The sequence below is a fragment of the Streptomyces sp. NPDC101234 genome (assembly GCF_044767525.1).
GTDB lineage: Bacteria > Actinomycetota > Actinomycetes > Streptomycetales > Streptomycetaceae > Streptomyces > Streptomyces sasae.
Genome location: NZ_JBIWOA010000017.1, coordinates 55,346 through 169,980, shown reverse-complemented (window position 1 = coordinate 169,980; position 114,635 = coordinate 55,346). Strand labels below are relative to the sequence as shown.

The window sequence follows — 114,635 nt, the reverse complement described above, 5'->3', positions numbered from 1 at the left end:
CCGCTGGCGGTGTCGGTCGTGGACGGGGAGTCGGACGGATCCGGCGACGGCGACGGGCTCGCCGAAGGTGAGGACGACTTCGACGGGCTGGCCGACGGTGAGGACGACTTCGACGGGCTCTGTGACGGCGACTTCGACGGTGAGTGTGTCGTGCCGCCGCTCGATGACCCCTTCGTCCCCGTCGGCGTGTCCGAGGGCGTCGCGCCGCCCGTCGGGGATGTCGGGTCGTCCGAGGTGCCGAGCGTGCCGTCGGTGCCCGGGTCCGTCGGCCTGCTCGTCGCCGTGCCCGTGTCCGATGTGCCCGAGGACTGCTTGGGGTCCGCGCCCAGGCTGCCGTCGCCCGTGCCCTCGCTCGCCGAAGGGTTGACGCTCACGTTGTTGGACGGGTCGTCGGCGTTGTCGTGGGACGTCATGCCCAGCCCGACCACGGTGCCCAGGACGGCGGTGAGGAGGACGCCCGCGCCCACCGCCACCAGGTTGCGGCGGGCCATGCGGACGAGGCCGCCGCCGCTCTCGACCGGCGTCGGCTCCTCCGGGACCCGGCGGGTGACCACCGTGTCCGAGAACGGGGAGTGCACGGCCGGGAAGGGGGTCGTGATCCCTCCCGCCGGGGATATGGACTCCTCGTGGCGGGCGTCGGATATCTCGTCGCCCGCCGTCGCGGCGATGGCGGGAGGCGCCTCGCCCGAGAGGTCGGCGACCAGCGCCAGCGCGCGCCGGCCGGCCGTCGTACCCCGCTTGTCGGAGAGCGCCCCGCGCAGGCCGATCGAGGCCTCCAGCTCGGCCCGGGCCCGGTCCAGCTGGCCGCCGCAGAGCGCGAGTATCCCCAACTCGTGGTGGAAGTAGGCCTGTTCGCCGACCTCGGCGGCGAGCCGGGAGGCTTCGGCGCCGCTCCGCAGCGCGGCTTCCCAGGCACCCCAGTGCAGCCCGGCCGCGAACGCGGGCGCGGCCGTACGGGCCAGTCGTACCGGCGTGGACTCCTCGTCCTCGGCCGGTGGCACGGTGGCGGGGACGAGGACGGCCAGCGCGGCGAGGAGCGCGTCGGCCTCGGCGCAGACCCGCTCCGGGGTGACGGAGGGGTGACCGGCCCACCAGGCGTAGTGCTGGGCGGCGGTGAGCGCCTGGGCCGCGGTGTCGTCGGCGTAGCCGACGGCCTCCAGCTGCTGCAGGACGCCCGCGGCGAGCCGGTAGCGGGAGCCCACCGGGGAGACCAGTCCGCAGGCCGCCAGTTCGCCGAGGGCCGCGTCCGCGTGGGTGTCGCCGACGAGCGCGGGCAGGTGGGCCTGGTGCGGGACCTCGCCGGCGAGGGCGACCGCGAAGCGCAGGGTGGCCCGGGCGGAGGCGCTGAGCCGGGCGGCGAGCAGCGGGGCGGGCGCGGCCGCCTCGCCGAGGGACGGGAGCGGGACCTCGTCGGTGGCCTCGGCGTCGAAGGGCACGTCGAGCGGTGCCTCGACCGGCAGCTCGGAGGCGAAGACGCCGAACTCGTCGACCGCGTCCGTGCTGGCGCGCACCTGGTCGCGCTGGCGGAGCAGTGCGCCCGCCTGCACGAACCGCAGCGGCAGGCCCTCGGACTCGAACCAGAGGTCGCCGGCCCAGTTGGCCTCCTCCTCGGTGAGCACCCGGCCGACCGCGCGCTCCAGGATCTCCACTCCCCCGGCCCGCTGCAGTCCGCTGAGGGGGACGTCCTCGACGGCGGAGTCGGCGGAGGGGGCCGGCACGTCCGGGGTGGCGCCGATCAGGAAGGCGCACTCGGGGGTGGCGTCGATCAGCTCGTCGAGCCCGGCGCCGCCGAACTCGATGTCGTCGAGGACGACGACCGCGCCGATGTCACGGATCAGTTCGAGGAGTTCCTCGTGATCGGGACGGTGGGCGGGCGCCCGGTAGACGGCGTGGAAGAGGTCGTGGAGCAGGTCTTCGGGGGTGCGGTGGAAGCCGTTGAGGCGGACCACGCCGTCGGGGGCGAGGTCGGAGCAGTCGTCGGCGACCAGGTCGAGGAGTGCGGTGCGGCCGGAGCCCGAGGGGCCGGTGAGACGCACGGAGCGGCCGCGGGCGAGGAGCCGTACGAGATGCTCGCGGTCGTCCTGGCGCTCCAGGAGGTGCAGTTCGGGCTGGGCGGGGCCGGGCGGTACCGGCGGCCGGGCGGCGCGCTCGTGGTCGGTGCGCTCGGCGGCGGTGCGCTTCTCGGGTCTGGCGGGGCGTTCGGCCGGCGGGCAGGGTTCAATCTCGCTGCCGTCGACGGGGTTGACGGTCAGCAGGAAGTCACCGGTGACCAGTCGTGCCGTGCGAGCCGGTGTGCTCTGGCCGAAGTCGTTGGTGAGGGATTCCCTGGGCGGGCGCTGGCGCGGCGTGCTGCCGTCGCCGTCCTGGCCGTACCCCTCGGGTCCCGGGTTGATCGGGTCCATAGGTTCCTAGCCCCCCAAAAGCGTGGTGTGCCGTGAATTCGGGCCCCTCCCGGCCTGTTGCACACTGCGCTGTCGCTTCTGGTCCGGGCCCGCGCTCGAAGGGTGGTAACGGCGGCGGGCGACCGAACCTTAAACCTTGGCACAGTATCTACGACAGTCCGGGGTACCGCGCCGTCCGAGACATCACAGTCTCGTGAGGATTGCGTCTGACATGCGCATGCGCGCCGTCCGCCCGGGGCACCCCCTGCGTCACACCCTGGGCAGCGACTCCACCCCGATGCCCCCCTCGATCGCCAGGATCCGGTGCAGCCGGGTGGCCACCAGCAGGCGCTGCATCTGCGGCGGTACGTCGCGCAGCACCAGGCGGCGGCCGCAGCGGCCGGCCCGCCGGTGGGCCCCCATGATCACCCCGAGTCCGGTGGCGTCCCAGGAGTCCAGCTCGGACAGGTCCAGCACCAGATCGCCGACTCCGTCGTCGACGGCCGTGTGCAGGACCGTACGGGCGTCCGCCGCGCTGCGGACGTCGAGGCGGCCCCCGACGACCAGCTCGGCGTGGTCGCCCCTGATGTACATATGCGCTCCCCGAGAGTGCGTGTCCTACTCCATGAAAGTGATGTCCGGTGATGCAACTTCTGACTGCATTCGACGGTCCGAGGTTGCCATCTGTAAGCGAACCGATACCGAATTCACCCCCAGGAGGGACACTCCTGGGGTTTGTGCGTTTTCAGAGGTGGTTCAGTTCTGGTTCCGATGTGATTCGGAAGCGGCCAGAGGTGGTACGCACTGGTGTTTCAGTACGTGTAGAAGCCCTGCCCGCTCTTGCGTCCGATGTCACCGGCGTCAACCATCCGGCGCATCAGCTCCGGCGGGGCGAACTTCTCGTCCTGCGACTCGGTGTAGATGTTGCTGGTGGCGTGCAGCAGGATGTCGACGCCGGTGAGGTCGGCCGTGGCCAGCGGGCCCATGGCGTGACCGAAGCCCAGCTTGCAGGCCAGGTCGATGTCCTCGGCGGTGGCGACGCCCGACTCGTACAGCTTGGTGGCCTCGACGACGAGCGCCGAGATCAGCCGGGTCGTCACGAAGCCGGCGACGTCCCGGTTGACGACGATGCAGGTCTTGCCGGTGGACTCGGCGAACTCCCGCGCGGTGGCGAGGGCTTCGTCGCTGGTCTTGTAGCCGCGGACGAGCTCGACGAGCTGCATCATCGGCACCGGCGAGAAGAAGTGGACGCCGACGACACGCTCGGGGTGCTCGGTGGCCGCCGCGATCTTGGTGATCGGGATGGCGGAGGTGTTGGAGGCGAGCACGGCGTCCGGGCGCACGATCTTGTCGAGCGCGCGGAAGATCTCGTGCTTGACCTCCAGCTTCTCGAAGACCGCCTCGACCACGATGTCCGCGTCGGCGACGGCGTCCAGGTCGGTGGTCGTGGTGATGCGGCCCAGGGCGCTGTCGGCGTCGTGCGCCTCCAGCTTCCCCTTGCTCACGAACTTGTCGTACGAGGCCTGGATACCGCCGATCGCACGGTCCAGTGCCTCGTCGGTGACGTCACGCAGGACCACGTCCCAGCCGGCCTGTGCGGCGACCTGGGCGATGCCGGAACCCATCAGGCCGGCACCGATGACGGCAAGCTTCCGTGCCACTCCGCTCCCCTTACACGCTGTTTAGGTATGGCTCTTGGGCGGACCCTAGCGCTCGTGAGGGGGCGGGAAACCAGGTAAGTAACGCGTGTCACGGTCTCAGGGGGTGAGACAACCGTCACGTCCCGTCAGGCGGTCGCGGCGGCACCGGTCATTCCGCGCCACGCACGGCGTAGTTGAGGACCTTCTCGCTCAACAGGTCCTCGATGTCGTCGAGAAGCACCAGCACCTCACGTGATACTTCGCGAGGATCGCCCCCCTTGACCATTTCGCGACCGATGACCGACATGACCGTACTGTGCACCCAGCCGAGCTGACCGGCGATCAGCTGTGGCATCGGGTCGTCGGCCGCGGCGCCGGTGTCCTCGCGCAGCGCCTCCTCCGCCTTGGCCTGCACCTCCTGGCCGATGACCCACAGCCGGGAGCGCAGCGCGGACGCCTCCTCGATCACCCGCAGGAACTGGGCGTAACCGGGCATGAGCCCGACCCGGGGCGAGACGGCCTCGACCTCCTCGCGCAGTTCGCGCAGGACGGCGCCCACCGCGGACTCCCCCTTCCGGCGCCCGCGCACCCACCCGGCGAGCCGGTCGACAAGACCGGCGGAGCGGTCGAGGAACAGGTCCTCCTTGGCCGGAAAGTAGTTGTACACGGTGTTCACGGAGACGTCGGCGGCCTCGGCGATCTCCGCGACGGTCACCGCGTCGAAGCCGCGTTCGACGAACAGCCCGGTGGCGACGTCCGAGATGTACTGCCGGGTCTGCCGTTTCTTCCGCTCCCTGAGCCCCTCTGCCATGTCCGGATCCTACCCCTCGCTGGTGTCATAGAAATTTTGGAGTCATTGCAAAATTTCAGTCCCTCTGTTTTTCTGGTCGCATGACAGCAGTCATCAGCGCGGCCGGACTGGCCCGCACCTTCCAGACCAGGCACGGCCCGGTGGCGGCCGTGCGCGGGATCGACCTCACCGTCCGCGCGGGCGAGATCCTCGGCTTCCTCGGCCCGAACGGCGCCGGCAAGACGACCACCCTGCGGATGCTCACCACCCTGCTGACGCCGACCGGCGGCACGGCCACGGTGGCCGGCCACGACCTGGCCGCCGACCCGGCCGGGGTGCGCCGCGTCTGCGGTTACGTCGCCCAGTCCGGCGGCGTCGACCCGCAGGTCTCGGTGCGGGAGGAACTGGTCACCCAGGGCCGCCTCTATCGCCTGACCAGAGACCAGGCGGCCGCCCGGGCCCGGGAACTGGCGCACGATCTGGGCTTCACCGGGCTCCTCGACCGCAAGTGCGGCGCGCTCTCCGGCGGCCAGCGTCGGCGCCTCGACATCGCGATGGCCCTCACCCACCGCCCGAAGGTGCTGTTCCTCGACGAGCCGACGACCGGTCTGGACCCGGGCAGCCGGGCCGACCTGTGGGCGCTGGTGCGGCGGCTGCGCGACGAGCACGGGACCACGGTCTTCCTCACCACCCACTACCTCGACGAGGCCGACGCCCTCGCCGACCGCCTGGTGATCGTCGACCGGGGCGTGGTCGCCGCCGAGGGCACCCCGACCGCGCTGAAGCTGGCGCACGGCGGCTCGATCGACGCGACGCTCCAGGACACCTTCCTCGCCATCACCGGCCGCGGCCCCGCCCCGGCCGACCCCGCCCCCGTAGCCGTATAGGACCAGGACCCCGATGCTTCTCCACGACACCGCGCTGATCTACGGCCGCTGTCTGCGCCAGTCGCTGCGCTCGCGGCTCGCGCTGCTCTTCGGCCTGCTGATGCCGCTGCTCTACCTTCTCTTCTTCGGCCCGCTCCTGACCCGGCTGCCGCTGGGCGGCGGGGCCAGTTCCTGGCAGGTCCTGGTCCCTGGACTGCTGCTCCAACTCGGGCTGTTCGGTGCCGCGTTCGCCGGGTTCGCGGTCATCGTCGAAAAGGGCCAGGGGGTGCTGGAGCGGATGCGGGTGACGCCCGTCAGCCGGCTCGCGCTGCTGCTGGGCCGGGTGCTGCGGGACGCCACGGTCCTGGTCCTCCAGGCCGTGCTGCTGGTGCTGGCCGCGGTGGCGATGGGGCTGCGCGCCCCGCTGCCCGGCATCCTGATCGGCTTCGGGTTCGTCGCGCTGCTCACCGTCTCGCTGGGCTCGCTCTCCTGTGCGGCGGCGATGAAGGTGAGCACCCCGCAGGAGTTCGGCCCGCTGATCAACGCGGTGACCATGCCGTCGATGCTGCTGTCCGGCCTGATGCTGCCGATGACCCTGGCACCGGCCTGGCTGGACGTCCTCTCCCACCTCGTCCCGCTCCGCTACCTGGTGGACGCGCTCCGGGACGCCTACGTCGGCTCGTACACGAGCACCCACATGGTGTACGGCGTCCTCGTCGCCGTCGGCTTCGCGACACTCGCCGTGACAGTGGGCACACGCGTCTTCCGTACCGCCGGAGCGTAACTACGCTGGTCACATGGTCAATCTGACACGCATCTACACCAGGACCGGCGACCAGGGCAGCACCGCCCTCGGGGACATGAGCCGGGTCGCCAAGACCGATCTGCGGATCTCGGCGTACGCGGACGCCAACGAGGCGAACGCCGTGATCGGGACCGCGATCGCACTGGGCGGGCTGGACGAGGAGATCGTCAAGGTCCTCACCCGGGTGCAGAACGACCTCTTCGACGTCGGCGCGGACCTGTCCACACCCGTGGTGGAGAACCCGGAGTTCCCGCCCCTGCGTGTCGAGCAGTTCTACGTCGACAAGCTGGAGGCGGACTGCGACCGCTTCAACGAGCGGCTGGAGAAGCTGCGTTCCTTCATCCTGCCGGGCGGTACCCCGGGCGCGGCCCTGCTCCACCAGGCCTGCACGGTCGTACGGCGGGCCGAGCGGTCGACGTGGGCCGCGCTGGAGGTGCACGGCGAGGTGATGAACCCGCTGACGGCGACCTATCTGAACCGGCTGTCTGATCTGCTCTTCATCCTCGCCCGCACCGCCAACAAGGACGTCGGGGACGTGCTCTGGGTGCCGGGCGGGGAGCGCTGAGGCGCGGCGCTCCCCGCCTCGCCCCCTGCTCAGCGGTCCGTGTCGTCCTTGGCCGTGTCCTTGTCCGCCTGCGCGAGCCCGGACTCGGCGGCGGCCACCTTCTGCTGCATCTGCGAGTAGCCGGAGGGGGTGGCCGCGGCCTTGTCCGGCGATCCGGCGGTATGGGCGCAGCCCGCGGTGAGTCCCGCGAGGACGGCGAGCGCGGCGGCAGCGAGCTTCGGGCGCATCAGCTCGCGCCCCCGCCGTTGCTCCGGCACCAGGTCTGCACATCGGCCAGATCCTGCTTCCGCTGCTCCAGCATCGGCACCAGGGACTTGCGGAAGGTGAGCCGGTCCTGGAGGTAGGTGGCGACCTCGGCGTGGCCCGCCGCCTTCGCGTTGTCCAGCCGCTTCTGCAGCCGGGCGATCGAACCCCGGCGGTCCGCCCCGGCGTTGAGCCGCTGCAGCGCGCGGTCGATGCGCTGGTCGATCCTGGGTGCCCGCTTGCACAGGGCCTGTGCCCCGTCCCCGGTCGGGGGCGCCGTCGGCCCGGGCGTGCCGCCGGCCTCGGCCGCGCCGGTGCCCGCGGCCAGCAGGGCCGCGGTGGCGAGCCCCACGAGCAGGGCGCGCCGCTGGTGTCGTGCGTACATTGCGTTCTCCGTTCCGCGGACGGCCCCGTCGTCCGTCCGACGCGACGGAGGCTAGGAACTGTCTTTGGGGAAATTCTGTGACCGGTTTGTCCGGGCTGTGGCGATCAACCAGTCGCGGTGCGCGGGCAGTTCGCCGCCGGCCCGGGGCAGCCGCACCTCGAAGCGGGTTCCGCCGCCGTCCGGACCGTCCGTGACCGTGACCCGGCCCTGGTGCAGCGCGGCCTGCTGGGCGACCAGCGTCAGACCGAGCCCCGAGCCCGAACTGCCGGGCCCGCGGCGGAACCGCTCGAAGATCCGGTCCCGTTCGGCGGCCGGCACTCCCGCTCCGCGGTCGTCCACGGTGATCACGGCCTGTCCGTCCGCGCTCCGCAGCCCGACCGTCACATCGGCCCGGCCGTCCGGGCCTTGGCCGTGGGCCAGCGCGTTGGCGAGCAGGTTGTCCAGGAGCAGCCGCAGTCCCGGTTCCCAGCCGTGGACCGTGAGCCCGGGTGCCGCGTCCACGGTGATCCGGGCCTCCGGGGCGCGCCGCCGGGCCTCGGCCGCCGCCGCGTCGGCGACGTCCGCCAGGTCCACGGTCCCCAGGGCTTCCCCCTCGACCAGGTCGCCCCGTCCCAGCTCGCGCAGCATCACCAGCAGGCCGAGCAGCCGGGCGTGTTCGTGGCGCAGGTCGGTGAGGACCTCCGTGCGGTCGGGCTCGGGGAGGTGGGGGTGGGCGGCGAGGATGTCGACGTTGGTGCCCATGCTCATCAGCGGGGTGCGCAGCTCGTGGGCGGCCGCCACCGAGAAGGAACGGGCGGTGTCCAGCGCCTCGGCGGTGCGGGCGGCCTGTTCGTCGTAGCGGGCTAGGGCCTTCTGGAGTGTGGCCGCCAGGTCGTCGACCTCGGTCACCCCGGTCGGCTCGTGGTGCAGTCGGGCGGTGCTGGTGCGCGGGTCGAGTCCCGCGGTACGGCTGCGGAGCCGGCGCAGCGGACCGGTGGCGCCGGTGGCGATGCCCCAGGCGAGCAGGCCGGACAGGGGAGCGGCGAGCAGGGTGGTCACCAGCACCCGGCGTCGGACGAGCCGCAGCTGTGCCTGGTCCGCGGCGTTCGGTGCGAAGACCCACAGCGTGCCGGAGCCGCGGACGGTGGTGACGGGCTCGGCCAGGGCACGCCAGCTGGTCCCGCCGTCCCGGACCGTGACCGGGAGGGCCGCCCGCCGGGCGGGCAGCGGGACCGAGACGTCCGGCTGGGGGCCGCCGCTGAAGGTGGCGTCCGCTCCGACGACCCGTACGCCGACGTCCAGGGCGGCGCTGAACAGCTGCCGCTCGCGGGTGTCGGCCGCCTTGGCGCGGCCGCCCGCGCTGGCCCGCAGCAGGGCGCGGGCGGCCGGGGCCACCGCCGTGGCGCGGGCGCGGAGATGGTCGTCCTCGGCCCGGTGCAGATCGTTGCCGACGAGGCGGAGCAGCAGCCAGCCGGAGGCGAGCACGAGCAGCGGCACGGTCACCCCGACCGCGAGCCCGATGCGGGTGGAGAGCCTCACGACGACGACTCCCTCAGCACGAAGCCGACCCCGCGCACCGTGTGCACGAGCCGGGGCTGCCCGTCCGCCTCCAGTTTGCGGCGCAGATAGCTGACGAACGTGTCGACGGCGTCGCTGCGGACGTCGAAGTCGTAGCCCCACACCCGGTCCAGCAGCTGGTCCCGGGTGAGGACGATCCCGGTGTTACGCGCGAGCACCGCCAGGAGTTCGAACTCACGCCGGGTCAGGTCGAGCGGCCGGCCGTCCCGTTCCGCGGTGCGGGCCGCCGGGTCGATCACCAGGCCGGCCACCCGCAGCACCTCCCGGCCGGTGGGCGGCCGACGGCGCAGCAGTGCCCGTAGCCGCAGCACCAGCTCCTGGAGGGCGAAGGGTTTGACGAGGTAGTCGTCGCCGCCCGCCTGGAGCCCGGCGATCCGGTCCGCGGTCTCGTCCAGGGCGGAGAGCATCAGCACGGGCAGGTCGAGGCCGTCGTCGCGGAGCCGGGTGCACACCTCGATGCCGCTCATGCCGGGCATCGAGACATCGAGCACCAGCACGTCGGGCGGGGTGTCACGGATCGCGGCGAGGGCCGCGGCCCCGCTGTCGGCCGCCCGAACGGCGAAGCCGCTCAGCCTCAGTCCACGCTCCAGCGAGCGCCGGATGGCCGCGTCGTCGTCCACCACCAGCACGCCCCCGGGGCGTTCCCCCTCGCTCATGCCCGCCTCCCTCGCTCAGTGCCTGGTCAGCGTACGGCCCTCCGCCGGGCGGACGGCAGCGGTCATGGCCGGCGGCTCGGTCCGCCCCCGGCCCGCGCGGTGCGGCTGAGCACAAGCGGGCGGACCGACAAGGGAGTTGGGGATCAGACAGCACGTATACAGAGTGGTCCAGACCTATTGACCGGTGGTCCAGACCTTTCTATCCTCGCGGCACTGTGGGTATGAGGCTCAGTCATGCCCACGTCACCCCCGATCGAGAGGGAGGCGCAGCATGCGCTTCAGACACAGAGCCGCGGCGGGGTTCGCGACCCTGTTGCTCCCCCTGGCCGGTCTGGTCGGCCTCGCGAGCCCGGCCCAGGCCGCGACGTCCGCCACCGCCACCTACACCAAGTCCTCGGACTGGGGCACCGGTTTCGGCGGCCAGTGGACCGTCAAGAACACCGGTACCACGTCGATCAGTTCATGGACCGTCGAGTGGGACTTCCCCTCCGGGACATCGGTCACCTCCGCGTGGGACGCGGACGTCACCTCCTCCGGCACCCACTGGACCGCCAAGAACAAGTCCTACGACGGCACCATCGCCCCCGGCGGCTCCGTCTCCTTCGGCTTCAACGGCGCCGGCTCCGGATCACCGAGCAACTGCCTGATCAACGGCGCCAGTTGTGACGGCGGTACCACCGTCCCCGGCGACTCGGCACCCTCCGCGCCCGGCACCCCGACCGCGTCCGGCATCACCGACACCTCGGTGAAGCTGAGTTGGGCCGCCGCCACCGACGACAACGGCGTCAAGAACTACGACGTGCTGCGCGACGGCAAGGTGGTCTCCACGGTGACCACCACCTCGTACACCGACACGGGACTCACGGCCGGCACCGACTACTCGTACACCGTCCAGGCCCGCGACACCGCGAACCAGACGGGCCCGGTCAGCGGCGCGGTCGCGGTGCACACCACCGGCGGTACGACCACTCCCCCGACCACCGGTTCCAAGGTCAAGCTCGGCTACTTCACCGAGTGGGGCATCTACGGCCGCAACTACCAGGTGAAGAACCTGGTGACCTCCGGCTCCGCGGCCAAGATCACGCACATCAACTACGCCTTCGGCAACGTGACCAACGGCCAGTGCGCGATCGGCGACGCCTACGCCGACTACCAGAAGACGTTCACGGCCGACACGTCGGTCAGCGGGGTCGCGGACACCTGGGACCAGCCGCTGGCCGGCAACTTCAACCAACTGCGCGAGCTGAAGGCCAAGTACCCGAACATCAAGATCCTGTGGTCCTTCGGCGGCTGGACCTGGTCCGGCGGCTTCGCCCAGGCGGCGGCCAACCCGACCGCGTTCGCCGACTCCTGCTACAACCTCGTCAAGGACTCCCGCTGGGCCGATGTCTTCGACGGCATCGACATCGACTGGGAGTACCCGAACGCCTGCGGGCTGAGCTGTGACACCAGCGGCTCGGCGGCCTTCAAGAACGTGATGGCCGCGCTGCGCGCCAAGTTCGGCTCCTCCGCCCTGGTCACCGCCGCCACCACGGCGGACGGCTCCGCCGGCGGCAAGATCGACGCCACCGACTACGCGGGCGCCTCCCAGTACGTCAACTGGTACAACGTGATGTCGTACGACTTCTTCGGCGCCTGGGCCGGCACCGGGCCGACGGCACCGCACTCCCCGCTCACCTCGTACACGGGCATCCCGACCGCGGGCTTCGACACCGCCGACGCGATGGCCAAGTTCAAGGCGCAGGGCGTACCGGCGAGCAAGCTGCTGATCGGCATCGGGTTCTACGGCCGCGGCTGGACCGGTGTCACCCAGGACGCGCCCGGCGGGACGGCCACCGGACCGGCGGCGGGCACCTACGAGCAGGGCATCGAGGACTACAAGGTCCTCAAGACGTCCTGCCCGGCCACCGGCACGATCGCGGGCACGGCGTACGCGCACTGCGGCAGCAACTGGTGGTCCTACGACACCCCGTCGACCATCGCCGGGAAGATGAGCTGGGCCAAGGCCCAGGGGCTCGGCGGCGCGTTCTTCTGGGAGTTCAGCGGCGACACGAGTGACGGCGAGCTGGTGAGCGCCATCAACTCCGGGATGTCGTAAGACGCTCCGGGGAAAGATCCCCTAAGCGACGTTGACGCTCCCCCAGACTTCGTCCGGGGGAGAGTGAATGTGGCTACGCCACATTCACTCGCTGACCGGGCGGGGCTGCTTCCAGCCACGCGAGGAATCCGGTCAGCGCGTCTTCGCTCATCGCGAGTTCGAGGCGGGTGCCCCGATGGGTACAGGCGAGGATCACGGCGTCGGAGAGCAGCGCCAGTTCCTCCTCGCCGTCGGGCAGCCGACGGCCGGCCACCTCGATCTGGGCCCGCTCCAGGACCCGGCGGGGACGGTAGGCGTAGGAGAAGACGCGGTACCACTCGACGCTGTCCCCGTTGTAGCGGGCGACGCCGTAGCTCCAGCCTTTTCCGCTGGCGTCCGGTTTCTCGGGGACGTCCCAGCGCAGCGAACAGTCGAAGGTGCCGCCGGAGCGCTGGATCAGTCTGCGGCGCAGGCCGAACAGGAACAGCCCCACCACCACGAGCGCGACCACGATTCCACACACAGTCAGAGCGAGGACCATCGGCACCGACCTCCTCGTCTCCTAGGTAATGGAACGTAAAAAAGACCCGGATCTACTTCAGCCGCGGCTGGGACCCAAGGTCCCAGCCGCGGCTGAATGACGTCATCGCACAGCGTGCAGTGTCAGCGTGCTGTCGCCGCCCGCAGGCGGACGTCGGCGCGCCGCTCGGCGGTGGCATCGCCCTCCGCCTTCGCACGCTCCAGCTCCCGCTCCACGCGCTGGACGTCGATCTCGTCCGACAGCTCGGCGATCTCGGCCAGCAGCGACAGCTTGTTGTCCGCGAACGAGATGAAACCGCCGTGCACCGCGGCGACGACCGTTCCACCTTCACTCGTACGGATGGTCACCGGGCCCGACTCCAGCACACCGAGCAGCGGCTGGTGACCGGGCATGACGCCGATGTCGCCGGACGTGGTGCGCGCGACGACCAGGGTGGCCTCGCCGGACCAGACCTCTCGGTCGGCCGCGACCAGCGCGACGTGCAGCTCAGCAGCCAAGGTGGCTCCTCGGGTCACCACCCGGCAGTGGCGCCGGGTGTTGGGGTCAATTCTAGTAGGCGTGAGTGAGGGGGCGGGACGCGCCCGCCCCCTCACCCGAACTCGTACCGGGTCATGAAGTCATGACCGGGTTCAGGAGACGCCCAGCTCCTTGGCGTTGGCCTTGAGGTCCTCGATGCCACCGCACAGGAAGAACGCCTGCTCCGGGAAGTGGTCGTACTCGCCGTCGATGATCGCGTTGAAGGCCGCGATCGACTCGTCCAGCGGGACGTCCGAACCGTCGACGCCGGTGAACTGCTTGGCGACGTGGGTGTTCTGGGACAGGAAGCGCTCCACGCGACGGGCACGGTGGACGGTGAGCTTGTCCTCCTCGCCCAGCTCGTCGATACCGAGGATCGCGATGATGTCCTGGAGGTCCTTGTACTTCTGGAGGACCGTCTTCACGCGCATCGCGGTGTTGTAGTGGTCCGCCGCGATGTAGCGCGGGTCCAGGATCCGGGACGTGGAGTCCAGCGGGTCCACGGCCGGGTAGATGCCCTTCTCCGAGATCGGACGGGACAGCACCGTCGTCGCGTCGAGGTGGGCGAAGGTGGTGGCCGGGGCCGGGTCGGTCAGGTCGTCCGCGGGGACGTAGATCGCCTGCATCGAGGTGATCGAGTGACCACGGGTCGAGGTGATGCGCTCCTGGAGGAGACCCATCTCGTCGGCCAGGTTCGGCTGGTAGCCCACCGCGGAGGGCATCCGGCCGAGCAGGGTCGAGACCTCGGAACCGGCCTGCGTGAAGCGGAAGATGTTGTCGATGAAGAACAGCACGTCCTGCTTCTGGACGTCACGGAAGTACTCGGCCATGGTGAGGCCGGCCAGCGCGACGCGCAGACGGGTGCCCGGGGGCTCGTCCATCTGGCCGAAGACCAGGGCGGTCTTGTCGATGACGCCCGAGTCGGCCATTTCCTCGATGAGGTCGTTGCCCTCACGGGTGCGCTCACCGACACCGGCGAACACGGAGACACCGTCGTGGTTGTTGGCGACGCGGTAGATCATCTCCTGGATGAGCACCGTCTTGCCGACACCGGCACCACCGAACAGACCGATCTTTCCACCCTTGACGTACGGGGTGAGAAGGTCGATGACCTTGACGCCGGTCTCGAACATCTCGGTCTTCGACTCGAGCTCGTCGAAGTTCGGGGCCTTGCGGTGGATGGACCAGCGCTCACCCGTGTACTGCTCGTCGACGTTCAGCACGTCACCGAGGGTGTTGAACACCTTGCCCTTGGTGAAGTCGCCGACCGGGACGGTGATGCCGTCGCCGGTGTCGGTCACCGGGGCCTGGCGGACCAGACCGTCGGTGGGCTGCATGGAGATGGTGCGGACCAGGCCGTCACCCAGATGCTGGGCGACCTCCAGGGTCAGCGTCTTCTTCTCGCCGGCGTTGGCCGGGTCGGCCACCTCGACGTGAAGGGCGTTGTAGATGTCCGGCATCGCGTCGACGGGGAACTCCACGTCGACGACCGGGCCGATGACCCGGGCGACGCGGCCCGTGGCCGTCGCGGTCTCAACAGTGGTCATTTATCGGTCACTCCCCGCGGTCGCGTCGGCCAGGGCGCTGGCGCCACCGACGATCTCGCTGATTTCCTGGGTGATTTCGGCCTGGCGGGCCGCGTTGGCAAGACGGGAGAGCGTGTTGATCAGCTCGCCCGCGTTGTCGGTGGCCGACTTCATCGCGCGCCGCGTGGCGGCGTGCTTCGAAGCCGCCGACTGGAGCAGCGCGTTGTAGATGCGGCTCTCCACGTAGCGCGGCAGCAGGGCGTCGAGGACGTCCTCCGCCGAGGGCTCGAAGTCGTACAGCGGGAGGATCTCACCCTTGGGGGCGCTCTCCTCCGCGACCTCTTCGAGGCGCAGCGGCAGCAGCCGGGCGTCGAGCGCCGTCTGCGTCATCATCGACACGAACTCGGTGTAGACGATGTGGAGTTCATCCACGCCGCCGTCCGCCGTCTCCGTCTCGATGGCCTCGATCAGCGGCGCCGCGACCTTCTTGGCGTCCGCGTACGAGGGCTCGTCGGTGAAGCCCGACCACGACTCCACGACCTTGCGCTCGCGGAAGTTGTAGTGGGCCAGACCGCGGCGGCCGACGATGTAGGTGTCGACCTCCTTGCCCTCCGCCTGGAGGCGCGCCGTCAGCTGCTCGGCGGCCTTGATCGCGTTGGAGTTGAAGGCGCCGGCCAGACCGCGGTCGCTCGTGAGGAGCAGCACCGCGGAACGCGTCGGCGTCTCCGCCTCGGTGGTCAGCGGGTGCTTGGTGTTCGAGCCGGAACCGACCGCCGTGACCGCGCGCGTGAGCTCGGTCGCGTACGGCGCGGAGGCCCGCACCTTGCGGTGCGCCTTGACGACACGCGAGGCGGCGATCATCTCCATCGCCTTGGTGATCTTCTTGGTCGCGGTGACGGATCGGATGCGACGCTTGTAGACCCGGAGCTGGGCTCCCATGAGTCAGGTCCCTTCCTTACGTCACTTGGCCGCGGCCGGAACGTCCTCGCCGAGAAGCTTGCCGTCCGAGGTCTCGAACTGCTTCTTGAAGTCGGCGATCGCGTCGGCAACAGCGGTGAGGGTGTCGTCCGACATCTTGCCGCCCTCCTTGATGGAGGTCATGAGGCCCTGCTCCTTGCGGTGCAGGTACTCGAGCAGCTCCTTCTCGAAGCGGCGGATGTCGGCGACCGGGACGTCGTCCATCTTGCCGGTGGTGCCGGCCCACACGGAGACGACCTGGTCCTCGGTGGACATCGGCTGGTACTGAGCCTGCTTGAGCAGCTCGACCAGGCGCTGACCACGCTCCAGCTGCGACTTCGACGCGGCGTCCAGGTCGGAACCGAAGGCGGCGAACGCCTCCAGCTCGCGGTACTGGGCGAGGTCCAGACGCAGACGGCCGGAGACCTGCTTCATCGCCTTGTGCTGCGCGGAACCACCGACTCGGGAGACGGAGATACCGACGTTCAGCGCGGGGCGCTGACCGGCGTTGAACAGGTCCGACTCCAGGAAGCACTGGCCGTCGGTGATGGAGATGACGTTGGTCGGGATGAACGCCGAGACGTCGTTGGCCTTGGTCTCGACGATCGGCAGACCGGTCATCGAACCGGCACCCATGTCGTCGGAGAGCTTGGCGCAGCGCTCCAGCAGACGGGAGTGCAGGTAGAAGACGTCACCCGGGTAGGCCTCACGGCCCGGCGGGCGGCGCAGCAGCAGGGAGACGGCGCGGTAGGCGTCGGCCTGCTTCGAGAGGTCGTCGAAGATGATGAGGACGTGCTTGCCCTCGTACATCCAGTGCTGGCCGATGGCCGAGCCGGTGTACGGCGCCAGGTACTTGAAGCCGGCCGGGTCGGACGCCGGGGCGGCGACGATGGTCGTGTACTCCAGCGCGCCGGCCTCTTCCAGGGCGCCACGCACGGAGGCGATGGTCGAGCCCTTCTGGCCGATGGCGACGTAGACGCAGCGGACCTGCTTCTTCGGGTCGCCCGAGCGCCAGTTGTCGCGCTGGTTGATGATCGTGTCGACGGCCAGGGCGGTCTTGCCGGTCTGGCGGTCACCGATGATCAGCTGACGCTGGCCGCGGCCGACCGGGGTCATGGCGTCGACGGCCTTGTAGCCGGTCTCCATCGGCTCGTGCACCGACTTACGGGCCATGACGCCGGGAGCCTGCAGCTCCAGGGCGCGGCGGCCGGACGTCTCGATCTCGCCGAGGCCGTCGATCGGGTTGCCGAGCGGGTCGACGACGCGGCCGAGGTAGCCCTCGCCGACCGCGACGGAGAGGACCTCACCGGTGCGCTGCACCGGCTGACCCTCCTCGATGCCGCTGAACTCACCGAGGACGATGGCGCCGATCTCGCGCTCTTCCAGGTTCAGCGCGAGGCCGAGGGTGCCGTCCTCGAACTTCAGCAGTTCGTTGGCCATGGCCGAGGGAAGACCCTCGACCTTCGCGATGCCGTCGCCGGCAAGGGTGACCGTACCGACCTCCTCGCGCGAGGCCGCGTCCGGCTTGTACGACTGGACGAAGTTCTCCAGCGCGTCCCGGATCTCCTCCGGCCGGATCGTGAGCTCCGCCATCTGGGTTCCCTGCTCTCCTTGTTGGGCCCGAAGTTTCACTTGGGGGGTCTGGGGGCGACCCCCAGGATTCTTCTTGCACGGCCCAACCCGGGCCGTCGTAAGTACGTACTGCTCTTGAAGTCGGTGTCAGCTCGCCATGCGGCGGGCCGCGTCCTCGAGCCGGTCCGCGATGGAACCGTTGATGACCTCGTCACCGACCTGCACCCGGATCCCGCCGACGACCGTGGGGTCGACGTCGAGGTTGAGGTGCATCGTGCGGCCGTAGAGCTTCGCGAGGGCGGCGCCCAGGCGCTGCTTCTGCGGCTCGCTCAGCGGCACCGCCGAGGTGACGACGGCGACGACACGGCTGCGGCGCTCCGCGGCGAGCTTGGACAGGGCCTCCAGGCCCGCTTCCAGGCTACGTCCCCGCGGCACGGTCACAAGGCGCGTGACCAGACGCTCGGTGACCGGCTTGGCGCGGCCGCCGAGCAGCCGGTGCAGCAGCTCGGTCTTGGCGGCGCCGGTGGCCCTGCGGTCGGTCAGCGCGGCGCGCAGCTCGGTGCTGGAGGAGATGATCCGGCCGAACCGGAACAGCTCGTCCTCGGCGTCGTCGAGCGTGCCCGACTTCTCCGCGGCGGTGAGGTCGGCGACGTCCGCCAGCTCCTCCAGCGCGTCCACCAGGTCGCGGGGCTGCGACCAGCGGGAGCGGACCAGACCGGCCACCACGTCGGCGGTGGTCTCGGAGACCTGGCCGCCGATCAGGCGCCGGACCAGCTCGGCCTTCGCCTCGCCGGACTGCGCCGGGTCGGTGAGGACCCGACGCAGGCCCGCCTCGCGGTCGAGCAGCGCGGTGACGGCCGCCAGCTCGTCGGCGAGCCGCGTCGCGTCGACGGACGTGGAGTCCGTCAGCGCGTCGAGACGCTCACGTCCGGCTGCCAGGGCCTCGCGGCTCGCTCCGTTCATCGCGCGGCCTCGGCCTTCTCCTCGAGCTCGTCGAGGAAGCGGTCGATCACGCGGCTCTGCCGGGCGTGGTCCTCAAGGGACTCACCGACGAGCTTGCCGGCCAGGTCGGTGGCCAGCTGGCCCACGTCCTGACGCAGCGACTGCGCGGCGGACTTGCGGTCGGCCTCGATCTGGGCGTGACCGGTGGCGACGATCTCCTCACGCTGCCGCTGGCCCTCGGCGCGCATCTCGGCGATGAGCGTGGCGCCCTGCTCCTGAGCCTCCTGGCGCAGGCGCGCGGCCTCGTGGCGGGCCTCGGCGAGCTGGGCCTTGTACTGCTCAAGGACGCTCTGGGCCTCGGTCTGCGCGGCCTCGGCCTTCTCGATACCGCCCTCGATCGCCTCGCGGCGCTGCTCCAGAACCTTGTTGATGTTCGGAAGGAGCTTCTTGGCGAGGAAGCCGAAGACGATGACGAAGGCGATCAGGCCGATGACGAGCTCTGGGACCGGCGGGATGAGAGGGTTTTCGGGCTTCTCCGCCGCCAGCTGAACCAAGAGGCTCATATCAGTGCCTTTCGTCTAATGGTGCGCGACGGTCGGGTCAGGAGGTCGGGTAGACGAACGGCATGACCAGACCGATCAGGGCGAGCGCCTCACAGAAGGCGAAGCCGAGGATCTGGTTGGCGCGGATCAGGCCGGCCGCCTCGGGCTGACGGGCGAGGGCCTGGGTGCCGTTACCGAAGATGATGCCGACGCCGACGCCCGGGCCGATCGCCGCGAGGCCGTAACCGATGGAACCGAGGTTGCCGATGACCTGGGCGCCGGCGGCAAGGGTCTGGAGAGCGGACATGCCGGTTCTTCCTTCTCTTTCAAGGACCGGTGGGGGTTGGCCACCGGATGTGCATGGGTGAGTGGTCGGGTTGGCGCTCAGTGGGACTCGGCGAGCGCGCCCTGGATGAAGCTGCAGGTCAGCAGTACGAAGACGTACGCCTGGACAGCCTGGATGAAGAGCTCGAAGGCGGTCATCACGAGGACCATGACGAACGACACGGCGGAGTACGCGATGCCGATGCCGTTCAGCATGTACCAGCTGGCGATCGTGAAGAGCAGCAGCAGTGTGTGGCCGGCGAACATGTTCGCGAAGAGTCGGACGGCGTGGGTGAAGGGCCGCACGAGCAGGTTCGAGAAGAGCTCGATCGTCATCGACAGCGGGAGGACCGCGCCGAGCGACTTGTCGTAGCCGGTGAAGTTCTTGAAGGCGCCGACGAAACCGTGGCGCTTGAAGGTCAGCGAGACCCACAGGATGTAGACGATGGCGGCCAGGCCGACGGGGTACGAGATGATCGCGGTGACCGGGAACTGGGCGACCGGGATGATCGACCAGAGGTTCATCATCCAGACGAAGAAGAACAGCGAGACGACGAGCGGGACGTACTTCTCGCCTTCCTTCTTGCCGATGGTCTCGTAGACGACACCGCGCCTGACGAAGTCGTAGCCGGCCTCGGCGACCATCTGGAGCTTGCCCGGGATGACCTTCGGACGGGCGAAGGCGGCCCAGAAGACGGCCACGATGATGATCGACCCGAGCAGCGCCAGCAGCATCGTCTTGTTGAAGTACACGTTGCTGTTCGCGTCGCCGAAGATCGGCTCGAACAGGAACGAGTGCAGGCCCGGAGCCGGGAAGCCACACCCGCTGAACAGGTGACAGCTCGTGTCGAAAGCGAGCGTCTGCGTCGGGTCAGCACTCACCGCGGGCTCCTTCATCGTGGCGCATGGATACGGCAACCTCGTTGTGTCGGCGCGGCACATGGCCGCGGTTCGGCACGGGACTGGTGTTACGGATGTGGGGGCGGCTGAGGGGCATCTCGCCTCGCGATCGAACAGGCGTCAGCTCAGATGCCCGCGCCCGCGATGCCGCAGTTGGCACCGGACGATAGCAGGATCTCTCGTACGCCTTTATCCCGCCCCTACCCCTCACGACGAATGCCCGGACTTCTCGGCCTTGTCGGCCTTGTCGGGTTCGACATAGAGGATCTTGGCCTTCATGTGGGCACGGGTCTGCGCGGCGATCCACGTGAGTGTGGCGACCACGAGCGTGATGGCGAAGACCCGGGGGTTGAACAGCGTCGTGTTCTTGAACAGGGCCATGAAGATGAACAGCAGCAGAAGCTGGGCCGCGTAGAGCATCAGGCCCATCATCTGGAAGAGCTGCGGCATGGATTTGGCCGTGCGCTGCAGAACGTAGAGACCGATCCCCATGAAGAGGATCACGATCACCGTCCCGACGACCGCCCCGATCGCCCCCTTGCCGCCCGCGACCACGCCGCTGACGACAGCGGCGAGCACGCCGACGGCGGCCGTGGGTACGGCGGCCTGGGCCAGGATCCGGGCGTCATTGGACGGCATGGCGGCAACTCCGCTTTCGCAGGGGGCAGGGTGTCGTCATGGACGAGCGTAGTCCCGGTCGGAGGGGCGAAAAGCTCACGCCGACCTCACGCCGATGGACCATCGCACTGGGGTCCTTCGGCTCTCTCCCGGGTTCTCGTGAACCGTATCACAAACTATTTGATGAGGTCTTTACCTGGTAGGTGTGCCAGCTGTCACACATGAGAGTGAACCTGCCCGTCCGAGCAAAAACCGAGCCGTTGTGTCTGGTATTGGGGGTCTTTGCTCCCCCACGAGTTGGCAATGCTCTAGTCAGATTCTTACCTTGGCGGGTCAGCGTGAGGACCCGGAAGTACGCCGGTCCAGGAAGCGCGAACGGGGGCCGATCGCGGTCGCGCCATTGACCGAGGGCGCTCCCGCGGTGACCGGAGAGCGGTGCCCGGCGGGCTCCTCCTCGCACTCCGGCTCCTCGTCGGCCGCAGGCGTCTGCGGGGTTGCGGCGCCCGGCGCCTCGGCGGCCCGGGCGGCCCGGCGGCGCCGGTAGCGGGGCGGCACGAAGGCCTCCGCCCAGCGCGGGGTACGCGGTGTGAACCGCGGCAGCAGAAGCAGGACCAGGCCGATCGCGCTGAGGAACACCACACCGAGCACGATCCACATGGACGCGGAGTTCACCGAGTAGGCCAGCGCGCCGAAGGCGATCAGCGCCGACCAGAAGTACATGATCAGCACGGCCCGGCTGTGCGAGTGGCCGATCTCCAGGAGCCGGTGGTGCAGATGCCCCCGGTCCGCCGCGAACGGCGACTGGCCGCGCCAGGTGCGCCGGACGATCGCCAGGACCAGGTCGGCGGCCGGCACCGCGATGATCGTCAGGGGCAGCAGCAGCGGGATGTAGACCGGCACCGTCTGGTGGACCGCCGCCTTCTCGGAGCCGGCGTACAGGTTCAGCGCGTCCGGGTCGACCTGGCCGGTGATGGAGATCGCGCCCGCGGCCAGCACCAGCCCGATCAGCATCGAGCCCGAGTCGCCCATGAAGATCCGCGCCGGATGCATGTTGTGCGGCAGGAAGCCCAGGCACATGCCCATCAGGATCGCCGAGAACAGCGTCGCCGGGGCGGCGGCCTCGATGCCGTACGAGTACCAGATCCGGTAGGCGTACAGGAAGAACGCGGTCGCCGCGATGCACACCATGCCGGAGGCCAGGCCGTCGAGGCCGTCGACGAAGTTCACCGCGTTGATCGTGATGACGACCAGGGCGACCGTCAGCAGCGTGCCCTGCCACGGGGTCAGGGCCACATTGCCGACGCCCGGGATGGGCAGCCACAGGATCGTCAGACCCTGCATGACCATGACGCCCGCGGCGATCATCTGACCGCCCAGCTTGATCAGCGCGTCGATCTCGAACTTGTCGTCGAGCACACCGATCAGCCAGATCAGCGCGGCGCCGGAGAGCAGCGCCCGCGGCTCGTTCGACTTCTCGAAGACCTCGTTGAGGTTGGTCAGGTGGTCGGCGACCAGCAGACCCGCGCACAGGCCGAAGAACATCGCGATCCCGCCGAGCCGCGGAGTCGGTTCCCGGTGCACGTCACGGGCCCTGATCTCCGGCATGGCCCCGGCCACGATCGCGAACTTCCGTACCGGCCCTGTCAGCAGGTACGTCACCGCGGCCGTGATGCAGAGCGTCAGCAGGTATTCACGCACAGGCTTCCCCACAGGTCTCGCTGGCCATCACAGCCCCACACCCTAGCGAGGGACGCATATGTATGGGGACTTCCGGGTAGCGACGATGGTTGCACGTGTGGCTGTGAACCGTGCGCACAACGGGTGTACGACGCTGCGCCTACCCCGTCTCACCCGGGATACGGCGGAAATCTACCTGTGAGCTCACGCACCTCGTCACGCACCCTCCCCGCTTCCGTGTCACCGCGCAACGCGCCCCCCAGCAGGGCCGCGATCCGGAGCATCTCCTCCTGCCCCATGCCCTGCGTGGTCACGGCGGCGGTGCCCAGGCGCAGCCCCCGCGCGTCCGCGTGCGGCAGGGCACAGCAGTCGAGGACGATCCCGGCCGCCGCCAGCCGCCCCCGGGCGGAGCGGCCGTCGACGCCGAGCGGGGCGGTGTCGACGGTGATCAGGTGCGTGTCCGTGCCGCCGGTGGTGACCACCAGCCCCTCGCCGGCCAGCGCGGCCGCGAGCACCTTGGCATTGGCGACCACCTGATGGGCGTACGCGGTGAACGCCGGTGTCGCCGCCTCCCCGAACGCGACCGCCTTGGCGGCGATGCTGTGCATCTGGGCGCCGCCCTGGGTGAACGGGAACACGGCCCGGTCGAGCCGCTCGGCCAGCTCCGGCGACCCGCACAGGAGCATCCCGCCGCGCGGCCCGCGCAGCACCTTGTGCGTGGTCGCGCACACGACATCGGCGTACGGCACGGGGTTCGGCGCCGCTCCCCCGGCGACCAGCCCGATGGGATGCGCCGCGTCCGCGATCAGATAGGCGCCGACCTCGTCGGCGACCTCGCGGAAGTACGCGTAGTCGATGTGGCGCGGATAGGCGATGGAGCCGCACACGATCGCCTTGGGCCGGTGGCTGCGGGCCAGCGCCCGCACCTGGTCGTAGTCGATGAGCCCGCTCTCCGCGTCGACGCCGTACCCGACGAAGTCGAACCAGCGGCCGGAGAAGTTGGCCGGCGAACCGTGCGTGAGATGGCCGCCGTAGGGCAGCCCCAGGGCGAGAACGGTGTCTCCGGGGCGCAGCAGGGCGGCATAGGCGGCCAGCACGGCGGACGACCCGGAGTGGGACTGCACATTGGCGTGCGCGGCGCCGAACAGGGCCTTGGCGCGGTCGACGGCGAGCCGCTCGGCGACGTCGACGATCTCGCAGCCGCCGTGGTGCCGGGCGCCCGGGTAGCCCTCGGCGTACTTGTTGGCGAGCGGCGAGCCGAGGGCGGCCAGCACGGCCCGGGAGGTGAAGTTCTCGGCGGCGATCAGCTGGAGCGAGTTCGACTGCCGGGCCAGCTCGCCGAGGAGGATCTCGGCCAGCTCCGGATCCTGCCGCCGCAGCAGATCGGTCTCATCGAGGGTAGGGATGACCGACATGGCGGGCTCCGGGCGGTCGACGGTGACGTACGACCAATGTAGGCCGGGTATGGGGCCGACGCGCGGTTTGTGCGTATGAGTGGGGTGCCGGTGGTTTCGCCACCGGATGACTGTGGTGGCGGTGGTTTCGCTGCCGGAGGGGTGATGCGGAGAGTCGCGCGGCTGCAGGTGCGCGGGGGTTGCTCGCGCCCACGCGGCGGTAGCCGCACATCGATACGGCCCCGCGCCCCTTACGGGGCGCTTCGCCCCCGCCGCCCCCGCCTGCCGTGGGCAAGCGTTCCGCAGGGTGATGGGGGTCCCCCGCGCGAGCGAAGCCGAGCATGGGGGAGGGTGGGCACGGCCTGCAGCGCCGGGGGCCTGTGGGGAGACGTGGACCTACATCCGCGCCGGTACCCCGGTCAGGGCCGTCACCACCGGGTCCAGGGCCTCGTGTATCTCGTCCCCGATCGACCGGAAGAACGGCAGCGGGGCGCCGTACGGGTCGTACACCTCGTCCGCCTCCGCCGTCGGGGCCAGCAGCCACCCGCGTAGCGCGGCGGCCGCACGGACCAGTGCGCGCGCCCGGACGACCACGCCGTCCGTCAGCGGCGGCAGCGTCGCCGGGTCGATCGCACGGACCAGGCGGGTGAACTCCTTCAGCGTGAAGGTGCGCAGGCCGGCCGAGTGGCCCATGGAGATGACCTGGGCGCGGTGGTCACGGGTGGCCGTCAGGACCAGGTCGGCGCGGATGACGTGCTCGTCGAGCAGTTCGCGGCCCACGAAGCCGGATGCGTCCGCGCCGAAGTCGGCCAGCACGGCCTCCGCGTTGGCCTCCATGGGCGCGCCCTCATGGCCCCAGGTCCCCGCGCTCTCCACGATCAGCCCGCCGCCCAGGAACGTACCGAGCCGGTCCGTCACGAGATGGCGGTTCAGCCGCTCGGTGATCGGCGAGCGGCACACGTTGCCGGTGCTGACGTGGAGGATGCGGAAACTGTCGCGCGGCAGCCCCACGAAGGTCGTCGTGATCTCCGCCGCGCGCTCCCCGTTGCCTATGCCACGCCCCGCGTCAGGGGCTGTCAATTCGCCACCTCGAGGTCGGGTACGACCTTCCGCAGCTCCTCGGCCGAGAGCGCGCCGGCGCGCAGCAGCAGCGGCACCTCACGGGTGACGTCGACGATCGACGAGGGGATGTTGCCCGGGGTCGGGCCGCCGTCGAGGTACACGGAGACGGAGTCGCCGAGCATCTGCTGGGCGGCGTCGCAGTCCTCGGGCGCCGGGTGGCCGGTCAGGTTGGCGGAGGAGACGGCCATCGGGCCGACCTCGGTGAGCAGTTCGATGGCGACCGGGTGCAGTGGCATGCGCACGGCGACCGTGCCCCGGGTGTCGCCCAGGTCCCACTGCAGGGACGGCTGGTGCTTGGCGACCAGCGTGAGCGCGCCCGGCCAGAACGCGTCGACCAGCTCCCAGGCCAGCTCGGAGAAGTCGGTGACGAGACCGTGGAGCGTGTTCGGGGACCCGATCAGCACGGGGGTGGGCATGTTGCGGCCCCGGCCCTTGGCGTCGAGCAGGTCGGAGACCGCCTCCGAGGTGAACGCGTCGGCGCCGATGCCGTACACCGTGTCGGTCGGCAGCACCACCAGTTCGCCCCGGCGGACGGCGGACGCGGCCTCGCGCAGACCCGTCGCGCGGTCGGTCGCGTCATTGGTGTCGTATCGCCGTGCCATGTCTAGCGGGCCTCCTCGTACACGAAGTACACGTACTTCCGGGACTCCCGGAGCTTCCGGGACTGAGTCTGGGGGGTACTCACGGCAGCGCCTTGCGGGCGGTCGCGAAGCGGGGTCGCCTGTTGAGGTCCGGGTGGTCGGCCGCGTCGGCCCAGCCCCGCTCCTCGGTGAAGATCCACGGCACCTGGCCGCCCTGGGTGTCGGCGTGCTCGATGACGACGACACCGCCGGGACGCAGCAGCCGGTGCGCGGTGCGTTCGATGCCCCGGATCAGGTCGAGGCCGTCCTCGCCGGAGAACAGGGCCAGCTCCGGGTCGTAGTCGCGGGCCTCGGGGGCGACGTACTCCCACTCGGTGAGCGGGATGTAGGGCGGGTTGGAGATGACCAGGTCGACATGGCCGTCGAGGTCGTGGAAGGCGTCCAGGGCGTCTCCCTGGCGCAGGTCGACCCTGGAGCCCGCCATGTTCTTGCGGGTCCACTGGAGCGCCTCCTCGGACAGCTCCACGGCGTGCACACGCGACCGCGGGACCTCCTGGGCGAGGGCCAGCGCGATGGCGCCGGAGCCGGTGCACAGGTCGACGATGCGCGGCTCGACGACGTCCATGGCGCGCACGGCGTCTATGGCCCAGCCGACCACCGACTCGGTCTCCGGACGGGGCACGAACACGCCGGGCCCCACCTGGAGTTCGAGGTAGCGGAAGTAGGCCCGTCCGGTGATGTGCTGGAGCGGCTCGCGCTGCTCCCGACGGGCGATGACCTCCCAGTAGCGGGCGTCGAAGTCGGAGTCCTTCACGGAGTGCAGCGCGCCCCGCTTCACGCCGTGCACGAACGCGGCGAGCTCCTCCGCGTCGTTGCGCGGCGAGGGCACGCCGGCGTCGGCCAGCCGCTGGGCGGCCTGGGCCACCTCGGCGAGCAGCAGGTTCACGCTGGTCCTCCGTGTAGTAACTCGTACCTCTTATGCAGCTGCCAGCTTCGCGGCCGAGTCCGCGTCGACACAGGCCTGGATCACCGCGTCGAGGTCGCCGTCCAGGACCTGGTCCAAGTTGTACGCCTTGAAGCCGACGCGGTGGTCCGAGAGACGATTCTCCGGGAAGTTGTACGTACGGATCTTCTCGGAACGGTCGACGGTGCGGACCTGGCTGCGGCGGGCGTCGGCGGCTTCCTTCTCCGCCTCCTCCTGCGCCGCGGCGAGCAGCCTGGAGCGCAGGATACGCAAGGCCTGCTCCTTGTTCTGCAGCTGGCTCTTCTCGTTCTGGCAGGAGGCGACGACTCCGGTGGGCAGGTGCGTGATGCGCACGGCGGAGTCGGTGGTGTTGACGGACTGCCCGCCGGGCCCGGAGGACCGGTAGACATCGATGCGCAGGTCGTTGGGGTTGATCTCGACGTCGACCTCCTCGGCCTCCGGCGTGACCAGCACACCGGCTGCGGAGGTGTGGATACGGCCCTGCGACTCGGTCGCCGGCACGCGCTGCACGCGGTGCACACCGCCCTCGTACTTCAGCCGCGCCCAGACGCCCTGACCGGGCTCCGTCGCGCCGTTGCCGCCCTTGGTCTTCACGGCGACCTGGACGTCCTTGTAGCCGCCCAGCTCCGACTCGGTGGAGTCGATGATCTCGGTCTTCCAGCCGACGCGCTCGGCGTACCGCAGGTACATGCGCAGCAGGTCACCCGCGAACAGCGCGGACTCGTCGCCGCCGGCCCCGGCCTTGATCTCCAGGATCACGTCCTTGTCGTCGGACGGGTCCCGGGGCACCAGCAGCAGCCGCAGCTTCTCGGTGAGCTCGTCACGCTGCTTGTCCAGCTCCTTGACCTCGGCGGCGAAGTCGGGGTCGTCGGCGGCCAGTTCACGCGCGGTCTCGATGTCGTCGCCGGTCTGCTTCCAGGAGCGGAACGTGGCGACGATCGGGGTGAGCTCGGCGTAGCGCTTGTTCAGCTTGCGCGCGTTGGCCTGGTCGGCGTGGACCGACGGGTCGGCGAGCTTCTTCTCCAGGTCGGCGTGCTCGACGACGAGTTCCTCGACGGCCTCGAACATTTTTGGCTCCTGATACTGCTACTGCATACGGAAGGGAAGGCGGGCGACCAAAAACGCCGGTCCCGGGCACACCCCTCGCGGGGGCGTGGCCGTGGACCGGCGAAATGGGGCTCGCTACTTCTTGGAGCCGGCGGCAGCCTTGCCGAAGCGGGCCTCGAAGCGGGCCACACGGCCACCGGTGTCGAGGATCTTCTGCTTGCCCGTGTAGAACGGGTGGCACTCGGAGCAGACCTCAGCGCGGATGGTGCCGGACTGGATGGTGCTACGAGTCGTGAACGACGCGCCACAGGTGCAGCTGACCTGCGTCTCGACGTACTCGGGGTGGATGTCGCGCTTCAAGGGAGTCTCCTAGATATCGGGAGGGCACCGGGTCGCTGCCGCGGGCTGCGGGAACGTGAACCGGGGCCGACGTACCAGTCTGCCAGGGCTGGCCGCATCTCCCAAAACCGGGGGGAGCGGGGAGGTATTCCCAAGGGGCGAGGGAGAGGGTCGCGCCCATGGGGCGGGGGCGGATCCGCCGTACGCGAGTGCGGGTGCGTGGGGGCTTGTCGCGCAGTTACCCGCGCCCCTTGAGGGGCGCAGTGGTCCCACCTGAAGGGGCGCGGGCTGTGTCGATTTGCGGCTCCGCCGCGTGGGCGCGATCGGCCCCCACACACCCGCAGCCGGACTACGACGTCACGACCCCGTCGGCCTGTCCCGTCGCCGTGCCCTTGGTCGCCGACGTCGGGATCGGCTGGTCGTTCTCCAGCGCCTTCCAGACCTGCTTCGCCTTCGCCTTCGCGACTATCACCCGGTTCGGGTTCGACGGGTCGTACTCGACCGGCATCGTCACCATGTGCATGTTCTTCGAGTCGATGGACTTCAGCCCGTTCGCGAAGTCGATCAGTGAGTTCACCGAGCCCAGGTCGGAGTCGGCGGTGATCGTCTTCGTCGCGGTGTCGGCCAGGTCGTACAGCTTCTTGGGGCTGGTGAAGACGCCCACCTGCTTGATCTGGTCGATCAGCGCCTTGACGAACGCCTGCTGGAGCTGGATGCGGCCCAGGTCGGAGCCGTCGCCGACGCCGTGCCGGGTGCGGACCAGGCCGAGGGCCTGCGCGCCGTCGAGCGTGTGGGTGCCGGCCTTCAGGTCCAGGTGGCTCTCCCGGTCGTCGATGGCCTTCGTCGTGGTGACGTCGACCCCGCCGAGCTCGTCGATCAGCTTCTGGAAGCCGGAGAAGTCGACCTCCAGATAGTGGTCCATGCGGATGCCGGTCATCGACTCGACCGTCTTGACCGCGCAGGTCGCGCCGCCCGTGGAGTACGCGCTGTTGAACATCACGCCGGTCGCGGCGGAGTGCGTGACGCCCTTCGCGTCCTTGCAGGACGGGCGGTCGATCAGGGTGTCCCGGGGGATGGAGACCACGCTGGCCTTCTTGTGCCCCTGGTAGACGTGGATGATCATCGCCGTGTCGGAGCGCGCGCTGCCGTCGTCCGTGCCGCCGCCGAGCTTCTTGTTGGCACCGGAACGCGTGTCCGAGCCGAGGACCAGGATGTTCTCGGAGCCGTTGTCGACCTTGGCGGGCCGGTCACCGCCGAGGGCCTGGTTGATGTCGACGGTCCTGAGGTTGCCGTTGAGCTTGAAGTACAGGTAGCCGACGCCGGTACCGCCCAGGACGAGGATGCCCGCCGCCGTCCAGGCCGTCACGAGCAGCGCCCTGCGGCCCCTTCCCCGGGGCTTGCGGTGGCTCATGGCCTTCGTGCCGGGCCCGGGTATGCCCGGCTCCGGCGTGCTCTCCGCGGACATGGGCTCCTCTGCTCTCGTACGACTGCTCGTCCACCCCCTGCGTTCAGGGTCGGGTCCGGCGGGTGCGTACCGGACCATCGTCACTCCGCCTGGTCAGACGGCGAAACTCGGGAAAGCGTTGCACAACGCAGTGTGCCCACCGCGTAGGGCGATGGGCACACCGGGTGATCGGGTTTCATCGGGCAAGTGGGGCGAACCCCCGCCCACCAGCCATGTCAGCCGAAGATGTCGTACTGCTGGAAACCGGTACCGAGCGACTTCCTTGTGGCAAAGATCTCGCTTGTCCCCTTGCCGGTGCCCGGGTAGAGGTACAGCGTGCCGCCGGTCGTACGGGCCAGGAAGTCGGCCTTGCCGTCGCCGGTCAGGTCGCCGACCGCGACGAGCGTGTTGAAGCCGGTCCAGGCGGAGCGGACCTTCACCCGGGCCGAGAAGAGGCCGGTGCCGGACTTGCCGGTGCCCTTGTACAGGTACAGGTCGCCGCCGCTGCTCTTGCGGGCCAGCAGGTCCGCCTTGCCGTCGCCGTTGAAGTCGCCGAAGCCGCGCAGCTGGTTGTACTGGCTCCAGCCGCTGCCGATCCGGACCGCGGAGCCGAAGGTGCCGTTGCCCTTGCCCGGGTACAGCCACAGCACGCCGCCGGAGTCCTCGGAGAGGACGTCGGGCAGGTAGTCGCCGGTGAGGTCACCCGGGATGACGATGGCCTTGCGGGTCTTCCAGCCGGAGAAGATCTTCGTGGTGACCCAGGAACCGCCGTCCTGGGCGCTGTTCAGCACGAAGTGGTACCAGTAGACGTCGCCGGTGGAGGACACCCGGAAGACGAGGTCCTGGTAGCCGTCGCGGTCGAGGTCGGCCTGCAGGACGACGTTGACGCCGCTGAAGTCGCCCACGGAGGTGCGCGAGGCGAACGACGTGCCCTTGGAGACCAGCTCGTACCCGGCCTTGGTCGACGACTTGCGGACGAACAGGTCGGCCTTGTTGTCGGAGCTCAGGCTGGTATCGGTGATCTGCGCGTAGACGGCACCGACGTAGGTGCTGACCTTCGAGAAGACGCTGTAGGAGCCCTTCACGACGCAGTCGACGCCGTTCTCCGTGACACCCCAGGAGACCACGCCGACGATCCGGCCGCCGACGACCAGCGGGCCGCCGGAGTCGCCGTTGCAGGTCGTGGTGGAGCCGGTGTCGGATCCGGTGGCGGGCTTGCCGGCGCAGACCATGTGGCCCCTGACGAAGCCGGAGCCGAAGTAGGCCGAGCAGGTGCCGTCGGACTGGATCGGCAGCGTGGCCGTCTTCAGGGTGTCGGAGATCTCGTCCGAGGTGGAGCTGGTACGGCCCCAGCCGTAGACCGTCGCGCTCTTGCCCGCCGCGTAGGAGGCCGTGTCGGTGGACGTCGTCAGCTTGATCGGCGTGGCCTTGACCGGAAGGTTCAGGGTGAGCACGGCGATGTCGTTGTTGATGGCCGACGGGCTGTACGACGGGTGGTTCCACTGGCGCAGTACGCCGGTGACGGTACCGCCGTTCAGCCCGGTGTCGTCGGGCAGCTTCGTGGCGCCGGTGACGACGTAGCCGTTGGCCGCCCAGTTGTAGGCCTTGCCGTTCTCGTCCCTGACGCAGTGCGCGGCGGTGAGGATCTTCGTCGGCGAGACGACCGAGCCGCCGCAGAAGAAGGCGATGTCATCGCTGGTGCTGGTGGTGCCCTTCTTGTCCCAGTACCAGAGCTGGGCCATCCAGGGCGCCGAGGAGATGGTGGTGGTACCGCCGCCGATGATCTTCGGCGAGACGGCGGAGCCGCTGCTGGACGTCTTCGTGGTGGTGGTGGTCTTGCGGTCGACGGCGGCGACGGCGCCCAGGACGCGCTGCTTCAGCGTGGCCTGCGACGTCGCGCTGACGGCCGACTTGACCGTGGGCGCCGGCAGCGTGGCCGCGCTGGCGGAGGTCGAGATGAGCGCGGCCGTGACGGCGGCGGCGATTCCGGCCGCGGCGACGGGCAGCGCGAAACGTATCCGACGTCTGTGCCGGCCGCTCCCGGACGTGGGTGTACCCACCTAAGTCCCCCCTCGGGAAAAGAAGTTCGTGATTCGGCCAGGTGACCGAAGGCGCGATCGTACACCGGGGAGGGAAACGCAGAGGTAAACGCAAAAGGGCCGCCCCTGCGCTGTGCAGGGGCGGCCCTTTTGCCTGCTTTTCTTGCCTTACGGCAAGGGTCAGTCGCCGTTGCCGGGTGTCGGCGTCGTCTTCTGAATCTGCATCAGGAACTCGATGTTCGACTTCGTCTGCTTCATCTTGTCGAGCAGCAGCTCGATCGCCTGCTGCTGGTCGAGCGCGTGCAGCACCCGGCGCAGCTTCCAGACGACGGCGAGCTCCTCGCTGCCGAGCAGGATCTCTTCCTTACGGGTACCGGACGCGTCGACGTCCACCGCCGGGAAGATGCGCTTGTCGGCGAGCTTCCGGTCGAGCTTGAGCTCCATGTTGCCGGTGCCCTTGAACTCCTCGAAGATCACCTCGTCCATGCGGGACCCGGTGTCCACCAGGGCGGTGGCGAGGATGGTCAGCGAGCCACCGTCCTCGATGTTGCGGGCCGCACCGAAGAAGCGCTTCGGCGGGTACAGGGCGGTCGAGTCGACACCACCGGACAGGATGCGGCCGGAGGCCGGGGCGGCGAGGTTGTACGCACGGCCCAGACGCGTGATCGAGTCGAGCAGCACGACGACGTCGTGACCCAGCTCCACCAGACGCTTGGCGCGCTCGATGGCGAGCTCGGCGACCGTGGTGTGGTCCTCGGCCGGGCGGTCGAAGGTCGAGGAGATGACCTCGCCCTTGACCGACCGCTGCATGTCGGTGACCTCTTCCGGACGCTCGTCGACCAGGACGACCATCAGGTGGCACTCGGGGTTGTTGTGCGTGATCGCGTTGGCGATCGCCTGCATGATCATGGTCTTGCCGGTCTTCGGCGGGGCCACGATCAGACCGCGCTGGCCCTTACCGATCGGCGACACGAGGTCGATGATGCGGGTGGTCAGCACACCCGGGTCCGTCTCCAGGCGGAGGCGGTCCTGCGGGTAGAGCGGGGTCAGCTTGGTGAACTCCGGGCGGCCGCGGCCGTGTTCGGGCGCCATGCCGTTGACGGAGTCCAGGCGGACCAGCGCGTTGAACTTCTCGCGCCGCTCGCCTTCCTTGGGCTGGCGGACCGCGCCGGTGATGTGGTCGCCCTTGCGCAGGCCGTTCTTGCGGACCTGGGCGAGGGAGACGTACACGTCGTTCGGGCCGGGCAGGTAGCCGGAGGTCCGGATGAACGCGTAGTTGTCGAGGATGTCCAGGATGCCCGCGACGGGGATCAGGACGTCGTCGTCGGCGACCTGCGGCTCGGCGCCGCCGATCTCGTCACGGCCACGACGGCCACGACGGTCCCGGTAACGGCCGCGGCGGCCACGGCGGTCGCCGAAGTCGTCGTCGTCCTGCGGGCCGGCGTTGCGGTCCTGACGGCCGCCGCCCTGCTGCTGGCCCTGGCCTCCCTGCTGCTGACGGTCCTGCCGGTCCTGGCGGTCCTGACGACCACCCTGGCCGCCCTGGCCGCCCTGGCCGCCCTGCTGCTCGTCGCCCTTGCCGCGGCGGTCACGGTCGCGGCCGCGGTCACGGCGGTCGCGGCGGCCACGGCCCTCGCCGTCACCGGCGTCGACCTGCTGCGGCTGCGCGGCGGGGGCCTCGGTCCTCGTCTCGGTCTTCGCCTCGGCGACGATCGTCTCGGTGCCGGTCGCGGCCGGACTGCCCGCCTCGGCGGTGGCGCGGCGCCGGCGGCGCTCGGCCGGGGCGTCGTCGCTGGCCGGCTGGCCGGGGATCTCGATCTGCTGCTGGGCCACGGCCTTCTCGGCGGGGGCCTCGGCGGGCTGCTCCGCCTTCTTCTCGGCGGCGTCGTCGCCCGTACGGGCCTTGGAGGTGGCCCGGCGCTTCGGCTTGGTCTCGGCGGCCGGCTCGGCCTTGGCGGGGGAGCCCCCGCCGGCCTGCGCCTCCTTGATGACCTCGATCAGCTGGCTCTTGCGCATACGCGCCGTGCCCCTGATGCCGAGGCCGGATGCGACCTGCTGAAGCTCGGCCAGCACCATGCCCTCGAGGCCGGTACCGCGGCGCCGCCGGGAGCCGGCACCGGCGGCAGGCGCGGAGGCGTCCGTGGCGGGCGCGGCAGCGGTCTCCTCGACACGTGCGCCCATCAGATCGGTGGTGTCGCTCACGAAGGGTCCTTCCCTGGAGCGGACGTCGGCCTGTCTGGCTCGGCGACCGGTTGTGCTGTCCGACTTCGGTCCTTGCTGTGTGGACCGTGCCGGGGCGGTGGTCCGCCAAAGGTGGCGGAGAGAATTTCTGATGACGGCGCTTCCCCAGCCGTGGCACCCGGTGTCACGAGGCGTGGTCGCACCAATTCCGGAGCGTGCCCAGCGGCCCGCTCAATGCCCGCATACGGCGTACTGCCCAGGTACGACGTACCGAACGCTGAGTGGCTTGGGAGACTCCCGGAAGAATGTCTGTCCCGGACGGGGACACGAAGCACCTCGCCATGGTGGGGTCGGGTGCAGACTTGAGATTAACACTACCGGATCCAACAAACATTCCCCCTCTCCAAATCCGGCAACCGTGTGTCAGGTCGCAAGCGGCAGCACGCTCGCTCCCTGGACATCCAGGTCCAGCCGGTTGGCTGCCCAGTCGGCGCCGGCCAGGGCCTGCACCTTGTCGGCGCTCTCCGCGTCGGCCAGCGCCATGACGGTGGGTCCGGCGCCGGAGATCACGGCCGGGATCCCGTCGGCGCGCAGCCGCTCCACCAGCGCGGCGCTCTCCGGCATCGCCGGGGCGCGGTACTCCTGGTGCAGACGGTCCTCGGTGGCGGGCAGCAGCAGCTCGGGGCGCCGGGTGAGGGCCTCGACGAGCAGGGCGGCACGGCCCGCGTTGGCGGCGGCATCGACGTGCGGCACGGTGCGCGGGAGCAGTCCGCGCGCGGTCTCGGTCAGGACCGGCTTTCCGGGCACGAAAACCACCGGAACGATGGAATCGGCGGGCTCCATCCTGATCGCCCGGGCGGCGCCGGACTCCATCCAGGAGAGCGTGAAGCCGCCGAGCAGACAGGCCGCGACGTTGTCGGGGTGTCCCTCGATCTCGGTGGCCAGTTCGAGGAGCGCGGCATCGTCGAGTCTGGCCTCGCCGCCTATGGTGACGGCGCGGGCGGCGACGATCCCGGCGCAGATCGCGGCGGAGGAGGAGCCGAGGCCACGGCCGTGCGGGATGCGGTTGGCGCACACGATCTCCAGGCCGCGGGGCTGTCCGCCCAGCAGGTCGAAGGCGGTGCGCAGGGAGCGTACGAGAAGGTGGCTCTCGTCACGCGGCAGCGTCTCGCTGCCCTCACCCGCGATGTCGATGTGCAGTCCTGAGTCGGCCACCCGGACGACGACGTCGTCGTAGAGCCCCAGCGCGAGGCCCAGGGCGTCGAAGCCCGGGCCGAGGTTGGCGCTGGTGGCGGGGACGCGCACCCGGACGGCGGCGGCGCGGAACGCTGGACCGGCCATCGCTCGATGACTCTCCTTGAGCTGCGTGATGGTCGAATGACATTCGATAGGTGACATCCGATAGGTACGTGAAGACCCTCGGGCCGTGGAGACGGCGCGGCACCGCGCCATATGCGGAGGCATATGCAGCGGGCGGGTTCACTACAGCCTATCGAAGGAAGGTTCTGTGGCGACATAGGGCGCACAGGAGGCGCACGATGCGTGTCGTAAGCCCCCTGTGCCCCCACTTCAGGGAGTCCCCTCGTCAAGACGCCACAGAGGGGTCACCGGTTGCCCGGCCGGGGCGGCCGAGTGGTCTGCCGAGTGTTCCTCGACCACCTCTCGACCGCCTCTCGAGCGGTTCTCTAGGCGAGGCCCAGCCGCTCGGCCGCGGCGGCCGCGTCGACGGGCACGGTGACCGGCTGCGGGGCGCCGGCGACGGCCCAGTCGGGGTCCTTCAGGCCGTTGCCGGTGACCGTGCAGACGATGCGCTGGCCCGGGTCCACCTTGCCCTGCTCGGCGGCCTTGAGCAGACCGGCCACGGAGGCGGCGGAGGCGGGCTCCACGAAGACGCCCTCCTGGGCGGCCAACAGCCGGTAGGCGCGCAGGATCTCACGGTCCGTCACCTCGTCGATGAGGCCGCCGGACTCGTCCCGGGCCGCGAGCGCGAACTGCCAGGAGGCGGGGTTGCCGATGCGGATCGCGGTGGCGATGGTCGACGGGTCCTTGACGACCTCGCCGCGCACGATCGGGGCGCTGCCGGAGGCCTGGAAGCCCCACATCCGGGGGGTCCCGGCGGCGATGCCGTCGCCGGCGTACTCCTTGTACCCCTTCCAGTACGCGGTGATGTTGCCCGCGTTGCCGACCGGCAGGACGTGGATGTCGGGCGCGTCGCCGAGCATGTCCACGATCTCGAAGGCGGCCGTCTTCTGGCCCTCGATGCGCACCGGGTTGACCGAATTGACCAGCGCCACCGGGTAGTTCTCGCTCAGGTTGCGGGCGAGGGTGAGGCAGTCGTCGAAGTTGCCGTCGACCTGGAGGATCTTCGCGCCGTGCACGAGGGCCTGGCCCATCTTGCCGAGCGCGATCTTGCCGCGGGGCACCAGCACGGCGGAGACCATCCCGGCGCGCACGGCGTAGGCGGCCGCGGAGGCGGACGTGTTGCCCGTGGAGGCGCAGATGACGGCCTGCGCGCCCTCCTCCTTGGCCTTGCTGATGGCCATGGTCATACCGCGGTCCTTGAAGGACCCGGTCGGGTTCGCACCCTCCACCTTCAGGTGGACCTCGCAGCCCGTGCGCTCGGAGAGCACCTGCGCCGGCACGAGGGGCGTGCCACCCTCGCGGAGCGTCACGACCGGCGTGGTGTCGGAGACGGGCAGCCGGTCCCGGTACTCCTCGATGATTCCGCGCCACTGGTGGGTCATTGCTGGTTACTCTCCTTCAACCCGCATGATGCTGGCGACACCCCGCACGGTGTCGAGCTTGCGCAGCGCCTCGACGGTCCCGGAGAGGGAGGCGTCGGAGGCCCGGTGGGTGACGACGACGAGGGAGGCCTCGCCGTCCTTGCCCTGCTGGCGAACCGTATCGATGGAAACCCCGTGCTCGGCGAACACGGTGGCGACCTGGGCGAGAACACCCGGTTTGTCGGCGACATCGAGGCTGATGTGATACCGGGTGACGACCTCGCCCATCCCCGACACGGGCAGGGCGGCGTACGCCGACTCGCCGGGCCCCGTTGCCCCGCTGAGCCGGTTGCGGCAGACGGCGACCAGGTCGCCGAGGACCGCGGAGGCGGTCGGGGCGCCGCCGGCGCCGGGACCGTAGAACATCAGCTGGCCGGACGCGTCCGACTCCACGAAGACGGCGTTGTACGCGCCGCGCACCGAGGCGAGCGGGTGGGTCAGCGGAATCATCGCGGGGTGCACGCGGGCCGTCACCGAGCCGCCGTCGCCGGCCCGCTCGCAGATGGCGAGCAGCTTGATGGTGCAGCCCATGTTCTTGGCGGAGGCGAAGTCGGAGGCGGTGACCTCGGTCATGCCCTCGCGGTAGACGTCGTCGAGGCGCACCCGCGAGTGGAAGGCGATCCCGGCGAGGATGGCGGCCTTGGCGGCGGCGTCGAACCCCTCGACGTCGGCGGTCGGGTCGGCTTCCGCGTATCCGAGCGCGGTGGCCTCGTCCAGCGCCTCCTGGTACCCGGCCCCCGTCGAGTCCATCTTGTCGAGGATGAAGTTGGTGGTCCCGTTGACGATGCCGAGCACCCGGTTGACCTTGTCGCCGGCGAGGGACTCGCGCAGCGGGCGGATCAGCGGGATGGCACCGGCGACGGCGGCCTCGTAGTAGAGGTCCTTGTCGTGCTGCTCGGCGGCCGCGTGCAGGGCGGCACCGTCCTGGGCGAGCAGCGCCTTGTTGGCGGAGACCACGGAGGCACCGTGCTCGAAGGCGGTGGTGATGAGGGTGCGGGCGGGCTCGATGCCCCCGATGACCTCGACGACGACGTCGATGTCCCCGCGTTTCACGAGGGCCGTGGCATCGGTGGTGACCAGAGCGGGGTCGATGCCCTCACGGACTCTGGAGGGCCGTCGTACGGCGACACCGGCCAGCTCGATCGGGGCGCCGATCCGCTGTGCGAGGTCGTCGGCGTGCGTCGTCATGATGCGCGCCACCTCTGAGCCGACAACCCCACAGCCCAGCAGCGCCACCTTCAGCGGACGCGTACGCATCATCCGACCTCGTTTCCTCATACCGTCTACGGTTGGACCAGTCTCACTCACCGGACGGGAGTTTCTACCCTTGGTCCGGATTGTGAGACATCTATTTCATTCTGTGAGGACCGGAAGACAGGAGATCTTCCGGGCCCCTTCCGTCTTTTTCCGGCTATCCGACGTCGAGACGCAGGAGGTCCTCCTCCGTCTCCCGGCGGACGATCACCCGGGACTCGCCGTCGTTCACCGCGACGACGGGCGGCCGGAGCACATGGTTGTAATTGCTCGCCATGGAACGGCAGTAGGCACCGGTGGCCGGTACGGCGATGAGGTCACCGGGTGCCAGGTCGCCCGGCAGGAACGCGTCCTTCACGACGATGTCCCCGCTCTCGCAGTGCTTGCCGACGACCCGGGCGAGCATCGGCTCGGCCTCACTCGTCCGCGACACGAGAGCGACGCTGTACTCGGCGTCGTACAGCGCGGTCCGGATGTTGTCGGACATGCCGCCGTCGACGGAGACATAGGTGCGCAGACCGTCGAGGGGCTTGATGGTGCCGACCTCGTAGAGGGTGAAGGCCGTCGGCCCGACGATCGCCCGCCCCGGCTCGACGGAGATGCGCGGGGTCCGCAGCCTGGCGGCCTCGCACTCCCGCGTCACGATCTCGGTGAGCGCCTTGGCGATCTCGTGCGGATCGCGCGGGTCGTCGTCACTGGTGTACGCGATCCCGAGTCCGCCGCCGAGGTCGATCTCGGGCAGCTCCACCCCGTGCTCGTCCCTGACGTCCTTGAGCAGCCCCACCACCCGGTGCGCGGCGACCTCGAACCCCGACATGTCGAAGATCTGCGACCCGATGTGCGAGTGGATGCCGATGAGCTCCAGCCCGTCGAGCTGCAGCGCCCGCCGCACGGCCTCGGCGGCCTGCCCGCCCGCCAGCGGAATCCCGAACTTCTGGTCCTCATGGGCGGTGGCGATGAACTCGTGCGTATGCGCTTCGACACCGACGGTGATACGGATCTGCACGCGCTGCCGCTTGCCCAGGGACTGCGCGATGTGCGCGACCCGCACGATCTCCTGGAACGAGTCGAGCACGATCCGCCCCACACCGGCCGCGACCGCGCGCTCGATCTCCTCGCCGGACTTGTTGTTGCCGTGGAAGGCGATCCGCTCGGCGGGCATCCCGGCGGAGAGCGCGGTGGCCAGCTCCCCACCGGAGCACACGTCCAGGTTGAGCCCCTCCTCGTCCAGCCACCGCACGACGGCCCGCGACAGGAAGGCCTTGCCGGCGTAGAAGACGTCGGCGTCGTGCCCGAAGGCGGTGCGCCAGGCGCGGGCCCGGGCCCGGAAGTCGGCCTCGTCGAGGATGTAGGCGGGGGTGCCGTGCTGCTCGGCAAGGGTCTTCACATCGATACCGCCGACGGTGACGACCCCGTCCGCGTCACGCGTGACGGTCTGGGCCCACACCTTGCCGTCGAGCGCGTTGAGGTCGGTGGGCGGAGCGGCGTAGTGGCCCTCGGGCAGGACATCGGCGTGCCGGGGCCCGGCGGGGTGTGCGGAACGGCTCATGACTCTTCTGGCGCTCTCTTCAGAGGTGATCGGGTGCGTCGATGCCGAGCAGGGACAGGCCGCCGGCCAGCACCGTCCCGGTGGCTTCGGCGAGGGCGAGCCGGGCACGGTGGGCGACCGAGGGTTTCTCGTCGCCACGGGGCAGCACGGTCGGCAGGTACGGCAGGGCGGCATCGGCGACGGTGACCAGGTGCCGGGCGAGCCGGTCGGGGGCGCGGTGGGTGGCCGCGGCGTGGAGGATGCGCGGATAGTCGGCGAGGGCGGCGACGAGGGCACTCGGAGCGTCCGCGACATCCCCGGATACGGCACCGAACCCCAGCCGCCCGGCCCCGCGCTCGACGGCGCGCGTCCGGGCGTAGGCGTACCGCACCCGGAACAGCGGGTTGCTCTCCCGCTGCACCAGATGGTCGGCGGTGATCCGGGGCCGGTCGTGGGCGGCGGGATGCAGCAGCGCCCACTGGGCGGCGTCGGGCCCGAGCGGCGCGGGGTCCTCCGGCGCGGGCACGGGCCGCAGATTCACCGGCTCCCCGTGCTCGACCTCACCGCGCCCGCCCTGGGTCGCGACGATCCTGACCACCGCGTCGGCGACGACCTCGGCCCGGACGTCGTACGGCACCCGCAGCGCGACCACCTGCCCGGCGAGGGCGTCGCCGTGGCCGTAGCCGGGCCCGAGGGCGCGGATCTCGCCGACCAGCGTGGCCGTCGGTGACGCGGCGGAGCCGAGGCTGATGTTGAGGAACCCGGGTCCGGTGACGACGACGTCACCGACACCGGCGCAGCGCGCGAGATGGGGCAGCAGGATCTCGGCGACCCGCAGCGGCGGCTGCCCGGCCGGGCGGGCGAGCTGCAGCGCGATGTTCGTGGCGTAGTCCCCGCACCCCCCGGGCCCCGGCGGTGTCACCACGACCCGCTCCGGCACGGTCACGCTGAGCTCACCCTCGTCAACAGCACGACGCACCGCGCGCAGCACGGTACGGGAGAGCTCGACGGGGGTCACGGGACAAGCGTAGGGGAGGAGGGGGGTGGGTAGGCGAGCCGGTTTGGGCACGGTTCCGGGATGTGGACGGCGGCGCGGGCCGAGATGGGGCGGGCTGGGCCCGGATTACGACGGCACAAGAAGGTATTACGGGCCCCCGCCGTCACGGATGGACACAGCTGCCGGCGTCACAGGCAGCCGGACTTTCCGACATCACGGGTGGACGGACTTTCCGGCGTCACGGGCGTCACGGGTAGACGGGGTTGCCGCCGGCCCGCTCCCCCGAGAGCTCCACGGTCCCGGTCACTCCCCCGCCGGCCCGCTGCTGCTCACCGCCACGCCGCCGCGCCACCAACTCCCTTACCAGCCGGACGAGTTCAGCAGGCTCGAAGGGCTTGGCGAGAAAGGCGTCGACACCGACACCGAGCCCGGCCTCCACCTCGTACTGCGTACAGGCACTGACGATGGCGAGGGGAAGATCACGGGTCCGCGGATCGGCACGCAACTGGGCGGCGGTCCGCAGGCCGTCGAGCCGGGGCATCACGACATCAAGGGTGATCACGTCGGGCCGCACCCGATGAACGACATCCAGACACTCGGCACCATCGGCCGCGGTCACGACCTCGAGACCCTCCAGTTCGAGATTGACCCTGATCAGCTGCCGGATGACCTTGTTGTCGTCCACAACAAGCACCCGACCCGACGCCCCTGGCACAACTCGAGAGTAGGTCCGGACCGGCCACCGCGTCCGGGTTTTCCCGACTTCCGCCCGCCTCGACGGAGCGACCCCCGGGAAACCCGTTCATGAACACCCCGGGCGAGCTGGTAGTGTTCTGTTCGTCGCCGCGAGCAACAGCTCAACGCCAGACGCCCCCGTAGCTCAGGGGATAGAGCAACGGCCTCCGGAGCCGTGTGCGCAGGTTCGAATCCTGCCGGGGGCACTTCGCCTCAACCAGCACGATGATGCGGTTGACCAGCGCAGATGCCAAGCATGAAGAGCGGGAGCCAGTCTCACTGGGTCCCGCTCTTTGTCGTTGGTTCGCACTGATCGCGATAGACCTGCGATAGAGACTCGCCACAGGGCATCATCTGAGGACCGCACCATCGACTGGCGCAAACGCCGGCGGCCTGCGCCCCGGCGCTGAACGGCCCGACCAGCCCACAGCCCTGTGAGGTCCTACGTTGCCGCGAACCATCTATTTCGACAGGCGTCTAGAAGAATTTCGGTTCGGAAGTAACAGCCGACGCTATCGAGACATCGATGGATACCTCTTTCATGAGTCCGAGCTTGCACAACTCAAAGCCGTCGACCTAAAGAACGCCCTAAAAGGTGCCGCTCGCCTCTACGAGGCAGATGAGCTGGACTTCTATATAGTCGAAGGCGACCTAGACGACTTTGACGAAGAGTGGTCCCCTCCCGGACCAGTGCAGATCTCACTAAAGAAAGGGACTCTAGTTGTACAGATTCACGTGGTAACGAAAGCAGAGGAGTTCGATGAAGAAACACTACCTCCAATCTACCGCTCAATGCTTGCACCATATCTCGCGAGGCGGAAAGCAACGCTGCGCAACATCGAAATGACCCTCGACCATCACGCAGCGCCGTACGTCTGGCGGATTGACCTCGAATGTGATCTTCGCAATCGACTGGTGAGCGATTTGTATAAGGTCGGCAGCGATGCGATCGCACTCCTAGATGCCGCCGAGAGCGGCGAACTCACCCGCGAGACAACTCTTGAGCTTCTTCGGGCAGGTAGAGCGGACGTCTTGATCGGCCAGCCAGAGGGTCCATGGCTCGACGTGAAGAGCGCACACTACGACCTCGACACACCGTACGGGAAGATCGCACTTGCCCAGGCGGTATCAAGGTTTGCGAACGCTGAACATGGTGGCATCGTCGTTGTGGGCATGCGCGGAAAAAAGATCCCCTCAGGGGAACTGATTCACAGTGCGTGTCCAGTCCCTCTCGATGGGCGCACGCTGCGCAGATATCAGAGCGCACTAGAGATTCACCTGTACCCTCCCCCAGATTTCCTCGACGTAGAGGCATTTCCCGATGGACAGGATCGGGGCATAGTCTTTGTTCACATTCCACCTCAGCCTGAAGAGCTCAAGCCCTTTCTCGTTCACGGTGCGATAGTGGACGGTCGCATCGAGGGTGCCTTCATTAGCGTTGTTCGACGCAGAGGCGAGGGATCGATCCCTATTACCGCACCTGCCATTCACGCGACGCTGGCCGCTGGCCGCGCCCTGCTTAGACGCGGCCAGCTTCCCGCGGATCCGAAGAGCTAGGAAGGCCAGTCAAGCTCCTTCTCGATCTTCATGTTCATTGCAGCCTCCTGGCCGTATATGCACCCTTCGTAAACCCGATGAATCACCTCGGGTGAGTTGCCGACTCTCCGCGCGACCTCCGCCACTGGCACGCCGGCGTTCAGCCATGTCGTGATGCAGGTGTGCCGCAGGTCGTACGGCCGCCCCCCGAGGATGGACGCCTGAAGGTCCGGCGAGAGCGCGTACTCCCGAGCGTCCCGCCATACGCGCCAATAGGTACTGCTGCCCACCAGGCCGCCCCGCTCGTTCGTGAAGAGCCGCCCGTCCTTGGCCGTACCGAACTCCTTCAGGTGGGCGCGGAGCATGGCCACGAGCGGCGGGGGGATCGGGACTGGCCGGTCCTCCTTGGCCTCTCTCGACTTCAGGCCGCGCTTGTCGTGGCGCTCTCCGCTGTCTGTCCACTGCTTGCCTGACACGGGGTGGGTGTCGTGGAGTGTCAGAACGCCCCACCCGTTCTCCGGGAGGAAGCAATCCGTCTTCCTGAGGCCCACAGCCTCACTCGGGCGGAGGCCCGCGAAGTACATGACCGCGTAGAAGCCCACCAGGCGCCGACCCTTCTTGCGGTCCCATGTCCCAACGTACGAGACCGACGCGAGAAGTTGAGCAGCCTGCGTCTTGTTCACAAGAACACGGGGGTCCACACGGTCCGATGAGGAACTCTTCACCTTCTTGAGGGCGGTGAGTGGATTCTCCGTCAGAAGCTTGCGCTCGATGGCGTATTCAACCGCCGTATTGAGCGCGCGCCGCCGACGACGGGAGGTCTCCCCCGCCGCGGGAGTGCCATCCAGTTTGAAGGAGATCCGATACTGAACATCGCGGAGAATCTTCGGGTCTTCCAGCGAAGAGACGAGAAGCGATTTCTTGGAGATCCACCCGTAGGCGTCTTCAAGTTCCTCCGGCGGGTCAAGTTCGGCGTTCTTGGGAATGACCGCCCACCGGAAGGCAAGACGCAGCTCTTCCGGTGACGGCATCGTCTGTTCCTGCTCCACCAGGGCCAGCGTCACCGCTGCGAGCCCGTCGGCGATCCCCTCACGGGTCTTGGCCGCAGCGGTCGGCCAACGCATCGCCATGTACTCGCGGCAGAATGCGAACCAGGGAAGTTCCTCACGGACTTGCTCCGCAGTGGCCTCAGCCCGTACCTCGGATTCAGGCAGACCGTCGGCGATGCGGAATGCCTCGCCGCGGCGCATTGCCTGCCACAGTTCAGATCTGCGGCTCTCTGCGAGAGCCACCGTGGCGAAGGTGGCACTACTGACCTTTCCTCCGACTTTCCAACGGAGTTGGTAGGGACGCGTCTTGCTCTGCGCCTTGGCGACTTTCCACAGGCGCACGTCAAGCGAAAACCCGTCCGGGGCCGAGCGGTTGTTCTGCTCGGCCCCGTTGTCGGTGTCTTTCGTCACGCGCTCTCCTCCAGCGTCTGGAGCCACCGACTCAGTTCGGACCTGCGGATTCGCACCGCGCCGTTCGGGAGCTTGATGGACTTCGGGCCCTTCTTGTACTGCCGCCAGCGATAGAAGGTCGCTCGCGGAACGCCTATCTCTTCGATCACTTCAGGGATGGTCAGCATCTCGTCGCGGGGCTTGGCCACGACTCCTCCTTGGGCGAGAGAGCAAGGGAAGGTGGTGGGACCAGCCGAGAGCCGCCACAGAAACCACGAAAACCACAGAAACCCTGGATTGGTGGGCTGACCTGCGGCGATGCCGCGCGGTGGGGGCTGCCACAGAAATCGCGGAAAGTTCCACAGAAATAGGCGGCCGGACCGGCGGGGCCGGTGGCGGGTTATTTCTGTGGCTTCTCGGTTGGTTTCTGTGGCAGCGCTCCGCGGGCCCCTGACAGGGCTGTCTGTGCTGGTCAGGGGCTTGCCGGGGGTATTTCTGTGATTCTGTGGTTTCTGTGGGCGGGCTCAGGCGGTCGGGTCAGTCAGGCGGGGGTGGATGAGGTAGCGCGGGGAGGGCGGCCGGCCGCGTCCTCCGGTGCGCTGGACGGCTTGGGCGCGCACGTAGCCGTGGTCTTCCAGCAGGGCCAGGACCGGATCGAGGTCATTGGCGGTGCGGAACTCGGAGCGGGAGAGCTTCACCATCAGGTCCCGCTTGCTGACCTCACGCCATCCGTGAGTGTGGAGTACTTCCAGCACCGTGCGGGCTCGCTCGACAATGCGGTCAGCGCCCATCGAGTCGAACGCGGCGAGACTGTGGCTGATGAAGTACTCGGCCAGCGCGATCGCATCGCGCATGGTCGCTTCCGCCACGGGCACCGTATGCCCTTTGGTGAGGTGTTCGGCGAGGTGGAGCAGGGCGGCCATGCGCGCGGTGGCGCCGACCAACTTGCCTCCCCAGTCGCCAATCTGCCCCATGATGCCGCCGCGGGCTTCCAGCATCGGCTCTACCCGCCCCTGAAAGGCTTTCAGGGCGGCGACCGCCTCGGGGGTGAGCTGGATCAAAGCAGGATCGGTCCACTCGGCGAGGAACAGCGTCAGGTCGAGGACATGACGCCGGTAGGTCTCCATTACCTGCTCGGGAATGGGGTCCGGCTCGATCTTGCGGCGGCCGACCAGCGACTCGGGAACCGAGTAGAGGAACCTGCCTAGCAGGCCGCGGCCCTTGAACCCGTCCTGGCGTCCGATGTCGTCCAAGACCTGCGGCTGCACACACAACCCCATGGTGAGGGCGGGGTGTTCGATGTATTCCTCGCGGGTCTGCCGGTCGACCTTGAGACGGTCTCCGGCATGGCCTTTGAGGAAGACGCCCATGTTGGGCTTGCCGGAGTAGCGTCCGGCGATGATGTCGAAGATGTCGCCCTCGGCGGACATGACGGAGATCCGGCCGCCCTGCTCGGCCATCCGGGAGGTGACCGTCTCGGCGGTGGTGTCGTCAGCGAGCAACTGCGGTTTGGCCGGCACGCTAACGCTCTCCGCGGTCTGCGCCAGTGAGATCGCCGTGGCCACCAACTGATCCCGCTCGTCCGCACTCGCCGACGCCGCCTTGGCGGTGGCCTTGTCGGCCGCTTCCTTGGCGAGGCGGGCGGTCATCTCGGCTTCCACGATGGCCGGTTGGGTCAGCGTGCGCAGTTGCTGCTCTGCCTCGTACAGCGGGTCAGTGAGCAGGCCGAACACGGCAGACTTCCGGTTGGCGGGCGGTAGCGAGACGACAACGTAGAGATTCGTGGGCTCGCGCCAGTGCCCGCGCACCTGCACCACTGCCCTGCCGCCCGCCGCGGTGGCGAGCACGGACAGCGCGATGCATCCGGCGAGGTCGACGGGGGTCTGTGTCTCCTCGGCGACCGCGGCCACGAACTCCCGCAGCCACCCCGGAAGAGAGGCGATCGGGAAGGGGGCGAGCTTGCGGGGTCCGGTGAGGGGAACGGGCTCCTCCCACACGGGTGCGGGCGGCTCTTCCAGGGTGGACAGTCCGGCCCACAGGTCGGTGCGGTCCACAGGCTGTGCGGTCATGAGACTGCCCTCCCTTCAACGGGATCTCCGGTCTGTGGGTCAGGACCAAGTGCAGTGCGGACGCCTTCGGCGACGTTCCTTCGGTCGCCTACAGTGGCCCGTAGGGCGGCTTGTGTGGCGTTCTGAAGCTGTTTCAGGTAATTGAAGGGCTTATAGGTCATGCGGCACCCCTCTCGGCCGCGCTGAGGCCGTTGGTGACCGCGCGATGGGCGTAGGACTCGGGGACACCGACCGAGACGGCCGCAGCCACGATCTCTCCCCCGATCACGTCCAGTCCGCACGGACCGGGGCACTCGGTGTGCTGCGCGGCGAGGAACCGGGCCACGCCGAACGCCTGTGATCCGGCACCGGATTCGACGCGGGAGCGCACGAGGGTGAGGCCCCGTTCCAGGCCGGTGCGGACGTAGCCGTCGGTGTGACGGCAGCCGGCGGCAACGGTCCGGTCCCACGTGGCGCCCACGGGGAGGGAAGAGACCACCTCCCCGCGGGCGGGGGTGGTCTCTTCCTTCACCACCAGGGCGCGGACGGTCGACGGCAGATCGGCCATGCGGCCGGCGCCCGGACCGAGCCAACGGGCGTACGACATCGCGGACTTGATATCGACTCCTGCCCGGACCGCGTTGTGCGACCCCATGACGCCCCTGTAGATCCAGTGCTCACCGCGCGTCGTTGCCACGGTGCGGGTGGTGGGCAGGGTCTCGCGGGCCCAGGAGACGGCCGCAGCGTTGTCGAGGTCGACCACGGTCAGCCTCGCTCCTCCGGGGTGGTAGCCGACGCACACGGCCCGCTCCCATGCCGCCACCCACAGACGGGAGGTGACGACGTTCAGGCTGGTGGTGGCGGCAGCCCATGCGTGGCAGGGGGCGGGGCATCGGCAGGCACCCGCGCGCTTCATGTTCGGCCGCCCGCCACACGCGTTCTTGGCGCACGCACGGCAGTTGCCGAACGGCCCCTTCCCGTCCAGCAGAGGCAGCACCGGCAAGCCGACCGCGGCGAGTTCCAGCGCGGTGTTCAGGTGGGAGCATGTGGCGGTCATGCGGCGGCCCTCCCTTCTGGGCGCGCGGGGACGTGGGCGCCCAAGAGCAGGCCGTAGGCGTGATGGGCCTGTCGGGGGATCACGCCGTTGCCCAGGATCTTCAGCTGTTCCTTGCGGGGGATGTCGGGCACGGCGGTGACCCACCCGGCGGGAAGACCCATGAGCCATTCCGCGAACGCCGGCGACAGGCGCCGATTGCCCCGGGTGCCCGGCTCGGTCGGGCAGGGTGCCGCACGGCCGGTGACGTGCTCCCACCGGCGGATGGCGGGCCCGTAGTCGGTGCCGTCACTGGCCACCCACCGGTCATCGAGCCGCACGGCCTGACCGGGCAGGTAGTACCGCCCGGAGGTGTCGCGCTGGTTCGGGCCGCCGTGCGGTCCGTCGGACGCCTTCGGGGTGGGCAGCAGGTTGACGACCACCTCGTTGAGCGGGCGAGCGTTCCTGCCAAGCAGGTTCGAGGCGCCCGACTTCCAGTCGCGGGCAGCTGGGGTGGGCAACAGACGCCGGACGGCGTCCGTCAGGGTGCTCCCGTAGCCATTTCCGTACGGTGTTCCATCAGCCCTGAACAGGTTCACCCCTCCGGCGGTGCCGGCAACCTCGTTACGGCGGTCCGCAGGTTCATCCCACCCTTGCGCTTGGGCGAGATTCCGGGGCCGCCAGTGCCGTCCGAGGTGGTGGGGGTCGGCATCAGCGGGATGACCAATTGCGAACCAGCGGTCCCGCGGGTGCGGGGCGCCGATTTCGGGGTCACCAGCTCGTAGACATGTCCACCGGACGTCATACCCGATCGCGGCCAGGTCCGCGGCGACGACGTCCAGCCCCCGCGAGCGGAGCGCCGCCACGTTTTCCAGGAACACGAGACGCGGTCGAAGGACGCCCACAGCCTGAGCGACGTTTTTCCAGACCCGAGACCACAGCCCATTGATTCCGTCCCTTCGTCCAGCGTTGGAGATGTTGCGGCAGGGGAAGCCGGCGCCGATCACGTCCGGCGCGACCTGGTCGCGCACGGTGTGCCAGTCAACGGCGGTGATGTCCCCGAGGTTGGGCACTCCGGGGTGATGCGCGGCGAACACGGCTGCGGCGTGCGGGTCGTTCTCCGCGAACGCGACCGGCGCACCGCCGGTCCCGGCACGGATCGCCTCTTCGAGTCCGCCGTAGCCGGCGCACAGCGCCAACAGGCGCGGCCGGGTGCCGTCTCGCCTGATGGGGGTGGGTTGGGTCATGCTGGTGGTCTCCTGTTTCTGTCGAAGGGACGGAGAACCGGGGCGGTCGCGGTCTTTGGCGAGAGGCGACCGCCCCAGCCACAGCTACTTCTCGGCGGCGAGCGAGTGCGCGTACTGCTGGCGGACATAGGTGCGCGGTTCGTGGAACGGGCCCGGCTGGTCCATGTCCAGCAGGAACACGGCCGCCGCGTCGGCGGCCGCGGTGGCATCGCCATACGGGATGTCGGGCTCGTCCAGGAGCGCGATGCGGTCCAGCAGGGCTGCCTTGCGCAGGTAGAAGTCACGCCCTAGCTCGGTGAAGCACTCGGTGGCGGCGAGGGTGCGAGCCGCCCAGCCGATCTCGCTGTTGATGCTGGGAGCGTTGGCGTACGCCTGCTCGGCAGTGAGCGGGGACTCGGCCGGCTCGGCCTCGGTGGGCTTGGACTCGGCGCGGGCGTAGAGGCGGTTCCGCTTGCGGTCGCGGGTGGGGTAAACGCTCACGGTGCCGACCGTGAAGGTGCGGTCCAGCGCGGCGACGATCGGTTCGGTTTCGGCGGGGTCGCAGATGACACGGATCTCGAACACGGTTCTCCCATCGGGGTGTTCAGCCGTTGAAGTGGTTGCGCTTGAAGACGGCCTTGCGGATGTGGAAGGTGTTGCCACCGCGGTGGCCGCTCGCGCTGAAGACCTGCACGGCGATCCAGCCGCCGAAGATGACGGCGGCGAGAATGATGAGCTGGTGAATCAGCGCGGCGAGCGCGGCGATGAACGTTGTCAGCAGGAACAGCCCGCCGCACACGGCGCCGAACCCGACGCCTCCGAGGGCGATGTTCACCGCCGTACGCGAGACGGCCGGCTTGGTGGCGACCGGTTCGGGCTTGGCGGGCTCGATGGCGTAGCCGGTGACGACGCGGCCGTCCGGCAAGACGACACTCGCCACGGCCGCGATGCTGCCGGGCTGCACGACCGCGAGCGGCGCCGTGCGGGCGGCGGGGGTGATGGGGGTGGGAACGTGGACTTCCACGGCCGCGGGCGAGTGCCTGTTGCGGCCGTGGGTGGTGGGTTCGTTCACGGGCTGTCTCCCTAGTTCCCGAGGGCGGACAGGGCGACGGCGGACGCCTGCACGAGGTTGTGGATGGGCTCGTACGCGCCGGTCCCGGCGGCGAAGAACCCGAAGAGGAAGAGCACGATGGCCGAACCGCCCCCGGCGGACTTGGTCTTGACGGCGAGGGTGGACGCGGCACCGAACAGCAGGACGGCGGAGATGCTGAGGATCACGGGGAAACTCGCTTTCGGGCGAGGTGGATGGATGGATACGCTCTGCGGGCCCCGGGTGCTGGCAAGTTCGGGGCGCTGACCGGCGACCGCGCCCACCTAGCTCCTGCTCGGAGCGGGGTCCGTCTCATGGCGGGCGGTCGTCTGTCTTCTCCTCAGCCGGTGCCGGAGCGGTAGATGCGGGCCCAGCGGTTGTAGAGCCAGCGGCCGACGCGTATGCGCTTGCCGGTGGCCTTGCAGCGACGGCAGTCCTTGCCGCGCTTCTGGCGGCCCTTGCGGTCGGTCTTCATCTGGAAGCCCCAGCCGTTGCACTTGCGGCAGTTGCCGAACGGCGAGGCAGCACACACCGCGATGTAACACAGCGTTACACTGAGCAGGAGTGTGATAGCGAGCAGGGCAGGGGTCATGACGGGCCCTCCGGGGCGGTTTTCAGGGTTTCCGCAGGTGGGTCGCTATGCGCTAGCGACCTGATCAGGGCTTGTTTGGGGCGCTAAGCGAGCCGCTAACGCTAGCGGGAGGTGCCGCTAGCGCTAGCGGCCCGCAGTGGTCAGCCCGCGTCCCGCTTTCCGTCACGCTCCGCAATCGCTGCGGTGATGTGGGAGCGGTCGACACCGCGCCGGTTGACGACCTTGCCGTCCACCCGGCGGCCCACCTGGATCGTGGACAGACCCCGCGGCTTCAGCGCTGCGGCGAGGGTCTCGGGCTCCCATCCGTCGTAGACCTCAGGGCGCAGTTCGGCGAGCCGCGCGACGACGGTTTCCGACCACACCTTGGTCTCCTTGACGGGGATCACGGCGAGGATGTCGGCGAGCAGGTCGTACGCGCTCGCTACGGCTTCCGGCTCTTCCCCGAGCGCGTGCCCGGAGAGCAGTCCGGCCTTCTCGCGCGCCGTGCGGGCGCGGGCAGCGATGCTGTCGGCGCCGGGGCCGTCCACGTAGACCGAGCCCACGATCCGGGCGTCGGAGCCTTCACCGATGAAGTAGTGAATGCCCTTGTCACCCCAGCTGAACATGGTGGCCCGCACCCCGCGCTTGTATGCGGACGTGCCGAGCACCATGTCGTTCTCCAGCTGGCCCATGACCTTCAAGCACCAGCGCGCCGACGCGTTCGCGGAAATCCCGGTGGGCAGCGCCTTCGCGTCCGGGCGCTGCGTCGCGAGCAGCAGCACGATGCCGGTGGCCGGACCGCGCTTGACCAGGTCGGTTGCGATCTCCTCGAACTCGTCCTTGTGCTTGGGGTGTTCGAAGAGCACCTGGCACTCGTCCACCCCGATCACGATGGGGTGCAGGCCAAGGGCGCGCTTGTCGGCGAGTTCGCTGGTCACCTTCGACTCGGGGCAGATGTCCCGCGGAAGCGAGCGGATCACCTTGGTACGCCGGCGCAGTTCCTCGCGCAGCGCCCGGAAGTCGTTGAGCGCGTACTCGATGGCGTCGTCATCGTCGCCCGCGGCGTGCCGGTGCGAGACGGCGTTGCCGACCGGGTCCAGATCGCCGGTGCCCTTCATGTCGTAGGTGTGCAGCTCCGCCCGCGGGTCCAGCGCCGCGATGAGCAGGAGCAGACGGAGCAGGAAGGTTTTGCCCATGCGCGGGATGGCGCCGATGATGCCCGCGATGTACATCAGGGTGACTTCGACCCAGCGTCCGCGCTGGTCGGTGCCGTAGGAGACGGGCTTGAACAGGTTGACCGAACCACTGGTCAGCAGCGGCCACTTGGGCTTGCGGGAGGTCGACATGTCCTGGTCGCCGACCCACAGCACCAGGTGCCCGGTGTGCTCGCTCGGCACGGCCTCGGGCCATACGCAGCCGAGCGGCCGACGCAGACCGGAGGCGAGCCGGTCGCGCCGCTCGATGACATCCGTGACCGTGACGCCGTAGGGGAGGTTGCCCTCCGCACGCCACCCCGGACCGTCGCGGGTGATGGGGGCGGTGAACTCGAACCCGTCGCGGCCCTTGCCCTGTGCCTGGTTAATGGCGGGGATGCCGAGCGATCCGAGCGCGCGCAGCACGATGTCACTGGTGAGCTTGACGGCCTTGGGGAGCTCCACCGCGCGGTGGATGACCGGGTCGTCCGCCTTGCGGCCGGCGGCCCCGAGCGCCATAACAACCGCACCGACCGACAGGGCCTGAAGCCAGTCGGGGGCCAGGACGTAAATGGCGAGCGCGGAGCCGAGCCCGATGAACATCGCGAGCACGGCGACCAGCGTCCGGAGTCGGACCCGTCCGTCACGCTGTCGCGACAGCTTCAGGTACTCGGCAGCGCCCTCGCGCCGGACCGCTGCGAGTCGGACCGGCTCGCCCTCGCGGTCGGCCACCCACCGCATGGTGGCGCCCACGAACTTCGCGGCACCGGACGGCGCCTGAAGCGTGAGCCGTGCGGCGTAGACCGGGGAGCGAAGCGCGTGATAGCCGGCCGAGTGGGCGTAGTGGCGGGCCACCCATCCGGTTGCGGTCTTAAGTTCCGCCACGGACTTCAGCCACAGCGGAACGACCGGACGGCGCTGCGCGGCGAGCAGCCGACCGAGGTAGCCCGGACCGGTCGCCTTCGCGGTCGGAAGGTCGACCAACCGGCGGGCGGTCGGATCGGCCGACTCGGCACCCGACCGGTCCGGCGCGGGGTCGGCAGACGGGTCGGAGTCGGGTCGAGTGGTCGGGTCGGCCGACTCGGTACGGGCCGACCGTGCCTTGTCGAGGTCGACCACCTCGCCCCCGGAGTCGGCGGCCATGTCAGCTTCATGTCGGTGGAAGAGTTCGTTCTCGTCGTCGGGGTGCTTCACTGAATGTCCCTTCCAAGGGAAAGAGGCGGGGTCCGGCCGTCGCTGTAGGAGGTGGGCGGACGGCCCCCGCACGGCGGTGCTACGGGGGTGGCATGGGGGAATCTGAGTTCAGGACGCGGCCGTGCAATTGGTGCGGCCAGCCGGTGGAGCAGCCACGAAGTCGCTGGCGCAGGCGGCGTTTTTGCAGCAAGGCGCACCGCCGCAGGAACCGAATCCTTGAGGCTGTGATGGACTTCGTGGACATCCTGTAGGTCACGCGGCGCGCTGTTCCTCGGGGTAGGCGCAGGGCACGCACATGCCGAGCGAGGTGGGGATGACGTATCCCGCGTCCATGCGGCAGGACGGGCAGGTACGGCGGGCCCGCATCGCCTTGGCCAGCGCGTCCCGCTTGCCGAGCGTCATCGGCCGCACCGGCTTGGCGCGGTCGACGCGGTAGAGGTAGGCGATCAGCGAGCCGCGCCGGTAGCGCGGGCGCAGCACCTGAGCCGCGATCGGCTGACCGCCCGGACGTAAGCCACGGGCACGCAGTTGGCGGCGCGTGGCGAGCCCGTCGGGGGCGTAGCGCCATGGGTAGGTGGGGATGCCGTACTGGCTGCCGGAGGGGTCGTAGCACTTGCCGAATGCCGCGGGCATCAGGCGGCCTCAGCCTCGGACTCCTCGCTCTCCGCCTCGTCGACGGAGTGCAGCGGGCGGTCGTCGGCGCGCTCGGACTTCAATGCGTCGCGCAGCGTGCGTGCGTTGGTAGCCGAGCAGTGCACTTCGGTGCGGATGCGGTCTGCGGTCAACTCCGCGTCCGGCCACGGTGCGGTGACCGTGCGTGCCTCGGTCAGCAGCTCCTCGAAGGTGCGCTGTGCCTTGGCCTTTCCCTTGGCGGGAGTCCGGCGGCGCGGACGCGGCTTGGCATCGGCCGGGGGCGCCGGCGTGGCCACCGGGGGCGGCGCGGGGGTGGTCTCTTCGATGGCGGGGGCGAGGTCACCCATGCGCAGCATCACGCGTTCGCGGCGCGGGGTCTTGGACCGCCACTTGCGGCCGTACTGCTCACGCAGATCTGCGCGAGCCAACTGCCGCTCCTTCTCCCGCGCCAGTGCCTCGCTGTAGGAGGTGACCTCCCACAGCGTCATGCGGCGCCAGAGCGCGAAGGTGGAGGGGAAGGCGAGTAGCCAGCGGGAGAACCGGATCTTCTCCATACGGCGGCCGGTGGCAGCGCCGATCCGTACGGCGTAGACGTGCGCGCCGATCTCGGAAAAGACCACCCACAGCAGCGGCATGGTGCCGTGCGCGACCTTGGCCGACAGGGAGTGTCCGGCCGCGATGTTCAGCCCGCAGGTGATGAGGGTGAGCGCCCAGGGCACGAACCGCACCCACGCGAGCGCCATATCCATGCGGATCAGCAGCAGGTTGGCCACGGTGAACACCGGGATGGCCACGTCGATACCGACTGGCAGCATCCACGGCGAGGCAAAGCCCCAACTCGCCGCGGCAGCGGAGACCGCGTCGAAGGAGGAGATCAGTCCCAGCGCGCCGACCGCAGCGGCGGCGAGCGCGCCGATTCCGGCGAGTCCCAGTTCCGGGCGGGTCAGCGGCGGCACTCCGGACGCGGGTGTCTCGGGGGCGGTCGTCATGCCGCTGCCTCCGTTCCGCCGGCCGTGCCGGGGCGACCGACGCGGCGGTTGTTGAACGTCTCTACTTGCGGGGTGAGGTCCAGAGCGGTCAGCCAGTCGGCGCCGGAGTTCTTGGCCGCGTACATCTGCTCATCGGCCAACCGCACCAGCGTGGACAGGTCCACGTCGTCGGCGCGGGGGTCGTAGGCGACCGCGCCAACGGAGGCGCCCACCGTGAGAGGGCGGCCGTCGACCGTGACCGGCTGCCCGATGGCGCGGGTCAACTCGCCCAACGTCCACGACAGATCAGCGCGACTGAAGACGCGAGCGACCGCGGCGAACTCGTCACCCCCCAGGCGCACCACGGTGCCCGCGTTGATGTCGGCCCATTCCGCGAGCCGCCGGCCGGTGGCCGCGATAACCGCGTCTCCGGCAGCGTGCCCGTAGGTGTCGTTGATCTCCTTGAACCTGTCGAGGTCAACGACGTAGACCGCGCTGGGACCGCCCGCCAACACCTTCATGGCGCGCTCCGCGAACGCGTCGCGGGTGAACAGACCGGTCAGCGGGTCACGCCGGGCGGTCTCGATACGGCGGCGCAGGCGCAGCGCATGCAGCGACCATCCGGCCGCCATCGGCAGTCCGGCCGCAGCGACAAACAGCAGCTCACTCATGCCGCAGCCCCCTTGCGTGCCGTGCGCTGGCGGGCGGGGCGGACCAGAGGGATGACATCGAACAGGTCCGGGTTCTCCTCGATGACCTGCGCGGCGATGCGGACCAGGTCGTCGGGAAAGTGCGGGTTGTCGGCGAGGATGTCGCGCGCCGCGTCCTCGCGGGCGGCGCGCTCCTCGTCCGTCTCTCCCTCGACCCCGAGCCACAGCTCAACCGGGGTACCAAGCGCGAGTTCCGCGAAGTCGGCAGCAGAGATGGCCTGTTGGCGGCCGATGTACGTACGCATGGAAGTTCTCCTGGCATCGAAGGGATGCCGGGGCGGTCGCGGTCTTTGGCGAGAGGCGACCACCCCGGAAAGACAAGCCCCCCGCCGCAGACGCGGACGGGGGCAGTACGGGGATCAGACGGTGGCGATGATGAGCGCGGCGACCAGGAGCCACAGATGGTGGAAGGACTGGTCAAGCGCGTAGGCGCCGGTCCCGATGTGCGGGTTGTCGTCGTGGCCGGCGCGCGGGGCGCCGAGCCGGTAGAACTCGCCCTTGCCGGTCACCTTGGCCAGCCACGCGAGCGTGCTGCGCCGGTCGGCCCACCAGTGCGTGACCGCGTCGATGCCGAGCCCAGCGACCGTGCCGAGCACGGACAGACGCAGGTCCAGCAGCCAGGCGACCGACAACAAGACAGCGACCTTGGTGGCGGTCAAGGTGGCGACGTGCCGAGCGTCGGCGAGGCGGCCGATCCAGCCGGGGCGGCCCTTGTGCGCGGACTGGTGGGAGGTCTGTACCCAGTGGTCGCCCACGCTGTGGGCGACGTACAGGGCGATGAACACAGCGGCGAAGGTGGCAGCGTCCACGGTGGTCACCGGCTCTCGTCGCGGGACTGGACGAGCTGAATGGCCAGCCGGGCGAAGTGGGCGACGGCGTCGAAGTCCGCGAACGTCACGCCGTAGGTCTCGGCCGTCTGAAGCATGCCGCGGAGGATCGAAGCGGCATCGGCGGTCTGAGCGGCCGTCGGCCGGTGACCGGGAGCGAACTCCATGGCGGCCAACCCGATGCGGTGGGCGATGTTGTCGAGGTCGCGCTGATTCACGGTTCTTCTCCTGGTGTCGAGGGACGTGAAGCGGCAGCGGTCGCGGTCCTTGGCGAGAGGCGACCGTTTCGCGGGGCGTGGCGGCGGGGTCAGAGTCGATCCCGGCTCCCCTCAGCGCTGCTCGTACGAGACGAGCAGCGGAGGCAACCGGCCGCCGTGCCAGAGCCCAGCGGTGAGGTGAGGTAGTGCGTTGTCTCCTTCATCGCGACCGCGCTCCCGTGTCAGGTAGAGCTGTCCAGCCTCGAAGTAGGCGTATGGAGACGTGACCTTTCGGTCTAAGCCCTCCGGTGAATGCCAAGGCGCCGGGTCGCCTCCCCCCGTCCGATGCGGGGCTCCTGGTCGTGCGCCCGTTCGGTTCGCTGACGCGATCCGAACGAGAGGAACATGTATTACGTGTTCCTCATCTTGCAGAGGGAGGTTCGCCCCGTCAAGCCCTTCGGCTGATGGAGGTCTGCGAAACCCTCGCGCTCGATGTACCTACAGACTGGCGTCGGCAGCGACGACGTTCGACTTCGCGGTTGCGCGGCTCAGGTCGTTCTTAGCTACCGTGAAGTCGAACCAAGTCGTCCCAGGAAGTCGGAGGTTGGCATGGCGAACGAGCGACTGCGCGGCGCGATAGTGGACTTGGGCCTGACGCTCGATGAGGTCGCTGAACGACTCGGGGTCGCGGCCAAGACGGTCGAGCGATGGATCAACGAACCTGAGCGCAAGCCATACCGCCGCTTCCAGTTCGCAACAGCATCGCTGTTGAGGTGCGAGGTGTCGTACCTGTGGCCGGACGAGCGCACGTCAGCTGAGGTCGCGGCCGCCGGCAACGCGGAGTTGGTCAGGCTCTATCCACACCGATCCGTCGTGATGCAAAACCTCTGGACGAACCTCTACTCCAAGGCGACCCGTCAGTTTGACCTGTTGGTGTACTCCGGGTTCTGGCTCACGGAAGACGCATCGTTCCACCGCATCGTGAAAGAGAAGTCAGCCGACGGAGTGCCCATCCGCTTCATCCTGGGAGAGCCGGCGTCGCCGGCCGTGGCGATGCGCGGCGAGGACGAAGGTATCGGCGGGGCGATGGCAGGCAAGATCCGGAACGCCCTCATCAACTACAGCCCGCTCTTCGGTCTCCCCGGGGTGGAGTTCCGGTTGCACAGTACGACCCTCTACAACTCCATCTACCGGGCCGATGACGAGATGCTGGCTAACGGGCACCTCTACGGCGTCGGCGCCTACATGGCACCCGTGCTGCACCTGCAACGCGTGCCCGGCGGTGAACTCTTCGACGCCTACGCTGAGAGCGTTGAGAAGGTCTGGGAATCGGCCCGCCCGATCTCTTCACCTGCCGATTGGGAAGGCACTGCCTGATGAGCCGCATCGACTATTTCCGCGACCCGAACGCTCCTCACGCCAACTCGGTGGTGCCCTCGGTCACCGCGGTCGTACGAGACGACGCAGGGCGGTTGCTACTCATCCACAAGACGGACAACGACCTGTGGGCACTGCCCGGCGGTGGCCACGATATCGGCGAACGCATCGGTGACACTGCCGTCCGTGAGGTCGCGGAAGAGACCGGCATCGACGTCGAAGTCGACAGCATCGTGGGGCTCTACACCGACCCTGAACACGTGCTCGCGTACGACGACGGAGAGGTCCGGCAACAGTTCTCCATCTGCTTCCGAGCCCACCCCGTCGGGGGTTCTCTGCGTACGAGCAGCGAGTCGAAAGAGGTCCGCTGGGTTGACCCAACGGACCTTGACGGGCTGGACATTCACCCGTCGATGATGCTGCGCATCCGCCACGGTCTCGACGACTCGCGGCGAGAGCCCTACATCGGCTGACTGTCGGCGGAGATCTGCACCAACCGGCTCTCAACACGCTTCGCCGCCGCGTGGATCTCGGGTGCCGCGCGCTGGATGAACCGCCCGACGATCGTGTCCGGGCCGTACCGCTGCACGATCTCGTCCAGCCGCTCGGTCGAGGTGGTCTGCGTTCCGTCGGGCGTCGTCGTCATGTCGCAGAAGAGCAGAGCGTCGACCAGGTCCGGACGCTCTAGCTCGAACTCTCCTTCAAGCTCCTGCCTCAGCCCGCGTTCCTCGGCTTCCAGCAGGGCGCAGGAGTGGTGAGCCACGAGACGAACGACCCGCTCGTCTGCCTTCTCCTGCTCTCGAAGGAACCGCGCACCGTCCAGCGGGTGAAAGCCCGTCGTGGCGATGGCCGGCGAGTACCCGATGTCATGCAGCACCGCGGCGGCTTCCAGCAACTCGGCATCATCACCCATGATCGGGCTCAAGGAGCGAGCGCGCTTGGCAACCCCCAGCGAGTGCGCCCACCGGCGCGGGAGCGGATCGGACAGCAACGATTCGGAGAGCGAGTACGCCCACTCAGAAAGTCCCATGGCCGCCAAGACTACGGCCGGACGGTGGGCGTCGGGAGAGCGCGCACAGTTCGCCCCTTGCCATGAACGGTGGCGATCAGGCCGTTTCCCTCCATCTGGGCAAGGACACGGCGTACAGCGGTACGGGAGGCCCCGAACCTCTCGCACAGCTTCGCTTCGGACGGGTAGACGTCGCCTACTGAGAGCGAGTCCTCCGCGATCACGTCGGTCATCCGCTCGGCAAGAGACCGACGATCGCCACCCCGAGCGACACGCCAACCGATCCCGGGAGCCGACTCAACCAGACCGTCGGTTTCAAGAACCTTGAGGGCGCGACGGATCGTGTTCCGGCCGACGCCATGCGAACGCATCAGGTCGGCCTCCGAGGGCAGGGTGTCGATGCCCTCTCCCTCTTCGATCTCGTTTCGCAGCGCCTCCGCAATGACCAGGTAGGTTCCACGCGGACTGGCTTCCGGCACTTCGGCTCCTCTCGCTTCGTTCCAGCGTGCATGCCAAGGATCCCACAGGCACGTGACAGAGGTTGAGGCCGTCAGCCACACCCTGCCTAAATACTGAATCCCTAACCACCTCCCCTCCGGGCCAAGCGTCGAGCAAGGGCACGCTCGATCCCCCTACCCATCATGATCCTGGAGATGCTTGGCAATCAATTGCTTGCGCCCAGGCTCATGGAAGGGCTCAAGAAGGCGCTGAGCCTCTTTTAGAGCAGACCGCCCGCGCTTCTTTTCTCCACGCGTGACCAACGCCAGCCCGATGGCAGCCATGATCATCCCCTCTCCGTGACTATCTCCCGCTTCACGAGACAGCTCCAGGGCAGATTGATAATGCTCAAGGGCCGACTTGAGGTTAGCCGCCAAAGAAAATGCATTTCCAAGATTGAGGAAACACATCGCTTCCCCCTGGCGATCCCTTACATCTCGATAGGCAGCAATCGCTGCGCCCAGATAATTTGCCCCTTCTTGAAGGAGGGCGGGGGTGAGCTCCCGCGTCGCCCGCTGCATTATCGCCGTTCCGAGCTGAGCCAGCGTTGACGCTTCCGCTTTCCTGGCACCCTTTCGAGCATGGATTGCAAGGGCTTGCCGTAGCACTTTCTCGGCCTCTTGAAATCTGCCCGATTCACGAAGGGCGATCCCCGCATTAGTGAGGCCGAAACCTTCACTTTCGCCACCGCCGAGCCTCATGGCCCTTTCCAAGGGTTCCATGCCGGCCTCAACACCAACCAAATCCCTCAATGCACCGCTTAGGTTAATGAGCGCCTTCGCCTCGGCGCCACGATCACCCAGAGAGCGCGCAATAGCTACCGACTTGTTAAACCATCGCACCGCATCCCGGTGTTTCCTCATAGAGGTGTACGTGATACCGAGATTATTGTAAGCGCCAGCGAGACGCGATCGGTCTTCGCTTCTTTTCGCAGCCTCTATCCCGATAGAAAGAACAGACAGAGAGGAAGAAAAGTCCGCTACATTAATCAAGTACGGCACAACCGATGAAGACAAGTCTGCACTCTTGTCGAATGCTTCCAACTCTGCAGCAACCTCGGCACTGGCAACCAAGTTTGACGCCTCGGCAGCGAGCCACTCCATGGCAGCAGAACGGTCCCCAAATCCATAAGACGACTGATTCCGCGGGTGCCCATTGGTCCATTCAGCCGCAAGCTCAGCCCGATCTGAAAGGTAGGATACGGCTCTCACCTGAGCAGCATCACGCGACTCCTTGCTGTCTATCCTCTGGGCCTGTTCGGCCGCATAGAGTCGGACCAGATCATGCATCCTCCACCTGCCCGGGCCATGACCCGCCTCGACCAGGTGACAGTTAAGGAGATGCCGGAGGGCGCGCCTGGCCTTCAGCTCCTGATTGTCGAGCAAGAGAGCTGCTACCTCTACCGAAATGTCAGTACCTGGAGCAAGCGCGAGCGACCTGAATGCAGCTGCATGGAACTCATTCAGTCGAACATAGGATCGCTCGAAGGCCGCACGAACGGCAACATTTTCGTGTTCTAGGCCCTCCAGTCGCTGCTCTTCCTGAGTAAGCTCACCCGACAATTCGGCTACGCTCAATTCTGGGTCAGACGCCAAGATGGCACCGACGACACTTAGCGCCAAAGGCAAGTGGCCGCAGAGTTTCGCCAAGTCAAGCCCGCTCGCCAGGGGAAGCTCTCTTCTCGCTTTTACCTTGATCAGGCTTACCGCATCTTCAGGTGAGAGCACGTCGAGTCGAACATTAATCGCCCCAGGGAGCAGAGGTGCGATTGCATTGCGGGACGTTACGATTACTCTATGAATGTGCGAGTCGGGGATGAGCGAAAGAACCTGCTCCGGATCACGAGCATTATCCAAGAGGATCAAAACGGGTAGCTTTGCGCCCGCCCGCTTCTCCAGCTCGGCATGGAACTGTGGCCCGACATTCTCAGGCATGGGATCTATTGCATCGACCCCCAGCGCTTTGAGTAGCGGTGAATATACCTGGTGCGGATACACAGAAAGATCAGATAACGCTTCATAACCACGAAGGTCAACGGATACGGCACCACCGGGGAAGCGGTTCTGATCCACAGCTAAACGAGCAGCCCGGGTCGCAAGCTCCGTCTTCCCAATGCCGCCGAGCCCTGATAGCACTAGGACACTGCTGACGCTGGCACCCTCGCCTTGCGGCTGAAGGTGAGCAAAAATGCGTTCGATCTCTCCATCGCGTCCTACGAAATCACCGTGCATGCGCCCCGTTTGACTTAGGGGGATGACCGTTGGTGGAACAGCAGGGTTACCGCTTTCATTAACATAAAGGTCACGCCCCGCTTGGTAATTTCGCGACTGCCCTGAGGCTTGCGCGTCAAGTGACACATACCTTTCGGAATCACTCATGATTCTTTAATGTGCTGGTCACGGCCGGCCTGGTAAACACGCCCATTTCCCGTCGCCTGAGCGTGCATCTGAACGACGCTATTGCTCGTTTTATCGTGCGGCGCCAGTTCGTCCAGCAGCGCGCGCAACTCCTCTGCAATGCTCGGATCAGCAAGTAGCAACCGCCGGACTCTGCCTTGCCATTCCGCTCGAAGCTCGGTCTCTGTCTGCGAGTCCTCGCCGCTCTGGGCTACCAGCAGGTCCTCGCGCGTCTGATCGAGCTCACCGGCTACGCTGTCGGCCCTCTCTGGGGACACCCGCCGCCAGATAGCTACGACTCCATCACGTGTGCGCTGCCAGGCATCCGTGGCCATGAGCGTGACAATCGTTGTACCAGCGGTGCCCGCAAAGGCAGCTATCTGTGGATCCATCAAGGCCCCCAACCTCTCAGGTGGCTCTACAGTCCCTCGACCGGAAGACCAAAAGTTACCGGTGGCGGGAGACGTCTCGCCAGCTGCCGGCGTCTCGACGCTTCCTGGCAGATGGACCGCTGATCGAGACACCGCAGAATCTCGGTGAGCGTACGGACTCTTGCCCGCGGCCGATGCTTCGTGTCCGCTCCGGTCGCGAGGCTTGCGCAAGGTATGCGATAGAGATCGCCACTAGCCAGTTGCCCCGGAGAAGAACCAGCAGGTCAGTGGCTATGTACCCCCAGACTCGGGCATGCCCTCCGGAGCCGTGTGCGCAGGTTCGAATCCTGCCGGGGGCACCTTGAGTAAGGTGCCTAAAGACCCCGCCATCAGTGTGTTCACTGAGTGCGGGGTCTTGTTGTTTGTGCAGGCAGATGCGGTCGGGTGCAGCCGTTCGCCAGTGATCACGCTATGACAGCGTGTTGATCTCGAAGGGCTTCGAGCCAGGTCACGGCGCGTTCAGCAGCCTAACTTCGGACGGACTCACAGTGAAGCCGACCTAGTGCGTTGACCGCGAACGTGCGCCGGGTGGGTTGAGGTGACTGGGCACGCTAGGTGGCCACTGCGCGCTTCAGTTGGCCACATCGGTGCTCAGCTTCGACCATTGGCGCCGACTTGCCGCTGGTAGAGGCTCGTTGGCCAGCGCGCTTGTGGTGGATCGGCGACGTGCTGGAAGCCTGCTCGTTCGTAGCAGTGTCGCAGCACTGGGTTGTTGCTGGCCGTGGCCAGGCGCACGTATCGCCGACCGTGTTCGGCAGCCTTGAGGGCCACCCAGTCGATGATGCGGTAGCCGAGGTGGGCATCGCTCACGCGTCGTGCGACCGCCAGCCGGGAGGTGTAGTAGGCCGGTTCGGTGTCGGCCCCCCACAGTTCGGCGCCGTGGTCGGCAACGGCGACCGTGGCGACCGGATGTGAGGGCTGCCCCACCAGAAGTGCTTCTCCCGCTGCAATCTGCCCGCGCACGGAACTGGTCGGGAAGCGTGCGGGCCATTGTGCGATGCCGCGGCCCTGTAGCCATGCAGCGGCCTCGGCCAGCAGGTCGAGCACGGTGTCCTCGTCACCAGGCTGAGCAGCCCAGATGAGGATATCGTCGGACAGCGGCTCGGGGCGGGAGAGAACGGCCATGAGCTGATCATTCCGGGAAGGTGACGGTCATGCTGCGGAAAACGAGGTCTGGTGTATGTCCGGCACGGCCTACGCTCACTGAACGGTGAAACCCACATGTCCGACGTGATGGGAGGCTTTCGAGGTGGAGGTGGACGACGGCCGCGGCCGTGAGCCGGTGGAACCTCCTGCTGGCTACGTCTTCCGGCCGTATCGCGGCCACGAAGACCATCGCGCCATGGCCGCTGTGCGGCTGGGCTGCGTGGCGCGGGATCGGATCGACGCCCAGTCGGTTGTCGAGGGACTCCCGACGGCGGCCGAAATCGCGGAATCCTCCGCTCAACTGGTCGACCCCTCAGACAACCAGGTCCTGGTCGTGCACCGCGGGGACGTCGTTGGCTACGCGACGGTCAGATGGTGGCGGGAACGGGACGGGACGTGGCTGTACCGGCACCGCGGCTATCTCCTGCCCGAGCATCGCGGCCGGGGCATCGGCTCGGCCATGCTGAGCTGGGTCGAACACCGCGTCCACCAGCTTGTCCGGCAGCAGGGAACCGCGCAGACGGCCGTGTTCGGCGCGAACGCCATGACCTCCGAGCAGGACGCGACGGCGCTGCTGCTCGGAGCCAGCTACCAGCGTGTCTTCAGCGTGGTCGAGCTGGAATTGGCCGATCTGGGACGGCTACCCAAGCACGGCAAACAGCTGTCGGCCGGCATCACCTTGGGCTCCGTCGAGCCAAGCGACTACCACGCCGCCTGGAAGACGGTTGTCGATTCATATGCGGATTCCGCATCTATCCCGTCCTGGACGTTCCAGGACTTCCTCGCCGAGGCGGACGCGACCTGCTGGAGGGCCGCCTGGCATGGAGGGCAGATGGTCGGCGTCGTCCTGTGCTCCATCCGCCGGCATGACCGCACTGTGGGCGAAGTCGAAGAACTGAGCGTCCAGGCGGAGTGGAGGCGCCTGGGCCTTGGGCGGGGCCTGCTGCTGGAAGGGCTGCGCTGCCTCCGCGAACAGGGAGCAGCGACCGCCCGCTTGTTCACGGGAACCGCGAACCCCCACCGCTCCTACGACCTCTACGAGAACGTAGGGTTCCGGCGCCGCAACGAGTATGTCCGCTACCGCAAACCACTTCACGGCTGAGTCCACCGACAGGAGCCCTTATCTCTCTTGCCCGTGGATAGCGCCCCTACTCGAAGGCCAGGGCAGTTTGATCGCCCGGACAGGCCCTGGCCTGAACCGTCCTGCGGGCGCCTCTGGCAGGTCAGACGGTGTGGCCAACTGTGGTGATCAGAATGGCCAACTAGGGTGCTCAGTGACAGTTGATCATGCGGCGGTTCGGTGGGGTCGGCCCCAGCGGTGCTGGCGTTCGGATCGGATGCGGGCGCGTTCTCGGCGTTGGGCCTCCAGCACGCTGGGGTGGCGACGCTGCTGGTTGCGCCAGCGCAGGTAGGCGTGCAGGTCGCGGGCGAGGGCGGGGTGGTTGGGCGGGTCGCTGTTGCCCAGGACGAAGCCGCGCAGCGGCCCGAAGTGCGGCTCGATCGGGTTGGCCCAGGACGCCTGGGTCGGGGTGAAGCACAGTTCGGTCTTGTGCCGGGCGGCCCAGGTGTGGATGCCCTTGGTCTTGTTCCCGGACCAGTTGTCGAGGATCACGTAGATCGGGGCGCCGTCGGGCCGGGCGGCGCGGATGCTCTTCAGGGCGGCCAGGGTGTGGTCGGCGCCCTTGCGGGTGCGGACCACACCCCACAGGGTGTCGTGGCCGAGGCTGTAGCAGCCGTGGAAGTAGCGGATGCCGTGGGTGCGGTGGTAGGTCGCGGGCGGCCGGTCGGGGTGTTTGGCCCTGGCCCAGCAGGTGCCGTGGCAGGGCCGGATGGACAGCGGACCGAACTGGTCGAAGGCGAAAGCACCGGTCGGGAAAGCGGCGGGTGACCTCCTCGATGCGGTCGAGTTTTGCGTCGGCGTCCGGGTCGTGGGTTTCCTTCCAAGTGCGGGTGCGCTGGAAGGTGATGTGGTGGCGGTGCAGCAGCACCCGCAGCCGCTCGCGGCCGATGGTCACCCGGCGCACCGGCGCACCCCGGCCGGTGGATGGCTGAGGTAGTCGGACAGCTTGCGCAGGCTCCAGTGGGTGAACGGCCTGCCTAACTTTTTGGGCCGCTTCTGGGCGACGTCGACGATGTACGCCTCGTCGTCGGTGGTGATCCGACGCGGACGGCCGCCGGCCCATTTCGGGTCCAGGCAGGTAAGGCCGCGGTCGTTGAACGCGTGGATCACGTCCCGGACGGTGTCGGGATCGGCGGCGACCAGCGCGGCGATCACCTCATTGGTATTGCCCGACGCCGACGCCATGATGATCACCTCGCGGCGGACCTTGATCGTGCTGTGCCGGCCCCGTCGCACGATGCGCAGGAGAGTGCGTCCCTCCTCGTCCGTCAACCGACGGGCGCGTACCGGCTTCGCCATCGCTGGCCTCCTCCCCGAACGGGCAGCAAAGACCAGCATCCCGCCGACAGCCGAGATCAACACACCCCTACCCGGCCGACGTTCGCGGTCAGCGCACTAGGTCCCACGACCCGAAAGGGATCGCTGCCGCGCGGCCGCCCGCGACCGCTGACGCACGAACGATAACGACTGTTGCGATCTATGGCGGCTTGTCTCCTCTTCGGAGGAAAATGCGGCCGAGGCGCCGTTCAACGAGGCATCACGGGGTGGGGATGACACAGGGTGAGCTTGAGTGTGAGGCTGGTACTGCCACGCCCACACCGCAGGAGATTCGCGACGCTTGGGCCACTGAGGCGTACACCATCCTTGTGGGTGTAGCAGGCACGTACCACGCCGTGATCACGTACAAGGAGCTGGCCGAGAAGATCCAGGACAGAACGGGTTTCCGTACCAAAGTCCGCCTGCACCACTGGATCGGCGCCACCCTCGGCAGAGTGGTCCACGAAGCGCACCGCCGTGGCGATCCGCCGCTGACGGCACTCGTGGTTCACAGCGACGACGGCATGGTGGGCACCGGCTACCGAGAAGTCCTGGAAGTCGCCGGAGAACCGCCGGTGGAGGACGTGTTGGAGCGAGAGCAGCATGCCGCTGACGCACGACTTGCTTGCTACCGCCGCTTCGGAGCAACCCTGCCGCCCGACGGTGGCGTCCCCGCGCTTGCCCCCAGGTATCAGGCCGCCATCGAGCGCCGGCGCGAACGCATTGAGAAGTCCCTACGAGTCTGCGACCGCTGCTTCGTTCAGCTTCCTGCGACGGGCGTATGCGACTCATGTGGTTAGCCGCCGTTACTGACCGCGGTCGGCAAGCCCACCATCCACCGCGGTCGGCTCGACGGTTCCCTGCACTGCCCGCGATATGTGGTGGCTGTGCTGCCGGACCGTCACTCGATCACTGTCCGGGGATCGTCACCCTCTCGTCCTGCGGACCGCGAACCCGGGCGAGCAGACGGTCAATGGCGGGGCGTAGGGGCGCGGGTTGCTCGATGGACACCCAGGTCTCGATGCCCACGGGCCGGCCACCGTTCCGCTGAATACCCTCGGCCAGGCGAGCAAGGTCTTCCTGGTGGAGTGTGCCGTTGACGAAGAGGTAGGCGGCGCAGTCCACCTCTCGCGCGCGTCGTACGAAGCTGTCCGAAGCTGCTGCCGATATGTGGCCGGAGTCGTCCAGGGCATACGCGGCGAAGGCACCGATTCTGATGCCATCGGGCTGCGCCACGAGGACGGCGAGTGGCTCGCCCAGCCCGCTGTTGGGGTAGCGCTCCATCTGCTCACCTTCGGACCGTGCGGCCTCGATGGCATCGAGGACCCGGTTCTCGAACACGGTGATCTCCACGGCGCGAACCGCTGGGTCCCGGTCTGCCGCTGGGTCGAGTTTCTTGAGGACGTTCAACATGGCCTGGGCCTGATCGGTCAGCCCGGAATGAGCTTGTTCGGCCGCCTGCCTGCGCAATTCCGACAATGTGAACTCCCAGTCGCCGATTCGCACGCTTTCGATAGTGCGGCCACTGACGGCCATCAGCAGAAACAGAGCTCCGACCACGACCAAGGTGGCGCTGCCTGCCTGGTTCTTCGAGATGAAGACCGCGACCGCTCCGGCCCCGGCGAACAGGATCCCGGCCACTCCGGCTGCAGGCCGCTCCCACCTGCCGTCCAAGGGCCCCAAACGAACGGGGCGCGCCCCGTCTTGTGCCCCTGTCGAACTTCCAACCCCTCTCGGCATGCGTGGATCCTATGATCCGGCCCCCAGATCGGACTCCTGTTCTTCCCTAACTTCCACTGCACTCAGCAGAGTTCGAGACCTTGGCCCCTCCGGTCTACCAGCCAGGACGGACTTCTCACCATGCGATGAAGACCCAGAAGCCATGAGTCCGGCCGCGAAGCCTGAAGGCTTCCTACCTACTGCCGCGCAACTGCACCAAGGCCGGCACGAAGCCCCGTGCTTCCGTAGCGTCGGCGAAAACGGGGTAACTATGCGCTGTGAATGCCGACTTGAGCACCGTTGTCACTGCGGGTAGTGCCGTGCTCACCACGTTGCTCGGGGTCGTTGCCGGCGCCTACGTCAGCAGCCGGACACAACGTGTGCAACGGTCTTGGGACCGACAAACAGATGCGTGCGCGGAGATCCTTCGGGAGTCTGCCGCCGTCCTCGTTGCTCTAGCCCGCCTCGCTCGGGACGCGGCAGGATCGCCGGTCAGCGTCTCCAATGTCGACTGGCGTCCCTGGAACGACGCCTTGGCCATGGTGAGTCTGGTTGCGGACCACGGCATAGCCGATGCCGCTCACGCGATCGACGAGCAAATCTGGATGGCTCATTTGACACTGACCCGACGTACGTCGGCGCCAGATCAGTGGTTTGCGCTGCGCGACGCGGTGGAGGATCAGCGTAAGTCGTTCACTGAGATCGCACGGCGTCGCCTGGATGTTCCAGGGCCAGTGCCCCGTCGGCTCCATGGTCGACCGGACACGCACGATCCGATATGGGAGTCCTAAGAGCCGCCGTCAGCCACGGCATGATGGCGGTCTAGAGCAGGCACCATCCAGAAAGATCCTCACCGATTCGAAACAGGCCCCATTCGTCCCCTTCCGCCGCAGGTCACCGGGCCAACCGCGTCATCAGCTCACCTTGGCCTCCGGAGCCGTGTGCGCGGGTTCGAATCCCGCCGGGGCACCCGCCTGGGCACATGCCGAAACTCGCATTTGACCAGGGCGGATGCCGACGGAAGAGGGTGGGAGTCAGTCGCACTGGTTCCCGCCCTCTCTCGTTGCCTCTCAGTGTTCGCGCACTATCTGCGATGCACGCGACGGACCTCCGACACAATGCCTATGCAGTCTTGGGAAGTCCTCCGCTGATCTGTGACGCTCAGATCGCTCACCCCCCGTTCCAGGAGCTTCTGGGTGCGAAGCTCTCAGTTTGTGCTCGGTGCGCAACGTCAGTGGAGCGGTTTAGCGTGACCGCATGCCACTCGATGACGCGCTGACGGCCCGTATGGCCGAGCCGGACTTCTGGCCGGTGTACCTCTTCGACGACGACGCACCCGACGTCTACGACGAGGACGCTGAGGACCAGGAATCGCATGTGGCCCGATTTCAGCTGGGTGGCGGTTTCGCGCTGGTCCTCGACCTGACGCTCGCGCTGGAGTACGTCGATCTCGCCCTGGCCGCCCCGGGCCTTCCGGAGGCGGTGACGGTCGGCTGGGACGACCAGGCCCACTTCCACCCGCATGTGATGCCATGGCCGGAGCTGGACCTGCTGTGCCGGGCGGTCGCCCTGCACGACCCGGAGCTGCGGCATCCCGGGCCGATGCTGGCGTTGCTGTGCCGCTTCGCGTTCCTTGCCGATGGGGACGACCTGGACGGGGTCACGCCGCTGGTGGACGCGGCGTTCGGGCTGATGCGGCCCGGGGACGGCGAAGGCGGGGTGCGGGCGGAGACACGCGACTGGTTCGATCTGCGGGATCTGCGCGGCACCGGGGTTGCATGGACAAGCCGGGCCGACGGTCACCGGGCCGTCGACCAGTACCTCGGCGACCACCATGGCGACGGTCTGCCGCTGTACTCCCTCCGTGCGCCAGACTCGGAGGACTTTCCGTTCGCTGGGTGGTCAGCGCTGCTCGCCCGGGCCCGAGAGCGCATCGATACAGCGGCCGGAGACCGCGTACTCGGGGCTCCGGGAGTACGGCAGGCCCTCGACCGCTGCACCGCGCCCGACGGATACGAACACCTGGCCGCGCTGGCCGACGCGCTGACCGCAGTCGGGTACACCCATCCCGTCCTGATGCGCGCGGTCGCGCAACCCGGTCACCGGGCAGAGGCCTGCTGGGCGGTCGAAACCCTGAGCAGCCTGCCGCAGGGCGAACTCATGCCCCGCTGGTTCGGCCCGAGCCCGCTGGCCGACAGCGAATCCTGGCGGCTGTCCCTCACCCTTCCCGTGGCGGAACGTCCGTGGCGCTTCGGCCAGTTGGTCGCTGAGGAGCTCAGCACCGCCCTCCAGGAAGCCGGTCTCGGCCGAGCAGAAGTCGGCGGCAGCATGTCACGGCCAGAGGGCGGCGGTTACGTCCACGTGCAAGACCACCTCGACCTCCTGATCCGTGACGACCTCGCCCTCGGCGTGACGATCATCGCCCGGATCCTGCACAGCCATCGTGCCGCAGAATCTGCCACCCTCCGGCATGCCGGAAAGGAGGGCGAGGTCATACCCCTCCGCTTGCCGACCTGACGGCCTCCCGGCCAGGAAAGGAGGGGGCCGTCTCGGGGTCGGTGAGCACGGAGTAGAGGTGTAGACCGTCCAGGAGCGATGGGCTTCTGCTCGTAGGCCGGAGGCGATGGTGCGCCGTGCCTCGCGCTCGCCCTGGCCGATGCTCAGCGCCGCCTCGGCACGCTCCTCCGTCACCTCGTACGCGTCCAGCTCTCTCCCGGCGGCCAACTGACCGAGGGCGATGTAGAGCACGGGGCAGTGACCGGACGATGCCGGGGCAGCGGTACCTGGCCGCGTTCAGCGGCATCTCGCTCCACTTCCGACCCCGCCGTCACCCGATGCCGGCCACCGGCCACCGCGCCGAGATGACACATCCGACAACGTGACAGCACCCGACCACGAGTCCCACCTGCGCAATGGGAATCCGCAGCGAATTTATGCGACAGGTAATGAACTCCTCTACATGGTTTGAAATCCTGTCAGGGCTCATTAAAGGCACTTCCTGAGTCTCATGAGAATTTTCTAGAACCGGGGCAAACCGGCGTGGCGAGCGTCAGTCGTATCGAACACTGCTGTGCATGGCTACGACTGTTCTCCACCCGACCGCACCGGTGCGTGCCGGTCGCCGCGCGCCGTGGAAGTCTCCTGTGGATCAGCCCGCGTACGCACGCCCTGCGCTGCTGTTCATTACGGTGCTGGCCGCCGTGCTCTACGTCTGGGGGATCGACCACAGCCAGTACCACACGTTCTATGCGAACGCCGCCCGGAGCATGACCGAGAGCTGGAAGGCTTTCTTCTTCGGCTCTTTCGACCCGGGGAATTCCATCACTCTCGACAAATTGCCGGGATTCCTGTGGCCCCAGGCGCTGTCGGCGCGGATCTTCGGATTCCACCCGTGGGCGCTGACGCTGCCCCAGGTCCTTGAGGGGGTGGCGAGCCTGCTGGTGCTGCACCGGCTGGTGCGCCGTTGGGCCGGAGTGAACGCGGCGCTGATCGCCGACACGGCGTTCCTGGTGACGCCGGTGGCCGTGGGGCTTTTCCGTACCGCGGTCGAGGACCCCGCCTTCACCCTGTGCGTATTGCTGGCCGCCGAGGCCGCCCAGCGTGCCGCCCGGGACGGCCGGCTGCGCCCGCTGGTGGCCTGTGGCGTCTGGGTCGGTGTCGGCTTCCAGGCCAAGATGCTGGAGGCGTGGGCGGTGCTTCCCGCGCTCGCTCTGGTCTATCTGGTGACGGCGCCCGTCACGCTGCGCAAGCGGCTGGCGCACCTCGGCGTGGCCGCCGCGGTGATGACCGCCGTGTCGGTGTCCTGGATGCTCGCTGTCACCCTCACCCCGGCCAAGGACCGGCCCTATGTGGACGGCACCACCAACAACTCCGCGTTCAGCATGGTGGTCGGCTACAACTTTCTGAACCGCTTCTCCTCGCTCGGCATCAGCGCGGCCTCCACCGGCAGCGTGAGTGCGACGCAGGGTGGCGGAGGCGGCCACCGCGGAGAGCGGACCACTGGCGGGTTGAGCGGTCAGGCCGGCGGCCAGGCCGGCAGCCAGGCGAGCGGACGGACAGGCGGTCAGGCCGGCGGTGCCGACAGCACGCACCGCGGTCTCGGCACCTCGTCCGGCTCCGGCAGCTACGCCCATCGCCGTCTCGGCACGGCCGGTGTACAGAACGGGCAGTTCACGGGTGCGCAGGCCGCTGTCGCACGGCAGGGCGGCGGCGGGGGCGGGGGTGATCAGAACGGTTGGTCGAAGATGTTCGGCACGTCGCTCGCCTCGCAGACCGGCTGGCTCTACCCGATCGCCGCGATCTCCGTCATCTGCGGTCTGCTGTGGCGGCGCGGCCGGCCGCGCACCGACGGCATCCGCGGTGGATTCCTGATGTGGGGGACCTGGCTGGCCACGTACTTCCTGGTCTTCAGCGCGGGCAGCGTCGGCGGCCACACGTACTACATGGGCGTGATCGCGGTCCCGCTCGCCGCGCTCACCGGCGGCGGCGTCGTGCAGATGTGGCGTGCCCACCGGGCCGGCGGTCGTCGGGCCTGGGTGCTGCCGGGTGCGGTGGCGGCGACGGCGGCCTGGAGCGCGTACCTCGCGGGGCAGTTCTCGTCGTTCCTGCCGTGGCTGGCGCCCCTGGTGGGCGTGCTGGGGCTCACCGCCGTCGCCCTGCTGGCGCCGGCTCGCCCCACGCGCACCCCGACCGGCGGCCGACTCGCCCTCGCCGGGCTGGCCGCGGCCCTGGCGGCGGTGCTGATCGCGCCGGGCGCGTGGGCGGTGCAGGTCTTCAACCCGGCGTACGGCAGCACCGGCATGGGCGCGGTCGGCCCGTCCGGCACGAACCGCGGCCACGGTTCGGTGACATCGGCGAGCGGTCGGCGCGGCCAAGTGCTCTGGGGCGACGGCACGGCTCGCGCCGGGGCGGCGACGGCAGCCGTCGGCCGGGGCGGCGGCGCCGGGTTCGGCGGGTTCGGTGGCATGGATGCTAGCGGTGAACTCACCGCATCCCAGCGAAAGTTGCTGCACTACACCACCGCCCACCAAGGCTCGGCCGAGTACGTGTTCGCGACCACGGGGTGGAACTCCGCCTCCCCGTACATCCTCGCCACCGGCGCCCGCGTCCTGCCGCTCGGCGGGTTCAGCGGCCGGGTGCCCTTCCCGACCGAGGCGCAGTTCCGACAGCTCGTGGCTTCCGGCAAGCTGCACTACGTCCTGGTGGGTGGCGGTCGTGGCATGGGCGCCTTCTTCGGCGGCGGAAGCGGGACGACGTCAGCGAGCACGGCCACGACGCAGATCACCAGCTGGGTCCAGTCCACCTGCACCCCCGTCCCTGCCTCCACCTACGGCGGCACGGACGTCGCCGGCACCCAGGCCCTGTACAGGTGCGGCACCGGTCAGTAACGGACGGCGGCACAAGCCGCCATCCGCCGACGCCGACGCCGACATCCAGCGCCGGCGTCGGCGCCCGTGCAAGGAGCCTCGCGCACATGCCCGGCACCCCCGATTTGCTTCGGGATGAAGAAGCTCTGTGTCCCTCACGTGCCCGATCCGAAGACACTCCCCAGCTCGGCGACAACCCACGTAAGCGTTCTACCGAACCGGCGACCCGGCGCGAGCGGGCTGTGGTCGGCGGTGCGTCGGGGGCATGATGATCCAATGACTCTTTGGCTGAGCACCCGGAGCACATGGTTACTTGTACTGCTCCTGTGGGCGATCACACTGACAGGCGCCCTGATCGGGATCGTGTTCGGCCGAGCCCTTCTTGAACACCCCCCGCTGAGGCCCTTCGCCTCCGACCTCCCTGTGACAGTGGGCGGAACTCTCTTCACCGCCGTCGCCGGTGCCGTTGGGTTGCGTCGTAAGCAACAGAAGCAAGGCCGATGACGTGGAGCCGGTTGCCGTCCAGCAGGCACCCGGCTGCGGAACGCCGGCCGGTGGTCGAGATGCCGGAACCGGACCGTAGGACCAGAACCCACGCGCCCGGCCGACAGCAGGGGGCGCACCGGACGGACGTGCCAGATGTGGGCCAGATCCCGTGGAGAACCACGGGGCGCGGCGGGAAACAAGTCGGCAACCGCCCCCGTGCCGTTCCGGGTCCACCACAGATCGATTCGTCGTCCATGCAGTGATTTCCAGCAAGGACGCGGTCGGAACCGGTGCGAATCGGTGTCCTCAGTCCCTCGGCATGGAGTTGATGACGCGGTCGAGCTCTTCGGGGGCCAGCGGTCGGCCCCACAAGGCGAGGGTCCACTGCCAGGTGCTGTCCTCCCAGTGGTGCACGAACGCTTCCGGGTCCGAGACCCAGCCGGGTTCGAAGAACGGGGTGTCCGGACGTTGCCGGATCAGCACCGCCATGGTCGGCGTGTCAGCCGGGGCGTTGTCGTTGTACAAGTCCATCGCGAGCAGGCCGGTGGCTGGGTCGCCGTCGAACGCTTTGGGCTCGAAGTGGTCGAGGCCGCCGGGCCAGAACTCCGGGAGGGGCAAGGACCGTTCACCATGGGACGCGACGATCTGGTCGCGCCGGATCTGATGGGCTTTCTCGGCCGCTTCCAGGGCGTCGTTCCACTCGAAACGGCTGTCCGGCAGCTGTGCGGGGAAGGCCAGTTCGAACAGTTCCTCGCGGTAGCCGGCCTCTTCCACCTCGGCCGACAGAAGGATGCCGGCCGTAGGGTCGACGACCACGTGCAGCGGGTACGGCAGGGACGGCGTCCGGACCGTGACCGCCCAGGCGTCACGCCCGTGATGGCGTACCTTCGTCGGCTCGGCCAAGGCGGTGGCCTCCGCCAGCGCCGGGCTGTCGGCGCAGGTGATCAGGCGTTCCGGGGACGGGGCGAGATCCCAGGGGAACTGCGGGCCGAAGTCGAGTCCACTCGGCGAGTCCTCGGCGTGGGACCCGTCTGCGGGATCGCCCGCCCCGATGGTGATGTCCCCGTCGCCGTGATCGAGGAACCAGTCGCCCGGGGGCCGGTAGGCGAAACGCGCGGACAGGCGGACCGGGCTGGCGGGCGGCCAGCCCTGTCCGTCGTCCCGGCGGGGCTGGACGGAGACATGGCGTCCTTCCACGGCGGGTTTGGGCATGCGACGGAGGAGTTCCCGCAGCTCGGTCCAGCTCGCCATGGTCTCCTCCACCGTCATCCGCTCAACTGCCGTCGCCGGTACTGTGGCACAGCTTCGTGGTCGTCTTGGTGACACAGACGTCCCAGCCACGGAACTTCTCGCCGGGTTTCCCGTCGTCACCGATCGCCTCGGAACCGTCGTTGAAGGTCACCAGGAGATTGACCATGGGGAACTTGGTGACCACGGGCGTCTTGCCGAAGTTCTTCACGATGTACTGCTTGTTGACGGCGGTGGCCGGACCCGCGTGGCCCTGTGCGCCGTCGTGCTTCCAGGTCGAGCATGTTTTGTCTTTTGCGCCAGAGATGTTGACGCCGCACTCGTAGTAGTACTCCATGTGGAAATGGGACGGGCCCGAATAGCGGCTCGCGTAGAAGGTGATCTCCCAGATCTTCGACGTCCGCCCTCGCACGTACTCCTTGATCGCGAGTTTGACCTGCTGTACCGGACGGCAGCCGTCCGAGTCGCAGTCGGCCTCGATGGCATACACGTCGGCGGACTTGTAGATGTAGTTCGTGGGGGTGTTCCCCTTGCGGAGCTTGTATCCGCGGGGTGTGTCCGTCTGCGGAGTCACCGCGCTCCGGCCCGCGAGCAGTCTTCGCGCGGAGGACGGGAGACCGGACACCGGCGTGACCACGTTCTCCGGCAGCGGCCGGTCGGAGAGGAACCCGACCATCCTGTTCTGCTCGGCCAGCGGCTGGTACGCGAAGTAGCCGACGTCCTTTCCGCCGGAGTCCTGGCCGACTTGAGCACGGACCGGGGCGGCCCCTGTGACACCGGCTATGGCCGCCAGTACGCCGGCTGCGCCAACAGAAGCGGCACGTACGTGACTTCGTGACATTGCATCCCCCTATGTGAAGTCAACCACCGTGCGCCGCATGGGTCGTGACGCCCGGTCAGGCAGATTGCGCGAATCCAATGTGCTCCGACATTCGCCCATCCTGTCGGAGACATGCCGGGCCGGTCGCGCGAACAAGCCGGACCCGTCACGCGAATAACGGGAATACCCCCCTCCGCGCCACTGCCCTCCCGGCGGGCGCGGAGTATCCGTACCACCTGCCGTGACCCCGGCCTCAGGCTCGCTTCGGGGAATTTCCCAGCCAGGCGCGAGGGTCGTGCTGTGTACGTGGCACAGCATGCTGATCGGTGTCGGGACTTCCCGCGGTGTACGACGGTTCCGGGCGCCCATGAGCGAGGGCTGTGACACCCCGGGTGTCACAGCCCTCACCGGGGTGTCAGGAGGGCGGGCATCCGAACCAGTTCACCGACTTGTCGTCGGCGATATGACCCATGCACCTGGCGGTCCTGTTGTGCAGGGTCTCGGTCCGGGTGACCCCTCCGCCCGCGGTGTCCCCCTTGTAGTACTTCCGTACGAGGGTGTCGATCTCGATGACGAACCAGCGGTTCCGCTCCGTCGCGATGCTGCAGCCGTGGCCGGTCAGGTTGCGGCTGGGGTCGCCGCTCCACATGTCCTGCTCGGCGCGGTCGCAGTGCGCGCCGTGCGCCCTGCCGGAGTGCCCGCTGCCGGCAGCACCAACAGCACCGGTGGCACCAACAGCGCCAGTGGCTCCAACAGCACCAGTGGTTCGAGCTGCACGAACGGCTCCAGCGGCACGAGTGGTCCCATCGGCTCCAGCGGCACTTGTGGCGCCGGCAGCACCCGCACCGGTGCCGAGCAGGCCCGCCGTGCCTATGACCATCGCTGCGGTGACGCCGAGCAGACACTTGGGAGTGCGGTTCATCGATTGGCCCTCCTGCCAGGTGTGGTGACGGGCCGGAGTCGCCTTGTCACCTTTGTGTGATCGTCACACCCATAGGGGAGGTCCGGCTCGACAGGCGGCGTTCCAGTCCCCCGCCCCGGTGACACCGGTCATGCCAATGCAGCAGTTCACGGATGCCCGGCGCGGGCCTCGGCAGCGCGTAGGCGTTCTCCGGGTGGAAACTCGAAAGCAAGGCCGGAAGCGTGAAAAGAGGCAGTCATGGCCGAGCAGTCCGGCGAGCCTGCGCCTACCGGGTCCGGGCCCGAGTCGTCCACCGTGGGGATTCACAGCATCACCGAATCCGCGCGGTATTCGCTGGCGGAGATGGGGGCCGGGCGGAGTGTCCGGACGCTGTTGTCCTTGAACCAGGCCGACGGGTTCGACTGCCCCAGCTGCGCCTGGGGAGATCCCGACCCCGGACACCGGAAGACCGCGGAGTTCTGCGAGAACGGGGTGAAGGCCGTCGCCTGGGAGGCCACCCGTAAACGGGTCGACGCCGCCTTCTTCGCCGCGCACTCCATGAGCGAGCTGCGGGAGCGGGACGGGCACTGGCTGGAGGCCCAGGGGCGGCTGACCCAGCCGATGTATCTCGCACCGGACTCCACTCACTACACGCCCATCACCTGGAAGGACGCCCTCGCGATCGTCGCCGAGCGGCTGCGCGGGCTGGCCGATCCGAACCGGGCCGTGTTCTACACCAGCGGTCGTACGAGCAATGAGGCCGCGTTCCTGTACCAGCTGCTGGCGCGGCGGCTCGGGATGAACAACCTGCCGGACTGCTCGAACATGTGCCACGAGTCGAGCGGAGCCGCGCTCACCGAGACGCTCGGCGTCGGCAAGGGGCTCATCTCGTACGACGACATCACCGAGCACGCCGATCTGATCATGATCGTCGGGCAGAACCCCGGGACCTGCCATCCCCGGATGCTCACCGCGCTGGAGGAGGCCAAGCAGCGGGGTGCGCGGATCATCGCCGCGAATCCGCTGCCGGAGGCCGCGTTCGGGCGGTTCCGCAATCCGCAGACCGTGAAAGGGCTGGTCGGGCGGGGGACCCGGCTCGCCGACCGGTATCTGCCGGTGCGCGTCAACGGCGACCTGGCGCTGTTCGCGGGGCTCAACCGGGTGCTCGTCGAGCGGGAGGACGCGCGGCCCGGGACCGTGCTCGACCGCGACTTCATCGAGCGGTACTGCGACGGGTTCGAGGAGGCCGCGGCCGCCTGGCGGAGCCTGGACTGGTCGCGGATCGAGGCGCTGAGCGGGCTGTCCCGGCGCCGGATCGAGAAGTGCGCGGACGATGTGCTCGCCGCCGACCGGGTCGTCGTCTGCTGGGCGATGGGGCTCACCCAGCATCGCAACGCGGTCGCCACGATCCGGGAGATCGTCGACTTTCTGCTGTTGCGCGGGAACGTAGGACGCCCGGGGACCGGGCCGGCCCCGATCCGGGGGCACAGCAACGTCCAGGGCGACCGCACCATGGGCATCTGGGAGCGGATGCCCGACGCGTTCCTGGACCGACTGCGCGACGAGTTCGGGTTCGAGCCGCCGCGCGCCCACGGACTGGCCACCGTCGACTCGATCCGGGCCATGCGCGACGGCAGGATCGACGTCTTCGTCGGCCTCGGCGGCAACTTCGCCGCGGCCACGCCCGACACGAACGTCACCGAGGCGGCGCTGGCCAACTGCGCCCTCACCGTCCACATCGCCACCAAGCTCAACCGGTCCCACCTGTGTCACGGCAGGGAGGCGCTGCTCCTGCCCTGCCTCGGCCGCACGGAGCGCGACCGGCAGGCGAGCGGCGAGCAGTTCGTCACCGTCGAGGACACGATGGCGATGGTGCACGCCTCCCGCGGCCGGCTCGCGCCCGGTTCACCGCAGCTGCGCAGCGAGGTCGCGATCATCGCCGATCTGGGGCACGAACTCTTCGGCGACGGCCTCGGCTGGCACGCCATGCGCGACGACTACACCCTGATCCGCCGTCATATCGAGCATGTCGTCCCGGGCTTCCACGCCTTCGAGGAGCGGGTACGGCAGCCGGGCGGGTTCATGCTGCCCCGGCCGCCCCGCGACTCCCGCACCTTCCCGACGGCGACCGGCAGGGCCCACTTCACCGTCAACCCGCCGACCGGGGTGGATGTCCCGCCGGGGCATCTGCTGCTCACGACCGTACGCTCGCACGACCAGTTCAACACCACGGTCTACGGCCTCGACGACCGGTACCGGGGGATCAGGGGCGGGCGGCGCGTGGTCTTCCTGAGCCGGGAGGACATCCGGGAACTGGGGCTGCGGAACGGCGACCTGGTCGACCTCGTCAGTGTCCATCCGGACGGTGAGCGGCGGGCGTCCGGGTTCCGGGTGGTGCGGTATCCGACACCGCGCGGCTGTGCGGCCGCGTACTACCCGGAGACCAACGTGCTGGCCGCGCTGGACGCCACGGCGGAGACCAGCAAGACGCCGGTCACGAAGTCCATCGTCGTGCGGGTCGAGCCGGCGAACCCACGGCGTGCGCGGTAGCGGCAGCAGCCGGGGGTGTCGACACGTCTTTCATGGTCGGCGGGTCGGGAGTGGTGCGCGTCCGCAGGTTGTCGGTCGGCTGCGGGCCGGTGGGGGCTGGTCGCGCAGTTCCCCGCGCCCCTGAAGGGGCGCGCTGTCATGCGGGGCGTTTGCGGGGTGCTGTCTTTTTCGCCGTCGTCTTCTTGGCTGTCGTCTTCTTCGAAGTGGCCGCCTTGCTCGCGGTCTTCTTCGCCGTCGTCTTCTTCGAGGTCGCCGTCTTCTTCGCCGTCGCCTTCTTGCTCGGCAGCGGAGTCACCTCCGCCTCCTCGCCCCTCGACTCCTTCGCCGCGCGGACGCTCTTCTCCAGGGCCGCCATCAGGTCGAGGACCTTGCCGCCCGGTGCCGGGGACGGGGCCTCCGGTGGGGTCTCGCCGGCCGCCTTGGCCGCGATGACCTCCTCCAGCGCCTCCCGGTACTCGTCGTGCAGGTCCTTCAGGTCGACCTCGCCCAGGGTGTCCATCAGGGCGTCCGCGAGGTCGAGCTCCTTGTCGCGGACCGTGACGTCGACGTCGGGGGCGACGCCCTCGGGGGCGCGGACCTCGTCCGGCCAGAGCAGGCCGTGCATGGCGATGGCGTCGCCGACCACCCGGAGCATGCCCAGGCGTTCACGGCCGCGCAGCGCGTACTTGGCGATGGCCACCTTTTTGCTGCGTTTCAGGGCCTCCCTGAGGAGGGTGTACGGCTTCGCCGCGGGCGCGCCGCTCGCGGCCAGGTAGTACGCCGATTCCATCTGGAGCGGGTCGATCCGGTCGGCCGGGACGAAGGCGACGATCTCGATCGTGCGGGCGGTGGGGATGGGCAGGTGGGACAGGTCCTCGTCGGTGATCGGGACGATCGTGCCGTCGGCGTCCTCGTACCCCTTGCCGATCTCCGACTGGGTGACCTCGCGGTCCTCCAGCTCGCAGAACTTGCGGTAGCGGATGCGGCCGTTGTCCTCCGCGTGGACCTGGCGGAAGGAGATCGAGTGGCTCTCCGTGGCGTTCACCAGCTTGATCGGGATGCTGACGAGACCGAAGGAGATCGCGCCGTTCCAGATGGATCGCACGTGCGGTTCCCCTCCGTCCGGACCGTATGGGTATGTATGAGATTGTCATCGTATGACGCCGATCACAGAGGTGGACGGGCGAAGGGTCGCGCTCAGCAACCTGGAGAAGGTGCTGTATCCGGCGACCGGGTTCACCAAGGGCGAGCTGCTGCACTACTACGCGACGACGGCCGGCGTCCTGCTGCCGCATCTGCGGGACCGGCCGGTGTCCTTCCTGCGGTATCCGGACGGGCCGGAGGGCCAGGTGTTCTTCACCAAGAACGTGCCGCCGGGTACGCCCGAGTGGGTCACGACCGCCGAGGTGCGCCGGTCGGAGGGGCCGGCGCGGATGGTGCTCGTGCAGGACCTCGCGAGCCTGATGTGGGCGGCGAATCTGGTCGCCGAGTTCCATACGCACCAGTGGCTGGTGGGGGCGCCCGACGAGGCCGACCGGATCGTCTTCGACCTGGATCCGGGGGCGCCGGCGACGGTGGTGCAGTGCTGCGAGGTGGCGCTGTGGCTGCGGGAGCGGCTGGCCGCGGACGGGATCGCGGCGTACGCCAAGACGTCGGGGTCGAAGGGGCTGCATCTGCTGGCGGCGGTGCGGGGGGCGACCGGCGAGCGGGTGAGCGAGTACGCGAAGGAGTTGGCCGTGGCGGCGGAGCGGGCGATGCCGCGGCTGGTGGTGCACCGGATGACACGGAGTCTGCGGCCGGGGAAGGTGTTCGTGGACTGGAGCCAGAACGCGGCACGGAAGACGACGGCCACGCCCTACACGCTGCGGGCGCGGCGGGAGCCGCTGGTGTCGGCGCCGGTGACCTGGGAGGAGGTCGCACAGTGCCGGGCGCCGGCGCGGCTGGCGTTCCGGGCGGGGGACATCGCGCCGCGCGTCCAGGACCAAGGGGATCTGCTGGCGCCGCTGCTGGACGCGGGGCGGGCGGCACCGCTGCCGTGAGGGCGGGCGGCACCCCTGCCGTGAGGGCCGGCCGCGCGGCTGCCGTGAGGGCCGGCCCGCGAAGTGGTCACGCCCTCCCCCGGTTGCACCCCCCGGTCACACCCTCCCCCACGTGTTGCGGTCCCGTGCCATCGCATGCAGCGCCTCGACGTCCGCCGGCTTGAGGACCCCGCCCAGCCGGGACAGGGTGCCCAGGTCCCGGTCGCGGAGGACACGGACCTCCCGGGGCGCGGTCCGCACCATGATGTCCGCCGGGTCGGTCAGGGTCAGGACGGGGTGGACCTCGGCCGTGAGGGCGTACGAGGCCCGGTCGGCGTCCGCGCGCAGGCGGCGCAGGACCGGCTGGGGGTCGTGGCGGCCCAGGGTGACCATCGGGTCGGCGACCAGAACCTTCTGCTTGCGGGCGTAGAGCGAGTGGAAGCAGAAGATGCCGCCGGGGCCGATCAGCAGGTGGTGGAGACGGTCGCCGCCGGGGAGCGGGACGGAGTGCAGCGCGTGCCAGCCCGCGCCGTCCAGGCGGTCCAGCGCCTCGCCGACGGTCTGTTCGGCGGTCAGGGCGCGGCGGCGCGGGTCGGGGCGGAGCCGGTGGGCCGGGCCGGGGTCCCGGTCGAGGGCGATCAGCAGGGCCTCGCCGGGGCGGTTGGGCGCCAGGTCGTCGTCGGGGTGCAGGGACAGCCGCGCCAGTTCGGCGGGCGTGGGCACCGGCGGCGGGCCGACCGTGACCGGGCCGGTCAGGAACGGCCGCAGGGTTTCGAGTACGTCGTCCAGCCGCTCCTCGCTGAGCAGGTTGACCCGGCCCGCCTCACGGTCGTACCAGGCGACGTTCCTTCCGTCCGTGAGACAGACGTACAGCCGCTCCTGGCCGTGGCGCCAGGTCGGCACGACGCGCAGTCCGCTCATAGCGTCATCACCCCTCGACCATGGGAACAGGCGGGGTGCTCCAGGGGCAAGAACCCGGCTACCTTTGACAGGGGTTGGCGCGCGCAACGGGGAGGCGCCGGTGCGGATCCGTGGGAAGCAGTACGAGGTGCCGCCGCCGGACAGTCCGTGGAGCGAGGTGCTGCCCGGGCTGTGGATGGGCGGCCATGAGTTCCGGGGGCTCTCGGGGCAGCTGGAGGCCGCCGTGGTGCGGGACGAGTTCGATCTCGTGCAGAGTCTGCTGCGGCTGCCCGGGCACGGGCCCGATCCGGATGTCGAGCACCATGTGTGGCCGATTCCCGACGGGCCGCTGGACGGTACGCAGCTGGCCGGGGTGATACGGCTGGCCAGGGCGGCGAGCGAGGCCCTGGACGCCGGGCGGTCGGTGCTGGTGCGCTGCTACAGCGGGTACAACCGGTCGGGGCTGGTGGTCGCGCAGGCACTCGTCCATCAGGGGCGTACGGCCGAGGAGGCGATCCGGCTGGTGCGGGCCCGGCGCTCGCCCTGGGCGCTGCACAACGAGCTGTTCGTCGCCTATCTGCGGGCCGGTCTGTCCACCGCCCGACTCCTCGAGGAACTGGCCGAGTAGCCTCTCCCCTGCACCGTCCGTCCTCAGGTGCAAAAAGGACTTCCTTACTAATCCACGAATAAGGTGTACGGGTCCGTCCGAGGTCCCGGGTCCGTCCGAGGCCCCGTACACCCGAGCCAGGAGCAGCGTGCCAGCCCGTCGTCCCTTCCGCACCGCCCTCGTCGCGGGTGCCGTCGCCCTGCTGGCGACGGTGGTGGCGGGCTGTGGCGACTCCGGCGGGCTGCGCGCGGCCGGAGCGACCCCGACCGCGGTCAGCCCCATGAAGCTCTGGCCCGATCTGCGGCCGGCGGCCAGCCCGGCCTGGCCCTACGACGAGGGCAGCTCGCACACCGTCAAGGGCATCACCGTTCCCGGCGACGACATCCGGAAGGTGGACCCGGTGGCCGTCGTACGGGCGGAGATCGCCGCGGACCCGGCGGACTACGGGTCCAAGGGGGCGTACCACGAGACCGCGACCCGGATGGCGGAGTGCGGGGCGAGCGGCGGGGCCGGGTGTCCGCTGCTGACGCCGTACTACCGGGATCTGACCGGGGGCGGGCAGGACGATCTGACACTCGGCTTCCGGCTGTATCCGACGAACCAGACCGCGCTGCGGGTGTACACCGTCGAGAAGCACAGGCTGGTGCAGGTGCTGGACGACAACGACGCGATCATCGGCGTGGAGCTGGCCGGACGGGCCGTGATCGTGCGCTCGCCGGCCGGGATCACCGGGTATGAATATCGGACGACCTGGGCGTGGGACCCGGACCAGAAGGCCATGGTGTTCACCCGGGACGAGTTCCTGCGCACCGGCAGGGCACGCCACTCCCGTACCCCGGCACCCGTTGCGAGCAAGCGATGAGGCTCCCCCACTGGGCCGGGACACTCGCGGCGAAGTCGGCCGCGTTCATCACGGTGATGTGCTGTGCGCTGGCCGCCCTGCTCGGCGTGCTGGTGCATGTGTCGGTGACCGACCAGACCGTCGCGCAGGCCCGCAACCAGGCGCTGTCCCGGCTCGCGGAGGCGACGAGCGACTTCGAGGCCGGGGACACGCTGCTGCCGGAGGCCAGGATCGATCCGCGGGGGCTGCCGTCGGCGCTGCGGGCGCTGGCGCTGGCCGGGGACCGCGGCACGATGGTCTCCGACGACTACGGCCGCCCCACGATGTGGGCGGCCGGCCCGGCCGACCGCGACCGGGTGCTGGCGGTGGCCGTCGACTACTCCCAGCAGGCCCACACCATCTCCGCGCTCGACCACTCCATCCTCTGGTCGTCGGCGCTGGCGATCGGGACGACGCTGCTGGTCGGCGCGTTCGCGGTGACCCGGGTGACCCGGCGGCTGCAGGGCACCGCGCAGGTGGCCCGGCGGATCAGCGCCGGGGACCTGGACGCGCGGGTCGACGACCCCCGTACGAAGGATCCGACCCGGCCGCAGGACGAGGTGGCCGCGGTCGCCGCGGCGCTGGACGGGATGGCCGCGTCGCTGCAGGACAAGCTGCTGAGCGAGCAGCGGTTCACGGCGGACGTGGCGCACGAGCTGCGGACGCCGCTGACGGGGCTGCACGCGGCGGCGGAGCTGCTGCCTCCGGGACGGCCGACGGAACTGGTGCGGGACCGGGTCGCCGCGCTGCGCACGCTCACCGAGGACCTGCTGGAGATCTCCCGTCTGGACACGGGCCGGGAGCGGCTGGAGACCGACGCGGAGGCGCTGGGCGCGCTGGCCGAACGGGTGGTGCGGGCGTCCGGGACGGAGACCGAGGTGAAGGTCGTCCGGGACGTGTGGGTGGAGACCGACCGGCGGCGGCTGGAACGGGTGCTGGGGAATCTGGTGGCCAACGCGCACCGGCACGGGCGTGCGCCGGTGGTGCTGACGGTGGAGGGGAAAGAGGTCACCGTGCGCGATCACGGGGGCGGGTTCCCCGAGTACCTGGTCACCCACGGCCCGCAGCGGTTCCGGACGGAGGGCGGGGCCAAGGGGCACGGGCTGGGGCTGACGATCGCGGTGGGGCAGGCGGAGGTGCTGGGTGCGCGGCTGTCGTTCGCGAACGCGGTGGATGGGGGGGCCGTGGCGGTTCTGACGCTTCCGTAGGAGTGGCGGAGGTGCGTCACGCGGCTGCGGGCCGGTGGGGGCTTGTCGCGCAGTTCCCCGCGCCCCTTCAGGTGGGACCAGTGCAGCCCCCACATCGCCGGACGCACGCCACGCTGGCGCCAGTCACACGAGACCCAACTCCCTCCATTTAGGTAAGTTCCGGACATGACCAAGGCCGGAACCACCCTGGCGGCGCCCGAGTCCCCCACCTCCGCCGTACGTCTCCCCCGGCGCCGCGGCATCGAACTCGCCCTGATCGTGCTGGCCGTCCTGCTCTCCGTGTACGGCTACTGCGCGGTGGGCCTGGCAAGGACCGGTACCGTCCCGCCCGGTGCCGTCGGTTACGGCGCCGGCCTCGGCGTCCTCGCGCTCGTCGCCCATCTCGCCGTACGCCTGCGCGCACCGTACGCCGATCCGCTGCCGCTCCCGATCGGCGTGCTGCTCAACGGACTCGGCCTGGTCCTGATCTACCGGCTGGACCTGGCGACCCCCGGCGACCACGCGGCCCCCGCCCAACTCGTCTGGTCCACGCTGGGCGTCGGCCTGTTCATCATGGTCGTGCTGATACTGCGCGACCACCGGGTCCTGCAGCGCTACGCCTACGTCTGCGTGGCCGCCGCGCTCGTCCTGCTGCTCCTCCCGATCCTCTTCCCGGCCGTCAACGGCGCGCGGATCTGGATCCGGATCGCCGGATTCTCCATCCAGCCCAGCGAGTTCGCGAAGGTGCTGCTGGCGGTGTTCTTCGCCGCGTATCTCGCGGCCAACCGCAACGCGCTCGCGTACGCGGGCCGCCGGCTGTGGTTCATGCAGTTCCCGACGGGCCGGGTGCTCGGTCCGATCGTCACGATCTGGCTGGTGAGCGTCGGGGTGCTGATCCTGGAACGCGACCTGGGCACATCCCTGCTCTTCTTCGGGCTCTTCGTCGTCATGCTGTACGTCGCCACCGGGCGCACCGGCTGGATCGCCGTCGGCCTGGTGCTCGCCGCGTTCGGGGCCGTGGCCGTCGGCCCTCTCGAACCGCATGTGCACGGCCGTATCGAGGACTGGCTGCATCCGTTCGCGTCGATCGACGCCGGCCAGGGTCCCAACCAACTCGCCCAGTCGCTCTTCGCGTTCGCGGCCGGCGGCATCCTCGGCTCGGGGCTGGGCCTCGGCCACTCCGTCCTCATCGGCTTCGCGGCGAAGTCGGACTTCATCCTGGCCACGGCGGGCGAGGAACTGGGCCTCGCCGGGCTGTCCGCGATCTTCATCCTCTACGGCCTGCTCGTCGAGCGCGGCTACCGGGCCGGCCTCGCCCTGCGCGACCCCTTCGGCCGGCTGCTCGCCATCGGGCTGGCCTCGATCGTCGCCCTCCAGGTGTTCGTGATCGCGGGCGGGGTGACCGGGCTGATCCCGCTCACCGGCATGGCGATGCCGTTCCTCGCCCAGGGCGGCTCCTCGGTCGTCACCAACTGGGCGATCGTGGCCCTGCTGATCCGGGTGAGCGACTCGGCCCGCAGCCAGTACGACGGGCAGGTGGCCCCATGAGCCGGCGCCAGGGGACCGCCGCGTACATCAGGCGGGCCCGCGCCTTCTGCGCCCTGCTGCTGTTCGCCCTCCTCGTCAACGCGGCCCGCGTCCAGGTCGTCCGGGCCCATGCCTACGACGGCAATCCCGCCAACCGCCGTACCGCCATCGCCCGTTACAGCATCCCCCGCGGCGACATCCTGGTCGGCGGCGTGCCGGTCACCGGCTCCCGGGACACCGGGGAGCAACTGCGCTACGAACGCACGTACCCGCAGGGGCCGTTGTACGCCCCGGTGACCGGCTTCGCCTCCCAGCAGTACGGCACGGCGTTCCTGGAGCACGCCGAGGACGGCCTGCTCTCCGGCACCGACCCGCTGCTGTCGCCGTTCCCGCTGTGGAACGACGTCAGCCGGGCGCAGAACCCCGGCGGTGACGTGGTGACGACACTGAACCGGGAGGCCCAGGAGGCCGCCTACCGGAGCCTCGACGGACGCAAGGGCGCGGTCGCCGCGATCGAACCGGAGACCGGCCGGATCCTCGCCCTGGTCTCCACCCCGTCGTACGACCCCTCCGAACTGTCCGGCAACAGCGAGGCGGTGACCTCGGCCTGGGCACGTCTCAACGACGACCCGGAGAAGCCGATGCTCAACCGCGCGGTACGGCAGACGTATCCGCCGGGCTCCACCTTCAAGGTGGTCACCGCGGCGGCCGCGCTGGACGCGGGGGTGGTCACCGACCTGGACGCGCCGACCGACTCCCCCGACCCCTACCGGCTGCCGGGCACCAGGACCCGGCTGACCAACGAGGGGGACGGCTGCGGGGACGCCTCGCTGCGGGCGGCCTTCGAGTGGTCCTGCAACACGGTCTTCGCGAAGCTGGGCGTGGACGTGGGGGTGGCGGACATGACGTCGACGGCCCAGGCGTTCGGCTTCAACGACACGCGGCAGCGGATCCCCTTCGCCACCGCGCCGAGCACCTTCGACACGCACGTGGACAAGGCGCAGCTGGCGCTGTCGTCGATCGGGCAGTACAACACCCGCGCCACCCCGCTGCAGATGGCGATGGTCGCGGCGGCGGTGGCGAACGGGGGGCTGGCCCGGCCGCCGTATCTCGTGGACCGGACCGTGCGGCGGACCGGCGAGACGGTCGACACGGGCGGTGCGGGGCCGGTGCGGCAGGTGATGAGCCCCTCGACGGCCGTCCGGATGAAGGAGCTCATGGTCGACGTGGTCCGGGAGGGCACCGGCACCAACGCGGCGATCCGCGGCGCCACGGTCGGCGGCAAGACCGGCACCGCGCAGCACGGCATCGGCAACGCCGGGGTGCCGTACGCCTGGTTCGTGTCCTGGGCGCAGGCGGACACCGACATGGAGCCGAAGGTCGCGGTGGCGGTCGTGGTGGAGGACGCGGCGGCCGAGCGGTCCGACATCAGCGGCGGCGGGGACGCGGCGCCGATCGCCAAGGCGGTGATGCGGGCGGTGCTCGGACTCTGAGCGGCCCGGTGCGGCCCGGTGTCGGGGTGTGGCCGCGGGGTCGACAAGTCGTGTGCAGGGGATTGACCGCCTTGCTGACAAGCGGTCTCATAAGAGCGGACGACGATGTACCCCCCGGTAACGAGGTGAGGGAGCCATGACGACCCTGACGGAAGCGGACGCGGTCGACGGACTGCGGGACGCGCTCGGCCTGCTCAAGGACCGCGAGCAGGTGGCCGAACGGCTGCTCGTCTCGTCCGCGAAGCACTCCTTCGACCCGGACAAGGAGCTGGACTGGGACGCGCCCTTCGAGGAGGGCAAGTGGTTCTGGCCGCCGGAGCTGGTGTCGCTCTACGACACGCCGATGTGGAAGCGGATGAGCGAGGAGCAGCGGATCCTGCTGTCGCAGCACGAGGCCGCGGCACTGGCGTCGCTGGGCATCTGGTTCGAGCTGATCCTGATGCAGCTGCTGGTCAGGCACATCTACGACAAGGCGGCGACGACCGCGCATGTGCGCTACGCGCTGACCGAGATCGAGGACGAGTGCCGGCACTCGAAGATGTTCGCCCGGCTGATAGAGCGCGGTGACGCGCCCTGGTATCCGGTGAGCCGGGCGCACCAGAACCTGGGGCGCCTGTTCAAGACGATCTCGACCACGCCCGGTTCCTTCACGGCGACCCTGCTGGGCGAGGAGGTCCTGGACTGGATGCAGCGGCTGACGTTCCCGGACGAGCGGGTTCAGCCGCTGATCCGGGGGGTCACCCGGATCCATGTGGTCGAGGAGGCCCGGCATGTGCGGTACGCCCGTGAGGAGCTGCGGCGGCAGATGGTGACCGCTCCGCGGTGGTCGCAGGAGTTCACCCGGGTGACGTCGGGGGAGTTCGCGCGGGTGTTCTCCGTGGCGTTCGTCAATCCCGAGGTGTACACGAACGTGGGGCTGGACCGGCGGGAGGCCGTGGCCCAGGTGCGGGCGAGCGGTCATCGGCGGGAGGTCATGCAGTCCGGCGCGAAGAAGCTGACGGACTTCCTGGACGACATCGGGGTGCTCCGGGGGGCCGGGCGGCGGTTGTGGAAGAGCTCGGGGTTGCTGGGTTGAGTGCGGAGTGCGGCCGAGTGGGGGCTTGTCGCGCCCACGCGGCGGAGCCGTGAATTGATACAGCCCCGCGCCCCTAGGTGGGTGTCGGAGCCGTCGGCTGTGAAGCGTTGAAGCCGTCGTCCGGACCTTCCGTGGCCTCCTTCGGCACCGTCGGCGGTGTGTAGCGGGTCAGCGGCCGGGCCTTCGGGTCCGGGCGTACCGCGCCCAGGATGGGGTTCGCCGCGATCGGGGAGACCTTGATCTTCGCACCCGGGCGGGGGGCCTGGACCACTCTGCCCCCGCCCAGGTAGAGGGCCACGTGCGTGGCCTCGGGGAAGTAGACGACCAGGTCACCGGGGCGCAGCCGGTTCAGGGGGACGTGCGGGAGGCCGGCCCACTGCTCCTGGCTGGTTCTCGGGATGCGGGTGCCGGCGTGGTCCCAGGCCTGTGAGGTCAGGCCCGAGCAGTCGTACGTCTTCGGGCCCGCCGCGCCCCACTCGTACGGCTTCCCCAGCTGCTGCACCGCGTAGCGCACCGCGCGGTCGCCCTCCTGGGAGGGGGGTGGCGTGGTGGCGCTCAGGGCACCGGAGGTCGTGAGTCTGCGCTGGGCGTCCACCGTCTGGTTCTGCTCCAGGGCGGCCAGGGCGGTGAGCTGGTCGGGGGTGAGGGCGGCCAGCATCCGTTCCACCTCGGAGAGACGGGCCCGGACCTCGTCGCGCTGCTTCTTCTCGGCGTCGGCGAGGGCGAGCCGGGTGTCGAACGCCTTGCGGGCCTTACGGGCCAGGTCCGCCTGTTTCCGCTCGTCCCCCGCCAGCCGGCCCACCGTCCTGGCCCGCTCGCGCGCCAGCTCGCCGATGACATGGCCCTCGTCGAGCGCGTGCTGCGGGTCACGGGCGAGGAGCAGCCGGATGTACGGGGAGATCCCGCTGGTGCTCTGGTACTGCTGCCGGGCCAGCCGGCCCGCCTCGGCCCTGCCGCTGAGCAGGGAGCGCCGGGCAAGGGCCAGCTCGTCGTCCAGCCGGGTCACCTCGGCGCGCTGCCGCTGCAACCGCTCCTCGGTCGCGTTGTAGGTCTCGGTGGCCTGTTCGGCCTGCCGGTACAGCTGCTGAAGGTCCGTCAGCAGCTCGGCGACGGGCCGTTGCGGCTCGGGCACGGCGAGCGCGGGTACCGGCGCGAGGACCGCCTGGGCCGCCACGGCGGCCGTACAGGCCAGACGCAGAAACCTCGCTGACACGTCATCACCTCCGATGCGGAACGGTCTCTCCGTTCGGCATCGAATAATCAGACGTGATAATCAGACATGTCCGCTCGGTTCGCGCGGCGAGTGTGGGCGGTTCGGCGTACGTCTGTCACCCGTCGGTGGCATCCGGCTTCGACCACGGCCACTTCGGCCGACCGCCGCCGCTGCCGCCCTTGCCCGTCGGGTCGTACACGTACTTCCAGCCCTGGGGCACGCCCAGACGCCTGCTGTGCCCCCGGGGCACACGGCGGTAGACCAGGACCGTGGGCTTGCCGCCGGCCGGATCGGGGACGGGGATGCGGTACGTCTTCGGGGGATGGCCGGTCATGCCGAGCAGCACGGGGAGCACCCGGCCGTCCATGGGGCCGCCCTCGAAGGGGGTGTCCTGACTCTTCACGGCACCAGTCTCAGCCATCCGCCGCGAGGGCGTCGACGAGGGCGGCCGTCTGCGGGTCGCGGCGCGCGGTCACGCTCAGTGCGGCGGCGAACTGTTCCACCAGCCAGTCCCGCAGTTCGTCGACGGGCGGCTGTTTGTCCTCGTCGAGCCAGATGAGGGAGGCCGCCTCGACGGCCGTGATCCACATGCGGACGGTCATCCGCAGCCGGGGCCCGGGGTCGGCGACGTCGAGGTGGCTGAGAATGTGCTGCGCGGCGGCCCGGCGTACGCCGTCCACGATCGCCGTCGTCCGCGAGGTCTCCACCACGCTGCCGCCCTGCAGCAGGGCGCTGAAGCCGGCGTCGTGCTGATCGACGAAGGCGAGGTAGCGGTCGAGGGCGCGGGAGAGACGGGGCAGCAGGGAGCCCTCGCGGGGCTCGTCGAAGCAGTGCTCCAGCTCCTCGGCGGCGGACCGGAGCGCGGCCTCGTAGAGCTGCTGCTTGCCGCCCGGGAAGTACCGGTAGACCAGAGGCCGGGAGACCCCGGCCGCCTCCGCCACGTCGTCGAGGGAGACATCCTCGGGCGCGCGGTGCGCGAAGAGGGAGAGCGCCGCGTCGAGGAGCTGGCTGCGCCGCTCCTCGACAGACAGTCTGCGGTAGGCGGGGGTGGCGGCCTGCGGGGTCATGCGATCAGCGTATGCGCTGGGCTGGGGGCGCCGCGACGGGCGTCGGCCGTGGTCGGGTGCGGCGCCGTCGTGGTTGCTCGCGCCCCTGAAAGAAGGGGCGCTGCAGTGCGCCCCTTCTTTCAGGGGCGCGGGGAACTGCGCGACCAGCCCCCACGCACCCGCGGCCGAGAACCGGCCTCCCTGATCATGATCAGGCGGCGCCTGTCACCGACGCCAGGTACGCCCCCGTCTTTTCCGGCTCGTAGAAGAAGTTCTCGAAGTCGGCGGGGTCGTTGAAGCCGTTGGCGAAGCGGTCGGCGACCGGCTGGAGCTGGCCGGCCGCGCCGATGAGGTTGAGGATGTGCTCCGGCGGCGGCGCCAGCATCGCGTTCGTCCACTTGGTGACGTGCTGGGCCGTGTTCCAGTAGCGGTCGAACGTCTCCTGCATCCAGGTCTCGTCGAACTCCTTCTCGCCGTGTTCGAGGATCGAGGCGAGGTAGGAGGCGGCGCACTTGGCGGCCGAGTTGGATCCCTGGCCGGTGATCGGGTCGTTGGCGACGACGACGTCCGCGACGCCCAGCACCAGGCCGCCGCCGGGGAGGCGGCCGATCGGGTTGCGGACGGTGGGGGCGTAGCGGCCGGCCAGCGTGCCGCCCGCGTCGGTCAGTTCGGCCTTGGTGGCCCGCGCGTGCTCCCAGGGCGTGTACCGCTCCATGAGTTCCAGGGTCAGGGAGAGGTGCTCCGAGGGGTCCTTGACGCCGTTGAAGACGTCCAGCGGGCCGCCGGGTATGCCCTCCCAGAACAGGATGTCGGCCGGCCCCGAGGTGGTGAGGGTCGGCATGACGAAGAGCTCGCCGACGCCGGGGACCAGGTTGCAGCGGACCGCGTGGTGGTCCGGGTGCTCCGGGCGGGGGCCCAGGCCGTGGACGTAGGCGACGGCCAGGGCGCGCTGCGGCTCGGTGTAGGGGGAGCGGGAGGCGTCGCGGCCGAACATGGACACCAGCTCGCCCTTGCCCGCCGAGACCATCACCAGGTCGTACGTGCGGGCGAAGTAGTCGAGGTCACCGACGGCCGCGCCGTGGATGACCAGCTGGCCGCCGCGCTGCGCGAACGTCTCCATCCAGCCGGCCATCTTCACCCGCTGGTCCACCGACTGCGCGTACCCGTCGAGGTTGCCCACCCAGTCGATCGCACGGGCCGCCGGGCCCTCGGCCCAGGAGCCGGGGGCGGCGACCGAGACGCCGAGTCCTTCGATCTTCGGGGCCTGGGACTCCCAGAAGTTCAGCTGGAGATCGCGCTCGTGCTGCAGTGCCGTGTCGAACATGCACTGCGTCGACATGACCCGGCCGGAGCGGATCTCGTCGGCGGTCCGGTTCGACATCAGGGTGACCTCGTAGCCGTTGGACTGGAGGCCGAGGGCGAGCTGGAGACCGGACTGGCCGGCCCCCACGACGAGTATCTTCCGCATACCGGGACTGTTCTCCTACTCGGGGGTTTCGTCCAAAGCGTGGGCGACGAGGGACAGGAGGGTCTCGATGGCCGAGACCCTGCGCCGCGCATCCATGATCATTACAGGTATGTGCGCGGGGATCGTCAACGCCTCTCGCACGTCCTCGGGTTCGAAGTGCTCGCTGCCGTCGAAGTGGTTGACCGCCACGACGTACGGCAGCCCGCAGCTCTCGAAGTAGTCCAGCGCGGGGAAGCAGTCCTTGAGCCGCCTGGTGTCCGCGAGGACGACCGCGCCGATCGCGCCGCGCACCAGGTCGTCCCACATGAACCAGAACCGCTGCTGGCCCGGCGTGCCGAACAGGTAGAGCACCAGGTCGTCGTCGAGCGTGATGCGGCCGAAGTCCATGGCCACGGTGGTGGTGAGCTTGCCGGGCGTGGCGGTGAGGTCGTCGGTCTCCTCGCTCGCCTCGGTCATCAACGCCTCCGTCTGCAGGGGCGTGATCTCCGAGACGGCGGTGACCAGCGTGGTCTTGCCGACGCCGAAACCGCCCGCCACGACTATCTTCGTCGCGATGGGGGCCCGGCTGCGGTCCGTCTGCCAGGACCGCGGCTGCTCCTGCTCTTCATCGACAGCGAGGAGCGGGGCGACGCCGGTGGCGTCAGAGACGGCGTAGTCCACTCAGCACCCTTTCCAGCAGAGCGCGGTCCGGGCGGCCGACGCCGTGTCCGGTACCGGTTCCGTACACACGGATCTTTCCCTGGTCCGCGAGGTCGCTGAGCAGGACCCGGACCACACCGAGCGGCATCTTCAGCAGCGCGGCGATCTCGGCCACCGTACGCATCCGGCGGCACAGTTCGACGATGGCCCGCATCTCCGGCATCACCCGGGTGTTGAGGGAACCGTTCGTCAGTTCCTTGCGCTCCTCCGGGGCCTCCAGGGCCGCCACGAAGGTCTCCACGAGGAGGACATGGCCGAAGCGGGTACGGCCGCCGGTGAGCGAGTAGGGGCGGACGCGGGCGGGTTTGCGCGCACCGCCGCGCACCGGGAGGTTCTGCCTGCTGTTCTTCGGCGCGCTGCTCATCGGCCGCTCCTCGTCGGGTCTTCCTCCAGGGATTTCCTCAACTCGCTGCGGAGTTCGGGGGTCAGGACGTGTCCGGCGCGGCCGACGAAGAGCGCCATGTGATAGGCCACCACGCTCATGTCGCACTCCGCGCTGCCGTGCACACCGAGCAGCGAACCGTCGCTGATCGACATCACGAACAGGCTGCCCTCGTCCATCGCGACCATCGTGTGCTTGACCGGGCCGAAGTCCATCAGCCGGGCGGCACCGAGGGTGAGGCTCCCGATGCCGGAGACGATGGTGGCGAGGTCCGCGGAGGAGCCGCGCGGGCCCCGGCGTTTCTCGGTCCTGGCCTCGCGGGCCGCCTCGTTGTAGCCGGCGTCGGAGGACAGCAGGAGCAGTCCGTCGGAGGAGACCACGGCAACCGATCGGATACCGGGCACCTCCTCGACGAGGTTGCTCAGCAGCCAGTGCAGGTTGCGAGCCTCACTGCTCAGTCCGAAGGTACTGGGCGCGGTCAACTGCTTGCCTCCTCGACTGTGCCCCCCGTGGCTTCTTCGGATACGGCTGTTCCGGATCCGGCCCGTGCGGTGCTGGGCACCTGGTTCTGGCCGGTCTGTTCGGCGATCTCCGCCTCCACGTCGCGCCGTCCTGCGTCGGCTCCGCGGCGGAAGCCGCCGAGCCTGCGCCGGAGGGCCTCGGCGTCGACGCCCGAGCCGCGCTGGCGGGGCGGCGGGGCGGGTGCGGTGATCTTGGGGGTGCGCTTGGGGAGACCCTTGCTGGTGACCGGGTCCTCGGCGTCGGCGAGGGCGTCACCACCGTCGCCGGGTGCGGGCAGGGGGCGGGAGTGCTCCTCGGCTTCGCCGAAGTCGCTCCCACCCGCAGCGGCCGGGCGGGTATCGAGGTCAGGTGCGGGTGGCCCCGGTGGGACGTACTCGCCGTCGGCGGCCGCGGGCTGCGGCCGGGGCCAGTCGTCGTCCTCGGCCCGCTGCCGTCGGGACCGGATCTCGCCGTCGGCAGGGTGCGTCCGCCCCTCGGCCACACCGGCCCGCGGCTGCTCCTCGGCCGTGGCTGCCCGCGGCTGCTCCTCGGCCGTGGCTGCCCGCGGCTGCTCCTCCGTGGGAACGGCTCGCGGTCGCTCCCCCGTCGGCTCGGCCTCCGGGGCCAGCTCCGGGAGCAGCAGGGCCATCGTGGTCTCGGCGAACGTCTCCGGCGGGGCCTTCGGGCGGGACGTCGGCTCGGGAACCTCAGCCTTCGGCGGGGCCGCCTGCTCGTGCACGGTGTCCTCGTGGGCACGCCGTACCGGCAGGGTCTCCTCGTCGGTCCGCCGTACGGCCACGGGCTCCGCGTCGGCCGCGGCCGTGACCACCGCATGGTCGTCGGCCTCCCGTACGGCCTGCTCCGCCAGCGTCACCAGCGGATCGCCGGACGCCGAGCGGCCGTACAGGACATTGGAGTTGACCTCCGCGGCCGCGCCGGGGAGGGAGTAGGCGTGGGCGCCGCCGGGAGCCGTCGCGGCCGGCGGGACCGAGGCCGCGGGGGCCGCGGCCAGCAGGGACTGCGGGAGGACGACGACCGCCGCCACCCCGCCCTGCTTCTGCTCGCGCAGCTGGACCCGGACACCGTGCCGGTGGGCCAGCCGGGCCACGACGTAGAGGCCGAGACCGAGGCCGCCCTCGCCCTCCTGGTCGTACGGCGACTCGGGGTCGAACTCGGCGAGCCGGCCGTTGAGGCGGACCAGGCGGTCGGCGGTCATGCCGATGCCCTCGTCCTGGACGGAGAGCATGACCTCGCCGCTCTCCAGCAGCCAGCCGGAGATCTCGACGGGCAGGTCGGGCGGGGAGGACGCGGTGGCGTTCTCCATGAGTTCGGCGAGGAGGTGGCTGAGGTCGTCGGCGGCGAACCCGGCCACGTGCGCGTGCGGGGGCAGGGTCGCGATACGGACGCGCTCGTAGCGCTCGATCTCGCTGACCGCCGCCCGGACCACGTCGACCAGCGGGATCGGGCCGGCGTGCTGCTGGACGTGCTCGGTGCCGGCCAGCACGAGGAGGTTCTCGCTGTGGCGGCGCATGACCGTGGCGAAGTGGTCGAGCTTGAAGAGGGTCGACAGACGGTCGGGGTCCTGTTCGCGCTCCTCCAGGCCCTCGATCACCGCCAGTTGGCGTTCCACCAGGCCCAGTGTGCGCAGCGCCAGGTTGACGAACGTGCCGCCGATGCTGGTGCGCAGCCGCTCCAGCTGGACGGCGGAGTCGGTCAGCTCGGCGCGCAGCTCCTCGCGGGCGTCGGCCATCTTCTGGCGCTGGCCGACCAGGTGCTTGCGGTCGGTCTCCAGGGTGGCGATGCGGTCGTAGAGCTCGACCGCGTGCGCGTGCAGGGCGTTGACCGAGCGGACGACCTGGGCGAACTCGTCGTTGCGGCCGGTGAAGGTGACCGGCTCCTGGGTCCGCGGGTCCTCGGCCTCGGCGAGGCGCGCCGAGCCCCGGCGGAGCACCGAGAGGGGGCGGGTCAGGCTGCGGGCCATGGCCGTGGCGACACCGACCGCGACCAGCACCAGGGCGCCGAGCACCGCGACGCGGATCTCCAGCGCGGTGACGTCGTCGTCGCGGAGCTGCGCGAGGTCCTTGGTGCGGTGGTCGTAGAGCGCGGACTCCACGCCCCGCATCAGCTCGACCCGGGCCGACAGGGCCGCGTCCAGCTTCTTGACGCTGGTGCCCAGGTCGTTGTCGGAGAGGGTCGGCTGGTCGGTGAGGGCGGCCAGGTACTTGTCGGCGTCGTTGACGTCGTTGCCGGTGACCGTGGAGTCGTACGACTCGACCGCCGCCTTGGGCGCGCCGTCCCGGAAGTCGGCGACGGCCGCGTCCGCGCGCAGCCGGGCCTGCTGGGCGGCGGCGGTGAGCGCGTCGCGCTGCTTCTTGTCGGCGGTGGAGGTGGCGGTGCTGGTGACGGGCAGACCGGTGATCGGGCTGATCGTGGTCTGGGTGGTGCTGGGGATGTTCAGCGCGGCCAGCAGCAGGCCGCGGGCGGCGGCGGACTGCTGGACGGCGGAGTCGAGCTCGGCGAGCGCGTAGGCGCCGGAGCCGGCCCTGGGGGGCATCTGCTCGGCCAGTTCCTCGGCGAGCCGGTGGAGCTCGGTGATGGTCTGCGAGTAGGCCTCGTGCGCTTCGAGGGCCGTGCTCTTGCCGGTGAGCGCGGACCGGCGGACGGCCGCGATGCCGTCCAGGTCGGTGCGCAGCCAGCCGGGGGCGTCGGTGTCCGCGCGCAGGTCCTCGACCTGGCGGTCGACACGGGCGCTGCGGTCCTCCGAGGGCGCCTTGGACTTGGGGCGGCCGGCCGCGATGTAGGAGGTGACCTCGTCCCGCTCGTCGGCGAGCGAGCCGGCCAGCGCCAGCGCGTCCTGGGTGCGGCCCGCGAGGGTCACCAGATCCTGGGAATCGCTCAGCTGCCCGGAGGCGGTGAGCAGGGCGGGCGCTCCCGCTCCGGCGATCGCGGCGGCCACCACGGCCACGGCCACGATCAGCCGGGTCCGGACATGCTTGGGGCGGCCGGTGCCGACGGGAGCGGCGGCGCCCGTTTCGGAGGCCGTCTTCTTGTCTGTGCGCCGAGGCCGCGTCTTCTGCACCGGTGCTCGCATTCCTGAACTCGTGTACCCAAGGGGTTGGGTGGCACCCCGTCATAATCCCCGGCGTTCGGTGCCAAGTGGTGCGCGCATCCGATGCGTGCACGATATGTCGGTCCCCGACCCTCCCAGCGCCGGTGGGCGGTGGTCTCGCATCACCTGACCCGCCACTCGAAGGAGTGAACATCGGAGGGGAGTTGGCGGGCAAGTTCCCGCGGGCCGCGCAGGGTCCTTTTCCGGCGGGCCGGTTGGACGCGGACGGCGGGCTTTGACAGGATTCGCCACCGCGTCTTCCCGGAGTGCGCCATTCCACCCCAAAACAGGCGGCTGACCTGCGAGACGGCGTGAATTCCCAGGCGGTTGCCAGCCTTTGGCGGAGATCGTGAAGACGTCGTGCAGACTGGCCGAATGCGTACTGAAGTCGTTTCGGAGCCCGGCGCCCCCGACCGCCCCAACGAGGACTTCGCCGGTGTCGGACTTCCCGCCTCGGGGCAGGGGGGTTGTGTGATCGTCCTGGACGGGGTCACCCCACCGGAGGACGGTACCGGGTGTCTGCATTCCGTCCCCTGGTTCACCGCGCGGCTGGGCGGTGCACTGGCCGAACTGACCCTTTCCGCACGAGATCTGACGCTGCCGGAGATCCTGGCGCGGGCGATCCGGCGCACAGCCGACGCACATTCCGGCACCTGTGACCTTTCTCACCCGCGCACCTCGCAGGCGACGGTCGTCCTGACCCGCTGGTCCGACGACACCGTGGAGTACCTCGTCCTGTCCGACTCCGCACTGCTCCTGCAGTCCCCCGGCGGCACGGTCACCGCGATCCTGGACGACCGGCTCGACCGGGTCCCCCGCGACCGGCTGGCCTCGGACGCGATCGCCGACGCCACCGTCCGCAACAAGGAGGGCGGCTTCTTCACCGCCGCCGCCGATCCTTCGGTCGCCGCCCGCGCGGTCACCGGGAGCGTGCCCCGGCACCGGGTGCGCGCCCTCGCCGCCCTCACCGACGGGGCGACCCGCTGGACGGAGAAGTTCCGCGAGGGCGACTGGACGGCCCTCTTCGACGTCGTACGCAAGGAGGGCGCGCGGGCGCTGGTGGACCGGGTGCGCGAGCTGGAGGAGGCCGACCGGGAGGAGCGGGCGTTCCTGCGGCGGAGCAAGACGCACGACGACGCGACGGTGGTGTACGCCGAGCTGTAGCGGCCGCTTCGAGCCGTGGCGGCCACTTCGAGCGGTAGCCGCTGCTTCGAGCGGTAGCGGCTACTTCGAGCGGTAGCCGCCACTTCGAGCGGTAGCGGCTACTTCTCCATGACGCCGTTCAACTGGTTCAGCAGGCGGGCGAGTTCCGCGACCTCCTGGCGGGGCCAGTGGGCGAGCTGGCGGACGTACCGGCCCCGGCGCGCCTTCCGGACCCTGCCCACCCGGCGCCGGCCCTCCTCGGTGAGGGCGATCAGCCAGGCCCGTCCGTCGGCCGGGTCGGGCTCGCGAGCGACCAGGCCGAGCTCCTCCAAGGCGCGCAGCTGGCGGGACATGGTGGCCTTGCCGACGCCGATGTAGGCGGCCAGTTCGGTGGCGCGCCGGCCGCCGCACTCGTCGAGCCGGACGAGCAGGCCGTACGCGGCGGACTCCAGGTCGGGGTGGACCTCCCGGGCCATCTCGCCCTGGCTGGCCCGGGCGCGCCGCAGCAGCACCGTCAACTCGCGTTCCAGAGCCAGGAACTCCTGGTCCGCGCCGTTCGGCGTCAACCCGGTGGCGGCGGGCTGTTCGGAGCCCTTTTCGTCCTCGTGCACGTCACTACCCCTGATCGGTTTCACAGTCCTGAAAGTTTCCGTCAAACTCCGTCGTCGCCCGGCTCGCCAAGTATTTCGCAGGCCTGGACCGACGGCTGCCTCCGGATGCCCTTCCCCGGCGTCCGCCGCGTGCGCGGTCCCCCACGGGAAACGATGACATGCGCACGTCGACGATGGGCGTGCCGTGTGACCCCGCGTCGTGTCGCGCCGTGTCCCGGCGTCCGCCTCTGGCATATGTGGGTCCCCCACCTCACCCCACGGAGGCATGTCATGCCGGTACACAGACCCACCCCCACTCTCCTGACCGCGATGGTCGCGCTGCTGCTCACGGCCGCTCCCCTGGCCCCGGCCCACGCCGACGGGGCCACCCCCGCCCGCGGCTCGGCCTACATGGGCATGGGCGTCCTGGCCCACGACGGCCAGAGCGGCACGCCCAAGTCCGCCGACGCCAACCAGACCGAGGGCGTCGACGTCGCCAGCTACCAGGGCGACGTCGCCTGGTCGACCCTGCTCGGCAGCGGGGTCAGATGGGCGTACACGAAGGCGACGGAAGGCACGTCCTACACGAACCCCTACTTCACCCAGCAGTACAACGGCCCCTACGACCTCGGTATGGTCCGCGGCGCCTACCACTTCGCGACCCCGGACACCACGGGCGGCGCGACCCAGGCCGACTACTTCGTCGACCACGGCGGCGGCTGGTCGAAGGACGGCCAGACCCTGCCCGGGGTCCTCGACATCGAGTGGAACCCGTACGGCTCCGCGTGCTACGGCAAGTCCGCGAGCGGGATGGTCGGCTGGATCACCGACTTCCTGAAGCGGTACAAGGCGCGGACGGGCCGGAACGCCGTCATCTACACGGCCACCAGCTGGTGGAACGACTGCACCGGCAACTACGGCGGCTTCGGGTCCGTCAACCCGCTGTGGGTGGCCCGGTACGCCTCGGACGTCGGGACACTGCCGGCCGGCTGGTCGAAGTACACGATGTGGCAGTACACGTCGACCGGACCGACGGTCGGTGACCACGACAAGTTCAACGGGGCCCTCGACAAGGTCGTCGATCTCGCCAACGGCTGACCGACGGCCGACAGTCCGGCAGGCCGGCGGTCGTCGGTCAGCCGTTGGCCGGTCCTGTCGCGCAGGGCGGAGGCCCGGGGCTCCTCGCGGGGACCCGGGCCTCCTGTCATCCGGCAGCGTCCGTCACGCCGCTGCCGGAACCTCCGGCGCCGCGCCGTTCGTGGCGGGCGCGAGCGCCAGCTCCAGGACCTGGCGGACGTCGGTCACGGCGTGGACGTCGAGCTTGTCCAGCACCTCGGCCGGGACGTCGTCCAGGTCGGCCTCGTTGCGCTTCGGGATGATGACGGTCGTCACCCCCGCGCGCTGGGCGGCGAGCAGCTTCTGCTTCACACCGCCGATGGGCAGCACCCGGCCGGTCAGCGAGACCTCACCGGTCATCGCGACGTCCGTGCGGACCAGCCGGCCGGAGAGCAGCGACGCGAGGGCCGTCGTCATCGTGACGCCGGCGCTCGGGCCGTCCTTCGGGACCGCACCCGCCGGGAAGTGGATGTGGACACCGCGGTCCTTCAGGTCGCCGACCGGGAGCTCCAGTTCGGCGCCGTGGGAGCGCAGGAAGGACAGGGCGATCTGCGCCGACTCCTTCATCACGTCACCCAGCTGACCGGTGAGGGTCAGTCCCGCCGCGCCCGTCTCCGGGTCGGCGAGGGACGCCTCGACGAAGAGCACGTCTCCGCCCGCTCCGGTGACCGCGAGACCCGTCGCCACGCCCGGCACCGACGTGCGGCGCTCGGCCGGGTCCTGGGCGGACTCGGGCACATGGTGCGGCCGGCCGATCAGGGCGCGCAGGTCCTCGTCCCTGATCGTGAACGGCAGCTCCCGCTGACCGAGTTCGTGCTGGGCCGCGACCTTGCGGAGCAGCCTGGCGATCGACCGCTCCAGGGTGCGGACGCCCGCCTCACGGGTGTACTCGCCGGCGAGCTTGCGCAGCGCGCTCTCGTCGAGGACGACCTCGCCCTTGTCGATGCCGGCCCGCTCCAGCTGGCGCGGGAGCAGGTGGTCACGGGCGATGACGACCTTCTCGTCCTCGGTGTAGCCGTCCAGGCGGACCAGCTCCATACGGTCGAGCAGGGCCTCCGGGATGGCTTCGAGCACGTTGGCCGTGGCGAGGAACACCACGTCGCTCAGGTCGAGTTCGACCTCCAGGTAGTGGTCGCGGAAGGTGTGGTTCTGCGCCGGGTCGAGGACTTCGAGGAGGGCCGCGGCCGGGTCGCCCCGGTAGTCGGAGCCCACCTTGTCGATCTCGTCGAGCAGGACGACCGGGTTCATCGAACCGGCCTCCTTGATGGCGCGGACGATCCGGCCGGGCAGCGCACCGACGTACGTACGCCGGTGACCGCGGATCTCCGCCTCGTCCCGCACACCGCCGAGGGCGACCCGGACGAACTTGCGCCCCATCGCGTGGGCGACGGACTCACCCAGGCTGGTCTTGCCGACACCGGGCGGGCCGACCAGGGCCAGCACGGCACCGCCGCGCCGCCCGCCGATGATCCCGAGCCCCCGGTCGCTACGGCGCTTGCGCACCGCCAGGTACTCGGTGATCCGCTCCTTCACGTCCTCCAGACCGGCGTGCTCGGCGTCCAGGACCGCCTTGGCGCCCTGGATGTCGTACTGGTCCTCGGTCCGCTCGTTCCACGGCAGTTCGAGGACGGTGTCCAGCCAGGTGCGGATCCACGAGCCCTCCGGGGACTGGTCGCTGGACCGCTCCAGCTTCTCGACCTCCTTGAGGGCGGCCTCGCGGACCTTCTCGGGCAGGTCGGCGGCCTCGACGCGGGCGCGGTAGTCGTCGGACTCCTCGCCGTCCTTCTCGCCGTTCAGCTCGCGCAGTTCCTTGCGGACGGCTTCGAGCTGGCGGCGGAGCAGGAACTCGCGCTGCTGCTTGTCGACGCCCTCCTGGACGTCCTTGGCGATGGTCTCGGCGACGTCCTGCTCGGCGAGGTGGTCGCGCAGCTGCTGGGTGGCCAGCTTGAGCCGGGCGACCGCGTCGACGGTCTCCAGCAGTTCGATCTTCTGCTCGGTGGTCAGGAAGGGCGAGTAACCGGAGTTGTCGGCGAGCTGGGACACGTCGTCGATGGCCTGCACCCGGTCCACGACCTGCCAGGCGCCGCGCTTGCGCAGCCAGGCGGTGGCGAGGGCCTTGTACTCCGTGACAAGTTCCGTGACATGACCGGGCACCGGGTCCGGGACGTCCTCGTCGATACGGGTGCCCTCCACCCACAGGGCGGCACCCGGGCCGGTCGTACCGGCGCCGATGCGCACCCGGTGGCGGCCGCGGATCAGCGCGCCCGGGTCGCCGTCGGCAAGGCGGCCGACCTGCTCCACCGTGCCGAGCACACCGGTGCTCGGGTAGGTCCCGTCGACCCGCGGCACCAGCAGCACCTTGGGCTTGCCGGGCTCGGTACGGGCGGCGGCCTGCGCAGCCTCCACGGCGGCGCGTACATCAGCGTCCTTCAGGTCCAGCGGGACCACCATCCCGGGCAGCACGACCTCGCCGTCGAGAGGCAGCACAGGGAGGGTGAGTGATGCGGACGTCGAAGCCATGATCTCCCCTTAGGCAGTCAACTTGAGCTATGCCGACTCAATGCTTGAGGGTCGAGAAATGTTCCCATGCATATGTTCGCCCTGAGCGATCGAGGGTGACCTGGCCGAACACGGTCCCGCGCCCGGAAAACAGTTGATCCGTGCGGGCGCATTCCCCGTACGGTCGGCAGGTGACCGACACAGAGCTCGCGGCGACCCTGCTCGCCGCCTACGACGCCCAGATGCGCGCCGTCCAGCCCGTCCCGGCGCCCGGGGTCGGCTACGAGCACGACGGAGCCCTGCTGCGAGTCGTCGGCCAGCACCGCGGCTTCGTGACCGGCCCGCACGACTGGGGCGGCCTGCGCGGCGCCGCACTGGACGCGGCGCTCGCCCGGCAGCGGGACTTCTTCGCGGCGCGCGGGGAGGGGGTGGAGTGGAAGGTGCGGGGGTACGACGTCCCGGCGGACCTGCCGGACCGGCTGCGCGCGGCGGGCTTCGCGCCCGAACCGCAGGAGACGGTCGTGATCGCCCCGGTGGCGGACCTGGCCGTACGGTCCCCGGCGCTGCCCCCGGAGGTGACCCTGCGCCGGGTCACCGACGACGCGGACCTGGACCGTATCGCCGCACTGGAGACCGTCGTCTGGGGCGAGGACATGGCCTGGATCGCGGAGTACCTGAGGGGCCGGTTGGCGGTGGAACCGGACGGCACGGAGATCTATGTCGCCGAGGCGGCCGGGGAGGTCGTCTCGGCGGCCTGGGTTACCTTCCGGCCGGGCACGGAGTTCGCCATGCTGCTGGGCGGCTCGACGCTGGCGCAGTGGCGCCGCAGGGGCGTCTACCGCGCGCTGGTGGCCCTGCGGGCGACCCGTGCGGCGGCCCGGGGTGCGACCTACCTCCTCGTGGAGGCCTCGGACGACAGCGCGCCGATCCTGCGCCGCCTGGGCTTCACAGCCGTGACGACGACCACGCCGTACGTCTGGACGCCGCCCGCCTGAAACGCGCCCCCGAAGGGGTGCGGGGCTGTATCGAACATGCGGCCCCGCCGCGTGGTCGCGACCAGCCACAACGCACCCGCACCCGCACCCACACCCACACCCACACCCACACCCACAATCGGGGCCGGAATCGGTCCTCGGCCCCTACCCCGACGTCCGCCCCACGACATCCGTCGCTTCGGCCTCCCCCGCCGCCGCTGCCATGACTACGCAAGGGCATCGCTGCATCACCGCAACGCGACTCACAGGTAGATCCCCCAGACTGCCAGCGGATTCACAGCGCACAGCGCGCAGCGCCATGTGCCGGGGACTCGGGGGGACCTGTGGACGGGAAGCCAGCGCGCGGGCCCGGGCGGCGTGCCGTGATCACCGGCGCCGCGGTCGTCGCGGCCGGGGCCGCCGTCCCGTTGGCCGTAGGGGCCCTGGACGACGGCGGTGCCGCGCCCGCGGCCGGCCGCACCGCCCCGGCCGCACCGGTCGCGAGCCGTCCCCCGGCCTCGCCGCTCCCCCGCACCGACCCGCGGCCGAACATCCTCTTCGTGCTCACCGACGACCAGCCCAAGGAGACCGACTGGGCGATCCGCCGTACCGCCGACTGGCTGGGCGGGCAGGGCGTGACCTTCGCGCGGGCGCACGCCAACACCCCGCTCTGCGCGCCCTCCCGGGCCTCGATCATGTCGGGGCGGTACGCGCACAACCACGGCGTCCTCGACACCCGCCACCCCTACCACCTGGACCAGCACACCACCGTCCAGCGCCGGCTGCACGAGGCCGGCTACCGCACCGGCCTGTTCGGCAAGTACCTCAACTACTGGCACACCGGCGACAACCCGCCCCACTTCGACGAGTGGCTGCTGCAGGAGCCCGTGGCGTACTACGACGGCCACTACAACGACAACGGCACGGTCCGGAACATCCCCGGCTACAACACCACCGTCATCAGGGACCGCGCCCTCGCCTTCATCGACAGGTCGCGCACCGACACCCGGCCCTGGTTCGCGTACGTCGCCACCCGCAGCGCGCACGAACTCAACATCCCGGAGCGCAGGTACCGGCACACGCGGGTGCCGGAGTGGCCCGGCCGGCCGTCCGTGTACGAGGGCGACAAGAGCGACAAACCCCCGTTCCTGCGCGCGGCGAACCACACGTACGAGCAGGGCGAGGCGCTGCGCACCCGGCAGCTGCGCACCCTGCTCTCGGTGGACGACGCGATGCGCGACTTCCACGACGAGCTGCGCGCCCTGGGCCAGCTGGAGAACACGCTGGTGGTGTACACCAGCGACCACGGGCTGTGCTGGGCGGACCACGGCTGGCTGCGCAAGTCGGTGCCGTACCGGCCCGGTCTGGAGGTGCCGTTCTGGCTCTCCTGGCCGGCCCGGGGGCTGGGCGAGGGCACGGTCGACGACCGGCTCACCGGCCATGTGGACATCGCCCCGACGTTCCTGGACGCGGCCGGCCTCACCCCGGACACCCCGCACGACGGCCACTCGCTGCTCGACCCCCGCAACGACCGCGACCGCCTGCTCGCCGAGTGGTGGTGGAACCGGCAGGACCAGGAACCGATCCACACCTGGGCCACCCTCATCGGCAGGTCCGCGCAGTACACCGAGTACTACCGCACCCGCCTCGACCGGCAGGGCCGCCCCACGCAGGGCGACGGCGAGGTCCTCTTCCGCGAGTTCTACGACCTGGCCGCCGACCCGTACCAGCTCACCAACCGCCTGCACGGCGCGACGCGCGAGCAGGAGCAGGCCCTGGGGGTGCCGGAGTCGGCGAAGAGGCTGGCGGCGGCACGGCGCGCCTGAGCGGTCAGGCGGCCCGAACGGTCAGGCGGCCGGGACGGGGGCGACCGCCGGGCGCTGCTCCCGGTACCAGCGTCGTACCAACGGCCAGAGCGCCGTCCCGATGCCCAGCGAGATCAGATGGCCCCAGTTGGTCATCGGGTCCTCGAAGGCGATGAGGTCCTCGACGAGGTCGTAGCCGACCAGCGCGAGCAGGGGCCAGCGCAGCCAGGGGGGCAGGATGCCGGAGAGGGCGCCGATGCTGGCGGCGACGCCGAAGCTGATGCCGTAGTCGAGGCGGTGCAGGGAGGTGTCGGGGAGATCGCCGACCAGGACCCCGAGGCCGACCGGGACCTCGGTGGCGAGGGTGGCCAGCACATGCCCCGTCAGGAAGACGAGGATCGCGCGGGCACCCCCTATCCGCCGTTCCAGCGCGGTCAGGACCAGCACGAAGGCGAGGGCGTACGGCGACAGGAGCCCGCCCGCGATCCAGAGCGCGCTGGCGAGCAGGACGAAGACGGGGGTGCGCAGCAGGTGCGCCACGTCGGTGCTGGAGTCCTGGTAGAGGGCGTACACCAGGTCGCTGTTGGCATAGCTCGCAAAGAGCGAGGTGAGGGCCAGGATCGCCGTGTACGCGAAGGTCGCCGGTGTGCCGGTGGGGGTGGGGAGCAGACGCCAGGGGCGCAGCCGGAGGGCGGGAAACAGACGCCAGGGGCGCAGGCGGAGGTCCGGGGCCGTCGTCCGCGGCAAGGGGGCCGTGACCGGGCCTCGCTGGCGGGGCACGCCGTCGAGGAGGGCGGCGACCTGGAGGGCCGGGAAAGACCCGGACGACGTGGCCGCAAGGGGCTCGGGCGTGGGCGTCGATGCGGCCCTCGCGGTCCGTTCCACGGTGAGGCGCTCCTTCCGTTTCACCCCACCCTTCGCCGTCCCACGAGCCGCTGTCTATGACCGACACCACGCGGGGGCCGATTCACAGGATTTTCCGAAGAACCGTGGACGGACAAGAGGAACCATATGAGCCCCATCCGGCCGGCGGCGGGCGCGGAACGCCGGGCGGCCCCTCGAACGAGTGACACGCATGCGGCTGTCCGACACCCGTAATTCGCATGGCGGCAAAGCCCTGTTGGGGCAGGATGGCGGACATGACTACCCCGGCCTCCGCGCACGACAGCCATCCTGTGGTCCTGGACCGGCGCGAAGGGCCGTACGGCGAGGTGGTCCTGCGCAGACACGGCGAACTCCTGCAGATCATCGCCAACGGCTGCTTCCTGATGGACACCTCCGACGGGCGTTCGGAGCGGTTGCTCGTGGACTCGGCCGCCACCCACCCGGCCCTGGACGGGCGGACGGAGCCGGCGGTGCTGATCGGCGGGCTCGGCGTCGGGTTCTCGCTCGCGCACGCCGCGCGGGACCCGCGCTGGGGGCGGATCACGGTCGTGGAGCGGGAGGCGGCGGTCGTCGCCTGGCATCGCGACGGACCGCTTTCCGCGGTTTCCGCACGCGCGTTCGCAGATCCGCGTACGGTGATCATCGAGGAAGACCTCGTCGCATACGTCAATGAGACTTGCGACACGTTCGACGCGCTGTGCCTGGACATCGACAACGGGCCCGGCTGGACCGTCGACGAGGACAACGCGGGACTGTACTCGACGGCCGGACTCGCGGGCTGCGCAAGGGTGTTGAGGCCGGGCGGGGTACTCGCCGTATGGTCGGCGCAACCCTCTGCGGAATTCGAAGAAACCTTGTGGAATGCCGGGTTCACGCAGGTGCGTACCGAAGAGGTGCCGGTTGCCCGGGGCGTTCCGGACGTCGTTCACCTTGGCGTCGGCCCTGGATAGCGAGTGCGCCTCCTGTCCCCGTAGGGTGCATCCCTGACGCGGATCATTCAAGCGTCAATCGCAGTCATGGGATCACCCCACTGATTCCGGAAAGCACACAGGGGCGGGCGATGGAGCAGACACACACCTCCCACAACGGCGCGGCGACGGCGACTCCGGGCGCCCAGCGCCGCGTTCTGGTCGTCGAGGACGACCCCACGATCGTCGACGCCATCGCGGCCCGCCTGCGTGCCGAGGGGTTCCTCGTGCAAACAGCGGGTGACGGCCCGGCCGCCGTCGACACCGCCGAGGCCTGGCAGCCCGACCTGCTGATCCTCGACATCATGCTGCCCGGCTTCGACGGTCTGGAGGTCTGCCGTCGTGTGCAGGCCGCCCGGCCGGTGCCGGTGCTGATGCTCACCGCGCGCGACGACGAGACCGACATGCTGGTCGGCCTCGGGGTCGGCGCCGACGACTACATGACCAAGCCGTTCTCCATGCGGGAGCTGGCGGCACGCGTGCACGTACTGCTGCGGCGGGTGGAGCGGGCGGCCATCGCGGCCTCCACGCCCCGCTCCGGCATCCTGCGCCTGGGCGAACTGGAGATCGACCACGCACAGCGCCGGGTACGGGTGCGCAGCGAGGACGTCCACCTCACCCCGACCGAGTTCGACCTGCTGGTCTGCCTCGCCAACACCCCGCGCGCGGTGCTCTCCCGTGAGCAGCTGCTCGCCGAGGTGTGGGACTGGGCGGACGCCTCCGGCACCCGTACGGTCGACAGCCACATCAAGGCGCTGCGCCGGAAGATCGGCGCCGAGCGGATCCGCACCGTGCACGGTGTGGGCTACGCGCTGGAGACCCCGACGCCATGAGCGCCGGGCCGGCCGGACCGAGAGGCCCCGGGGGCTCCGGGGGTCCCGGGAGCCCTGGCGAGGAGCCCTGGGGCGGAGTACGCCCGTTCTCCATCAAGACCAAGCTGGGCGCGCTCGTCGTCGTCTCGGTGCTGATCACGACGGGTCTGTCGATGATCGCGGTGCACACCAAGACGGAGCTGCGCTTCATCACGGTCTTCTCGATGATCGCCACACTGCTGATAACGCAGTTCGTGGCGCATTCGCTCACCGCACCGCTGGACGACATGAACCTGGTGGCCCGGTCGATCTCGCAGGGCGACTACACGCGCCGGGTGCGCGAGAACCGCCGGGACGAGCTGGGCGACCTGGCCGAGACGATCAACGTCATGGCCGACGAGCTGGAGGCCCAGGACCGCCAGCGCAAGGAACTGGTCGCGAACGTCTCGCACGAGCTGCGCACGCCCATCGCGGGTCTGCGGGCCGTCCTGGAGAACGTGGTCGACGGGATCGCCGAGCCCGACACCGAGACGATGCGCACGGCCCTCAAGCAGACCGAGCGCCTCGGACGGCTGGTGGAGACCCTGCTGGACCTCTCCCGCCTCGACAACGGCGTCGTACCGCTGCGGCAGCGCCGTTTCGAGGTGTGGCCGTACCTCTCGGGCGTGCTGAAGGAGGCCAACATGGTCGCCGGCGCACGCGGCCTCGCCTCGAACTCCGGCAGCCACACCCGCTCGGACGTCCATCTGCACCTCGACGTGTCCCCGCCGGAGCTGACCGCGCTCGCCGACCCGGAGCGCATCCACCAGGTCGTGTCGAACCTCATCGACAACGCGGTCAAGCACAGCCCCCCGCACGGCCGGGTGACCGTGAAGGCACGGCGCGGGCCGCTGCCGGAGTCGCTGGAGCTGGAGGTCCTGGACGAGGGCCCCGGCATTCCGCGCTCGGAGTGGCACCGCGTCTTCGAGCGCTTCAACCGAGGGGCCGTACGACGGCCGCACGGGCCCGGCAGCGACGGCGGCACCGGACTCGGTCTGGCGATCGCCCGGTGGGCGGTGGATCTGCACGGCGGCCGGATCGGTGTGGCCGAATCCGACCGGGGCTGCAGGATCATCGTCACTCTCCCAGGGCTTTCATCCGTGCCAAGTTGACGTAAAGTTCGATCCGGAGCCTCAAGATCCACCTGTGGTCCGCACGGTCGCCGGCGCAGCCGGACACGTGTGATCAGGTCCGGCCTCCCCGCACGTCGCGGTGGGGGCCGGGGTGAGGTGATCACCGGGCGTGGCGGAGCCATGCCCGCTTCCGTCCTTTCACAGCGGAACCACGCTTGTTTCCCGCCATTTCAAGCCCTGAAACACGTTTTCTGGTGTGACTTACACGACGATGCACCGGCCCGACCTGACCTTCGGGGTCCGGAAGGCGTAGCGTTTATTCCCGCTGTCCATAACCTTGTGAAGCGGAAGAGGGCGGTTGCCGCCGTGTCGCCACAGTCCCCCAGTAACTCGAGTGTCTCGACCGACGCAGACCAAGCGGGCAAGAACCCCGCGGCCGCGTTCGGACCGAACGAGTGGCTCGTCGACGAGATCTATCAGCAGTACCTCCAGGACCCGAATTCGGTAGACCGTGCCTGGTGGGACTTCTTCGCCGACTACAAGCCGGGAGCGCCCGCCGCCTCGGCTCCGGCGGGTACCGCGGCCGCGGGGGCCGCGGGCACCACCACAACACCCGTGCCGGCGCCGCAGGCCGCGGCTCCGGCCGCCCCGGCGCCCGCCCCGGCCGCGCCCGCCGTACCGGCACCCGCCCCGGCTGCTCCGGCCGCCCCGGTGGCGCCGCAGGCCGCGGCGCCCGCGAAGCCCGCAGCCGCTCCGGCCCCGGCCCCGGCCCCGGCCGCCGCCAAGCCGGCCGCCGCCGCGAAGGCCGCGCCCGCCGCCGCGGCTCCCGACGGTCCCGATCTGGTCACCCTGCGTGGTCCCGCCGCCGCCGTCGCGAAGAACATGAGCGCCTCGCTGGACGTGCCGACGGCCACCTCGGTCCGCGCGGTCCCGGTGAAGCTGCTGTTCGACAACCGCATCGTCATCAACAACCACCTCAAGCGCGCGCGGGGCGGGAAGATCTCCTTCACGCACCTGATCGGCTTCGCGATGGTGCAGGCCCTCAAGGCCATGCCGTCGATGAACTACTCGTTCGCGGAGAAGGACGGCAAGCCGACCCTGGTCAAGCCGCCGCACGTGAACTTCGGCCTGGCCATCGACCTGGTGAAGCCCAACGGCGACCGCCAGCTCGTCGTCGCGGCCATCAAGAAGGCCGAGACCCTGAACTTCTTCGAGTTCTGGCAGGCCTACGAGGACATCGTCCGTCGCGCCCGCGACAACAAGCTGACGATGGACGACTTCACCGGCGTCACGGTCTCCCTGACCAACCCCGGCGGCCTCGGCACCGTCCACTCGGTCCCGCGTCTGATGCCCGGCCAGTCGGTCATCATGGGCGTCGGCTCCATGGACTACCCCGCGGAGTTCCAGGGCACCAGCCAGGACACCCTGAACAAGCTCGGCATCTCGAAGGTCATGACGCTCACGTCGACCTACGACCACCGGGTCATCCAGGGCGCCGCCTCCGGCGAGTTCCTGCGCCAGGTCGCGAACCTCCTCCTCGGCGACAACGGCTTCTACGACGAGATCTTCGAGGCGCTGCGCATCCCCTACGAGCCGGTCCGCTGGCTCAAGGACATCGACGCCTCCCACGACGACGACGTCACCAAGGCCGCCCGTGTCTTCGAGCTGATCCACTCCTACCGGGTCCGCGGCCACGTCATGGCCGACACCGACCCGCTGGAGTACAAGCAGCGCAAGCACCCCGACCTGGACATCACCGAGCACGGCCTCACCCTGTGGGACCTGGAGCGCGACTTCGCGGTCGGCGGTTTCGCCGGCAAGTCGATGATGAAGCTGCGCGACATCCTCGGTGTGCTGCGCGACTCGTACTGCCGCACCACCGGCATCGAGTTCATGCACATCCAGGACCCGAAGCAGCGCAAGTGGATCCAGGACCGCGTGGAGCGCCCGCACTCCAAGATGGAGCGCGAGGAGCAGCTGCGGATCCTGCGCCGCCTGAACGCTGCGGAAGCCTTCGAGACCTTCCTGCAGACGAAGTACGTCGGCCAGAAGCGCTTCTCCCTGGAGGGCGGCGAGTCCGTCATCCCGCTGCTCGACGCGGTGATCGACTCCGCGGCCGAGTCCCGCCTGGACGAGGTCATCATCGGCATGGCCCACCGCGGCCGCCTGAACATCCTCGCGAACATCGTCGGCAAGTCGTACGCCCAGATCTTCCGCGAGTTCGAGGGCAACCTCGACCCGAAGTCGATGCACGGCTCCGGCGACGTGAAGTACCACCTGGGCGCCGCGGGCACCTTCACCGGCCTGGACGGCGAGCAGATCAAGGTCTCGCTGGCCGCCAACCCGTCCCACCTGGAGACGGTCGACCCGGTCATCGAGGGCATCGCCCGCGCCAAGCAGGACGTCATCAACAAGGGCGGCACGGACTTCACGGTCCTGCCGGTCGCGCTGCACGGCGACGCGGCCTTCGCGGGCCAGGGCGTGGTGGCCGAGACCCTGAACATGTCGCAGCTGCGCGGCTACCGCACCGGCGGCACGGTCCACATCGTCATCAACAACCAGGTCGGCTTCACGGCGGCGCCCGAGTCCTCGCGCTCCTCCATGTACGCCACCGACGTGGCCCGCATGATCGAGGCCCCGATCTTCCACGTGAACGGCGACGACCCGGAGGCCGTGGTGCGCGTCGCGCGCCTCGCCTTCGAGTTCCGCCAGGCGTTCAACAAGGACGTGGTGATCGACCTCATCTGCTACCGCCGCCGCGGTCACAACGAGTCGGACAACCCGGCCTTCACCCAGCCGCTGATGTACGACCTGATCGACAAGAAGCGCTCGGTGCGCAAGCTCTACACCGAGTCCCTGATCGGTCGCGGCGACATCACCCTGGAAGAGGCCGAGCAGGCCCTGCAGGACTACCAGGGCCAGCTGGAGAAGGTCTTCACCGAGGTCCGCGAGGCCACCTCGCAGCCTGCCGCCGGTGCCGTCCAGGAGCCGCAGGACGGCTTCCCGGTCGCGGTGCCGACGGCGATCTCCGCGGAGGCCGTCAAGCGCATCGCCGAGTCCCAGGTCAACATCCCGGACTACTTCACCGTCCACCCGCGTCTGCTGCCGCAGCTGCAGCGCCGGGCGGCGATGATCGAGGACGGCACGATCGACTGGGGCATGGGCGAGACCCTGGCCATCGGCTCGCTGCTGATGGAGGGCACCCCGGTGCGCCTCTCCGGCCAGGACTCCCAGCGCGGCACCTTCGGCCAGCGGCACGCGGTCCTGATCGACCGGGAGACGGGCGCGGACTACACGCCGCTCCTCTACCTGACCGAGGACCAGGCCCGCTACAACGTCTACAACTCGCTGCTCTCCGAGTACGCGGTGATGGGCTTCGAGTACGGCTACTCGCTGGCCCGTCCCGACGCGCTGGTGATGTGGGAAGCCCAGTTCGGTGACTTCACCAACGGCGCCCAGTCGATCGTCGACGAGTACATCTCGGCGGCCGAGCAGAAGTGGGGCCAGACGTCCGGCGTCACGCTCCTGCTTCCGCACGGCTACGAGGGCCAGGGCCCGGACCACTCCTCGGCCCGTATCGAGCGGTTCCTGCAGCTCTGCGCCCAGAACAACATGACGGTGGCCATGCCCACCCTCCCGTCGAACTACTTCCACCTCCTGCGGTGGCAGGTGCACAACCCGCACCACAAGCCGCTGGTCGTCTTCACCCCGAAGTCGATGCTGCGCCTCAAGGCGGCGGCCTCGAAGGCGGAGGAGTTCACGAGCGGGCAGTTCCGCCCGGTCATCGGCGACGCGTCGGTCGACCCGAACGCGGTCCGCAAGGTCGTCTTCTGCACCGGCAAGGTCTACTACGACCTGGAGGCCGAGCGGCAGAAGCGCGGTGTCACGGACACGGCGATCATCCGTCTGGAGCGCCTGTACCCGCTGCCGGGTGCGGAGCTCCAGGCCGAGGTCAACAAGTACCCGAACGCCGAGAAGTACCTGTGGACCCAGGAGGAGCCGGCGAACCAGGGTGCCTGGCCGTTCATCGCGCTCAACCTGATCGACCACCTGGACCTGGCGGTCGGCGCCGACGTCCCGGCCGGCGAGCGCCTGCGCCGCATCTCCCGCCCGCACTCGTCGTCCCCGGCGGTGGGCTCGGCGAAGCGCCACCAGGCGGAGCAGGAGCAGCTGGTGCGTGAGGTGTTCGAGGCGTAGTCCTCAGACACTCGGAGCACGGTGAAGGGTCCGGTCCCCGTCGGGGGGCCGGGCCCTTCGGTGTACGGCCGTCAGCTCGCCTGGGGTTCGAAGTCCCAGTACGGGCGGTTGCGGGCGCGGGCCGAGAGCGTGTGGACGTGCTGCCTGCCCAGAGTCGCCTCCAGGTCGGCCAGGGCCTCCTGTTCGGTCTTCGCGGCTTCCTGGCGGGAGCGCAGTCCGCGCAGGTCGGCCGCGTGGGCAAGCCGGGCCGACAAAGTCAGGGGGTGGGTGCGGCCGAGTACCTCGGTGGCCCGGGCGACGGTGGTCCTGCTCAGTCCGGCGTCGGACTCCGTCTCTCCGGTCATGTTGCGCAGGACCGATGCGTTGACGGCGCAACCGAGGGTGTAGGGGTGGCTGTCGCCGACGACCACAGCCATGTCGGCGAGCGCCTGCTCCATCAGAACACGGGCGTGCTCCCGCTCTCCGACGTTGCACAGGACCAGGGCCTGGTTCGCCCGGGCGCCGATGATGAACGGGTGTCCCTCCGGGAGGAGTCGCTCGTACTGAGAGAGCACGAACTCGCTGGTCGCGCGGGCCAGGTCGATGTCACCGTGCTCACGGTTGAAGCAGCTGTGGCTGACGGCGGCGGACAGCGTGAGGAGGTTGTTCTCGCCCATTTTCCGCTCGTACCCCTCCAGCACCCGGGTGAGCAGCGCCCCCGCCGCCGCGCGGTCCCCGCTTCGCAGTTGGCACAGCGCCAGGTTGTGCTCGGCCCGCAACGTGTCCGGATTGCCCGGGCCGCCGACGATCCGATACTCATGCACGTTCCGCGACTGGACGGACTGGGCCTCCGCATAGCGGCCCAGCAGCCTCAGGTCGATGGAGTAGGACACCTCGGAGAAGAGGGTCCACACGTGCAGGCCCGTCAGCACGGAGCGCCGTTGCTCCAGGGTCTGCCGGTCGACGCTGCGGGCCTCTTCGTACCTGCCGAGCAGCCGCAGCGTGAAGCCAAGGTTGTTCAGGGCGTTGAGGGTCCGGGAGTCCTGGTCCCCCAGGAGGTCCCGGTAGGCAGGGTAGAGCCACTCGTACAGTTCCAGGGCCTCGGCATAGCGGGCTTGGCCCCACAGGTCGGCCCCCAGCCCGTTGGCCGCCCGTAGGTAGTCCAGGTCCTGTCCCCCACGCTCCTCGTGCAGGTGTTCCATGGACGCCCGGTCCAGGCTCTCGGTCTCCGCGAACCGCCCCTCCGCGCGCAACAGATCGGTGTAGTGGTTGGTCAGTTCCCAGACCCGCGGGTGCGCCTCGCCCAGCAGCTCGCGCCAGACCTCAAGGGCCTCGCGCCCGAGTTGGACGCCTTCCGCGTACTCGCCGGCGAACCACATGTAGCGCAGGGCGTTGAGCACCAGGGCCTGCACCTTGCGGTCCTTGTCGCGCACCGCGTCGGCATCCCCCAGATGGGGCACTATCTCCGCGTACTCGCGCCAGGTCCGGGTGTCGGTCGGACGGCCCGGGTCGGCCTCGGCCAGCGCGCGCCGCACCACAGCGCCGTACAGCCGCATCTGGTCCGCCGTCATGTCCTGGTGGACGATCCGATGGACCATCCGATGGACGTACACCGACTCCCCGGAGCGGGGTGTCTCGTCGAACTGGACCTCGTACGACTCCAGGCGCACCACGGAATACTGTCGCAGTTGGTTGATCACCTTGTTCCAGAGCAAGGGGTCGTCGAGCAGCCTGCCCAGGTTCTCCGGCAGGTCGTCGCGTGGCATCCCCCGCAGCAGGTCCACCGGGATGTAGCCCGGCGCGAAGAACGTGCACAGCCGGAGGAGATCGACCGACTCCGGGACAGTCTCCTGCAGCTTGTTCAACAGGACCGACCACGCGGTCCGGAAGGCCACCGGGAAGTCCGGAGACACCTGTACGGCGTCCTGGTATCGGCCGTTCTCCAGCAGTGCGATGTACTCCTCGACGGACAGGTCGGAGTCGTTCAGCCAGCCGGCCGCCTGATCCAGGGGCAGGGGCAGGTCTTCCAGCGCCTCGGCGAGCTGGTCGGCCTCCGCCCAGGTCAACCGGGGCGCGCGGCGGCGGACGAAGGCGGTCGACTCGTCCCGGGTGTAGGCGGACACGTCCAGGAGTCGGCTGCCGTGCTCGGCCCACCGTGGCGTGAGAGAGGTGATGATCAGGTGTCCTGGGCCGGTCGGGACCAGGTCCGAGATCTGGTCGGGCTCGTCCGCGCCGTCCAGGATCAGCAGCCAGCGGGAGTACGGCTCGCCCCTGCGCAGCGCTTCCCGTACCGCGCGCAGCCGCTCGGCGTACTCGTACCCCGTGGACAGCCCGAGTCGCGGTGCCAGTTCGGCCAGCAGGCGCCGGCAGGTGCCCCGGCTCTCCGCGTCGACCCACCACACCACGTCGTACTCCGAACCGAATCGGTAGACGTACTCGGCGGCCAGCTGTGTCTTGCCCACCCCCGACATCCCGAAGAGGGTGAGGACGCCCGCGCCGGGCGTGCTCTCCTGCAGCATGCGACGGGCGTCGGCGAGGAGTGACTCTCGGCCGGTGAAGCGGGTGTTGCGACGTGGTACGCCGCCCCATACCGCGGGCATCGCCGCGGGAAAGCGGGGGCCACGCGAATCGTCCGCCGCCGGGAGGCCATGGGTCGGCAGGTCCAGCCGGTCCAGCAGCCGGCGCTCCGCCTCGTCCGCACCCATGTTGGTCAGGTCGACCGGCGCCAGGACGGCGATCGCCGCCGGCACCTGCGTATTGGTGACGGACACGGCGGCGAACTTGGCGGGATCGGGCGCGACCACCTCGCGCAGCGCCGCGTTCCACTCCTCGAAGGTCCGGGGACCGAGCTGGAAATAGCGCTCACTGACCAGGATGAGGATCCGGCCCTCCGCGAGCGCCAGGCCGCGCAGC

100 protein-coding genes, 2 tRNA genes and 1 pseudogene (2 of these 103 running past the window's edge) are annotated in these 114,635 nt (G+C 69.5%); 29 read left to right on the top strand and 74 right to left on the bottom strand.

Annotated elements, in window-relative coordinates:
* The 4 genes from ACIRR9_RS29515 to ACIRR9_RS29500 form a co-directional block, all read right to left on the bottom strand.
* Positions 1–2,402 carry the 5' portion of an ATP-binding protein gene (locus ACIRR9_RS29515; RefSeq protein WP_403757806.1) on the bottom strand. The gene continues 91 nt to the left of window position 1, outside the view, so 2,402 of the gene's 2,493 nt are visible here — the first part of the coding sequence; the start codon lies at positions 2,400–2,402; the stop codon falls past the left edge of the window.
* A 249-nt stretch (positions 2,403–2,651) separates the two neighbouring features.
* Positions 2,652–2,975 (bottom strand): STAS domain-containing protein, encoded by a 324-nt coding sequence (locus tag ACIRR9_RS29510; RefSeq protein ID WP_123974097.1) that lies wholly within the window; start codon positions 2,973–2,975, stop codon positions 2,652–2,654.
* Positions 2,976–3,193: 218 nt separating this feature from the next.
* Entirely contained in the window at positions 3,194–4,042 is an 849-nt protein-coding gene (locus ACIRR9_RS29505) for a 3-hydroxyacyl-CoA dehydrogenase family protein (protein ID WP_365347622.1), read from the bottom strand.
* A gap of 148 nt (positions 4,043–4,190) precedes the next feature.
* Complete coding sequence (locus ACIRR9_RS29500; RefSeq protein ID WP_403757802.1) at positions 4,191–4,832, bottom strand: TetR/AcrR family transcriptional regulator; 642 nt, start codon at positions 4,830–4,832, stop codon at positions 4,191–4,193.
* Positions 4,833–4,912: 80 nt separating this feature from the next.
* Between ACIRR9_RS29500 and ACIRR9_RS29495 the strand changes: the two genes are divergently transcribed.
* From ACIRR9_RS29495 to ACIRR9_RS29485, 3 genes are read left to right on the top strand one after another with little or no spacing between them, the layout of a single operon-like run.
* Positions 4,913–5,698 carry an ABC transporter ATP-binding protein gene (locus ACIRR9_RS29495; RefSeq protein ID WP_403757799.1) on the top strand — a complete coding sequence of 262 codons (786 nt, stop codon included), beginning with the start codon at positions 4,913–4,915 and terminating at the stop codon, positions 5,696–5,698.
* Positions 5,699–5,711: 13 nt separating this feature from the next.
* On the top strand, positions 5,712–6,461 hold the full coding sequence (locus ACIRR9_RS29490) for an ABC transporter permease (RefSeq protein WP_403757796.1): 750 nt from the start codon (positions 5,712–5,714) through the stop codon (positions 6,459–6,461).
* Positions 6,462–6,474: 13 nt separating this feature from the next.
* A complete protein-coding gene (locus ACIRR9_RS29485) occupies positions 6,475–7,047 on the top strand; it encodes a cob(I)yrinic acid a,c-diamide adenosyltransferase (RefSeq protein WP_403757793.1) in 573 nt (190 codons plus the stop codon).
* Between the two features lie 29 nt (positions 7,048–7,076).
* Here the strand turns inward: ACIRR9_RS29485 and ACIRR9_RS29480 are convergent, their stop codons facing one another.
* Genes ACIRR9_RS29480 through ACIRR9_RS29465 form a run of 4 tightly spaced genes read right to left on the bottom strand, consistent with a single transcriptional unit; the run spans position 7,077 to position 9,888 of the window.
* Positions 7,077–7,274 carry a hypothetical protein gene (locus ACIRR9_RS29480; RefSeq protein ID WP_403757790.1) on the bottom strand — a complete coding sequence of 66 codons (198 nt, stop codon included), beginning with the start codon at positions 7,272–7,274 and terminating at the stop codon, positions 7,077–7,079.
* Positions 7,274–7,675 (bottom strand): hypothetical protein, encoded by a 402-nt coding sequence (locus ACIRR9_RS29475; protein WP_365347634.1) that lies wholly within the window; start codon positions 7,673–7,675, stop codon positions 7,274–7,276. The genes ACIRR9_RS29480 and ACIRR9_RS29475 overlap by 1 nt, the downstream gene beginning before the upstream one ends.
* Positions 7,676–7,726: 51 nt before the next feature.
* Positions 7,727–9,193, bottom strand: coding sequence for a sensor histidine kinase (locus ACIRR9_RS29470; RefSeq protein ID WP_403757787.1), 1,467 nt, complete (start codon positions 9,191–9,193; stop codon positions 7,727–7,729).
* Positions 9,190–9,888 carry a response regulator transcription factor gene (locus ACIRR9_RS29465; RefSeq protein WP_365347638.1) on the bottom strand — a complete coding sequence of 233 codons (699 nt, stop codon included), beginning with the start codon at positions 9,886–9,888 and terminating at the stop codon, positions 9,190–9,192. Before ACIRR9_RS29465 ends, ACIRR9_RS29470 begins: the two co-directional genes overlap by 4 nt.
* 271 nt (positions 9,889–10,159) lie before the next feature.
* Here ACIRR9_RS29465 and ACIRR9_RS29460 point away from each other — a divergent pair, with 271 nt between their 5' ends.
* Positions 10,160–11,986 carry a glycosyl hydrolase family 18 protein gene (locus tag ACIRR9_RS29460; protein WP_403757784.1) on the top strand — a complete coding sequence of 609 codons (1,827 nt, stop codon included), beginning with the start codon at positions 10,160–10,162 and terminating at the stop codon, positions 11,984–11,986.
* A gap of 73 nt (positions 11,987–12,059) precedes the next feature.
* Here the strand turns inward: ACIRR9_RS29460 and ACIRR9_RS29455 are convergent, their stop codons facing one another.
* The 26 genes from ACIRR9_RS29455 to ACIRR9_RS29330 form a co-directional block, all read right to left on the bottom strand.
* Positions 12,060–12,506 (bottom strand): DUF2550 domain-containing protein, encoded by a 447-nt coding sequence (locus tag ACIRR9_RS29455; protein WP_123974108.1) that lies wholly within the window; start codon positions 12,504–12,506, stop codon positions 12,060–12,062.
* Positions 12,507–12,628: 122 nt separating this feature from the next.
* Positions 12,629–13,003 (bottom strand): F0F1 ATP synthase subunit epsilon, encoded by a 375-nt coding sequence (locus ACIRR9_RS29450; protein WP_123974109.1) that lies wholly within the window; start codon positions 13,001–13,003, stop codon positions 12,629–12,631.
* A 132-nt stretch (positions 13,004–13,135) separates the two neighbouring features.
* Positions 13,136–14,569, bottom strand: a complete 1,434-nt coding sequence (gene atpD / locus ACIRR9_RS29445; protein ID WP_365347644.1) for a F0F1 ATP synthase subunit beta — start codon at positions 14,567–14,569, stop codon at positions 13,136–13,138.
* On the bottom strand, positions 14,570–15,487 hold the full coding sequence (locus ACIRR9_RS29440; RefSeq protein ID WP_403757781.1) for a F0F1 ATP synthase subunit gamma: 918 nt from the start codon (positions 15,485–15,487) through the stop codon (positions 14,570–14,572).
* A 21-nt stretch (positions 15,488–15,508) separates the two neighbouring features.
* Positions 15,509–17,098, bottom strand: coding sequence for a F0F1 ATP synthase subunit alpha (gene atpA, locus ACIRR9_RS29435; RefSeq protein ID WP_403757778.1), 1,590 nt, complete (start codon positions 17,096–17,098; stop codon positions 15,509–15,511).
* Between the two features lie 126 nt (positions 17,099–17,224).
* Positions 17,225–18,040 (bottom strand): F0F1 ATP synthase subunit delta, encoded by an 816-nt coding sequence (locus ACIRR9_RS29430; protein WP_403757775.1) that lies wholly within the window; start codon positions 18,038–18,040, stop codon positions 17,225–17,227.
* Complete coding sequence (locus tag ACIRR9_RS29425; RefSeq protein ID WP_403757773.1) at positions 18,037–18,582, bottom strand: F0F1 ATP synthase subunit B; 546 nt, start codon at positions 18,580–18,582, stop codon at positions 18,037–18,039. Before ACIRR9_RS29425 ends, ACIRR9_RS29430 begins: the two co-directional genes overlap by 4 nt.
* 37 nt (positions 18,583–18,619) lie before the next feature.
* Positions 18,620–18,868, bottom strand: coding sequence for a F0F1 ATP synthase subunit C (locus ACIRR9_RS29420; protein WP_365347652.1), 249 nt, complete (start codon positions 18,866–18,868; stop codon positions 18,620–18,622).
* A 77-nt stretch (positions 18,869–18,945) separates the two neighbouring features.
* Entirely contained in the window at positions 18,946–19,782 is an 837-nt protein-coding gene (atpB, locus tag ACIRR9_RS29415; RefSeq protein WP_403757771.1) for a F0F1 ATP synthase subunit A, read from the bottom strand.
* A 210-nt stretch (positions 19,783–19,992) separates the two neighbouring features.
* Positions 19,993–20,424, bottom strand: coding sequence for a hypothetical protein (locus tag ACIRR9_RS29410; protein ID WP_403757769.1), 432 nt, complete (start codon positions 20,422–20,424; stop codon positions 19,993–19,995).
* 312 nt (positions 20,425–20,736) lie between these two features.
* Positions 20,737–22,101, bottom strand: a complete 1,365-nt coding sequence (locus tag ACIRR9_RS29405) for an MraY family glycosyltransferase (RefSeq protein ID WP_365347658.1) — start codon at positions 22,099–22,101, stop codon at positions 20,737–20,739.
* Positions 22,102–22,250: 149 nt separating this feature from the next.
* On the bottom strand, positions 22,251–23,495 hold the full coding sequence (gene glyA / locus ACIRR9_RS29400; RefSeq protein ID WP_403757767.1) for a serine hydroxymethyltransferase: 1,245 nt from the start codon (positions 23,493–23,495) through the stop codon (positions 22,251–22,253).
* Positions 23,496–23,870: 375 nt separating this feature from the next.
* Positions 23,871–24,554, bottom strand: coding sequence for a protein-tyrosine-phosphatase (locus ACIRR9_RS29395; RefSeq protein ID WP_365347663.1), 684 nt, complete (start codon positions 24,552–24,554; stop codon positions 23,871–23,873).
* Positions 24,551–25,198 (bottom strand): L-threonylcarbamoyladenylate synthase, encoded by a 648-nt coding sequence (locus ACIRR9_RS29390; protein ID WP_123974121.1) that lies wholly within the window; start codon positions 25,196–25,198, stop codon positions 24,551–24,553. The genes ACIRR9_RS29395 and ACIRR9_RS29390 overlap by 4 nt, the downstream gene beginning before the upstream one ends.
* A gap of 79 nt (positions 25,199–25,277) precedes the next feature.
* Positions 25,278–26,123, bottom strand: coding sequence for a peptide chain release factor N(5)-glutamine methyltransferase (gene prmC, locus ACIRR9_RS29385; RefSeq protein WP_385687843.1), 846 nt, complete (start codon positions 26,121–26,123; stop codon positions 25,278–25,280).
* Positions 26,124–26,153: 30 nt separating this feature from the next.
* Positions 26,154–27,230 carry a peptide chain release factor 1 gene (gene prfA / locus ACIRR9_RS29380; protein WP_123974123.1) on the bottom strand — a complete coding sequence of 359 codons (1,077 nt, stop codon included), beginning with the start codon at positions 27,228–27,230 and terminating at the stop codon, positions 26,154–26,156.
* A 114-nt stretch (positions 27,231–27,344) separates the two neighbouring features.
* The gene (gene rpmE / locus ACIRR9_RS29375; RefSeq protein ID WP_030672379.1) at positions 27,345–27,569 is read right to left on the bottom strand and encodes a 50S ribosomal protein L31; all 225 of its coding nucleotides are present in this window, start codon (positions 27,567–27,569) and stop codon (positions 27,345–27,347) included.
* 328 nt (positions 27,570–27,897) lie between these two features.
* Positions 27,898–29,013 carry an LCP family protein gene (locus tag ACIRR9_RS29370; RefSeq protein WP_403757761.1) on the bottom strand — a complete coding sequence of 372 codons (1,116 nt, stop codon included), beginning with the start codon at positions 29,011–29,013 and terminating at the stop codon, positions 27,898–27,900.
* A 215-nt stretch (positions 29,014–29,228) separates the two neighbouring features.
* The gene (locus ACIRR9_RS29365; protein WP_403757758.1) at positions 29,229–31,052 is read right to left on the bottom strand and encodes a trypsin-like serine protease; all 1,824 of its coding nucleotides are present in this window, start codon (positions 31,050–31,052) and stop codon (positions 29,229–29,231) included.
* A gap of 159 nt (positions 31,053–31,211) precedes the next feature.
* A complete protein-coding gene (gene rho, locus ACIRR9_RS29360; RefSeq protein ID WP_403757755.1) occupies positions 31,212–33,233 on the bottom strand; it encodes a transcription termination factor Rho in 2,022 nt (673 codons plus the stop codon).
* A gap of 402 nt (positions 33,234–33,635) precedes the next feature.
* Complete coding sequence (thrB, locus tag ACIRR9_RS29355; RefSeq protein ID WP_123974126.1) at positions 33,636–34,553, bottom strand: homoserine kinase; 918 nt, start codon at positions 34,551–34,553, stop codon at positions 33,636–33,638.
* Between the two features lie 344 nt (positions 34,554–34,897).
* On the bottom strand, positions 34,898–35,956 hold the full coding sequence (thrC, locus tag ACIRR9_RS29350) for a threonine synthase (protein WP_403757752.1): 1,059 nt from the start codon (positions 35,954–35,956) through the stop codon (positions 34,898–34,900).
* Between the two features lie 6 nt (positions 35,957–35,962).
* Positions 35,963–37,255 carry a homoserine dehydrogenase gene (locus ACIRR9_RS29345; RefSeq protein WP_403757749.1) on the bottom strand — a complete coding sequence of 431 codons (1,293 nt, stop codon included), beginning with the start codon at positions 37,253–37,255 and terminating at the stop codon, positions 35,963–35,965.
* Between the two features lie 151 nt (positions 37,256–37,406).
* Positions 37,407–38,798 carry a diaminopimelate decarboxylase gene (gene lysA / locus ACIRR9_RS29340; RefSeq protein ID WP_403757746.1) on the bottom strand — a complete coding sequence of 464 codons (1,392 nt, stop codon included), beginning with the start codon at positions 38,796–38,798 and terminating at the stop codon, positions 37,407–37,409.
* Positions 38,799–38,817: 19 nt separating this feature from the next.
* Positions 38,818–39,795, bottom strand: a complete 978-nt coding sequence (gene nrtL, locus ACIRR9_RS29335; RefSeq protein ID WP_403757743.1) for an ArgS-related anticodon-binding protein NrtL — start codon at positions 39,793–39,795, stop codon at positions 38,818–38,820.
* Between the two features lie 226 nt (positions 39,796–40,021).
* Positions 40,022–40,489 carry a response regulator gene (locus tag ACIRR9_RS29330; protein ID WP_403757740.1) on the bottom strand — a complete coding sequence of 156 codons (468 nt, stop codon included), beginning with the start codon at positions 40,487–40,489 and terminating at the stop codon, positions 40,022–40,024.
* Between the two features lie 154 nt (positions 40,490–40,643).
* On the opposite strand from ACIRR9_RS29330, the gene ACIRR9_RS29325 reads away from it, so the two are divergent.
* Both ACIRR9_RS29325 and ACIRR9_RS29320 read left to right on the top strand, forming a co-directional pair.
* Positions 40,644–40,715: transfer RNA gene (locus ACIRR9_RS29325), tRNA-Arg, on the top strand.
* A gap of 241 nt (positions 40,716–40,956) precedes the next feature.
* Entirely contained in the window at positions 40,957–42,066 is a 1,110-nt protein-coding gene (locus tag ACIRR9_RS29320; protein WP_403757738.1) for a hypothetical protein, read from the top strand.
* Here the strand turns inward: ACIRR9_RS29320 and ACIRR9_RS29315 are convergent.
* The 16 genes from ACIRR9_RS29315 to ACIRR9_RS29240 form a co-directional block, all read right to left on the bottom strand.
* The gene (locus ACIRR9_RS29315) at positions 42,063–43,505 is read right to left on the bottom strand and encodes a tyrosine-type recombinase/integrase (protein ID WP_403757735.1); all 1,443 of its coding nucleotides are present in this window, start codon (positions 43,503–43,505) and stop codon (positions 42,063–42,065) included. The two genes, ACIRR9_RS29320 and ACIRR9_RS29315, sit on opposite strands and share 4 nt — an antisense overlap.
* Positions 43,502–43,693 carry an AlpA family transcriptional regulator gene (locus tag ACIRR9_RS29310; RefSeq protein WP_101400676.1) on the bottom strand — a complete coding sequence of 64 codons (192 nt, stop codon included), beginning with the start codon at positions 43,691–43,693 and terminating at the stop codon, positions 43,502–43,504. Before ACIRR9_RS29310 ends, ACIRR9_RS29315 begins: the two co-directional genes overlap by 4 nt.
* Positions 43,694–44,008: 315 nt before the next feature.
* Positions 44,009–45,538 carry a YfjI family protein gene (locus tag ACIRR9_RS29305; RefSeq protein WP_403757732.1) on the bottom strand — a complete coding sequence of 510 codons (1,530 nt, stop codon included), beginning with the start codon at positions 45,536–45,538 and terminating at the stop codon, positions 44,009–44,011.
* Between the two features lie 172 nt (positions 45,539–45,710).
* Complete coding sequence (locus ACIRR9_RS29300; RefSeq protein WP_403757729.1) at positions 45,711–46,589, bottom strand: bifunctional DNA primase/polymerase; 879 nt, start codon at positions 46,587–46,589, stop codon at positions 45,711–45,713.
* Positions 46,586–47,812: a DNA cytosine methyltransferase gene (locus tag ACIRR9_RS29295; RefSeq protein WP_403757726.1), complete on the bottom strand. Its 1,227-nt coding sequence runs from the start codon at positions 47,810–47,812 to the stop codon at positions 46,586–46,588. Before ACIRR9_RS29295 ends, ACIRR9_RS29300 begins: the two co-directional genes overlap by 4 nt.
* A gap of 84 nt (positions 47,813–47,896) precedes the next feature.
* Positions 47,897–48,376 carry a hypothetical protein gene (locus ACIRR9_RS29290; protein ID WP_403757723.1) on the bottom strand — a complete coding sequence of 160 codons (480 nt, stop codon included), beginning with the start codon at positions 48,374–48,376 and terminating at the stop codon, positions 47,897–47,899.
* 19 nt (positions 48,377–48,395) lie between these two features.
* Positions 48,396–48,863: a hypothetical protein gene (locus ACIRR9_RS29285; RefSeq protein ID WP_403757721.1), complete on the bottom strand. Its 468-nt coding sequence runs from the start codon at positions 48,861–48,863 to the stop codon at positions 48,396–48,398.
* 11 nt (positions 48,864–48,874) lie between these two features.
* Positions 48,875–49,069, bottom strand: coding sequence for a hypothetical protein (locus ACIRR9_RS29280; protein WP_403757718.1), 195 nt, complete (start codon positions 49,067–49,069; stop codon positions 48,875–48,877).
* A gap of 152 nt (positions 49,070–49,221) precedes the next feature.
* Positions 49,222–49,473 carry a hypothetical protein gene (locus ACIRR9_RS29275; RefSeq protein ID WP_403757716.1) on the bottom strand — a complete coding sequence of 84 codons (252 nt, stop codon included), beginning with the start codon at positions 49,471–49,473 and terminating at the stop codon, positions 49,222–49,224.
* A 140-nt stretch (positions 49,474–49,613) separates the two neighbouring features.
* Positions 49,614–51,839: a cell division protein FtsK gene (locus tag ACIRR9_RS29270; protein WP_403757713.1), complete on the bottom strand. Its 2,226-nt coding sequence runs from the start codon at positions 51,837–51,839 to the stop codon at positions 49,614–49,616.
* 252 nt (positions 51,840–52,091) lie between these two features.
* Positions 52,092–52,472, bottom strand: coding sequence for an RRQRL motif-containing zinc-binding protein (locus ACIRR9_RS29265; protein ID WP_403757710.1), 381 nt, complete (start codon positions 52,470–52,472; stop codon positions 52,092–52,094).
* Entirely contained in the window at positions 52,472–53,461 is a 990-nt protein-coding gene (locus tag ACIRR9_RS29260) for a DUF2637 domain-containing protein (protein ID WP_403757708.1), read from the bottom strand. Before ACIRR9_RS29260 ends, ACIRR9_RS29265 begins: the two co-directional genes overlap by 1 nt.
* On the bottom strand, positions 53,458–54,111 hold the full coding sequence (locus tag ACIRR9_RS29255) for a GGDEF domain-containing protein (protein WP_403757706.1): 654 nt from the start codon (positions 54,109–54,111) through the stop codon (positions 53,458–53,460). Before ACIRR9_RS29255 ends, ACIRR9_RS29260 begins: the two co-directional genes overlap by 4 nt.
* Positions 54,108–54,395, bottom strand: coding sequence for a hypothetical protein (locus tag ACIRR9_RS29250; protein WP_403757703.1), 288 nt, complete (start codon positions 54,393–54,395; stop codon positions 54,108–54,110). Before ACIRR9_RS29250 ends, ACIRR9_RS29255 begins: the two co-directional genes overlap by 4 nt.
* A 114-nt stretch (positions 54,396–54,509) precedes the next feature.
* Complete coding sequence (locus ACIRR9_RS29245; protein ID WP_403757946.1) at positions 54,510–54,959, bottom strand: transcriptional regulator; 450 nt, start codon at positions 54,957–54,959, stop codon at positions 54,510–54,512.
* Positions 54,960–54,964: 5 nt separating this feature from the next.
* Positions 54,965–55,195: a hypothetical protein gene (locus ACIRR9_RS29240; RefSeq protein WP_403757700.1), complete on the bottom strand. Its 231-nt coding sequence runs from the start codon at positions 55,193–55,195 to the stop codon at positions 54,965–54,967.
* A 588-nt stretch (positions 55,196–55,783) separates the two neighbouring features.
* Between ACIRR9_RS29240 and ACIRR9_RS29235 the strand changes: the two genes are divergently transcribed.
* Positions 55,784–56,551: a helix-turn-helix domain-containing protein gene (locus ACIRR9_RS29235; protein WP_403757697.1), complete on the top strand. Its 768-nt coding sequence runs from the start codon at positions 55,784–55,786 to the stop codon at positions 56,549–56,551.
* Complete coding sequence (locus ACIRR9_RS29230) at positions 56,551–57,024, top strand: NUDIX domain-containing protein (protein WP_403757694.1); 474 nt, start codon at positions 56,551–56,553, stop codon at positions 57,022–57,024. The genes ACIRR9_RS29235 and ACIRR9_RS29230 overlap by 1 nt, the downstream gene beginning before the upstream one ends.
* Here ACIRR9_RS29230 and ACIRR9_RS29225 read toward each other — a convergent pair.
* From ACIRR9_RS29225 to ACIRR9_RS29205, 5 genes are all read right to left on the bottom strand, one after another.
* Positions 57,012–57,581: an HD domain-containing protein gene (locus ACIRR9_RS29225; RefSeq protein WP_403757692.1), complete on the bottom strand. Its 570-nt coding sequence runs from the start codon at positions 57,579–57,581 to the stop codon at positions 57,012–57,014. The two genes, ACIRR9_RS29230 and ACIRR9_RS29225, sit on opposite strands and share 13 nt — an antisense overlap.
* Positions 57,582–57,592: 11 nt before the next feature.
* A complete protein-coding gene (locus ACIRR9_RS29220) occupies positions 57,593–58,039 on the bottom strand; it encodes a GntR family transcriptional regulator (RefSeq protein WP_403757689.1) in 447 nt (148 codons plus the stop codon).
* Positions 58,040–58,192: 153 nt separating this feature from the next.
* Positions 58,193–60,436, bottom strand: coding sequence for a tetratricopeptide repeat protein (locus tag ACIRR9_RS29215; protein WP_403757686.1), 2,244 nt, complete (start codon positions 60,434–60,436; stop codon positions 58,193–58,195).
* A complete protein-coding gene (locus tag ACIRR9_RS29210; RefSeq protein WP_403757683.1) occupies positions 60,433–60,846 on the bottom strand; it encodes a hypothetical protein in 414 nt (137 codons plus the stop codon). Before ACIRR9_RS29210 ends, ACIRR9_RS29215 begins: the two co-directional genes overlap by 4 nt.
* Positions 60,847–61,476: 630 nt before the next feature.
* Positions 61,477–62,010 (bottom strand): hypothetical protein, encoded by a 534-nt coding sequence (locus tag ACIRR9_RS29205; protein WP_403757680.1) that lies wholly within the window; start codon positions 62,008–62,010, stop codon positions 61,477–61,479.
* Between the two features lie 217 nt (positions 62,011–62,227).
* Between ACIRR9_RS29205 and ACIRR9_RS29200 the strand changes: the two genes are divergently transcribed.
* A complete protein-coding gene (locus tag ACIRR9_RS29200) occupies positions 62,228–63,133 on the top strand; it encodes a GNAT family N-acetyltransferase (RefSeq protein WP_403757943.1) in 906 nt (301 codons plus the stop codon).
* Between the two features lie 183 nt (positions 63,134–63,316).
* Here ACIRR9_RS29200 and ACIRR9_RS29195 read toward each other — a convergent pair.
* Positions 63,317–64,450, bottom strand: a pseudogene (locus tag ACIRR9_RS29195) (IS630 family transposase).
* A gap of 374 nt (positions 64,451–64,824) precedes the next feature.
* Between ACIRR9_RS29195 and ACIRR9_RS29190 the strand changes: the two are divergent.
* Complete coding sequence (locus tag ACIRR9_RS29190; RefSeq protein ID WP_403757678.1) at positions 64,825–65,268, top strand: hypothetical protein; 444 nt, start codon at positions 64,825–64,827, stop codon at positions 65,266–65,268.
* 109 nt (positions 65,269–65,377) lie between these two features.
* Here ACIRR9_RS29190 and ACIRR9_RS29185 read toward each other — a convergent pair whose 3' ends face one another.
* Positions 65,378–66,109, bottom strand: a complete 732-nt coding sequence (locus ACIRR9_RS29185; protein ID WP_403757675.1) for a hypothetical protein — start codon at positions 66,107–66,109, stop codon at positions 65,378–65,380.
* Positions 66,110–67,075: 966 nt separating this feature from the next.
* Here ACIRR9_RS29185 and ACIRR9_RS29180 point away from each other — a divergent pair.
* The 3 genes from ACIRR9_RS29180 (at position 67,076) to ACIRR9_RS29170 (ending at position 71,574) form a co-directional block, all read left to right on the top strand.
* A tRNA-Arg gene (locus ACIRR9_RS29180) sits at positions 67,076–67,157 on the top strand.
* A 287-nt stretch (positions 67,158–67,444) separates the two neighbouring features.
* Positions 67,445–68,704, top strand: coding sequence for a hypothetical protein (locus tag ACIRR9_RS29175; protein WP_403757672.1), 1,260 nt, complete (start codon positions 67,445–67,447; stop codon positions 68,702–68,704).
* Between the two features lie 557 nt (positions 68,705–69,261).
* Positions 69,262–71,574 (top strand): ArnT family glycosyltransferase, encoded by a 2,313-nt coding sequence (locus ACIRR9_RS29170; RefSeq protein ID WP_403757669.1) that lies wholly within the window; start codon positions 69,262–69,264, stop codon positions 71,572–71,574.
* A 771-nt stretch (positions 71,575–72,345) separates the two neighbouring features.
* Here the strand turns inward: ACIRR9_RS29170 and ACIRR9_RS29165 are convergent.
* From ACIRR9_RS29165 to ACIRR9_RS29155, 3 genes are all read right to left on the bottom strand, one after another.
* Entirely contained in the window at positions 72,346–73,290 is a 945-nt protein-coding gene (locus tag ACIRR9_RS29165; protein ID WP_403757666.1) for a hypothetical protein, read from the bottom strand.
* Between the two features lie 22 nt (positions 73,291–73,312).
* Positions 73,313–74,128 carry a hypothetical protein gene (locus ACIRR9_RS29160; protein WP_403757663.1) on the bottom strand — a complete coding sequence of 272 codons (816 nt, stop codon included), beginning with the start codon at positions 74,126–74,128 and terminating at the stop codon, positions 73,313–73,315.
* Positions 74,129–74,522: 394 nt separating this feature from the next.
* Positions 74,523–74,756, bottom strand: coding sequence for a hypothetical protein (locus ACIRR9_RS29155; protein ID WP_403757660.1), 234 nt, complete (start codon positions 74,754–74,756; stop codon positions 74,523–74,525).
* Between the two features lie 510 nt (positions 74,757–75,266).
* Between ACIRR9_RS29155 and ACIRR9_RS29150 the strand changes: the two genes are divergently transcribed.
* Positions 75,267–77,558 carry an FdhF/YdeP family oxidoreductase gene (locus ACIRR9_RS29150; protein WP_403757657.1) on the top strand — a complete coding sequence of 764 codons (2,292 nt, stop codon included), beginning with the start codon at positions 75,267–75,269 and terminating at the stop codon, positions 77,556–77,558.
* 136 nt (positions 77,559–77,694) lie between these two features.
* Here ACIRR9_RS29150 and ACIRR9_RS29145 read toward each other — a convergent pair whose 3' ends face one another.
* Complete coding sequence (locus ACIRR9_RS29145) at positions 77,695–78,642, bottom strand: Ku protein (protein WP_403757654.1); 948 nt, start codon at positions 78,640–78,642, stop codon at positions 77,695–77,697.
* A gap of 52 nt (positions 78,643–78,694) precedes the next feature.
* Here ACIRR9_RS29145 and ligD point away from each other — a divergent pair, with 52 nt between their 5' ends.
* Positions 78,695–79,576: a non-homologous end-joining DNA ligase gene (ligD, locus tag ACIRR9_RS29140; RefSeq protein ID WP_403757651.1), complete on the top strand. Its 882-nt coding sequence runs from the start codon at positions 78,695–78,697 to the stop codon at positions 79,574–79,576.
* A gap of 96 nt (positions 79,577–79,672) precedes the next feature.
* Here the strand turns inward: ligD and ACIRR9_RS29135 are convergent, their stop codons facing one another.
* Positions 79,673–80,476 (bottom strand): nuclease-related domain-containing protein, encoded by an 804-nt coding sequence (locus tag ACIRR9_RS29135; RefSeq protein ID WP_403757648.1) that lies wholly within the window; start codon positions 80,474–80,476, stop codon positions 79,673–79,675.
* Positions 80,477–80,576: 100 nt separating this feature from the next.
* On the opposite strand from ACIRR9_RS29135, the gene ACIRR9_RS29130 reads away from it, so the two are divergent.
* The 6 genes from ACIRR9_RS29130 (at position 80,577) to ACIRR9_RS29105 (ending at position 87,224) form a co-directional block, all read left to right on the top strand.
* Entirely contained in the window at positions 80,577–81,083 is a 507-nt protein-coding gene (locus tag ACIRR9_RS29130) for a protein phosphatase (protein WP_365347703.1), read from the top strand.
* Between the two features lie 127 nt (positions 81,084–81,210).
* Positions 81,211–81,924: a hypothetical protein gene (locus ACIRR9_RS29125; protein WP_403757645.1), complete on the top strand. Its 714-nt coding sequence runs from the start codon at positions 81,211–81,213 to the stop codon at positions 81,922–81,924.
* On the top strand, positions 81,921–83,150 hold the full coding sequence (locus tag ACIRR9_RS29120) for an ATP-binding protein (protein ID WP_403757642.1): 1,230 nt from the start codon (positions 81,921–81,923) through the stop codon (positions 83,148–83,150). The genes ACIRR9_RS29125 and ACIRR9_RS29120 overlap by 4 nt, the downstream gene beginning before the upstream one ends.
* A 165-nt stretch (positions 83,151–83,315) precedes the next feature.
* On the top strand, positions 83,316–84,677 hold the full coding sequence (locus tag ACIRR9_RS29115) for an FtsW/RodA/SpoVE family cell cycle protein (protein WP_403757639.1): 1,362 nt from the start codon (positions 83,316–83,318) through the stop codon (positions 84,675–84,677).
* Complete coding sequence (locus ACIRR9_RS29110) at positions 84,674–86,149, top strand: penicillin-binding transpeptidase domain-containing protein (protein ID WP_403251048.1); 1,476 nt, start codon at positions 84,674–84,676, stop codon at positions 86,147–86,149. Before ACIRR9_RS29115 ends, ACIRR9_RS29110 begins: the two co-directional genes overlap by 4 nt.
* A 136-nt stretch (positions 86,150–86,285) precedes the next feature.
* The gene (locus ACIRR9_RS29105) at positions 86,286–87,224 is read left to right on the top strand and encodes a diiron oxygenase (protein ID WP_384556624.1); all 939 of its coding nucleotides are present in this window, start codon (positions 86,286–86,288) and stop codon (positions 87,222–87,224) included.
* A gap of 73 nt (positions 87,225–87,297) precedes the next feature.
* Here the strand turns inward: ACIRR9_RS29105 and ACIRR9_RS29100 are convergent, their stop codons facing one another.
* The 8 genes from ACIRR9_RS29100 to ACIRR9_RS29065 all read right to left on the bottom strand — a co-directional run bounded on the left by ACIRR9_RS29100 (position 87,298) and on the right by ACIRR9_RS29065 (position 95,612).
* On the bottom strand, positions 87,298–88,437 hold the full coding sequence (locus ACIRR9_RS29100; RefSeq protein ID WP_403757636.1) for an NlpC/P60 family protein: 1,140 nt from the start codon (positions 88,435–88,437) through the stop codon (positions 87,298–87,300).
* Between the two features lie 115 nt (positions 88,438–88,552).
* A complete protein-coding gene (locus ACIRR9_RS29095; RefSeq protein WP_403757633.1) occupies positions 88,553–88,840 on the bottom strand; it encodes a hypothetical protein in 288 nt (95 codons plus the stop codon).
* Positions 88,841–88,850: 10 nt separating this feature from the next.
* A complete protein-coding gene (locus ACIRR9_RS29090; protein ID WP_403757630.1) occupies positions 88,851–89,504 on the bottom strand; it encodes a TetR/AcrR family transcriptional regulator in 654 nt (217 codons plus the stop codon).
* Between the two features lie 190 nt (positions 89,505–89,694).
* Positions 89,695–90,951, bottom strand: coding sequence for a styrene monooxygenase/indole monooxygenase family protein (locus ACIRR9_RS29085; protein WP_384577499.1), 1,257 nt, complete (start codon positions 90,949–90,951; stop codon positions 89,695–89,697).
* 15 nt (positions 90,952–90,966) lie between these two features.
* On the bottom strand, positions 90,967–91,611 hold the full coding sequence (locus ACIRR9_RS29080) for a GTP-binding protein (protein WP_403757627.1): 645 nt from the start codon (positions 91,609–91,611) through the stop codon (positions 90,967–90,969).
* Positions 91,592–92,014, bottom strand: a complete 423-nt coding sequence (locus ACIRR9_RS29075) for a DUF742 domain-containing protein (RefSeq protein WP_123974182.1) — start codon at positions 92,012–92,014, stop codon at positions 91,592–91,594. The genes ACIRR9_RS29080 and ACIRR9_RS29075 overlap by 20 nt, the downstream gene beginning before the upstream one ends.
* Positions 92,011–92,514 carry a roadblock/LC7 domain-containing protein gene (locus tag ACIRR9_RS29070; protein ID WP_365350931.1) on the bottom strand — a complete coding sequence of 168 codons (504 nt, stop codon included), beginning with the start codon at positions 92,512–92,514 and terminating at the stop codon, positions 92,011–92,013. The genes ACIRR9_RS29075 and ACIRR9_RS29070 overlap by 4 nt, the downstream gene beginning before the upstream one ends.
* Positions 92,511–95,612, bottom strand: a complete 3,102-nt coding sequence (locus ACIRR9_RS29065; RefSeq protein ID WP_403757624.1) for a nitrate- and nitrite sensing domain-containing protein — start codon at positions 95,610–95,612, stop codon at positions 92,511–92,513. Before ACIRR9_RS29065 ends, ACIRR9_RS29070 begins: the two co-directional genes overlap by 4 nt.
* A gap of 405 nt (positions 95,613–96,017) precedes the next feature.
* Here ACIRR9_RS29065 and ACIRR9_RS29060 point away from each other — a divergent pair, with 405 nt between their 5' ends.
* Entirely contained in the window at positions 96,018–96,806 is a 789-nt protein-coding gene (locus ACIRR9_RS29060) for a hypothetical protein (RefSeq protein WP_403757621.1), read from the top strand.
* Between the two features lie 98 nt (positions 96,807–96,904).
* On the opposite strand, the gene ACIRR9_RS29055 is transcribed toward ACIRR9_RS29060, so the two are convergent.
* The gene (locus tag ACIRR9_RS29055) at positions 96,905–97,396 is read right to left on the bottom strand and encodes a MarR family winged helix-turn-helix transcriptional regulator (RefSeq protein WP_403757618.1); all 492 of its coding nucleotides are present in this window, start codon (positions 97,394–97,396) and stop codon (positions 96,905–96,907) included.
* A gap of 270 nt (positions 97,397–97,666) precedes the next feature.
* On the opposite strand from ACIRR9_RS29055, the gene ACIRR9_RS29050 reads away from it, so the two are divergent.
* Positions 97,667–98,473 (top strand): lysozyme, encoded by an 807-nt coding sequence (locus tag ACIRR9_RS29050; protein WP_403757616.1) that lies wholly within the window; start codon positions 97,667–97,669, stop codon positions 98,471–98,473.
* A 123-nt stretch (positions 98,474–98,596) separates the two neighbouring features.
* Here ACIRR9_RS29050 and lon read toward each other — a convergent pair whose 3' ends face one another.
* Positions 98,597–101,011 carry an endopeptidase La gene (lon, locus tag ACIRR9_RS29045; RefSeq protein WP_403757613.1) on the bottom strand — a complete coding sequence of 805 codons (2,415 nt, stop codon included), beginning with the start codon at positions 101,009–101,011 and terminating at the stop codon, positions 98,597–98,599.
* Positions 101,012–101,181: 170 nt separating this feature from the next.
* Here lon and ACIRR9_RS29040 point away from each other — a divergent pair, with 170 nt between their 5' ends.
* Together ACIRR9_RS29040 and ACIRR9_RS29035 are read left to right on the top strand one after the other, a co-directional pair.
* Entirely contained in the window at positions 101,182–101,985 is an 804-nt protein-coding gene (locus ACIRR9_RS29040) for a GNAT family N-acetyltransferase (protein ID WP_403757610.1), read from the top strand.
* A gap of 362 nt (positions 101,986–102,347) precedes the next feature.
* Positions 102,348–103,790, top strand: coding sequence for a sulfatase (locus ACIRR9_RS29035; RefSeq protein WP_403757607.1), 1,443 nt, complete (start codon positions 102,348–102,350; stop codon positions 103,788–103,790).
* A 21-nt stretch (positions 103,791–103,811) separates the two neighbouring features.
* Here ACIRR9_RS29035 and ACIRR9_RS29030 read toward each other — a convergent pair whose 3' ends face one another.
* The gene (locus ACIRR9_RS29030) at positions 103,812–104,654 is read right to left on the bottom strand and encodes a rhomboid-like protein (RefSeq protein WP_403757604.1); all 843 of its coding nucleotides are present in this window, start codon (positions 104,652–104,654) and stop codon (positions 103,812–103,814) included.
* Between the two features lie 254 nt (positions 104,655–104,908).
* Here ACIRR9_RS29030 and ACIRR9_RS29025 point away from each other — a divergent pair, with 254 nt between their 5' ends.
* From ACIRR9_RS29025 to ACIRR9_RS29010, 4 genes are all read left to right on the top strand, one after another.
* Entirely contained in the window at positions 104,909–105,604 is a 696-nt protein-coding gene (locus tag ACIRR9_RS29025) for a spermidine synthase (RefSeq protein WP_403757602.1), read from the top strand.
* Positions 105,605–105,714: 110 nt separating this feature from the next.
* Entirely contained in the window at positions 105,715–106,455 is a 741-nt protein-coding gene (locus tag ACIRR9_RS29020) for a response regulator transcription factor (protein ID WP_123974191.1), read from the top strand.
* A complete protein-coding gene (locus ACIRR9_RS29015) occupies positions 106,452–107,585 on the top strand; it encodes an ATP-binding protein (RefSeq protein WP_403757599.1) in 1,134 nt (377 codons plus the stop codon). The genes ACIRR9_RS29020 and ACIRR9_RS29015 overlap by 4 nt, the downstream gene beginning before the upstream one ends.
* A 327-nt stretch (positions 107,586–107,912) precedes the next feature.
* Positions 107,913–111,743: a multifunctional oxoglutarate decarboxylase/oxoglutarate dehydrogenase thiamine pyrophosphate-binding subunit/dihydrolipoyllysine-residue succinyltransferase subunit gene (locus ACIRR9_RS29010; RefSeq protein ID WP_403757596.1), complete on the top strand. Its 3,831-nt coding sequence runs from the start codon at positions 107,913–107,915 to the stop codon at positions 111,741–111,743.
* A gap of 71 nt (positions 111,744–111,814) precedes the next feature.
* Here the strand turns inward: ACIRR9_RS29010 and fxsT are convergent, their stop codons facing one another.
* Positions 111,815–114,635, bottom strand: the 3' portion of a protein-coding gene (gene fxsT, locus ACIRR9_RS29005; RefSeq protein WP_403757594.1) for an FxSxx-COOH system tetratricopeptide repeat protein. It continues 776 nt past the right edge of the window; only the last 2,821 of its 3,597 coding nucleotides appear in the window; its start codon lies off the right edge, out of view; its stop codon occupies positions 111,815–111,817.

Excerpts from the sequence above, each read along its gene's own strand:
- ACIRR9_RS29455 (WP_123974108.1), bottom strand. The coding sequence starts at position 12,506 with ATGGTCCTCGCTCTGACTGTGTGTGGAATCGTGGTCGCGCTCGTGGTG.
- atpD (WP_365347644.1), bottom strand. The coding sequence starts at position 14,569 with ATGACCACTGTTGAGACCGCGACGGCCACGGGCCGCGTCGCCCGGGTC.
- ACIRR9_RS29265 (WP_403757710.1), bottom strand. The coding sequence starts at position 52,472 with ATGCCCGCGGCATTCGGCAAGTGCTACGACCCCTCCGGCAGCCAGTAC.
- ACIRR9_RS29425 (WP_403757773.1), bottom strand. The coding sequence starts at position 18,582 with ATGAGCCTCTTGGTTCAGCTGGCGGCGGAGAAGCCCGAAAACCCTCTC.
- glyA (WP_403757767.1), bottom strand. The coding sequence starts at position 23,495 with ATGTCGGTCATCCCTACCCTCGATGAGACCGATCTGCTGCGGCGGCAG.
- ACIRR9_RS29275 (WP_403757716.1), bottom strand. The coding sequence starts at position 49,473 with ATGACCCCTGCCCTGCTCGCTATCACACTCCTGCTCAGTGTAACGCTG.
- ACIRR9_RS29250 (WP_403757703.1), bottom strand. The coding sequence starts at position 54,395 with ATGCGTACGTACATCGGCCGCCAACAGGCCATCTCTGCTGCCGACTTC.
- ACIRR9_RS29475 (WP_365347634.1), bottom strand. The coding sequence starts at position 7,675 with ATGTACGCACGACACCAGCGGCGCGCCCTGCTCGTGGGGCTCGCCACC.
- ACIRR9_RS29260 (WP_403757708.1), bottom strand. The coding sequence starts at position 53,461 with ATGACGACCGCCCCCGAGACACCCGCGTCCGGAGTGCCGCCGCTGACC.
- ACIRR9_RS29090 (WP_403757630.1), bottom strand. The coding sequence starts at position 89,504 with ATGACCCCGCAGGCCGCCACCCCCGCCTACCGCAGACTGTCTGTCGAG.
- ACIRR9_RS29230 (WP_403757694.1), top strand. The coding sequence starts at position 56,551 with ATGAGCCGCATCGACTATTTCCGCGACCCGAACGCTCCTCACGCCAAC.
- ACIRR9_RS29105 (WP_384556624.1), top strand. The coding sequence starts at position 86,286 with ATGACGACCCTGACGGAAGCGGACGCGGTCGACGGACTGCGGGACGCG.
- atpB (WP_403757771.1), bottom strand. The coding sequence starts at position 19,782 with ATGAAGGAGCCCGCGGTGAGTGCTGACCCGACGCAGACGCTCGCTTTC.
- ACIRR9_RS29210 (WP_403757683.1), bottom strand. The coding sequence starts at position 60,846 with ATGGATCCACAGATAGCTGCCTTTGCGGGCACCGCTGGTACAACGATT.
- ACIRR9_RS29020 (WP_123974191.1), top strand. The coding sequence starts at position 105,715 with ATGGAGCAGACACACACCTCCCACAACGGCGCGGCGACGGCGACTCCG.
- lysA (WP_403757746.1), bottom strand. The coding sequence starts at position 38,798 with ATGAGCCGTTCCGCACACCCCGCCGGGCCCCGGCACGCCGATGTCCTG.
- ACIRR9_RS29295 (WP_403757726.1), bottom strand. The coding sequence starts at position 47,812 with ATGACCCAACCCACCCCCATCAGGCGAGACGGCACCCGGCCGCGCCTG.
- prfA (WP_123974123.1), bottom strand. The coding sequence starts at position 27,230 with ATGTTCGAGGCCGTCGAGGAACTCGTCGTCGAGCACGCCGACCTGGAG.
- ACIRR9_RS29390 (WP_123974121.1), bottom strand. The coding sequence starts at position 25,198 with ATGGCACGGCGATACGACACCAATGACGCGACCGACCGCGCGACGGGT.
- ACIRR9_RS29480 (WP_403757790.1), bottom strand. The coding sequence starts at position 7,274 with ATGCGCCCGAAGCTCGCTGCCGCCGCGCTCGCCGTCCTCGCGGGACTC.
- ACIRR9_RS29215 (WP_403757686.1), bottom strand. The coding sequence starts at position 60,436 with ATGAGTGATTCCGAAAGGTATGTGTCACTTGACGCGCAAGCCTCAGGG.
- ACIRR9_RS29155 (WP_403757660.1), bottom strand. The coding sequence starts at position 74,756 with ATGTGGAGCGGCGACCCCAGCCGCAACCTGACCGGCCACGGCTGCAGC.
- ACIRR9_RS29255 (WP_403757706.1), bottom strand. The coding sequence starts at position 54,111 with ATGAGTGAGCTGCTGTTTGTCGCTGCGGCCGGACTGCCGATGGCGGCC.
- ACIRR9_RS29430 (WP_403757775.1), bottom strand. The coding sequence starts at position 18,040 with ATGAACGGAGCGAGCCGCGAGGCCCTGGCAGCCGGACGTGAGCGTCTC.
- ACIRR9_RS29200 (WP_403757943.1), top strand. The coding sequence starts at position 62,228 with ATGGCCGCTGTGCGGCTGGGCTGCGTGGCGCGGGATCGGATCGACGCC.
- ACIRR9_RS29150 (WP_403757657.1), top strand. The coding sequence starts at position 75,267 with ATGGCCGAGCAGTCCGGCGAGCCTGCGCCTACCGGGTCCGGGCCCGAG.
- ACIRR9_RS29115 (WP_403757639.1), top strand. The coding sequence starts at position 83,316 with ATGACCAAGGCCGGAACCACCCTGGCGGCGCCCGAGTCCCCCACCTCC.
- ACIRR9_RS29300 (WP_403757729.1), bottom strand. The coding sequence starts at position 46,589 with ATGACCGCCACATGCTCCCACCTGAACACCGCGCTGGAACTCGCCGCG.
- ACIRR9_RS29485 (WP_403757793.1), top strand. The coding sequence starts at position 6,475 with ATGGTCAATCTGACACGCATCTACACCAGGACCGGCGACCAGGGCAGC.
- ACIRR9_RS29510 (WP_123974097.1), bottom strand. The coding sequence starts at position 2,975 with ATGTACATCAGGGGCGACCACGCCGAGCTGGTCGTCGGGGGCCGCCTC.
- ACIRR9_RS29410 (WP_403757769.1), bottom strand. The coding sequence starts at position 20,424 with ATGCCGTCCAATGACGCCCGGATCCTGGCCCAGGCCGCCGTACCCACG.
- ACIRR9_RS29495 (WP_403757799.1), top strand. The coding sequence starts at position 4,913 with ATGACAGCAGTCATCAGCGCGGCCGGACTGGCCCGCACCTTCCAGACC.
- ACIRR9_RS29175 (WP_403757672.1), top strand. The coding sequence starts at position 67,445 with ATGCCACTCGATGACGCGCTGACGGCCCGTATGGCCGAGCCGGACTTC.
- ACIRR9_RS29345 (WP_403757749.1), bottom strand. The coding sequence starts at position 37,255 with ATGATGCGTACGCGTCCGCTGAAGGTGGCGCTGCTGGGCTGTGGGGTT.
- ACIRR9_RS29225 (WP_403757692.1), bottom strand. The coding sequence starts at position 57,581 with ATGGGACTTTCTGAGTGGGCGTACTCGCTCTCCGAATCGTTGCTGTCC.
- lon (WP_403757613.1), bottom strand. The coding sequence starts at position 101,011 with ATGGCTTCGACGTCCGCATCACTCACCCTCCCTGTGCTGCCTCTCGAC.
- thrC (WP_403757752.1), bottom strand. The coding sequence starts at position 35,956 with ATGACCCACCAGTGGCGCGGAATCATCGAGGAGTACCGGGACCGGCTG.
- ACIRR9_RS29460 (WP_403757784.1), top strand. The coding sequence starts at position 10,160 with ATGCGCTTCAGACACAGAGCCGCGGCGGGGTTCGCGACCCTGTTGCTC.
- ACIRR9_RS29500 (WP_403757802.1), bottom strand. The coding sequence starts at position 4,832 with ATGGCAGAGGGGCTCAGGGAGCGGAAGAAACGGCAGACCCGGCAGTAC.
- ACIRR9_RS29085 (WP_384577499.1), bottom strand. The coding sequence starts at position 90,951 with ATGCGGAAGATACTCGTCGTGGGGGCCGGCCAGTCCGGTCTCCAGCTC.
- ACIRR9_RS29050 (WP_403757616.1), top strand. The coding sequence starts at position 97,667 with ATGCCGGTACACAGACCCACCCCCACTCTCCTGACCGCGATGGTCGCG.
- ACIRR9_RS29015 (WP_403757599.1), top strand. The coding sequence starts at position 106,452 with ATGAGCGCCGGGCCGGCCGGACCGAGAGGCCCCGGGGGCTCCGGGGGT.
- ACIRR9_RS29205 (WP_403757680.1), bottom strand. The coding sequence starts at position 62,010 with ATGGCCGTTCTCTCCCGCCCCGAGCCGCTGTCCGACGATATCCTCATC.
- ACIRR9_RS29370 (WP_403757761.1), bottom strand. The coding sequence starts at position 29,013 with ATGTCCGCGGAGAGCACGCCGGAGCCGGGCATACCCGGGCCCGGCACG.
- thrB (WP_123974126.1), bottom strand. The coding sequence starts at position 34,553 with ATGGCCGGTCCAGCGTTCCGCGCCGCCGCCGTCCGGGTGCGCGTCCCC.
- ACIRR9_RS29135 (WP_403757648.1), bottom strand. The coding sequence starts at position 80,476 with ATGAGCGGACTGCGCGTCGTGCCGACCTGGCGCCACGGCCAGGAGCGG.
- ACIRR9_RS29235 (WP_403757697.1), top strand. The coding sequence starts at position 55,784 with ATGGCGAACGAGCGACTGCGCGGCGCGATAGTGGACTTGGGCCTGACG.
- ACIRR9_RS29490 (WP_403757796.1), top strand. The coding sequence starts at position 5,712 with ATGCTTCTCCACGACACCGCGCTGATCTACGGCCGCTGTCTGCGCCAG.
- ACIRR9_RS29160 (WP_403757663.1), bottom strand. The coding sequence starts at position 74,128 with ATGTCACGAAGTCACGTACGTGCCGCTTCTGTTGGCGCAGCCGGCGTA.
- ligD (WP_403757651.1), top strand. The coding sequence starts at position 78,695 with ATGACGCCGATCACAGAGGTGGACGGGCGAAGGGTCGCGCTCAGCAAC.
- ACIRR9_RS29060 (WP_403757621.1), top strand. The coding sequence starts at position 96,018 with ATGCGTACTGAAGTCGTTTCGGAGCCCGGCGCCCCCGACCGCCCCAAC.
- ACIRR9_RS29440 (WP_403757781.1), bottom strand. The coding sequence starts at position 15,487 with ATGGGAGCCCAGCTCCGGGTCTACAAGCGTCGCATCCGATCCGTCACC.
- ACIRR9_RS29465 (WP_365347638.1), bottom strand. The coding sequence starts at position 9,888 with ATGAGCGAGGGGGAACGCCCCGGGGGCGTGCTGGTGGTGGACGACGAC.
- ACIRR9_RS29075 (WP_123974182.1), bottom strand. The coding sequence starts at position 92,014 with ATGAGCAGCGCGCCGAAGAACAGCAGGCAGAACCTCCCGGTGCGCGGC.
- ACIRR9_RS29110 (WP_403251048.1), top strand. The coding sequence starts at position 84,674 with ATGAGCCGGCGCCAGGGGACCGCCGCGTACATCAGGCGGGCCCGCGCC.
- ACIRR9_RS29165 (WP_403757666.1), bottom strand. The coding sequence starts at position 73,290 with ATGGCGAGCTGGACCGAGCTGCGGGAACTCCTCCGTCGCATGCCCAAA.
- ACIRR9_RS29120 (WP_403757642.1), top strand. The coding sequence starts at position 81,921 with ATGAGGCTCCCCCACTGGGCCGGGACACTCGCGGCGAAGTCGGCCGCG.
- ACIRR9_RS29420 (WP_365347652.1), bottom strand. The coding sequence starts at position 18,868 with ATGTCCGCTCTCCAGACCCTTGCCGCCGGCGCCCAGGTCATCGGCAAC.
- ACIRR9_RS29170 (WP_403757669.1), top strand. The coding sequence starts at position 69,262 with ATGGCTACGACTGTTCTCCACCCGACCGCACCGGTGCGTGCCGGTCGC.
- ACIRR9_RS29025 (WP_403757602.1), top strand. The coding sequence starts at position 104,909 with ATGACTACCCCGGCCTCCGCGCACGACAGCCATCCTGTGGTCCTGGAC.
- atpA (WP_403757778.1), bottom strand. The coding sequence starts at position 17,098 with ATGGCGGAGCTCACGATCCGGCCGGAGGAGATCCGGGACGCGCTGGAG.